Genomic DNA, 111,300 nt, shown 5'->3' on the forward strand with positions numbered 1-111,300 from the left:
CGCTCAGGGCTTTTCTCCGGCCGCGCAATCATCGGTGCTGCTTATCCAAGGTTCACCGCAATAGTGAGCATGAAATCCGGACCCGTCCAGCGTCGGCAAAGCACAACCTGCCCGCACTTTCATAGCTTGTCAAAACGAAGTCACGGACCCCAACCAACGTGCGTTAAATGGCGCAACTGTCGACCTCGAGAACCAGAAGAATTGACCCGAACCAGTCGTTCACGCCACACCTCAGGAACGACCGCTGTGCGCCGATGTCGGACGCTTACTCAACAATGTCTATGCCTGAAAGCGGACCTTCGACAGAGCTCAGCCCGGCGGCAATCCGTCCGGAAAGCGATCCGCCGCGAGGTTCAGCTCGATGCCAAGCTCTAGCCAAGCCTTGGCACCGGCAAGCATGGAAGCGAAGCCCTCGTTCGCGTCAATCGCAGCACTCTCCCTCAATCCATCTCTATCCGAGTACCTGTTGCACCGTTGAGCAGCCGCTTGAGATGAAAGCTGGCGAGCCGGTCCCCTTGCATACTGCTTACTACGGCGGCGAACGAGCCAAGCGCGCCGGGGTTGGCCGATTCGAGCTTGGCGAAGGCGTCCAGATAGGCTTCCGTGGAAGCATCACCGAACTGCTCGGGCCGCAGCGGCTCGAATGCGCGCAACGGCTCGCTTCTTCCTCTTAAGACCAGATCGCCCACGGGACGGCCTCGAAAATCTAGTACTTGCCTTGCCACGCTCTCGCTCACGCAGATTCGTGTTCCAAGCTGCTTGTTGGCCGCCTCGAGTCGGGCGGCGATGTTGATGGTGTCGCCATAGGCAGAGTAGTCAAAGAAGCGGCCGCCGCCGAAATTGCCCACGATCGCCGGACCGGCATGTACGCCTATGCGTGTGGGACCCAGTGCGGTGCTCTTCTGTCGCCACGTCTCGCGGAACGACTGCGCGAAGTCATCGAGGTCGAGCGCGCAAGCGATAGCGCGTGCGGCGTGGTCAGGTTGATCGCCTGGCGCACCAAACAAGATGTGCAGTGCATCGCCGACAATCTTCGCGACAGTGCCCTCGTGAGAGAACACGACGGAAGTCATGCCGGAGAGATAGCCGTTGAGCAGGTCGCTGAGAGTGCCCGGCTCCATTCTCTCGATAAGAGATGTGAAGCTTTCGATGTCAGTGAAGACCGCGGCCACCTCACGGCGCTGCCCGGCAAGCTCGATCTCGTCTGCACCGGCGGCAAGGCGCCGTGCCAGGTTAGGCGAGAAATATCGTGACAGTATCTCACGATTGCGCGCTTCAAGCTCTGTGAAAAGCCGGACATTCTCGATAGCAATAACCGCCTCGTCGGCAAAGGTGTTGAGCAGTTCGATTTGCTTGTCCGTGAACGGCCGAACTTCCGTTCGGCGAATCATCAGCGCTCCGACAGCTTCGCCCTGGCGCAAAAGCGGTACGGCAAGTATTGTTCGAAAGCCGAGGCTCTGTGCCATCTGCCGCCCCGTCTCGAATTCGTCGCCAGCGGTCGTCAGATCGTGAATATGGATAGGTGATCGATCCAACACGGATCGGCTCGTTACAACGTCTCGGACCAAGGGCAAGCCAGTCGTGCTGATCGGGATGGGTCCGCAGTGTGCACCAACAGAGAGCCACTCCGAGCCCCGAAGATAAATCGTCGCATCGAAGGCATTGCAAAGCTGAGCCGCGCTTTTGGCCACGACGTCGAGAACTGGCTGAATGTCCGTCGGAGACCCGGCAATCGCGCTCAGGATGGCACCTGTCGCCATCTGCTGCTCAAGCGTCTCGGCAAGATCTCGGTTTCGTCCCTGCACCTCCTCGAAAAGCTGAGCATTTTCGATGGCGACGACCGCCTGGCTGGCGAAACTACTCACCAAGGCGATCTGCTCGTCAGTGAAGGGCCGGACTTCTATGCGCCGCAGCGTCAGCGTTCCGATCGCCTCACCCCTCCTGACGAGAGGAGTTGCTAGGCCCGTCCGGAAGCCTTGCCGCATGGCCGAGGCGCGGCCGGCCGCGAACTCGTGGTCTGGAGCTGCGAGATCCGGTATGTGAATGGTCACGCAATCGAGCACCGATTTTCCCACTGCCCAATCGCGGGCCAGCGGCACAGCGGAGAAATCGATCGGAACTGGCCCGAAATGGGCGCAGACATCCAGGGCGTCGCCATTGCGCAGCAAAAGAACTGCATCGTACGAGTTGCAGAGCTTCGCCGCACTCGCGACGACTTCGTCGAGGACCGGCTGGACGTCGGTCGGAGAAGAAGCGATCACCCGCAATACTGCGGCGGTCGCAGCCTGCTCCGCGCGCGCGTCCTCAAGCTCTCGTGCGAGCGCCTCAACCCGAGTCTGGAGTTCCGACGCCGAGTCGCGCAAATCATCCTCTCGAAGACACGGCGCGATACATCGGTGACGCCGCGCCACCCGAGAATAGTAGGGTACTCCGAGTCACGCCAGCCCGCACGATCGGCCGTTCCGCGATTAGTCAGCAATGATGACTGTCGAGAATGGCCGGAACTGACCCCGAAGGCGACCCATTGGGCATCCAGCGTGCACATCGAACGCCTGGCTTGTGCGCCAAGACCTGACATTCGCACCGGCTGCTTTGCGCCCAATGTCAGCCGTTCAGGGCTACTTGATCGCCGCCTGAAAGCCGACCTTCCCGGCGACCGCTGACAGACATGGATGCGCCATTTACGGACCTGTACAGATCGCTGCGCCAACGTCGGCTTGCCGCGCCAATTCCGGACATGGGGTGCGCAGGCGCGGCTCGCCTGCCAAAAAGCGCCAAACGGGTACCGCAAAGGCGCAGGTTCGGTTTATCGAACCGTTTCCGAGCCACTTGATGCTCGGGGCGGCGCGCCAGCGGGATTTCGTATGGCACGTAGCGCTGAACATGATACTTTAGGCTCCTCTGAATAACCCGGATTTCCCTCATGGAGCGCCGGCTTACTGCGATACTCGCCGCCGACGTGGTTGGCTACAGCCGCCTCATGGGGCTGGATGAGGCCGGTACGCTGTCGGCGCTAAAGACGCACCGGCGCGAGATGGCGGACGCCAAGATCGCCGAGCATCAGGGCCACATCGTCAAGGTCACCGGCGACGGTATGCTGGTCGAATTCCCGAGCGTGGTGAATGCAGTTGCCTGCGCCGCAGATATCCAGCGCAGGATGCGCCAGCGCAACGTCGACGTGCCGGAGGACCACCGCATCGAATTTCGCATCGGCATCCATCTCGGCGACATCATCTTCGAGGACAACGACATCTATGGCGATGGCGTCAACATCGCGGCGCGCATCGAGAGCATCGCCAGGCCCGGCGGCGTCGCCGTGTCCGGCTCTGTGCGAGACCATATCGGCAACCGGCTCGATCTGACCTTCGAGGACACTGGCGAGCAGACGCTGAAGAACATTGATCGACCGGTCCGCGTTTACAACGTCAACCTCTTCGCCGACGCGCCGTGGCTGCACGCCGCAGCCGGCACGGAACGAGCCAAGACAAGATTCTCGCGACGCGGCTTCATTCTTGCTGCACTCGTTCTCGTTGCGGCGGCGATCGGCGTATACTACGGCGCGGAAATATGGCGGGCCGCTCCGGTTCGTTCGAGCGACATGCCGAGGATTGCGGTCCTTCCCTTCGACGACTTCAGTACCGGCGCGGACAAGGGATATCTCAGCGACGCCGTCGCCGAGGGGATCATCACCGAGCTTGCTCGGAGCAAGACTTATGCCGTCATCGCCCGGAACTCGAGCTTCAGGTACCGCGGCCAGCCGATCGACGCCAGGCAGATTGGAGATGAACTCGGCGTCGACTACCTCGTCGAAGGCAGCCAGCAGAAGGTGGGAGACCGGTTGAAAGTCACGGCCCAGTTGCTGAATGCGCATGACGGATCGCATGTCTGGGCCAACTCCTACAACCGCGAAATTGGCGATCTTTTCGTCGTCCAGGAGGAAATCATCCGCACACTTGCGGATCGGGTCGGGCGCAGGATCGAGCGCCCGCTGCCAAGGAGCGACGCCGCGCAGGTCAGCGCGCTCCGCTATGTCCTGATGGGGTTTGCCGAGACCGACAAGGATTTCTCTGCCGCGGGGAACGAGCTGCTACGGCAGTTCAGCCTCAAGGCGATCGAAGCGGATCCGGACTCCCAGTTCGGCTATATCGGGCTGGCCTGGTCCTATCGCCATGACGCGGTTTTCTGGCACAAGCAGGAAAATAACCCTGACGAGGCGTTGAAGCGCGCCGCCGAATATGCCGACAAGGCCATCCTGCTCGCTCCTGATGACGCTGAAGCGCATCATGTCCGCGCCAGAATTCATGCGGAAGCCGGCGAGGTGGAGCAGGCCCTTGTCCGGTACGATCAGGCGATAGCCCTGAACCCCAGCAATTCGGATACCCTCGTCAACAGTGCGGGCGTGCTGCTGAATGTTGGCCGCACCGACGAAGCTATCGATCGGATCAAGCAGGCTATGGGCATCGATCCTTTCCACCCTGACTGGTTCCACTGGGACATGGGCTGGGCGCTCTACGAAAAGAACGATTGCCAGGCTGCGCTGACGGCGATGCGGAAAATGTCCAGAATCCCGAGCGGCGCACACCGAATGCTTGCGGGGATCCACGCTTGTCTGGGAAACAAGCGGGAGGCAAAGGAAGCGCTTGCGGTTTTCCTCAAAGACTCGCCAGGCGACTCCATCAGCAAACAACGCAAGCAGTGGGAGAAGAATTACACCGCCCCCGGAGCCCTTGAGCGCTGGATCGGACACATGCGGTTCGCGGGCTTGCCGGAGTGAACGGCTGTCCGAGCGCGACCCCGCAGAAGACCGACTGGGCCGCTACGTTGAAGCAATTGTGTTATGAGCGCTGGTTGCCCTCAAAGGGATCATCCTTCGCAAGGAATATTGGGTGCGGAAGGTCGGCAGAGGGGCCGCCTTGCGTCATAGTGCGCTCGCACCCGAACTTCTATCAGTTCACGACAATGCCCACCGTGACCTGAATGTCCGCCCTAGAAGATCCGTAGCCAGGAGCTGACCGTCTCCTTCCGGCCCGAACACGTCATTCGGCGATCGGCTTGGCGATGACCGCTCATGGCGCAACCAGGACCAATAGCTTCGCGCTGCCGATGTCCGCTTTCGAGTAACAGCGAAATTGCTTCGAATGACCAAGATAGGCGCAACCGCGACCGTCAGCGTGGTCGCTTGGAATGTCGGCTTTCAGGAAACGGCAGAGCTGTTCGCATCTCCACGCCGCGTTTCCGGCGTTCGAGAAGCAAGCACCATGCCGAGCACGATCGCCTTTGCCAGTATCAACATCGCCTTGAGTATTTTCGTCCCTCATCGTCGAGCTGTCCGAGTGGCTGATGGCGACGTAGGTTAGCTTTCGTTTTCTGGCCGATGCCTGGTCTGTATGAACGGTCCGGTTGGCAGTCCAACTTGCGTCAGCAGCGCCTGAAAACGCGGATGGTCGTAGACATTCTTGAAATCGCTGTCGATCAGCCAGCGAGCGGTTGCTTGGGGCGCGTTGACGGCCCAGCGCTGGAGCAAGTCGAGGGCCTGCTCGCTTTCGCCCAACAGCGAATAGTCGCATGCGGCGTTGAATTGCGTCAGCGGATCGTCCGGGGCGATGGTTAAGGCGCGAGACACCCATTCGAGCGCGCGCGCTCTCTCGCCGAGTCGGACCAGCGCACCGGCCCCAAGACTGGCCGCCAGCGGGATGTCGGGATGTGCGGCGAGCGCGCGTTCGGCTCGCTCGACGCCAATCAGTGCGGTCCGTCTGGCTTCTTCGTCACGCCCAAGGTCAGCATAAGTCTGCGAAAGGATGAGCCACTCCTTGTAATCATCGGGCGAGAGCGCAACACAGTGTTCGTCCATCCGTGCCGATGTCTCAAGGTCGCCCCGATCGCGCGCGGCAAAGCAGTAGAAATAGTAAGCTTCATAGAGGCTTGGGGCCAGTTCGATCGCCCGCTCGAATTCGGCGACGGCTTCGGGGTAGCGATCCTTGTAGTGGAGCGCCATCCCGTAGGAGGTGTGCGCTTCCGCCAGATTGGGATCCAGCTCAAGCGCCTTCAGGCTCGCCACGTGAATATCGTTCACAGTCGTGTCTTCATGCTGGTTGATATAGAGAAACCAGGCGCAATCGGCGAGGCCGGCATAGGCGCGCGCATAGCTCGGGTCCAGCTCCGCCGCCTTCCTGAACATGCGTTGTGCAAGCAACACATGCTGCTGGGTATGTAGATGATAGAGATGGCGGCCCCGGAGATAGTAGTTATAGGCGTCGATGTTTTGCGTCGGTGCCGTCTCGATCGCCTTCGTTTCATGCGGCAGCAGGTTGACCTTCAGCTGCTCGACGATCTTCTTCGTGATCTCGTCCTGCATGGAGAAGATTTCCGTCAGGTCGCGGTCGTGGCGATCGGCCCAGAGGTGCGTGCCGTCCTTCGCGTCGATGAGCTGTGCATTGATGCGCACGCGCTGGCCAGCCTTTCGAACGCTGCCTTCGAGAATGTAGGCGACGTTGAAGCGCCTACCCACTTCCTGCACGTCGGCGTGCTTGCCCTTGTAGGTGAACACCGAGTTGCGCGCGATGACGGATAGCGCCGAGACCTTCGACAGATCGGTGATGATGTCCTCGGTGATGCCGTCGACAAAGTATTCCTGTTCAGGATCGCCGCTCATGTTGGCGAACGGAAGCACCGCGATCGAGAGCTTCGCCTTTGCGAAGGTCGCGGAACTCGAGGAGAGTGTGGCGATCCGCCTGCTGGTCGGTAGATCGAGCATTACGTCGAAGACACGAACCGGGGGATCGATGTTCTTCAGGGTCTGCTCGCCCCTATCCTCGAATGCGAGGTCGAGCTTGTTGCCGATGTGGTCACGGACAGTGCCCGAGACAGCAACGCCACCCGGCTTGGCAATGCCCTCGATACGCGCCGCAACGTTCACGCCGTCGCCGTAGATGTCGTTTTCCTCGACGATAATGTCACCGAGATTGACGCCGATGCGGAACTCGATCCGCTGGTCCTGTGGCACGTCGACGTTGCGCTCGCGCATCTTACGCTGGATGTCTGTCGCGCACGCGACCGCGTTCACCACGCTCGGGAATTCCACCAGGATGCCGTCGCCGGTCAGCTTGACGATGCGCCCTCGGTGCTCGGCAATCTTCGCTTCGACAAGCTCTTCCCGATGAGCCTTCAACGCCGTAAGTGTGCCGGCCTCATTGGCGCCCATGAGGCGGCTGTAGCCGACCACGTCCGCAGCGAGGATAGCAGCCAAACGGCGTTCCATGCTTCTCCGCCTTGAGGCTCAAACAGCACGCACCTTACCACGCGGCGGCCGCTTGTGGAGCAGCGACCTAGGGGAACGCACTCCATTTAGCTTGCGATCACGAACGTCCGAGTTGGGTCCACCAGCACTGGTTGCCGCGAATGTCGGCTATTGGGTAGCAAAATGGGTTGATGAAGGTCGGCTTGGGGTCAGGCCACGACATCGGGCCTTGCAGGTTGAATGTCCGCTATCGTTATCCCCTGCACCGCAAGCCGACTGACCGCTAACGGCCCCTAATAGGACGTTCATTGTCTCGGCGCTGAGCGTCGGCAGTTGGCGCTGCTTGCTATTGACGAGACAAACGGCAAAATTCCACCCGATCCGGTTCTTAAGTCGGCCCTGCCTCAAATGCGGCGCAAACCACTCGGCGTTAGGCAGCCGGGCGAATGTTCTGGTTCACCCGGAACAGGTTGCCCGGGTCGTATTTCTTCTTCAGCTTGCCGAGGCGTTTGTAATTGCCGCCGTAGGTCGCCTTGAGGCGTGTCTCGCCTTCGTCGTCCATCATGAAGTTCGGGTAAGCGCCGCCGAGATCGAACGGGTGAACCGCCTCCCAATAGTTCTTTGCCCATTTCTTCAAGGCCGGCGCCTGGCCCGGATCGGAGCCGACTCCGGCGATCACCATCGACCAGGTGGCATCGCGGCAGTTCCAGGCCGTTTCGTCTTCCGCCCTGCGATGAACCGCGCCATCGATCGGATAGAGATGCATGCAGGAGGCTTCGCTGGGCACCTTCGCAGCCTGCTCGATGTGGGCCTCGATAGCAGTGTCGGACAGCGTCTTCACGAAGTCGCCCTTCCAGTACCACTGCAAGCCTTTCGGATAGAGCCCGTCGAACATGCCCTGCAGCGCCGTATAAGGGATCGGGCCCGCAAAATCGATGATCGGCTTAGGAAGTGCCGCGCGGATGGTGTTTACGGCCTTCTCACCGTCCGCGGCCGTTCCGTTGTGCGAGATGAGGAGCACGCAGATCTTCTTGCCCCAATGGTCTTTCGGGAAGGGATCGCCGGACGGAACCGTCTGCAGCCCGAGGAAGACGTAAAACTCATCCGGCGCGGTTGCCTGAAAGTCCCGGTACCACCGCATGATCCTGGCCGCGTCTTTCAACTCCCAGAAGATTGGGCCGCCATAGACCGTGCTCGCGGGGTGCGCCTCGAAAAGGAAACTGGTGACGACGCCAAAATTTCCACCGCCGCCGCGCAGTCCCCAGAGGAGATCAGGGCTGTTCGTCTTGTTCGCGATAACAAAAGTGCCGTCCGCCAGAACCACATCGGCCTCGATCAGATTATCGATGGCGAGCCCGTATTGGCGGCTAAGATAGCCGTGGCCGCCGCTGAGAGTCAGGCCGGCAACCCCTGTTGTCGAGACAATGCCGAAAGGGATTGCGAGACCGAAGGCATGGGTTGCGTGGTCAACGTCACCCGTCACGCAGCCCGCCCCCACCCGCACGGTCCGGTTTGCCGGGTCGACGCGCACGCCGTTCATCATCGACAGGTCGATGACGAGGCCATCTTCAACACTGCCGAAGCCGGGTCCGTTATGGCCGCCGCCGCGGATGGCGATGGCAAGCTTGCTGTCACGGCCGAAATTTATGGCGGCAATCACATCGGCGACATCTACGCATCGGGCGATCAATAGCGGCCGCTTGTCGATCATGGCATTATAGAGCTTACGGACTTCATCGTAGTCAGCATCATCGCGACCAACCAGGGTGCCGCGGAGGCCTTGCGCGAACTTCCCGATTTCATCGTTGTTCATTGCACCCTCCCGAGGAGCCCAAGAATTCCGAGTTTCGGATGGAAGGCTGACCAGGCGTATACCAGCACCTAGCCGATTTCGTCTCCGTTATCCGCCGACCGGCCAAAATCCTGAGCCGCGGCGATTGATTTTCCCGAGTACCTCTTACCTTGCTCCGAAAATGCGTGTGGTCCAAGTGCAATTTAATATGCGGCAACCTCCGGTGACGCGAACCGTCCCAGGCTAATGCCATCTCGATGAGTTGAAGTATGCGCGGGTTCGGATCGCACCGCGCTTCCGATCTGCAACATGGTGCGACGACGATGTTCGCGCTAATATCGGAATTGCGATGCGGGTCACCATGCTCCATGCAGACGATTGAGGATTGGCTGAGCCAGCTCGGCCTTGGCAAATACACGGAGGCGTTCGTCCAGAACGACGTCGACCTTCGAGCGCTTCCGCATGTCACGGAAGCCGACCTCCAGGAGCTTGGTGTCTCTCTCGGGCACCGGAAAATCGTTTTGGCCGCAATCAATGGACTTGAGCAGCCTAGTCTCGATGGGACCCCTCCTGTTTCCTTCCCACCCGAGGAGTCCGAGCCTCTGACCACCGAAGTCCCGCAGGAACCGACTGCTGATCGACGGCTTCTCAGTGTGCTCTTCTGTGACTTGGTCGGCTCGACCGCGCTATCGGCGCGGCTCGACCCGGAAGACATGCACGAACTGACTCGCCGCTACCAGGATAGCGTCGCGGGCGCGATCACACGCTTTGGCGGCTATGTCGCCAAATATCTCGGAGACGGCGTGCTTGCATATTTCGGTTGGCCGATGGCTTACGAGGACCATGCCGAGCGTTCCATTCGGGCAGGCCTCCAGGCGCTCGCTGCAGTCGAGGCCTTTCAGTCGCCTGACGGCGAGCAACTAAAGGCGCGTATTGGCATCGCATCGGGGCACGTGGTCGTCGGCGACATTGCCGGCAGCAGCGCGAACGAACGCGCCTCGATCGCGGGGGACACTCCCAATCTCGCAGCTCGCCTGCAGGACGCTGCCGAGCCTGGCCAGATCGTTGTGGCCGACAGCACCCGCCGGCTCGCCGGCCAGTCGTTCGAAATTGAGAGCCTCGGTGCGCAGGAGTTGAAAGGCTTCAAATCACCTGTTGCCCTGTTCGTGGTCCGAGGCGAACGAGAGGTGGAAAGCCGTTTCGATGCCGCGCACGCTAGTGCGCTGTCGAAATTCGTCGGCCGAACCAGCGAAATCGGCATGCTGCTAGAACGCTGGGAACTGGTAAAGGGCGGCCAAGGCCAGGCGGTCTTCATGTCGGGAGAGGCGGGAATCGGGAAATCGCGCCTCATCGATGCGCTCGAGGAGCGGCTGCATGAGAACCAGTATGAGCTTATCCGGCTGCAGTGCTCGCCCTATCACACCACCTCGGCCTTTTACCCCATCATCCAGCGCTTAAGCCGGCTCGCGGGCTTTTCGCCCGCCGACGATCAAGCCATCCGCACTGAGAAGTTCCGCACGATTCTTCAGCGCTACGGCGAAAATCCCTCGGATGTCGGATCGATCTATGCCGAGCTCCTCTCGCTCGACATCGGCGACGATTTCGAGCCGCTAGATCTCTCCGCCCCGCAGCGCAAGGAACTCATCGTCCGTACGCTGGCGAACCGGTTGCTCCTCGCAGCAGAGATCGCGCCGGTGCTCTTTGTCGTGGAGGATGCGCACTGGATCGATCCATCGACCAGTGAAGTGCTGAAAGAGGTTGTGAGCCGTATGCATGGCGCGCCCGTCCTTGTCGTTGTGACGCACCGGCCGGAATGGTCCGCGGGCTGGGCAACTGGTCTGGCGCAAGTGACGACGCTGGCCATTGGGCGTCTGACGAAGCAGCAGATACGGGAGTTGATCGAATCGATGCTCGACGACGTGCCGGATCAACTTGCCGAGAGAATCGCGGAGCGAACGGATGGCGTACCGCTCTTTGTAGAAGAACTGACTCGCTCGATTCTGGAGAGCGGAAAGGCGGCGTTGCTGAACTTCGATATCCCCGATAGCCTGCAGGGCTCTCTCATGGCTCGGCTCGATCGCTTGACACCGGCAGCCAAGGAGGTAGCGCAAATTGCCTCTGTGATAGGCAGGGAATTTGATCGTGGTTTTCTTTCGAAGATTACCGGTCTCGACGACCGAGCTCTCGATGGAGCGCTGCATCAGCTCATGTCCACCCAGCTCGTTGTCGTCGGGGGCGTGGTGCGAGACGCGCTCATCTTCCGCCACGCGCTCATCCAGGATACGGCGTACCAATCGCTCCTCACCCGGCGGCGCCGGCATTATCATGAAGGCATCGCCAAAGTCCTTATCGACGCATATCCCGATCTCGTCATCACACAGCCCGAGCTCATCGCCCAGCACTACTCCAAGGCACAGCAAGACGAGTTTGCGTTCCCCTACTGGATGAAAGCCGGCGAACGCGCGCTCGGACAATCAGCCAACTACGAGGCGGTCGATCATTTTCAGAACGCTCGTGCCATCGCGGAGCGTCTGCGCGATGGGCCGGCCCGGCAGAAGGAGGTGCTAGAGGCGACTCTAAAGCTCAGCGAGGCACTGAGCGCCGCAGGCCGCTTGTCGGACGCAGTGGCAAAATACAAGCTGACCGCGCAATTGGCCCGCGAAGCCGGCGATACAAAAGCCTTCATCCGCTGTGCGCTCGGTTTTGACGGCGCCCAGTTCCTTTCCGCGAAGCCGCTAGGCGAATCGCTCCAGCTTCTCACGGAAGCCATGGGCAAGATCGATCCCAACGATCAGAGGACGCGGTGCCAGCTTCTCTGCCGCCTTGCCCGCGCATATTTGTACCTCGGCGACAGCAAGCACAGCGCCAAATGCCATAAGGAAGGTATCAATCTGGCTCGGCGGCTTGGTGACAAGGCTTCGCTTTTCGATCTCTTTGTCCTGCCATTCGTGACCCCCACGACAGTCAGGTCTGCTGCGGAGGCAAACGACCGGACTGCTCGCTTGGATGAACTAAAGCGCCTCTCAGGCGGCATCAACGACGACGACCTGCGAGGCCGAGCCCTTGCAATCGACGTTTACGTTTCCACCGAGCTGGGCAATCGCGCGCGTGCCGATCGAGCGGTTGACGGGTTGGAGGAACTTGGGACGCTACGCCAGCGTCTCAACATCTTATGGCTCGCCAGGCATGCGCAGGCTATGATGGCCATCCTCGATGGAAGATTCACGACCGCGGAGGCGCTTGCTGGAGAAGCGATGAGCCTGGGCAGACAGACGCATGGCGCGGATGTCGAGGGCGTCTATGGCATGCAGATGTTCACAATCCGACGCGAACAGAGCCGCCTCTCGGAGGTCGCACCGATTATGAAGCATCTCATCGAAGAGAGTCCGGACGAAACCACCTGGTTGCCGGGTTTTGCACTCATCGCGGCTGATTTGGGCTATCGGGACGCAGCGCAGCGCAGACTAAATGAGCTGGCGCGCAACGGTTTCGAAATGCCGCTTGACGCGAAACGCAGCGCGTCGCTCTCGTTCATATCGGAAGTCGCCGTCAGCCTTGGCGATACGGAGGCGGCACAAACGATCTACGACCTTATGCTCGCCTACAAGGACATGACCGTCACGGCAGGTGTCGCAACTGTCTGCTTTGGAGCGGCGAGCCGCTATCTGGGAATGTTGTCAGCCATGCTGGGCGACTTTGACAAGGCTGCCGAGCACTTTGAGCATGCACTTGAGATGAACGCAGCCAGCGGCTCACGACCGTGGCTCGCGCATGCACAAGCCGAATATGCGAACTTGCTTATGAAAAACGGTAGCAAGAAAGCGATTGAGAGAGCAATGTCACTAGCGGAGCAAGCCTCGGCAACGGCGGCCGAACTGGACATGGTACGTTTGAAGAAGAGGATGCAGCCGACCCTGCATTAGGCCTAGCTCATGCTTCGCGGCGTCAATACGGTTGAGAGGAGCCTCCTCATGCCACGCTACGTTATCGAACGAAATTTTGCAGAACAGCTCAACCTCACGAAGGACGGGGTTGAAAACGTCAATTTGATCAATGATCAGGAAGGCGTGCAGTGGATCTTCTCTTTCCTTAGCGCCGACAAGAAAAAGACCTATTGCCTATACGAGGCGCCGAACCCTGACGCTATTCGGGCTGCGGCACGAAGAAACAATATCCCCGTGGATGCGATCATTGAAATCGGCGGGGAGATTGGGCCGAATATGTTCGCGTAGCATTCGTCGGCCTCTTACCATTAGCTGTAGCTAAAATTTCCCCGACGCGCCGACCCGATTCGCCTCAGGTCGCCGTTTGCAGGAGTCAGCATCCGCTTGAATGCTTGCGCCTGCTCCACGCGCCGCGGCATCCCTTCCTCATCCACTCCCATGACGCGGCTGTATGCGAGGCGACGTTCGATTTCAATCTGAGCCGGAACGTCCGGTTCCGGCGCGCGAAGCTGACTTTCGGGGCTACGGCGCCCGACGTCTGGTTATGGCGCATTGCTGCCATTCGCAACGCGGACAATGAAGGTCTCCGTTGGGGTCGAACCTGTCTTTCGGACCGATCTGGGTTTTGGGGGCGAGAGAGGCGGCTATGAGGGTCCTGAACCTGAACGAGGGCCGGGCGCGCCTGATAGGGGCCCCACAAGCCACCCCCACCCCTGCCACCGGCGAACCCAGGCGGGTGCCGGAGGGTCACAATGGCAGGTTGCCAGTGCGTTCTTACCGGCCAAGGTCAATAATTTTGAAATCCACTTCCAAGCCGTCCCCTTCGGCCGAGATAGCGAATGGGTTCACCACCACCTTGGATTGATCGTATAGGTCGACAAACAGCTGCTTTGCTGCTGTGAGGTCAGGCGCGGAAAGCTCCTCATTGTTAACCTCAACCGCCCAGTCGCCATGAGGCGTCCTATTGTGAAAGCTATTGTGATCGACCTCTCTGCGAAAACAGCTCGGCAGTGATTTCGTCCCTGTCCCCACTATGCCTAGCGATCAAAGCCAGCGCTTCCTGGCGGCCAATGTTGCCGAGCTTCATGAGGTACGGAACCTCAAACGTTCTCTTGTTGAGGCGCCATTCTGGCACGTATCGTGTTGCTGCTTTTCGCGCTGTTGTTCCATCTTGACGCATCATTTTGACTCCTCTTCCTGATATGATGATGCAGTCGCAAATTCCGTGCCTCGTCCCGCGCTCGGAGGGGTATTCGAGGGCGTGGTTGTGGTGCCGGCGCGCTTGCTCCCGCGCTCGTCATTGCCAGTAGCGATCTGGAGTTCTAATCGTCCTCTCACGCGGCCTCGGATGAACCAAACAGGGCCGATCAGACCTTTGCCTCAGCATCTAAGACCTTGGCCTAGCAGCTTAGGTAGGAGCGTTCGCCAGCGCGCGACTCTGCCGGCTGCTGCTTTGCTCGCCATTCCTGCCAGGCGCGCTCTGCGGCTTGCCTGTGGCCCGCTGGCATAGGTTCCCAATCCGCCGGCGCCTTCCTCATGCACCATTGAGCCGGTCTGTAACCCCAGTGCTCGATCCCGACGAGCTCGGATCCGTCGAACCAGACGGTCACGTTAAGCTTGGCGAAATGCAGTTCCTTTGCTTGCCACCATATCGCCTCGATGTATTGGCCGACGCCATCCTTCCAAGGCGTCCAGCCGCGGCCGGGGCGCTCAGTGAGTTCGCTGTCTCGCAAGCTGGGACTCTCGCGTCCGCAGTTCGGTTAATCGTCCCCAAGATATTCGATCACGGCGCCGAAATCCGGCTTGCCGTCGGCGTAATGCCATTTGATCCGCCAGAGGTCAGTTTTTTCCATGCTTTCGAGTGCGTGGACCAAGCCGTTGCCGGTACCGAATTTCTTTGTCACTAGGTCGTTGACCGCTCGGATCCCGCCTGAGCGACAGGCTTTTACGAAATCGTCGTCTGCCACGGACGTGCCTCCCATTCGAAATAGACGCTATCCTACTCGTCACCGGCCCCGCAATCGGGCCGCGGCCCTGGGTGTTCGCCTAACGGCTTCGAACGCCTGCGATAATGTCGCGGCGGCAATCCAGCTTTCGGCAGCCGTGCGGATGGCGTTGCGGTCTTCAGCCTTGCATGGTGGCAGGAAGCCGGACGCAATCAGGAATTCGGCGACCGCGACCTCGTCGACGTCGATCAGCAGCGGCCGGCGCCCATTGCGCTGGCGCTCCCGATATCGACGCATGCGGTCGGCCGCTGACATGCGATCAGCCTTCGGAACCGCTCGACAGGCCGAGATCTGATGCCATGCGCTGCGCCCGCGCGGTCTGGGCATCGATCTGGCGGCTTGTGGTGAGAGCGAGGGTTTGGTCGCTCCTCCACGCCGGGTTTTTCTTCAGTTGGGCAATGGCGTAACTGTAAATCTTCCGAGTGTCCGCTATCCGGCTGCGCAGCGTCACGAGGTCGGCCAGCGCATCGATTTCTGCGATCGAAACTGGCCGGCCGGCAGCATTTCGCTGCTCTGCAATGCGCCTGAACGCTGCCTTTTCAGCCCGCGTCAGCCACCTTGGGATAGGAGGAATGCCGGATATCTGCGGGTTAGAGGCTGGTGAGGTCGTGGCCATCAATCGCAAATCCCTATTCAGGCCGAAATATTAGATCGGGAAAAAAAAATTCTGCGCGTAAGCCCAGAGCGGTTCCGGCGCCCGTTTCGATTTTGGGTTGTCGACACGCCCCCCCTTTATTGGTGTGAGCGGCCAATACGTCGCAGGAACCAAAGCGATCTGCAGGGGTTGGTCCATTGAAGGGACTGCTGCAACCTCGAATGCGGAACAATGCTTGATTTTTTTAACTTGGAACGGGCTGAGGCCAGACTGCGCATCAAACAAGCTGAGACCTCTCTCAAACGCGCGAATAGGTTGCTGGACCAGGACTGCGGCGCCGTCGTTGGTGTCGCGTTGTGCGACCGCATACGGTCCGAGCAAAGGCGCGTGAGCGAGGCCAGGGAACGCATGACGAAGATCGATCCCAACAGCCCCGCCAGCAATTGTATGTGAGTGTTTTGCCTCACCTGAAATTGCCCCGGCTACTTTGCCCCGCCACACCCCCACACCCCTAAAGGGGTGGTGGTGAGGCAGTCCAGTTGCCACGGGCGCCACACCTTGCCACACCCGCAGGTGAGGCAGTGGGGCAGATGCCGGCGAAGAAGGGGCCTTCGTCATCATGCCGGCTCACCGCAGACATAAAAGGCGCGCGGGTTCCGCTTGCTGTCCAGGCGTTCCTCAGTGCCAATAGCGCCGGTTTCCTGCCAAGTCCGAAGGATGCACTTGATCTTCGCTCTGGCGGCCTTCTGAAGCCCCGTGCGTTCGCTCGACTTCCTGCCAGCACCAATATCGAGGTCCAGGACGGTGGCCACGGCATTTCCGCCCCATTCCGGCGATTGCTCGCTTTCCCTGTAGTCGCTGCTGGCAAAGAGCGCCTGGACACGTCGAAGGTGGTCCAGCGTCACATCATCGAACGGATTTGGCGGTGTCCACTTGTCCACAGCCGCAACATTGTCGCCATTGGCCAGCGGCACGGAAACAAGCTGGTACCAGTCTCGCTTGTCTGCCGGCGGCGCCATGTTCTGCTTGTCGGCAAGCATGAAGAAAAATCGGCGAGCCTCGTCGACGCCAAGCCGCATTGCTTCCTCTTCGGACATGCGGTTGATGACGCGGACAGCCCGGCAACCATCGACAAAAGCGCTGCCGCCGCGCGCACTGTCAGCCGATATGGCATCGCCATTGAGCTTGCGGGAATGGTGCACCAACTCGACTGAACAATTTCCTCGACCAGCGACACGCCCCCACGCCTTGACCGCGGCGTCGATCGCGGCGTTGTCATTCTCGGGCAGGCCGTGGCTGCTGACGAACGGATCGATAATCAGCACGTCGATGCCGTTGGCGTCGATCTCGGCAACCAGTGCGTCAATGACCGGCTCGGCCACGGTAATCGTGTCCTTGACCTTGCGGGCGATCACCAGCGGCGTGTCACGTCCTGAGTTGACGAACATGCGGCCGGCGAGGTCATGCGGATTGATGCGGTGATGCATGACGGATGCAGCGAAGCGGCGTTCAACCTCTTCGGTCGGGTCTTCCAGATTCCAAATCCAGGCTTTGAGAGAGGCCAGGTCCGGTTTGATCCCGAGAAGATCGCGGCCTGTCACCATGGACAGCGCTTCGGTCTGCACTACAGACGTTTTCCCCATGCCGCCAGGGGCAACAGTGCCGGTGACATAGCCCCTGATATAGTGGCCGCCGAACAGCCACCGGCGCGGCGGGATGTCGATCGGATCACGCCAAACGAACGGCGATGCCGTGATCCGCAATTGAGATGGACTTGGCTTTTTGTCGTAGTCGACGCCACGGTATGGATCGTATTCTTCGAGCGGAATTCTTTCCCGTGGCTTCACGCTGCCACCCTCCGTGATGCCAACACATAAACGTCGGGCATATGCGGCGGCTTCATGTGCCTGCGGTACTGAAGCAGGACTTCCTCGGCGACGGAAATCCTCGGGCAGTCGCGCAGGCGGTCGAACGCACGCGTCCAATCGAGCACAATGCAGCCGTCTCGCCGGGCTCGCAGCCATTCGAGGGGATCTGCAAAGATGTTCAGGTGATTGTCGAAAGCGAAGGTGCCAGGGTTATAAATCGCGTCCTCGCCAAGAGCGAAGGCGCGGCCCATCGATGTTGCAAGCTGGCCGGTTCGCGGCTGCCAGAACACGACGTCCTCGGCTTCTTCGAACACGAACCAACGCGGCCCGGTGTCGACATCTTCGAATCTGCCATCGGTGGCGCGCTCGCCCCTCGCAAGCAGGATTGGCAACGGGTTGACCATCGCGGCCACTGCGACGCCATGCTTGAGAAGCCAGTCGATGTGCGCCTGGTGCGGCGTGTCGATGGTTGTCAAATAACCTGATTTGTGGTTAGTCTGATGACTGTCAAAAGCGCCTGCCAGCCCTTTGATATTCTGAGCAGCCCGGATGTTGGACCCATCCGGGCTTTGCTTTTCAGGAGAAGCGTGCATCGGCCCCTCCTACAACTGCGGCGGCCTTCACCATCTTCCGAAGTGTGGCGTCGTCCAGATGGAGAAAGTACTGCGGGATATCGTCGGAACCGATGATCTTGACCATGCTGCGAAACCGATCCTGAGCGGCAGTGCCCATCAAAACCCAGATCCGCTGCATCTCAGTCAGCCAAGTGTTCTTGTCGATCTCAGGCTCAGCGTGCCCGATGATCTCCCTTAGGGTGGAAAACGACACTGTGTCGTTTTTCCCCAGCTTCCTGGCCGCCATCATGTAGCGCTGGACGCTGCGCACCGAGATGTCAGGCAGATGTTCGGCCAGCCAGTTCTGCCAGTCGCCATGCGCGACGCGCGACTTTGCTTCGATGAGCCTGTGCCCCGCGGCGACTACGTGCTGGACGAAGTCGTTGGATGCCCGCATGACGGCGGCATGCTCTGCGGAAATCTCGCCGATCAAGACTGGCAAGCGATTGTTCAAGGAATGAGATTTCATCAGCCAGCCCTCGCCATCTTCATGCCGTGGATGCGCAGCACTTCGCAGGCATCCTTGGCGCTGAGGCCGAGGCGCTTGAGCGCCGGCACCGATGGGCCGCGCAGATGGCGTGGCGTCTCGTCGAGGAAGCGCAGGCCGCGCTCAACGTTGTCGGTTTCGATGTGGTCTTCAGTTTCGGGGCGGCCGGTCATCATGCGGCCTCGCCACTTAGCAATTTCTCCAGAGCAGCCTTCGGCACCAGCAACCTTTTGCCGATCTTAATGCTTGGGATTTGGCCCCGGCGCACGCCTTCGTACGCCTGATTTCGGCCGATGCCGAGCAATTGCCCAGCCTCTTCAACCGTCACGGTCCGACGGCTTATTTCTGCTGCTTCCGTCATGGTGGTCTTTCCTCGTCTTTGGTAACCCCAAATCAGGGGCCATGACCGACACTGTTAATATATCCCCACATATGGGGTCAACCCCACTTGCGGGGTTATCAATGATTGTGCTAACAGGGAGGGACTGACGGGGAACAGAGAGGAAATTTTCATGGCGAAGCGCGGCGATTCACCGACAGCCGATCTCAAGGTAAGGATGAAGGAGCCGCTTCGAGCTAAGATCGAGGCAGCAGCAGCCGCAAAGGGCGTATCAATGAATGCCGAGGCTGTGGACAGGCTCGATCGCTCATTTGATGACGATACGCTGTTCGGCAGTTCGGTCGTGCGAAATTGGGCGATTAGGCTAGCACACACGTTTCACGACGCCGGGTCGCGCGACGAGCAAATGGACCAGTCGTCGTCGTGGATGCGTGATCCCGATGCATTGGCGAAAGCAACCTACGTCGCCATGCAATCACTGATTACCGACCTCGCTCGCAATCCGGGTGTGAGCTTCGAAACTGCCGAAATGTACGTGAACGAGCTTCGGGCCCATTTGATAAACGCCTGGGTCAGCGCCGGCCGAGCAAGGTTTGTAGACAAGGACGGCAAACCGATGCTGCCAGACATTGATTGGAAGGGCGACGACAATGCGCGGTAACATCACCCGGCGCGGCAAAGCGTCTTGGCGCCTCAAGTTTGACCTTGGCACCGATCCCGTCACCGGCAAGCGGCTGACAGAATTTGTCACCGTCCGGGGCACAAAAAAGGAAGCCGAGGCCCAGCTTTCGAAACGGCTCAATCAGATCGACGGCGGCAACTATGTCGCCAACTCAAAGGAAACGGTTGCCGAGCATGTCCGGAACTGGCTCAGCGCCAAAGCCGACCTCGCAGCGACCACAAGGGAGCGCTTCGAGAAGCTAGTCGAGAACCAGATCGTTCCGAAAATCGGCTCGCTGATCCTCCAGCAATTACGGCCTGCCCAGGTCACAGCATGGCACAACATCCTGCGCAAAGAGGGCGGCAAGGAAGGCGGGCCGCTGTCGCCGGCCACGGTTAGGCAAGCGCACAGGGTGCTGCACATGGCGCTGGCAAGTGCGTTCGAAGACGAGAAGATAGCGCGCAACGTCGCGTCCGGTAGGAAACTGCCGAGGGCCGAGAGCGCGGATATTCAGATCCTGCAGCATGGCCAGATCGCACCTCTGCTGGAAGCTTTGCAGGGCCATTGGCTATCACCTATCGCCACCGTTGCCGTCGGCACAGGCATGCGCCAGGGCGAGATCATGGGACTCCGCTGGGCCGATATTGATCTGGATAAGGGGGCGCTCCGGGTCGAGCGCAGCCTTGAGGAAACCAAGGCCACAGGGCTTCGATTGAAGGCGCCGAAGTCGAAGGCTGGCACACGCACCATTTCGTTGCCCGCAAGCGTGGTTGACGCTCTCAAGGCGCACAGGAAGCGGCAGCTTGAGCTGCGACTCGCCCTGGGGCTCGGGAAGCCCGGCAAGGATGCGCTGCTCTTCTGCGGGCCGGAGGGCGAAGCCATAGCACCGTCTCGCATCTCAGGAGCTTGGCGCGATGCAATCGCCCGTTTGAGGAAGCGGAACGACAATGGCGCACCGCCATTGGTTGAGCATCCAAAGATTCGGTTTCATGACCTCAGACACACCCACGCTTCCGCCCTCATCGCGAGCGGGCTAGACGTGGTTGCAATTAGCCGTCGTCTAGGGCATGCGTCGCCGGTGGTCACGCTGTCGATCTACGCCCACTTGTTCAAGAGGTCGGACGACGGTGCGGCTGCGGCGATAGAAGCTGCGATGAGAACGGGCGCAGAACAGTAACCTGACTTCGGTGCCAATCCGGTGCCAAGTGCACGGAAACGACTAGACCCTAAGTCGCTTAAGTGCTTGTAATCGCGGCCTGCGGACGTGGCGGAATTGGTAGACGCAAGGGACTTAAAATCCCTCGATCTCTGATCGTACGGGTTCGACTCCCGTCGTCCGCACCATATTGAAATCAAATGATAATCTGGTTTTTTAGGATCTCGCGGATACCCTGGAAAAGTCGACTCTGGGTAGCCGTAGGGGTAGCCGGAAGGCAATGAAAAAGCCCGCCGCCGTGAGGCAGCGGGCTTGTTCGACCGCCAGTTCGAAGATGCGGATTATCGCGCATACATCACAGGCGCGTCCGACATCGGCGTTGCTCGCTCATGACGTCGCCTCCGCCGCGGCAAGGCGCCTTACATCGGCAGCGATCGAGAGGAAGGCCTCATTTGCATCGGGCGCGCCCATCCTGTCCCCGGCCCCGGATCTTGATGATTATCCCGTCCAGCGTGTGGGCTGGCGTTGCGAAGATTCGGTGCCCGACCTGCCACATTGCGTCAACGCTGTCGTTGTATGCATCTTCCAAACCGTCCATGCCGGCCTCGCAGTCTATCTCCTCCACTTTGGTCTTGTAGGCTTTCCACAGGGCTTCGCTCTCAGATTTCTGCTCAGCGCACGCCTTGTACCATGCGCGAACTGGCTCCGGCTGTTGCTCTGCTTTTCTGTCGTTGAAGGACATGTCGGCGAGGATATCCAGAACGTGGTCCGGCGTGCTGGGTCGTTTCCATTCGGGAGGCCGTGGCGGGTAAAGCTTCTCGCACATGCTGCCGGCCCTGCAATTGGCATCTGAAGCCGTTTCCATCCTGGCTTCGGCTTCCTCCATTTCTCGATCGGGCCGGAACAGCTCGGCGTCGAGGTGCTCGGCAGGCGTGGCGTGCGCCCTCGGCAGGGCGGCAAGCGCGGCAGCGGCAGACAGCCCTCCCAATAGGGCTAGGCGGCGGGAGACATTGGCAGCGGGCATAGCTTCGCCGGCCGCCGGAACATGGGTGTTCGGCATCGGATTTTCTCCAATTCGGTTTCATGTGAGGATCTAGCGGCTTCCGCCAGAACGGGAACTCTGATATCAGAGTTTTATGCCAAAGCAAGAAACTGTGGTATCAAAGAAACGGCGGGGACCGGCCCCAACTGGAAAGGGTGTGCCGATCATGGTCCGCCTTCAACCGGACATGCTCGCGGGCGTCGATCAATTTGTTGCCGAGCATGATGTTTCGCGACCTGAGGCCGTCCGATTGATCATTCGTGACTGGTTGATCAGACACCAGGTACTGAAGGCTGAGTGAAACCTGATCCGCCGGCGTCGAGTTCATCCCCGAGAACGGCTGCGGTGCTGGGGTGAGGCTGAGGAAGAAGGGGTGAAATGGCGCTCAAGCAACCAAAACGGCTGCCACCTCGCCTCGCCATCTATGCCTGTTACAGAGAGATCCCGCCTAGCCGGGGAACGCCAGCATAACGCCGCGTTATTGGAAAAAGTCGCTCCAGACAAGACACCATGGCGAGATATATTTCAGCAACAAGTAGTATATCCGCCCCCAAACGACCATCCACTATTCCAGATTCCCAAAGCACGGCAACGCCCGCCTCGCGCATCGCGGTTGTAACCTCAATTTCCTGATTCGCTGTCGATGGCGGAGCGGCTATCGGGCCGCTCAATGTGGCGCGGACTTCAACCCTCTTCGCGGAAATCCTGCAACGAGGCATGGCGCAGGTCTTCCTCGCCCCGTAGGTGCTTCACACGGCCGATCAGGCCGGGCCTGACCCACTGCGTTGCCGGCCGCTTCATGCCCTTTGGAGGGGCTCCTGCATGCTCCTGCACGCGTTTCCAGAGCCGTTCGCGCAACTCCCGGTTCAATGTGATGAAAGCCGAGCCGACATAGCGTCCGGTGCCGCGCTCGGCCATGAGAGCGAATGCCGGCTTGCCTGCCTCGCGCTCGACGCCATGCAGTTCGTATTCGTCGATCGAATAGGCCTTGGTCTTCAGCCAAGCCGTGGAGTTGCCACTGCGATATTTTGCTGCCCTTGCGCTTCGAAACCATGCCTTCGAGCCCTGCCTGGTCAACGAGATGGAAGATCGCCTTTGCGTCGCCCGGCAACGCTTGACTGAACTGGATGCGACCACCTTCCGGGATCATCTCGGCCAGGATCTCTCGCCGGTCCTCCAGCGGCATGTCGCGCAGATCATGCCCGTTGAGGTGCAGCAGATCGAAGGCGACGAAATAGAGGTCGTGCTGGCGGCGGGTGATGGCTTTGCGCAGCGCCTTGAAGTCGGACAGCCCCGTCTCATTGGTGACGATCACCTCCCCGTCGATGATGGCGCTCTCGACGTCAAGCTTGCCGGCTGCCTTGGCAAGGTCGCGATACTTTGAGGTCCAGTCGAGGCCGCGCCGGGTGAAGATGCGCACCCCGTCTTCGTCGATGACGATCTGCGAGCGGTAGCCGTCGAACTTGACCTCGTGGATCCAGTCGCCTCCCTCGGGCGGCTTCTCGACCAGGGTCGGCAGTAACGGCTCGATAAACTCCAGCCGGTCCCCGGCGCGCTTACTCATCGGAACGCCCCACGCAAAACTCGAATTTGATTCAATAGCGGAGAGCCGTTTCCGTTCCGTTAGCTCTTGCTGAAATGCCAAGCGGAACATTCGTTCGTACTCGCTGTTCTGTCTGCAGGAGGAACGAACTCTGGCAGCCAAGCCCCGTCCGCGGTAACATGGGACAGAGGGACATTCTCCAACCCCAGCAAGGGAGGTCCGCCATGAAAGTCAAAGACGCAATGCATAAGGGTGTCGACTGGGTCAGCCCCGAAATCGCTGTAACCGAACTGGCGAAAATGATGCGAGCCCAGGATATCGGGTCGATTCCCATCGGAGAGAACGACCGACTGATCGGAATGGTGACCGACCGCGATATTGTCTGCAAAGGACTGGCGGAGGATGGTTTCGACAGCCGCACCGCAACGGCACGCGATGTCATGACGGCCGGCATTCACTGCTGCCGCGAAGACGACGATCTGGCCAAGGCCGTACGGCACATGGAAGAACTGAAAATCCGCAGGTTGCCGGTGATCAACAAGAATATGCGGATGGTCGGCATCCTTAGCGTCGGCGACGTCAGTCAGTCGGCACCGGCGGAACTGGTGTCCGAATACGTCAAGAAGGTTTCCGCCCATCACCACTGAAGAGCGGCTCGCTCGTGCTCTTTTCGAAGACCTTCACTCTGCCGCCGCGCTGGCCACAGCGCGGCGGCAGAAATGTCCCTCAGGCGGAACAAAAAGCCCGCCGGCCGAAGCCAGCGGGAGGGTCTACTGGAGTCGCCAGAGTGTGGGACGTCAGATTGCAAACGGCCCGATCCTTGGCTTTTGTTTCAGTGAACATAACGGGATTCTGCTAGTGCTCTGTCCCCGCGCTAATTGTTTCTGGCATGACGCAGCCCCATGTCGCGAACCCTGATTGTCGTTGGTCTCATCATAGTTGCGGTGGGCCTATTGTGGCCGTGGTTGTTACGGATCGGCCTCGGCCGGCTGCCTGGTGATATCGTGATCGAGCGTGAGAACTTCACGTTCTATGTTCCGATCGCCACCGGCATCCTGATCAGCATCGTGCTCTCGATTATTCTGTGGCTGGTCAACCGGTAGCGGGAGAACTCGGGGAAGACAGCCGCCCCCGCTCGGGGTCTTTTCTTAGGATCGATGTGCAGGATTATCTTGGCGGCCTCTCGTCACTCCGGATCGGCTGTCGAGCCGCCTTAGAGGCTGATGGCTGAATGAAAAACCTCGCCGCTCCATTCGCGAAGCGGCGAGGCCCCCATCGCCCCAATGCCGGTCCCAACACCCGGCGTAGCTGACCATGCAATCGCGGTGCCAAGGCGTATTGACCCATTACAGGACGCCTACGTGCCCCGGCTTAGGCGGCATCGGCTAAGATTAGTCCGGCGGGAAATCGTGCGCGGGGCAAGCGTGGCACGGTTCTTGCTTCCGTAGCGTCAGGCATGCCGGGCGCAAAGACCTGTTCCATATCAACACCGGCGTGTGAGGTTGGGACAATGATGTCGCGCAAGCTTCTGTTCGGCCTTCCCGCAGTGTTCTTGGCCGCGGCCCTAGGGCTGGCTCTCTTGTCGTCCGAGACCTCATGGGGATTTCTGACTGCGGCCCAATCCGACTCGGTGTTTTGTTCAAGCGGTCCATCACCCGAGACCGTATCGGCGTCGGCGTCGGCGTCGCGGACTTTGCCATCATGTCCGCCGGCCGACACAAGGTCATAGGGAGCGCCTCGATGGACGCGAGCCTCTGGATGTGGTCGCGCATAGCATTCCTGAAAGGGAAAGTTTGGGTCATGGAACATTGGGCTTTGATCACGCGGTTGGCATCAGCCTTTCGCGAATTCGTTGCACCGCGTTACCGGCCAGAGCTCTACTATATGCGCGGCCCGGGGCCGGCCTCCGCGCGGCGCGTGAGCGCGCGCTGAGCGTGTGTTTCGGCTGGCAGATTTCTCCCTACACTGGCGAAGCGCTTGGCGTCCTGGCGCCCGCCTGTGACCGCGGCGCGTTTTGCCGGTCCCGCCGGCTGATCGAAGCGCGCGAAGTTGCCGGGGCTCGAAGAGTGGCGATAGAGTCAGCGACGCGTTCCGAGCCTAGGCCATTCCCTCAGTCTCGCTCTCCTCATCAAAGGTATCGGCACCCAGCCGGCCGGCAATGACCAACCAATCTCGCACGATCGTTTGCAACACTTCAGGCCGCGACAGCTTCAACTGCGCTGCCAACAAGTCGATCGCCTCGTCAACCTCGGCTTCCAAGGCAAGGCCCGAGGTGTTCCTCAGCCGCAAGGCTGCGTTCATCAACATGACTTGCAGGTCCGCGCGCGCGGACCTCCGAAATATGCGCGGCAGCATCCTCGAGTCTCTCGGCGAACGCCCGGTGGGTCATGGGTCCAACCCTATTGTGTAAGCTATTGTGATCGACCTCTCTGCGAAAACAGCTCGGCAGTGATTTCGTCCCTGTCCCCATTATGCTTGGCGATCAAAGCCAGCGCTTCCTGGCGGCCAATGTTGCCGAGCTTCATGAGGTACGGAACCTCAAACGTTCTCTTGTTGAGGCGCCATTCTGGCACGTACCGTGTTGCTGCTTTTCGCGCTGTTGTTCCATCTTGACGCATCATTTTGACTCCTCTTCCTGATATGATGATGCAGTCGCAAATTCCGTGCCTCGTCCCGCGTCGGAGGGGTATTCGAGGGCGTGGTTGTGGTGCCGGCGCGCTTGCTCCCACGCTCGTCATTGCCAGTAGCGATCTGGAGTTCTAATCGTCCTCTCACGCGGCTTCGGATGGACCAAACAGGGCCGATCAGACCTTTGCCTCAGCATCTAAGACCTTGGCCTAGCAGCTTAGGTAGGAGCGTTCGCCAGCGCGCGACTCTGCCGGCTGCTGCTTTGCTCGCCATTCCTGCCAGGCGCGCTCTGCGGCTTGCCTGTGGCCCGCTGGCATAGGTTCCCAATCCGCCGGCGCCTTCCTCATACACCATTGAGCCGTTCTGTAACCCCAGTGCTCGATCCCGACGAGCTCGGATCCGTCTAGGATTCAGCGTGTGATGGGGTAGTCGATGCCAGGAGAAAGACAGCCATCGAGGTCGCGCCGAACAACTTCGACAAGTTTTTGACAATCATGGATCTGCTCCCCTCCAGTTGCATCTCAGCCCGTTACTGAAAGGAATTAAAGCCCTCACACCCGGATCGGGTTCAGCTTCAGATGCTGGATCAGGATGATCGTCTTGGCGTCGATGATGCGGCCGTCGTAAATGCCGGCCAGCGCTTCGTCGAGCGGCATTTCCAGAACCTCGATGTCTTCGCCTTCGTCCGGCGCGCCGCCGCCGTCGGAGATGCGGTCGGTCGGCGAATAGCGTGCGACGAAGAACCAAAGCCGCTCGGTCACGCTGCCGGGGCTCATATAGGGCGAAAACAGCCGTTCGACGTCCTTCAGGTGGTAGCCGAGTTCCTCTTCCGCCTCCTTGCGGATGCAGGTTTCGGGGTCGTGTTCATCGAGCAGGCCGGCGCAGGCCTCGATCAGCGGCTCGCGGTGGCCGGTGACGTAGGCTGGGTAGCGGAACTGCCGCACGAGCAGAACCGTCGAGCGCTCGGGGTCGTAAGGCAGAATCACCGCGCCGTCGCCGCGATCGTAGGTCTGGCGGATCTGCGTCTCCCATTGCCCGTCACGCCGGCGATAATCGAGGACGGTCTTTTTCAGGACGGCCCAGTCGTCGGAAAGGACTTCCTCCGAACGGATGCGAATGCGGTCTTCCATGATGAACTCCGTGCTGCCGGTGGCGAGGGGTAGCGGTGATCCAGCCTTTGCGCAATCCTGACAGCAATTCACGGAAATCGCTCCAGGGGAAAGATCGCGGCTTCATCCAGCTTGGGTTCCTTGCCCCACGATCGTGGTACGAGAGTGGGGAGAGGTAGCTCGGCGGAGCCGATGGAGAGGGGGCCGCGCTCTACGAAAGCCCCTCTCCGGCCGCTTAACCGAGGTCTTGACAGGTCGGAGGGACAGCACCCACCTCTGCCCTGCCGGGCATCTCCCCCGCAAGGGGGGAGATCGGCAGCTTCGCCGACGGCGCCTGCTACCGAACGTTTGAGGTGCCCGGCAGGTAGATGGGCAGCACTTCACCGCCTCGTGTATGGCGCAGGCGCAATCCATTGCCTAAATAGCGACAGCCCCTCCCCGGAGTTTTTTATGACCACATCCCTCTTCCATCCGATCACGCTTGACGGCCTCACCTTTCTCAACCGCATCGCGGTGGCGCCGATGTGCCAGTATTCCGCCGAAGACGGTTCCGCCAGCGACTGGCACCTGTACCACTGGATGAACCTGGCGATGTCCGGCGCCGGCATGGTCACCGTCGAGATGACCGACGTCGAGCGGCGCGGCCGCATCTCGCATGGCTGCCTTGGCCTTTATTCCGACGACAACGAGGCAGCCGCCCGGCGCGCGCTGGATGCCGCCAGGCGCGTCGCCGCCCCCGGCACCAAATTCGGCACGCAACTTGCCCACGCCGGCCGCAAGGCGTCCAACCAGAAACCTTGGGAAGGCGGCGGGCCGCTGAAGGCCGATCAGGACCCGTGGCCGATCGTGTCTGCCTCGGCCATCGCCTACGACACCGGCTGGCAGGTGCCGCGGGCGCTGGAGGATGAGGAGATCCTGCACATCATCGAACGCTTCGCCGAGGCGGCAAGGCGGGCCGAGCGTGCCGGCTTCGATTTCATCGAATTGCACGCGGCACACGGCTATCTGATCTTCCAGTTCCTGTCGCCGCTTTCCAACCAGCGCACCGACCGCTGGGGCGGCTCGCTGGAAAACCGCATGCGTTTTGTCGTCGAGATCGCCAAGGCGGTGAGGAAGGCAGTGCCCAAGCTGATGCTTGGGGCGCGCCTGTCGGTCAAGGAATGGGTCGATGGCGGCTTCGATGTCGAGGACGCGATCGAAGTGGCCAAGGCGCTGAAGGCAGCGGGCGTCGCCTATCTCTGCTGCTCGAGCGGCGGCAATTCGCCCCTGCAGAAGCTGCCGACAGGCCGGGGCTACCAGGTGCATCTGGCGGAAGCCGTGCGCAACGGCGCCGGCATCCCGACGCGGGCCGTCGGCCTGATCGACGACCCGAAGCAGGCCGAGGCGATCGTTGCCGAGGGCCGTGCCGACATGGTGGCTCTGGCCCGCGCCTTCCTCGCCGATCCGCGCTGGGCGTGGCGCGCCGCGGCCACCTTCGGCGAGACGATCCACCCGGCGCCGCAGCTTGCCCGCTCGGTGACGACGATGCAGCACTGGATGAAGGCGGCGGGGTGAGCGCCCCGTTCATGGCTGCGGCCCCACGACTGCGACCCTTGAGACCTTTACGCGGAGGGCCGTGCAACCAAATCGGCCGCTCCGCGTTGGCGGCGATGATGGACAACAAGCCCTTTGAAAAGCCGGTCGTGGTCGAACTTGGCCATGTCGGCAAATACCGTGAGATCCGCAGCACCCAGGAAGCAGCGGAGTGCCTGATGACGGTCTGGCCACTCAATCGTGGTCCCCGGCATCGCGATGCTCTCGACACTTGCCTAAAAGTGCTGGAAGGTTATCGTTCGACAGCAGATGCGCGCCGGGCATTGGTCGAAGCCGCGAAGGAATCGGACGTGCTGGTTCCCGACGAGAGATTGCCTCAAGGCAAACTGCCCCAAGGCAAACTGCATTGAGCAGACGGAGCTTTTTCCACTGGAGGATTTCATGGCGAAGCTGACCTACAAGATCGTCGAGCATGACGGGGGCTGGGCCTACAAGGTCGGCGAGACATTTTCGGAGACGTTCCCCACTCACGAGGACGCGCTGCGCGCGGCCGAGATCGCTTCGGCCGAACAGCAGGTCGCCGGCACCACGGACGGTATCCAGTACGAGGATGCCGACGGCAAATGGCACGACGAGCTCGCCGACGGCCGGGACCGCCCGCAAACCGAAGTTTCCGACTAGGCTGGTGTCGTTGCTGATGGCCTCCCGCATCTCTGGTTTTAAGAGCTGGGGCTTGACAAGTCATGCTCTTGCTATGATCCCGGACATGGCGAATTTCAGTCCCGCTGGGAACGCTCACGATCAAGAGCAACAAAGAAGAGTGCTTGCGGCGCAGCCGCTTTACAGGCAGGCTTGGTAGCGCTACCGTTTCATCATCGCGCGTGACCAGGGAGGAGCTTGGGAGCTGCCGCGGCCAGTTAGGAAAGCGGTTTCCTTCGAAGACGTCGCAGGAAGCATTCGGGAGGAAATCGATGGCGTCTGTCGCGATTGGCGATGTCTACAAATCATTCGGAACCGTCGAGATTCTCCACGGTGTCAGCGTCGACATAGACGACGGCGAGTTCGTCACGCTGGTCGGGCCGTCGGGCTGCGGAAAATCGACCCTTCTCAGGATGATCGCCGGCCTGGAAAAGATTTCGCGCGGCCAGATCGCGATTGGCGACCGTGTCGTCAACAACGTTGCGCCAAAAGAACGCGACGTCGCCATGGTCTTCCAGAACTACGCGCTCTACCCGCACATGACCGTCGCCGAGAACATGGCGTTCTCGCTCATGCTCAAGGGCGTTTCAAAAGCCGAAAGCGCTGCCAGCGTTAAGCGCGCCGCCGAAATCCTGGGGCTGGTGCCATTGCTGGAGCGCTATCCCCGGCAGCTTTCCGGCGGCCAGCGCCAGCGCGTCGCCATGGGCCGGGCGATCGTGCGCGATCCGGCGGTCTTCCTGTTCGACGAGCCGCTGTCCAATCTCGACGCCAAGCTCAGGGTGCAGATGCGCGCCGAGATCAAGGAACTGCACCAGAGGCTGAAGACCACGACGGTCTATGTCACCCACGACCAGATCGAGGCGATGACCATGGCCGACAAGATCGTGGTCATGCATGACGGCCTCGTCGAGCAGATCGGGCCGCCATTGGAACTCTACGACCGGCCGAACAATCTCTTCGTCGCCAGCTTTATCGGCTCGCCCGCCATGAACATGCTGAGGGGCGAAATCGCAACTGATGGCGGCTCACCGTCTTTTCGCGGCTCCGGCGGAATTTCCCTGCCGCTGGCCGCAGTACCTTCGATCGGCAGCGGCGAACAGGTGGTGCTGGGGATACGGCCCGAGCATCTGCAGCTGTCCGACGGCCAGGGTATTCCGGTCACCGTCGCGGTGGTCGAGCCGACCGGATCGGAAGTGCAGCTCATCGGCCGGACGGCCGGCGGCGAAGAGATCGTCGCCAATTTCCGCGAGCGCCATTCCTTCACGCCGGGCGAGACCGTACGGCTTACGGCCGAGCCGGGCCTCATTCATCTCTTTCATGGCGAAACCGGGCAGCGCTTCGACATGCGCACCCGGCAGTAAGAACCACGGCAAGGACATAAACAGGAGGAGACGAGCATGAAATTCACCAGACGTGACGTGATCCGCACCACCGCCGGCGTGGCGGCGGGAGCCTTGGGAAGCCGGTTCGTCGGCTCTTCCGCCTTTGCCCAGGAGGGGTTGACATACAAGCCCGAGGACGGCGCGAAGCTGCGGATGCTGCGCTGGTCGCCCTTCGTGCAGGGCGATGAGGATCAATGGCTGGCCAACACCAAGCGGTTCACCGAGGCGACAGGCGTCGAGGTCCGCGTCGACAAGGAAAGCTGGGAGGACATCCGCCCCAAGGCGGCGGTCGCCGCCAATGTCGGCTCCGGTCCAGATCTGATGTTGGTCTGGTTCGACGATCCGCATCAGTACCCCGACAAGCTGCACGACGTGACGGAACTGGGTGAGTATCTCGGCACGAAATACGGCGGCTGGCACGACGGACCAAAGCAATATGCGACGCGCGAGGGAAAATTCCTCGGCCTGCCTCTGGCCACCATCGGCAATGCCATCGTCTATCGGGAAAGCTGGGTGAAGGAGGCTGGTTTCTCGGAATTTCCGAAGGACACGGCGAGCTTCCTCGAGCTTTGCAAGGCCTTGCAGGCGAAGGGACATCCGGCCGGCTTCACGCACGGCCATGGCGTCGGCGACGGCAACAACTATGCTCACTGGCTGCTGTGGAGCCATGGCGGCCAGATGGTCGACGAGAGCGGAAAGGTGACGATCAACAGCCCCGAGACGCTAAAGGCGATCGAATACGCGCAGGAACTCTACAAGACCTTCATCCCCGGCACCGAAAGCTGGCTCGACGTGAACAACAACCGCGCCTTCCTGGCCGGCGAACTCAGCGTCATCGCCAACGGCATTTCCGTGTATAACACGGCCAAGACCAACAAGGACAATGATCCGAAACTGGCTGAAATCGCCAAGGACATGCGCACGACCAGCCTGCCGATCGGTCCTGTCGGAAAATCCGTCGAGCTGTTCCAGGTGACCACGGCCGTGATCTTCGACTACACGCCCTACCCCAACGCGGCCAAAGCCTATCTGCAGTTTATGTTCGAGGAACAGCAAATGGCGGAGTGGATCACCTCCTCGGCCGGCTATTGCTGCCAGACACTCAAAGCCTTCGAAAACAATCCTGTGTGGACGGCCGACCCGAACAACGCAGCTTACGCCAAAGCCTCGGCGACGCTGCGTCCCAACGGTTATGCCGGGCCGCTCGGCTACGCTTCGGCGGCGACCATGGCCGACTATGTCCTGGTCGACATGTTCGCCAAGGCGGTGACCGGCCAGGCGACGGCGCAGGAGGCGATGGAAGAGGCGGAGAAACGCGCCAACCGGTACTATCGCGTTTGATCACAGCCGAGCCGGGCAGCCGCGACCGCGCTGCCCGGTCTGGTTCCTGAAATCGCGTGGCGACCACTCAGGCCACCATGCCACCAGACCTCATGAGGAGCCGTCCCATGGCCGTGTCGTCCGCTGCCGTTCAGCCGCGTCCGTCGATCCCGTCGCGGATCCTGTCGCTCCTGGCCGACAGCCGGAACGCGCTTGGCTTCGGCTTCATGCTGCCGGCGGCGGCGCTGCTGCTGGTCTTCCTGACCTATCCGCTGGGGCTCGGCATCTGGCTCGGCTTCACGGATGCCCGCATCGGCCGCCCCGGTGTCTTCATAGGCATCGAAAACTACCAATATCTGTCGGATGACGCCGTCTTCTGGCTCTCCGTCTTCAACACCTTGCTCTACACGATAAGCGCCTCGATCCTGAAGTTCGCGCTCGGCCTCTGGCTGGCGCTTATCCTCAATCAGAACCTTCCCTTCAAATCGTTCTTCCGCGCGATCGTCCTTCTGCCGTGGGTGGTGCCGACGGTGCTGTCGGCCATCGCCTTCTGGTGGATATACGATTCGCAGTTCTCCATCCTGTCCTGGGCGCTTATGGAAATGGGCCTGATCGACCATCGGATCAATTTCCTCGGCGATCCGGTGAACGCGCGCGCTTCGGTCATCGCCGCCAATATCTGGCGCGGCATCCCGTTCGTCGCGATCACGCTGCTGGCCGGCTTGCAGACGATTCCGCAGTCGCTTTACGAGGCCGCCACGCTTGACGGCGCCAGCCGCTGGCAACTGTTCCGTTTTGTGACGCTGCCGCTGCTGACGCCGATCATCGCCATCACCATGACGTTTTCCGTGCTGTTCACCTTCACCGATTTCCAGCTGATCTATGTGCTGACCCGCGGCGGACCGGTCAATGCCACCCATCTGATGGCGACATTGTCGTTTCAGCGCGGCATTTCGGGGGGCCAGCTTGGCGAGGGCGCCGCAATCGCGGTCGCCATGATCCCGTTCCTGCTTGCGGCGATCCTGTTCAGCTATTTCGGCCTGCAACGCCGCAAATGGCAACAAGGCGGCGGAGACTGACATGGCTGTGATCAAGAGGGCCACGACCAAAAAAACGAAACGTCCGGAACTCGACGAAGGCGGCATGGGCTACCTTCAGAGCCTGCCGCGGCGCGTGGTGACGGTCTATCTGCCGCTGCTGGTGTTCGTCATCGTGCTGTTGTTCCCGTTCTACTGGATGACGATCACGGCGGTTAAGCCCAACCTCGAGATGACCGACTACGCCAATTTCAATCCGTTATGGGTCGTGCATCCGACATTCGAGCACATCCGCTATCTGTTGTTCGACACTTCCTATCCGGGCTGGCTGCTCAACACGATCATCATCTCCACCGCCGCCACCTTCCTGTCGCTGCTGGCTGCGGTGTTCGCGGCCTATGCGATCGAACGGCTGAGGTTCTCCGGGGCGCGGCAGGTCGGGCTCGCGATCTTCCTCGCCTATCTCGTGCCGCCCTCGATCCTGTTCATCCCGCTGTCGGTGATGGTGTTCAACCTTGGGCTTTACGACACACCCTTCGCGCTCATTCTCACCTACCCGACCTTCCTGGTGCCCTTCTGCACCTGGCTGCTGATGGGCTACTTCCGCTCCATCCCGTTCGAACTGGAAGAATGCGCGCTCATTGACGGGGCGAGCCGGTGGCAGATCCTCACCAAGATCGTGCTGCCGCTGTCGGTGCCCGGCCTGATTTCCGCCGGCATATTCGCATTCACCCTGTCATGGAACGAATTCATCTATGCCCTGACGTTCATCCAGTCGTCCGAAAACAAGACTGTGCCGGTCGGGGTGCTCACGGAGCTTGTCCGCTCCGACGTCTATGAATGGGGAGCGCTGATGGCCGGAGCCCTGATCGGCTCGCTGCCGGTGGTCGTACTTTATTCGTTCTTCGTCGAGCACTACGTTTCCTCAATGACCGGTGCGGTGAAGGAATAGGGCGCTGCCGCAGTCGGCGCTCGACCGGCCAATTGGCGAAGTCGGCGCCGTCCCTCATCCACCTGCCGGCACCTTCTCCCCGTTTAGTGACGGGGAGAAGGGCTGGCCGCGGCCTCGGCACCCATTCTGCAACGCTGGAGATTGGCGAAATCCTTTGCGAAGGCGTCTTTCTCCCCGTCACTATACGGGGAGAAATGCCCGGCAGGGCAATGAGGGGCGAAGCCGACCTGATGCGATTGCTCTGCTGCAGCAGCGTTATCAATACGGGCATTGCCGCCAACCATCCGCCGCGTTATCTCGGGCGACCTTGTCTGCCTCAACTGACTTTTTGCCGGAGCCTCCCATGCCTGAAATCGTCACCGCCGCCATGCTGGTCATCGGCGACGAGATTCTGTCCGGCCGCACCAAGGACAAGAATATCGGCCACCTCGCCGACATCATGACGGCGATCGGCATCGACCTGAAGGAGGTGCGCATCGTTCCCGACGAGGAAGACGAGATCGTCGCCGCAGTAAATGCCCTGCGTGCCCCCTACACCTACGTCTTCACGACCGGCGGCATCGGTCCGACGCATGACGACATCACCGCGGATGCGGTAGCCAAGGCCTTCGGCGTGCCCTGCGAATACGACGCCAAGGCTTATGCCATGTTGCAAGCGAGCTACGCCGCGCGCGGCATCGAATATACCGAGGCGCGCAAGCGCATGGCGCGGATGCCGCGGGGTGCCGACCATATCGACAATCCTGTGTCCATCGCGCCTGGCTTCCGCATCGGCAACGTCCATGTCATGGCCGGCGTGCCGGTGATTTTCCAGGCCATGCTCGACAATGTGGTGCCGACGCTGAAGGCCGGCACCAAAATGCTGTCGGCCACGGTGCACTGTCCGTTCGGCGAAGGCGTGGTCGGCGGACCGCTGGGCGACATCCAGAGGGCGCATCCGGATACGATTATCGGCTCCTACCCGAAATATGGCGACGGCAAGTTCTGGACGGAGCTGGTCGTCCGCGCCCGCAGCCAGGACGCGCTGGACGCCGCCCGCGCCGATGTCGAGGCGATGGTCGCAGGCCTCACCAGCGCGGCCAACTGATCTAAAGCGCGTCGCGTCTGAGAGGATTCACGCGACGCGCTTTAGGTTCTTTTTTATGCATGTCGTTATCCCAAAACCGCTGCGCACTTTTGGGCGACATGCATTGGCCGGAACTAAGCATGGTGCTGTAACGTTTCTCGCGGGCGAGTTTCGATCGCCGTAAAATGAGGGTATCATGCGATTCAAGACCATCGTCGCCATACTGCAGAACGAACAGGACGCGGAGCGCGTGCTCGAATGCGCCATTCCGCTTGCCGACAGGTTCGAGAGCCATCTCATCGGCATTCATGCCGAAGCGCTTCCCGTCCCCTACACCTCGGCGACCGGCTTTCCCGACACCGAATTTCTGCAGGTTTCGGCCGACATGAACAAGGAGCGTGCCGAAAAATTGCGGGCGGTTTTCCTCAGGCATGTCGAGGAATCCGGCCTGTCCTTCGAGTGGCGCAGCCTCGAGAGCTTTTCCGGAGACAGCGCGCTGACCGGCATCCCAACCGTCCGCACTGCGGACCTGATCATCGCCGCGCAGCGCGAGTCGGGCGGCGATCCGAGCGCCGATGTCGACACGCTGGTCTACGACGCCGGCCGGCCGGTGCTGGTCGTGCCGCATTCGGGCCCGCTCGTGACCAGCTTCAAGCACGTGCTGCTCGCCTGGAACGGCAGCAAGGAAGCCGCGCGCGCCGCCTTCGACGCCCTGCCCTTCATCATCGAGGCCGAGAAGACTGATATTGTCGTCATCGACCCGCCGGATACGCTCGATGAGGCCCCGGAGGCGGCCGGCGCCGAAATCGCCGCCGCCCTGTCCAGGCATGGCGCTACCGTCAGCGTCTCGGTGCTGCAATCGGGCGGCCACTCGGTCGACGAGGTGATCCAGACCAGGGTCGCCGAAACCGGCGCCGACCTGCTCGTACTTGGCGCCTACAGCCATTCCTGGCTGCGCCAGCTTCTGTTCGGCGGGGTCACGCGCACGGTGCTGCGCACCCTGCCCGTGGCAGCTTTCCTGTCGCGGTAAGTCCACGAAGGGGTAAGCCACAGGGGCTAAGTCCACAGGGATCCCTTGCCGCCGCCCTTGCCAAGGCCAAGGCTTTCCAGTTAATTCCGCGCGCATTCCTTCAAGTGTCTGCGCGCGGTTTTTCGCGCGCTGCGGAGTGCGCACAAAAATGTCCCTTCCCGAAAAGGCCTTTCCCGTCTCCTGGGATCAGTTCCACCGCGACGCGCGTGCGCTCGCCTGGCGGCTTGCCGGCGCCAACAAAGGCCAATGGAAAGCGATCGTCTGCATCACGCGCGGCGGTCTGGTTCCGGCCGCCATCATCTCGCGTGAACTCGGCATCCGGGTCATCGAGACGGTCTGCGTCGCCTCCTATCACGACTACGCCAGCCAGGGACAGCTGCAGGTGCTGAAGGAGGTCACGCCGGCACTGCTTGCCGATGACGGCGTCGGCGTGCTGATCATCGACGACCTCACCGACACCGGCAAGACCGCGGGCATCGTGCGCGCCATGATGCCCAAGGCGCATTTCGCCACCGTCTACGCCAAGCCGAAAGGCAGGCCGCTGGTCGACACCTTCGTCACCGAAGTCAGCCAGGACACCTGGATCTATTTTCCGTGGGATATGGGCTTCACCTACCAGAAGCCGATCGCCGACGATCACGCCGGCTGATTCGCGGCAACTGCTTTTCCTCCCGGAACATGCCGGCGAGCACTTCTTGAAAGAGTGCCGCGGCGCACGATATTTCCTGAATCGGCACCTGATCGTGTGGTTAACCCGTTCGTATGAGGTTTTTTACTTTTATTGCTTATGATTAGCCGTAAGATTCTCGAGACGACAAGTGATTCTGGAGGCTGGGGCAAGCTTCTCCGATGTTGACGAGGCCAGTAACGCACAACCATTTGGCCGAAAGGGTCCAGCGGCTCTTCGGCACAGCGCCGTGCCGCCTGCAGGTTGCAGCATTGCCCTGGCGCGATACCGGGCATGGCGTCGAGATCATGCTGATCACCAGCCGCGATACCGGCCGCTGGGTGCTTCCCAAGGGCTGGCCTGAGGCCAAGGAACTGCTTTGCGAAGCGGCGGCGCGCGAGGCCGGCGAGGAAGCCGGACTGCGCGGCACGATCTCCCACCACGAAGCCGGCCGCTACTTCTATGCCAAGGCTTTGGCTTCCGGCGAGGAAGTGCCTTGCGAAGTCCTGGTATTTCCGCTGCGGGTCGACAAGATCGCCGACCGGTGGAAGGAAAAGCGGTCGCGCACCCGCAAATGGGTCAGCCCCGCCGAGGCCGTACGCATGGTCAACGAGCCGGACCTTGGCCAGATCATCGCCTATTTCTGTGCCGACCCGCACCAGTTCTCCTGAGCAAGACCTAGGCTCACCGGCCGAAGCCGCGCACCTGCCGCGCATCACCGGCGATGTTGTTTGGCGAAGAGAATCGATTTGGCCACTCCAACTTTGGCATGCGTTGTCGCGGCCGATTGCCTGCGCGTGGGCAAATCGAAATTCCCTGGGCCACTTTCTATCCCCGTTATCCACATATGTGACACACAAGATGTTGGGGTCACAAAAGCGGCACAAACGAATCCTTGACGGCGCAAAACGAGTCGCCTTTTATAGGCCATGCGCTCCTGTTGAGAGCGCGACCGGAAAGTTCTGAGCCCGGTCTTTTTCCCGGATTATGTGCGTTTTCGCCGCATTCCGCCTGTTTACGAGGCCGGCGGAAGCGTTGGGATTGTGGGGTCTTTGGGGGACGAAAGGGAAAAATGTCGGACTGGAATAAATTGTCTGTTAATACTATATTTAGTGTTTGCAGGTAGGTTCGACGCTAGATAGTGTGAAGGACCCTCGATTGAGGGAATCGAAAAAAACTTCAGTTTTGAGGGACCCGCAGGGTTCGCCAGCGCGTTGGACAGGTACTTCGCAAGGAGTTTGACCAGCAGGGCGGCGGAGGCTGTGGAAAGGGGAGCCGGCCGTTTTCGAACGCCGGCAGGCGGCGGACATGCGCGTTTCGCGAAGGGGGCAGAAATCCCCTGGGAAAAGCGCTATATATAGACAAGCAAGGGATAGGACCAATGCGCATCGAGCGTCGTTTCACCAAGCAAGGGCAGTCGGCTTATGCGGAGATCGAATTCCGCAAGGCGCTTTCGGAGATCAAGAATCCCGATGGCTCGGTGGTGTTCCGCTTGGACAACATCGATGTGCCGGCGCAGTTCAGCCAGGTTGCCGCCGACATCCTGGCGCAGAAATATTTCCGCAAGGCCGGTGTGCCGGCACGGCTGAAGAGGGTCGAGGAGAATGACGTCCCCTCCTTCCTGTGGCGCTCCGTCGCCGACGAGGCCGAACTGGCAAAACTGCCCGAGGCTGAGCGCTACGGCTCCGAGATCGACGCCCGCCAGGTCTTCGACCGCCTCGCCGGCACCTGGACCTATTGGGGCTGGAAGGGCGGCTACTTCAAGTCGGAGGAAGACGCGCGCGCCTTCCGCGACGAGCTCGCCTATATGCTGGCCACCCAGCGCGTCGCGCCGAACTCGCCGCAATGGTTCAACACCGGCCTGCACTGGGCCTATGGCATCGACGGCCCGAGCCAGGGCCATTTCTATGTCGACCCGTTCACCGGCAAGCTGACCAAGTCGAAATCTTCCTACGAGCATCCGCAGCCGCATGCCTGCTTCATCCAGGGCGTGCAGGACGATCTCGTCAACGAAGGCGGCATCATGGACCTGTGGGTGCGTGAAGCGCGCCTGTTCAAATACGGCTCCGGCACCGGCTCCAATTTCTCGTACCTGCGCGGCGAAGGCGAAAAACTGTCCGGCGGCGGCCGCTCGTCCGGCCTGATGAGCTTCCTCAAGATCGGCGACCGCGCGGCGGGCGCCATCAAGTCGGGCGGCACGACGCGCCGCGCCGCAAAGATGGTCATCGTCGACGCCGACCATCCCGATATCGAGGAATTCATCGACTGGAAGGTCAATGAGGAGCAGAAGGTCGCCTCGCTGGTCACCGGCTCGAAGATCGTGAAGCAGCACCTAGAAGCGATCATGAAGGCCTGCATCAACTGCGAAGGCCAGGACGACGATTGCTTCGACCCGGCGATCAACACCGCGCTGAAGCGCGAGATCAAGGCAGCCAAGAAGGACGGCGTGCCGGAGAACTACATCTACCGCGTCATCCAGTTCGCCAAGCAGGGCTACACCTCGATGTCGTTCAAGACCTACGACACCGACTGGGATTCGGACGCCTACCTCACCGTTTCGGGCCAGAACTCCAACAATTCGGTCTCGCTGAAAGACGATTTCCTGCGCGCCGTCGAAGAGGATGCCGACTGGCACCTCACCGCCCGCAAGGACGGCAAGGTGCTGAAGACGCTGAAGGCCCGGGATTTGTGGGAAAAGATCGGCTATGCCGCCTGGGCGTCGGCCGATCCGGGCCTGCACTTCAACACGACGATGAACGACTGGCACACCTGCGCCGCGGCCGGTGCGATCCGGGCGTCTAACCCGTGCTCGGAATACATGTTCCTCGACGACACCGCCTGCAACCTGGCGTCGATCAATCTGCTGCCCTATCGCAACGCGGACGGCAGCATCGACATATCAGCCTACGAGCACACGGTTCGGCTGTGGACCATGGTGCTGGAAATTTCCGTCATGATGGCGCAGTTCCCGTCGAAGGAGATCGCCAAGCTCTCCTACGAATACCGTACGCTCGGCCTCGGCTACGCCAATATTGGCGGCCTGCTGATGACATCAGGCATTCCCTATGATTCCGACGAGGGCCGCGCCATCTGCGCAGCACTCACCGCGATCATGACCGGCACGGCCTATGCCACCTCGGCCGAAATGGCCGCCGAGCTCGGCGCCTTCCCCGATTACGACCGCAATGCCCAGAACATGCTGCGTGTCATGCGCAACCATCGCCGTGCCGCCTATGGCGAGAGGGACGGCTACGAAAAACTCGCCGTCAACCCGGTGCCGCTGGTCGCCTCCGACCTGAAGCAGCCGGAGCTTGCCGCCCATGCCAAGGCTGCCTGGGATCGCGCCATCGAGCTCGGCGAGGAGCATGGCTACCGCAATGCGCAGGCGACCGTGATCGCGCCGACCGGCACGATCGGCCTGGTCATGGATTGCGACACCACCGGCATCGAGCCCGACTTCGCGCTGGTCAAGTTCAAGAAGCTGGCCGGCGGCGGCTATTTCAAGATCATCAACCGCGCCGTTCCGGAAGCGCTGCGCACGCTTGGCTATTCGGAAAGCCAGATCGCCGAGATTGAGGCCTACGCGGTCGGCCACGGCAATCTGAACCAGGCGCCAGCCGTCAACCCCGGCTCGCTCAAGGCAAAAGGTTTTACCGACGACAAGATCGCGGCACTTAACGCAGCGTTGAAATCGGCCTTCGACATCAAGTTCGTCTTCAACCAGTGGACACTGGGTGCCGACTGGGTGAAGGAGACCTTTGGCTTCACCGACGAGCAGCTCAACGATTTCTCGTTCGAGATGCTGCCGGCGCTGGGCTTCTCGAAGAAGGACATCGAGGCCGCCAACATCCATGTCTGCGGTGCGATGACGCTGGAAGGCGCCCCGTTCCTGAAGGCCGAACATCTGCCCGTGTTCGACTGCGCTAGCCCGTGCGGCAAGATCGGTAAGCGTTCGCTGTCGATCAATAGCCACATCCAGATGATGGCGGCGGCCCAGCCCTTCATCTCCGGCGCCATTTCCAAGACCATCAACATGCCGAACGACGCGACGGTGGAAGACGCTAAGGGCGCCTACATGCTGTCGTGGAAGCTGGCGCTGAAGGCCAACGCGCTCTATCGCGACGGCTCGAAACTTTCCCAGCCGCTTAACGCCTCACTGCTTGCCGACGTCGAAGACGACGAGGACGATGCCGTCGAACAGCTGATCGCGGCACCGGCTTCACAGCGCGCCGTGCAGGTGACTGAAAAGATCGTCGAACGCGTCGTCGAACGCCTCTATCGCGACCGCGAAAAGCTGCCGAACCGCCGCAAGGGCTATACCCAGAAAGCGGTCGTCGGCGGCCATAAGGTCTATCTGCGCACCGGCGAATTCGACGACGGTCGCCTTGGCGAGATCTTCATCGACATGCACAAGGAGGGTGCCGCCTTCCGGGCGATGATGAACAACTTCGCCATCGCCATCTCGCTCGGCCTGCAATATGGCGTGCCGCTCGAGGAATATGTCGAAGCCTTCACCTTCACCAAGTTCGAACCAGCCGGCATGGTGCAGGGCAACGACGCAATCAAGAATGCCACGTCGATCCTCGACTACGTGTTCCGCGAACTTGCGGTTTCCTATCTGGAACGCCACGACCTCGCCCATGTCGACCAGTCGGATTTCGACAAGACCGCACTTGGCCGCGGCATCAACGAAGGCAAGGCGACGCCGTTCTCGAAGGGGCTGACCCGCGGCGTCTCGCCGGTCAAACTGGTGTCGGGAATGAGCGCCGACCCTAAGGGGTTTGGGGGTTCCGGTTCGAGTGGGATTCCTGCCCGTTCTGTCCCTACGGCCTTCTCAGGCTCCAACGTGCTGGCGCTGAAGCCAGCCAGCGACGAAGCCATCGCCTACAAGCGTGATTATGAGGAGCGGGCGAAGGAACTGGTCGAGGATATCATCTACGAGGAGGCCGAAGAGGCTTCGGGCCTGTTCACCGATGCCGCCGCGCAGGAGGCGGCCGAGGCGAAAGCGCTTGCCGCGACAAGGCGTCAGCAGTCCTTGATGCAGGGCTACACAGGCAACGAATGCTCGGAATGCCACAACTTCACCATGGTGAGGAACGGGACATGTGAGAAGTGCGACACCTGCGGCTCGACGAGCGGGTGCAGCTGAGGACCGATGCCACCTCGGCTTACGGTCCGCGAAGTCATTCGCCTGCTGGAAACCGACGGCTGGTATCTGGTTGCAACTAAAGGCAGTCATCGCCAATCAATATAAGCATGAAATCAAAGCCGGCCGCGTCACGGTGGCCGGCAAGCCGTCTGAAGAGATTGCACCGGGAACACTGAATAGCATCCTCAAGCAGTCCGGTTTAAAGGAGTGATGACATGCGTTACGCGGTGGTGATCGAAAAAGCCGGAAACAATTTTTCCGCGTACGTGCCAGACCTACCCGGCTGCATCGCGACCGGTGCGACGGTGCCTGAAGTGGAAAACGAAATTCGCGACGCAATACGCTTTCATATCGAAGGCTTGCGTGCCGACGGGCTGGATGTGCCCAAAGGGGTCAGCCTGGCGGAATAAATATGTAGAGGTGCCCTAACACCATCCGCGACCGACGTGCTGGCGGCTCAGGTTTCGCGGAAATCCGCCGCGCATGTCGTCAACGAAAACAGCCGCAGCGAAGATTCTGCGGCTGTTGTCGGACTGTCCGTCAGGGAAGAGTCGAGCGGCCGAAACGACCCCACCCCGATCCGCTTCGCGGATCGACCCTCCCCTCAAGGGGGAGGGAAACACCCTCAGTTCACGGCGCTGATGTTGCCCAAGCGGAGGAACAGCGTTTCGCCGGAAGAGTCATCGACGCCGTCATTGTCGGTGGCGACGAAGATATCGCCGTTCTTGTCGATGGTGAAACCTTCGACCTTGTCGATGACATAGCCGTTGCTGGCTGATTTCAGGTCGCCGACGATGTCGCGCACCAGCGTCTTTTCGACCAATGGCAATTCGCCACCGAGCTTGGCCGGTTTGAAGGCATTGAGCGCCACCGAATAGATGCGCTTCACCTTGGCCAGGTCGCCGATCTGGTTGTCGCGTTCGAGGATGTAGAGCTTGCCGTCATGCGCGGTGATCTCCGACAGCCCCATCCAGCCAGCTTCGGTCGCTTCGAGCGGGTAACGCACCGCCGACCATTCCTTGGCCTTCGGCTTGTAGGCCAAAAGCTTGACCTGGCCCTTGGGATCGTCGGCCCATTCGCGTTGTACGGCCATCACCAGCGTCAGGTCGTCGCCTTCGCCGATGGTGGTGATGCCTTCGAGACCGAAGCGGGTCTGGTGAGCGAGCAATTCCGTCGGGAAGCCGATTTCCTGCTCGATCTCGCCCTTGTCGCTGACGCGCAGGATGGCGTGCGGGACGAGCTTTGCCGGATCGCCTTCATTGGCCAGCCAGAAGCCGCCTTCACCGTCGGCGACGATGCCTTCGATGTCGAGCTTCTGTGCAGGATGGCCGCCACGCGTGACGATGGTCTTGCCGGTGATCAGCGCCGGCGTCTGCGTGGCATCGATCTCGAAGATCGAGGGCGCGTTGGCGTAGAATGAGTCCGAGGCAGCGAACAGCTTGCCGGCAGTGTCGCCGGCCGCGAGCGCCGAAAGCGCGCCCCAGCCGAGCGGCGTGCCGTCTGCCGTGGGCTTTGCCGTGATCATCGGGTAAGTGGCGGGGCCTTCGGAGCGCTCGTAGATCATCACGTGCGAGCGGGCGAGCCCGTCCTCGACCAGGTCGGCCTCGTTGGCGGTGACCAGGAGATTGCGCGACGGGATCGCGACCAGGCCTTCCGGACCGATGCCGGACGGCAGGATCTGGACAAACCGAGGCTCCGCACCCGTGTCCTTGTAGACGCCGACAACCGAGCCACGCTCCGAAGCGACGAAGATCAGCCTGTCCTCGCCGAACGTGCCGGTCTCGAGACCTTCCGGCTCGACGCCCTTCTTGTTGCGGTCGTCGGGATAATGGCCGGCATTGGCGACCTCGTACTCGAAGGACGGACCGGATTCGTAGAGAACCTCGCCCTTCTTGCTGAAGATTGTGAAGCCGCGCGAGCCGCCCTTGTAGTCGCCTTCGTTGGCGACGACGAGACGGTCATTGTCGAGCCATTTTACGGCGTCGGGTTCGCGCGCGACGTCTTCGATTTTGCCGTCGAACGACAAGGCGCCGTTCTTCTTGGTGTCGATCTTGTCCAGCGTGGCGGAGCCTGCGGAGAAGTGGGTGACGATCGCGCCGGTTTCGGCGTTGACGATGGCGATGTGGTTGTTTTCCTGCAGCGTGACCGCGATCTCGCCGTCCTCGTTGAAGGCGACGAATTCCGGCTCCGGATCTTCCGCCGCGACTTTGGCAATGCCCGCCAGGTTGACCGTCTTCATCGTCGCGCAATCAGGCTGGCCTTCGGCAAGCGTGAAAATCCTAAGGTCGCCCGCAGGCATCTGCGGAATTTCTCCGTCGTTCATCTCCTCGTCGCGCTCGTTCTCGATGGCGATGGCCAAAAACTTGCCGTCCTTGCTGAACGCCAGTGAGTCCGGTTGGCCGCCGAGGTCGCAGGTGCTTTCGATCGCCTTGGAGGCAAGGTCGATGACGGTGAGGTTGCCCGAAGGCTTGGCTTTGCTCTGAGACGTGTTGACGCCGGCCAGCACCTTGCGGCCGATGACCACGACCGAGGTCGGCTCGCCTGATATCTTGACGATGCCGCCGGCCTTGGGCGCCTTGGGATCGGCGATGTCGATAAAGCCGACCGCACCGAGCGGGCTATCGGAATAAACCAGCGTCATGCCGTCTTCGCTCGCCGTGATGATCTCGGACGAAGTCGGCGTGGTCTTCTCGACGTCGGCCGGGAGGTTTCCGGCGACTGCGAAGCTCGCGACCCGGTTGAACATCATGTCGGCATGGGCCGGCAGCGAAACCGAGGCAGCAAGCGCTGCCGTCAGGACGAAAAGCGCGGAATGGCGGGGCACGGGTGGCGTCTCCTGTTCGAATGGAAGCCACCTGATTTGCGGGAACCACATTTCAAAGCGATGACGGATCGATGACACTTCCGCGACAGGCGGTCAGGGTCCGTCGATATTCACCTCATGCTGGCCTGCAAATGGCGGCTTTCTGCGGCCGCGATCAGCACCTCCGGGCGCAAGCAGCAAGAAGTTCCACCTCCGGACCGGTTCCCCTACTCCGCCTCGGCCACCATCTGCCTCCCACCAACCCAGTTCCGCCAGGCTCTCTCGTCGCCGTGGAACACGTTGAGGTCGATGCGGCCCCTCACCCCGTGCGACAGGCCGGAGCCGGAATACTGCCAGAACACCCATTTGCGGCCGGGATAGACCTTTGACGGGTGCTGTGCCACCGCGCGCAGCCAGAATGGATAGTCCAGAAATGCGCCTCTGAGATTATCGCGGTAGAAATCGGGCGCGGTGTAGATGATCGGCCGCTGGCCGTAGTGGCGCTCGAGCTTGTCCATGAAGACCTGCATCTTCTCCAGCACCTTTTGCCGCGACGGCCGCCGCTTGCAGCTGGATTCGCCGTTCCACTCGACATCGATCACCGGCGGCAAGGCGCCCTCGACCCTCGGCACGTTGCGGATGAACCAGTCGGCCTGCTCGCCGGCGGTGCGGCACCAGTAGAAGAAATGGTAGGCGCCGCGCTTGAGGCCGGCGGCGTCGGCATTGCGCCAGTTCTTCCTGAACATCGGGTCGAGATGATCGCCGCCGTCGGTCGCCTTGATGTAGGCGAAGTTCGCGCCCTGCGCGCGCAGCTTCGCCCAGTTCACATTGCCCTGCCAGCGCGAGACGTCGACGCCGTGAACGGCGAGGTGCCTGGGCGATGCCCTGCCGAAATTGATCGGCTTGGCGTCACGGAAACGATAGCGCTGGACCGGCTCGGCGAGTATCGGTGCTGCCCGTGCCAGCCGCTTCGGCGCCACCAGGGCAATCGGCTCGACGGGTGGTTCAATGCTTTCGGCAGGCTCCGGAGTGGCCATCGCCACAGTCTGCTCCGTCGCCTCCTCCTGCGCAAAGTCGGGTTCGGCATCGGCAGCGCCGACCGACGCCACCGGCGCGGGCGGCCGCACAACCGAGCTGGTCGTCTCGCTGGACGGCACTTGCAGCGCGTCGACGCCGGACGTGGATGTGCAGCCGGCAAGGCAAAGTGACGCGATCGAGAAGATGACGACGCCTGATAACCGCATCTGGACCTGTACGCAGAACACAACAGACCGAGGGCAAGACAACGCCGCCGGACAAACCAGTCCGGATTACTAACGAGAAATTACCAACAAAGTTTGAATCAAATTGTTAGGGCAGAGGGGCTGGGCAAACAGAATACATGGCGGGCTCGCTAATCACCGTAGCGGTGAGAGCCTGGAAACGCCGCAGGAGGGCGCGAAGGATCGCCGACGCCTGCAGGCCCGCTGCCTAGCCGCACAACCATAGCTTGTGGCAGCTCTCGGCTACTATATGAGCGGGCGGGATGGAGCGGTCGGTGCCGAGGCGATCGGAGTTGGGGCGATCGGTGACGGGATTGACCGACGCATCATCATCCCGACGAACCTTTTCTTCAAGCAGCGAGCGAAGCTCGGCCGGCTGCACGCGGTCACGCTCCATCACCAGCTTGACCATCGGATCGCTCAAAAGCTCATCCAGGGTGTTGATTCTGTCGTTCATCCGTCGCCTCCTTCGACTGCCTACCCGCAAGCAATAGATAGGCGGCAATGATGGCTCGCCAATGACGTTTTGCCGACTATCTCGTGTCCTGGACGAAAAAATCTGGGCACGCCCTGTGCTTGAGTTCGCCTGTACTTCGGTTCGCCTGTGCTTCAGTTCGCCTGTGCTTCAATTCGGGGGTGGCGCGCCTTCATATTGCGGCAGTCCGTCGTCGAGCTGTACCCAGGGCTGCTTCGAGGCGGTCCACATATGCATCTGTGGCTTGAACACGGAAGGATCGTCAAGCGAGCCGGAGGTGACGCCGATGATGCCGGCGGAGTCGCGCCGGGAAAACAACGTCGTGCCGCAGTCCGGGCAAAAGCCGCGCTTGAGATCGGGCGAGGAATTCACCAGCGCCACCGGTCCTTCTGTCGTCACGTCGTCGATGCGGAACAGCACGCGGGCGTTGAAGGCCGCGCCCAGCGCCTTCTGGCAGAGCCGGCAATGGCAGACGCGCACGTTGATCGGCGCTGCATCGGTGCGGTAGCGCACCGCCCCACACAGGCAGCCACCCTGATATTTCGCCATTACCTGCGCCCCTCTTTCTGAAGATTGGGGCAAGGTAGCTGCCGGCATAGCAGCGTCAATTGAAAAGCCTTGATGGCGTTATCCGTTGGCGTGATGCGACCGAGGTTCAATCGCCCAACGACACATGCCGGAACCGCAAGGAACATAAGCTGGCTTCATGGGGCTAAGCATCGCCGGCCATCTCACCCGAGACCGCCGGCAGGTATCAGGTTGGTTATTCCGTTTCGCTGACGATCTCGTCCCAGGTCTTGACCTTGGTCTCCCCATTGAGGAAGGGCAGCGCCGCGGCCACCAGTTCCGGCGCGAAAAACACGTCATAGTGGGTGCGGTTCGGCAGGATGGCCAAGCGGTTCTGCGACAGGTTCTCGCGCATCCAGCCTGCGTCTTTCAACCCGCCGCCGAGCATCTGGTAAAATTTGATCTCGTGCTCGGGCCGGTACATGTCGCTGTCGCCGAACACCAGCATGACAGGCATCTTCAGCTTCGCCACGTCGGCGGAGTAGTCGTAGTCCTTGCGCATATGGGCGCCGAGCTGGTCGAGCAGTTTTGGAAAATCCTGCGGGCGCGGCGCGACCGCCATGTAGGATTTGTACATCGGCGTGTCCTTCAACATGTCGGCCATCGCCGCGCCGACCTGCGCCTGCTGGGTTCGCATGTCGGCATAGAAGCCGTCCGAGGCATAGCCGGTCGAGACCAGCACCAGCCGGCGCACTGTCTCGGGATGCTGGACGGCCATGCGGAAGGCGACGCCGCCGCCCAGCGAATAACCCATGACGTCGACGTGCTCGTAGCCGAGCGCCTTGACGATCGCCGCCATGTCGTCACCCATCGCCCCCAGGCTGAGCGGCCGGTCGCCAAGCGCGGTGCGGCCGTGACCATGCAGGTCGACGCCGATGACGGTGCGGTTTTCGGCAAGCTTCGGCAGGATCGGCGCGAACATGTCGGTCGTGCCGAGCCCACCATGCAAGAGAAGCAGCGGCTCGCCTTGGCCATAGACGGCGTAATAGTAATTCAGGCCGTTGATCGGCAGCAGGCCGGATTTCGCCGGCTTCGACATGGCTTTCATTTCGGAGGTCATGGCGGGCTTTGCCTCCTCGGCTTTGGTGGCGCCCGGCGCAGCGAAGAGCGCTGCAGCCGAGGCGAAAATGGCGAAAAACATCGATCTGGACATGTCGGTCTCCTTGCGTCCCGCTGATTTCAAAGCCGCTTGGCGACTTCCTCGAGCTGATCGGCGCACTGGCCCCAGCCCTCGTGAAAGCCCATCTTCTCGTGCTCTTCGCGATCTGCGACGGACCAATGCGCAACCCGGGCGATGTAGCGGGTCCTGCCCTCGCCCTCATCCTCGAAGGTCAGCACGACCGTCATGAACGGCTTTTCGGACGGCTCCCACGCCTTCGTATAGGCGTCGGTGAGAACGATCTTCTTGCCCGGCACGACTTCGAGGAAGATGCCGGGGTTCGGGAATTCACTGCCGTCGGGTCCCGCCATGACGACCAGGCTGGAGCCGCCGGTGCGCACGTCCATTTCGGCGCGCGGCGTCGTCCAGGGCTTTGGCGCGAACCATTGCGTTACGAGTTTCGGCTCGGTCCAGCAGCGATAGACGTTCTCGCGCGGCGCATCGATGATGCGGGCAAGCACCAGTTCACGGTCGGAGCTGGGGGCGATATCGAGCTTGGTGGTCATGATGGTCTCCTCACGTGCTTGCTAAAGAGTTGGCTTGAATGCCGGTTTCCGTCTCAAGGACGAGTGGGCAACGCGCAGCCCGACACGGTCTCGCGAAAAACTTCGCCTGGCCGATTCCGGCGGACGCCGAATGAGAGCTTAGTGGCGCTTGGCTTGCACCAGATAGGCGTCGATCTCGGTCTCGCCGAGCCACTTCGCCGCTTCCAGCCGGTGCAGGCCTTCGACCAGGATATGGCGCTTGCCGTCGTGGCGCACCTGGATCGGCGTCTTCATGCCGTTTTCCAGAATGTCCTCGGCCAGACGCCGAACGGTCTCGGGATGCAGCGTCTTCCTGCGCGCGGTCGGCACGTAGATGTCGTCCACCCTGACCTTTTGCACTCTCAGCATGTCGGCTCCCGTGGCGGAAAAGGCCGCCTTTTGTGAGATAGTCGGTTTGACAGGCAAGGCCAAGGCCGGCTGTCAGCTATCGCTGGCCCGATCGTTTCCGATTGACGCTTGCCGAGCAGATGGCCGAAATGGCGATCTTCGATCATGCCGGTAGCCATGACTGATTTGCCGACCAAATTCCCCGATTTCGGACTGACGCCACACCAGCGCCGGCAAGCGGTGCGCGGCCACTACTGGGAATGGCTGGGCATGGACGGCGAACACGGCGAGATCTGGTGCTACAGCGACCGTTTCTCATACCGTCGGGGCGAGACGGTGGCGCTGCATGTCAGCTCTACAGCCTCCAGCTTCAGCGTGGCGATCGTCCGCGACGGCGGCGCCGAGACGCAGCTGTTCGAGAAGGCCGGGATCGCGGCGCGCTGGCAGGATACACCCGACCAATGTTCGGTCGTAGGCTGCGGCTGGGACGCTTCGTTTGAATTCCGCGTCGGCGACGACTGGCCGTCCGGAGCCTACCGCGTCACGCTGACGGCGGACGGCCGCGACGGCAAGCCGATCCGCTGCCACCATCTTTTCATCGTTACCCCGCAGCCCGGCAAGAAACGGGGTCGTGTGCTGCAGGTCGCAGCCACCGGCACCTGGCTTGCCTACAACACCTGGGGCGGCTCCAATCATTACGAAGGCATCACCGGCCCGAACCGCGACCAGTATGCCCCGATGGTGTCGACGCAGCGGCCATGGTGCCGCGGCTTTATTGTTCTGCCGAAGGAGGCGCCGCGCGTGCCGCTCGAGGTCGCCGTGCCGCCGAAGACCGCGCCGCGCTATCCGCATATGGAATGGGCTTTCGCCACCGGCTATTCGAAGAAATACGCCTCGTCCGGCTGGGCAAGCTATGACAGCCACTTTTTTCGTTTTGCCGAGCGTGCCGGCTATGGGGTCGATCTCGCCAGTCAGCACGAATTGCATTTCTCGCCCGAAATTCTCGACGGCTATGACTGCGTCGTCTTCGTCGGCCATGACGAATATTGGACCTGGGAGATGCGCGACGCTGTCGACGCCTATGTCGAACTCGGCGGCCATGCGGCGCGCTTCGCCGGCAATTTCATGTGGCAGACCAGGCTGGAGGACGAGGGCCGCCGCCAGGTCTGCTACAAATACCGCGCGCGTGCCGAGGATCCGGCCTATCGGGGCGGCGACGTGACCCGCGCCACGACTTCCTGGGAAGCGCCGGAAATCGGCCGGCCGGGTGCCATGACCTTCGGGCTCAATGCGACCAGGGGCCTCTACGCCGGCTGGGGCGGTTGCGCGCCGCGCGGCGTGCGCGGTTTTCCGGTCTACCGGCCGGAGCATTGGGCGTTTGCCGGCACAGGCATCTACTACGGCGACCTGCTCGGCGCCGACAGCCATGTCTATGGCTATGAGGTCGACGGGCTCGATCACGAAATCCGTGGCGGCCTGCCTTACCCGACGCCCGACGGCGGCGCACCGGACGGGCTGCAAATTCTCGCGGTCGGCATGGCTGCCCAAGTCGAGGAGAGCGCCGACATCGCGTTCGAAGACCAGTTTCTCGCCGACGAGGACGGACGCTTCACCGCCGAAACGCTGTTCGGCGAGGCGAGCGAAGCCAATCTCGAAAAGGTCAAGCGCGGCAACGGCATGATCGTCAATTTCCCGCGCGGCAAGGGCGAGGTGTTCCACGCCGGAAGCTGCGAATGGGTCGCCGGCCTGCTAACGCAGGACGCGATGGTCGAGCGCGTCACCAAGAATGTACTCGACCGCTATCTTGGAAGGTCCTGACATGCTGAAGTCCCAGACCCCTGCCCCGGACACCGAGACGCGCCTGCCGTCGAATCTGTTCTATCTGTCCAGCCTGCGCCGGCCGCTGGTCGACCGCGCCGAAGGCATCTACATCTGGACGCAGGACGGCCGCCGCTTCATCGACGGATCGAGCGGACCGATGGTCGCCAATATCGGTCATTCCAACCGCAACGTGCTCGATGCGATGAAGCGGCAGATGGACCGCGCCACCTTCGCCTACCGGCTGCATTTCGAGAACGAGCCGGCCGAGGAGCTCGCGCGCGAGCTGGCAGGGAAGCTGCCGGAAGGCATGGACCGCATTTTTTTCGTCTCGGGCGGCTCGGAAGCGACGGAATCCTGCATCAAGCTCGCCCGGCAGTGGGCAGTGGCGACAGGCCAGCCCAAGCGCTGGAAAGTGATCACCCGCTTTCCCTCCTATCATGGCGGCACGCTTGGTTCGCTATCCGTCACCGGCGACGACGCCTTGGCCGAAACCTTCACACCGATGATGCAGGTCATGCCCACCGTGCCGGCGCCGGCCGCCTGGCGCGACCGCGACAATCTCTCGATGGAGCAGCGCGGCATCCGCTACGCCGACATGCTGGAGGAGAAGATCCTTGCCGAAGGGCCGGAAAGCGTGCTCGCCTTCATCATGGAGCCGGTCGGCGGCGCTGCCACCGCGGCGCTGGTGGCGCCGGACAGCTATTATCCGCGCATCCGCGAAATCTGCGATCGCTACGGCATCCTGCTCATCCACGACGAAGTGATGAGCGGTGCGGGCCGCACCGGAAAATTCCTCAGCGGCGATCATTGGAACTGCAAGCCCGACATTGTCGCGCTGTCGAAGGGGCTGGGCTCGGGCTATGCGCCGCTCGGCGCGCTGGCGGCACCGATGCGGCTGGTGCAGCCGCTGCTCGCCTCAGGCGGTTTCCAGCATGGCCATACCTATGCCGGCAATCCGCTCGCCTGCGCCGCCGGGCTCGCCGTGCTCGGCGAGATGGACCGCCTCGGCCTGATCGCCAATGCTGCTGACATGGGCGACCTTTTGATGGATGAGCTGAAGGGGTTGGCCAAGCGGTTTCCATTCATCGCCGACGTGCGCGGCAAGGGCCTGCTGCTAGGTGCCGAGATGGTCGCCGACCCCGATACGCTGAGGCCGATCGCACCGACGAAGAAAGCCACCCAGCGCCTGCTCGACCTCGCCTATGAACGCGGCCTGATCATCTATGGGCGAAAGGTCAAGGGTGGTGTCGACGGCGACAATTTCATGGTGGCGCCGCCGATGATCGTCACCAAGGAACAGGTCGGCGAGATCGTCGCCATCATCGGCGACTCGCTGCAGATGCTGGCCGGCGAGCTCGACCTGCCGGTCGAAGGCTGAAAATGGCGCCACGAAAAGTCATCATCACCTGCGCCGTCACCGGGTCGGTGCACACGCCGTCGATGTCGCCGCATCTGCCGGTGACGCCGGACCAGATCGCCGCAGATGCGATCGCGGCCGCCGAAGCCGGCGCCTCGATCCTGCATCTTCACGCCCGTGATCCCAGGGATGGGCGACCGACCGCCGATCCTGATGTGTTCATGCAGTTCCTGCCGCGCATCAAGCAGGCGACTGACGCGGTGATCAACATCACCACCGGCGGCTCATCGCTGATGTCGCTCGACCAGCGGCTGGCCGCACCGCTCAGGGCCGAGCCCGAAATGTGCTCGCTCAATATGGGCTCGATGAATTTCGCGTTGTTCCCGATGCTCGACCGGCCAAGGCAATGGCAGCACGAGTGGGAGCCCAAGCTGCTGGAGGCGACACGCGACACGATCTTCAAGAACACCTTTGCCGATATGGAGACCGTGCTCGAAAGACTTGGAAAGGGCTGCGGCACGCGCTTCGAATTTGAATGCTACGATGTCGGCCACCTCTACTCACTGGCGCATTTTCGCGATCGAGGTCTGGTGTCCGGACCTCTGTTCATCCAGTTCGTGTTCGGCATTCTCGGCGGTATCGGCGCCGATCCCGACAATCTGGTCCATATGAAGCGCATCGCCGACAAACTGTTCGGCGAGAGCTACCAGTTTTCGGTGCTGGCCGCCGGGCGTCACCAGATGCCAATGATCTCGATTGCGGCGGCGATGGGCGGCAATGTCCGCGTCGGGCTGGAGGACAGCCTTTACGATGGCCGCCAGTTGGCCAAATCCAATGCTGACCAGGTGCGCCGCATCCGCAACGTGCTCGACGGGCTGTCGCTCGACGTCGCCACGCCCGCGGAGGCGCGCGAGATGCTGGCGCTCAAGGGCGGCGATAGGGTGTCATTCTGAGATGGTTTTGGCCTGAGATGCTTGCGATCCGTCCCACCCCCCTCTGGCCTGCCCTCTTTGCCACCACTTGGCATCTCCCCCTCAAGGGGCGAGATCGGATGTCGTTGCCGCTTTCGCCAATCGCGAACGTTGCAGGATGTGCGGGTAGATTGAAGCTGCCAATCTCCCCGCTTGAGGGGGAGATGTCCGGCAGGACAGAGGGGGGTGCCTCGGCACCCCATTTATCGTGACCGATCCTGCAAACGACATTCTCATCCGCCACGGCACCGTCGAGGACGTCGAAACCATCCATGCCGCGCTCCTGCGGCTTGGCGACAGTATCGGCGCGCATCAGGAAATCACCTCAACGCCTGAAGACCTTCGCACCTATGGCTTTGGCGAAAAACCTGCTTTCTCGACTCTGATCGCCGAAGTCGGCGGGGAGTTTGCCGGCCTCTGCCTGTACTTCCCGATCTTCTCGACCTGGATGGGGCGGCCCGGCGTCTATGTGCAGGACCTCTATGTCGAAGACCGGTTTCGCGGCCGAAAGATCGGCGAACGCCTGCTGCGGCGTGTCGCGCGAGAGTGTCGGAAGGACGGCGGCGTCTACCTCAGACTGTCCGTCGATACCGATAATGAAACCGCCAAGGCCTTCTACGAAAGGCTGGGCATTGCCTGGTCAAGCTACGAGCAGGTGCAGAAGATCGTCGGCGACGCGTTCTTTGCCTTCGCCGATGCGCCCGATGATGAGGAGCCAAGATGAAAGCCTTTTATGCCGAAGAACAGAAGCGCCACGATCCCAAGGCGTTCCTCTCCAGCGGTGCCCAAAAGCCCAATCCGGAAAAACCGGAACGCGTCGAACGGCTGCTCGTCGGCGCCAAGGCCGCCGGCTGCACGATCGAACGGCCGAGAGATCACGGGCTTGGTCCGGTTGCGGCGGTGCATACGCCCGAATATCTCGATTTTCTCGAGCACATATTTGCGCGCTGGCAGCGCATCGAAGGCGCTTCGGCCGAAGTGATCCCCAACATCCATCCGATCGCGCGGGACGGCTCCTATCCGGCCTCGGCGGTCGGCCAGGCCGGCTACCACATGGCCGACACCGCTTGCCCAATCTCCGGCGAGACGTGGCGGAGCGCGCTGTGGAGCGCCTGGAGCGCGATCGAGGCCGCTGAGGGCGTGATGTCGGGCGCACCGGCTGCCTATGCGCTGTGCCGTCCTCCCGGCCATCACGCCTTTGCTGATGTCGCCGGCGGCTTCTGCTTCATCAACAATTCGGCGGTCGCGGCACAGACGCTTCGCAAGCAAGCTGCGCGGGTGGCGATCCTCGACGTCGACCTGCATCACGGCAACGGCACGCAAGGCATTTTCTATGCGAGGCCGGACGTGCTCACCGTCTCGCTGCATGCCGATCCGGTGCGCTTCTATCCGTTCTTCTGGGGTCATGCAGACGAACGCGGCGAAGGGCCTGGTCTCGGCTACAATTTCAACCTGCCGCTGGCGCGCAAATCCGGCGATGCCGCGTTCCTAGAAGCACTCGACGTGGCGTTCCAGCGCATCCGCGCCTTTGCGCCGGAAGCGCTAGTCGTGGCGCTCGGCCTCGACGCCTTCGAGGGCGATCCGTTCGGCGGACTATCGCTGACGACGCAGGGCTTCTCGCGCATCGGCGAGGCTATCGCCGGTCGCGGCCTGCCGACGGTCATCGTCCAGGAAGGCGGCTATCTCTGCGACGAACTCGGCGACAATCTTACTGCCTTCCTCACCGGGTTCGGCGGCGGAAAACGCTGATTGCGGATCAGGCTCGCTCTTGTCTCAGCATGGCGATCACGCGATGCACGCTCTCCAGCGTCTCGTCGATTTCGGCCGCCGTGTTATAGTGGGCGATGCCGATGCGCACGACGCCATGCTCGGCTGGAATGCCGAGTTGGTGGACGATCTCCCAGGCGTAGTTGTGGCCGGACCACAGGAAGATGTTTTCCGCATTCATATGCCGCACAATCGTCTCCGGTACGATGCCGTCGACCGTGAAAGAAACCGTCGGCACGCGCTCCCCGACACGCGCCGGATCGGTGATGCCGTGGATAGTCAGGCCTGAAACAGCCGATAGCCCGTCGATCAGCCTTTGCGCCAACGGGTTTTCGTAAGCGACTGAAATTTCGAACGCCTTGGCGATCCTGGCGCGGCGCGAACCGCCCTCGCCTGCCGCTGCGCCCAGCTCCGCAAAATAATCCACCGCTGCCGTTAGTCCGGCCATCAGCTCAATCTGCGGCGTGCCAAGCTCGAACCGCTCCGGCAGAGCGTCGGACGAACAGCGGCATTTATACGGTGTCAGCGCGTCGATGACGTCAAGCTTGCCCCATAGGATGCCCATGTGCGGGCCGAAGAATTTATAGGCCGAGCAGATCAGGAAATCGCAGCCGAGATCCCTGACGTCGATCAGGCCGTGCGGCGCGAACTGCACGGCGTCGACATAGACCAGCGCGCCGACCTGCTTGACGATGCCGGTCAGCGCCTTCACCCGGTTGATCGAGCCGGTCAAATTGCTGGCGTAGTTCAAAGCGACCAGCCGCGTCCTGTGGGTGAGCAGCGCAGCAAGCGCCGCCTCCTCGATCTGCCAGCTCTGCTGGTCGAAAGGCAGCCAGCGCACGACAAGGCCAAGGTCTTCGGCCAGTTGCAGCCACGGCGATACATTGCCCTCGTGGTCCATGCGGGTGAGGATTATTTCGTCGCCGGGTTGCATCGTGCGGCCGAGGGTGCGCGACATGTGATAGGTCAGCGTCGTCATATTGGCGCCGATGATGATTTCCTGCGGGCTCGCAGCACCGAGGAAATCGGCCATCGCCGCATGGGCGTCGTCGACGATCTGTTGCGCCGCAATCGTGGTTTCGAAGAAGCCGCCGAGATTGGCGTTTGTGGTCAGCAGGCAGCGTGACACCGCGTCGGCTACCGCTTGCGGCACCTGGGTGCCGGCCGGGTTGTCGAGATAGATGCGGCGACGGCCCTTGTCGGTCAGCGACAGTGCCGGGAATTTCTCGCGCACGACCTCAATCGGAAAAGTCACTTTTTCTCCCTCCCTCTTGTAATCGTTTGGCAATCACACCTTACAGCGCCGGAAAGCAGCTCACGGACACGGGTTGCCGACACGCTGGTGGATTGCGTCGACCGCCTTCTGCATTTCCTCGGTCCAGACGACATCGGCGGAAGACAGCGCCATTTCGAGCTGCGAAAGGGTCGTCGCGCCGATGAGGCTCGAAGTGACGAAAGGCCGGCTCGCGACATAGGCGTTGGCAAACAGTGCCGGCTCCATGCCGAATGAGCGCGCCAGCTCGTTGTACTCGAGCTGCGCCTCCGCGGCATTGGGCGTCTCGTAACGCTGACCGCGGTTGAAGAGCTGAGAACGCGAGCCCAGCGGCCGCGCGCCATGGTCGTACTTTCCGGTCAGGTAACCTTGTCCCAGCGGCGAATAGGCGAGCAGGGAAACCTGTTCGCGCTCGCAGACTTCGGCAAGATTCACCTCGAAGCCGCGGTTGACGAAGTTATAGGCGTTCTGCAGCGACACCAGCCGCGGACCTAGGCCCTTGTCGGCTTCGGCGATGAACCGCATGACGCCCCAGGAGCTCTCGTTCGACAGGCCGAAATGGCGGATTTTTCCGGCCTTCACCAATTCGTCGAAGACGGCGAGGGTCTCGGCGATCGGCGTCTCGCCGGCCGGTGTGCCGACGGAATCGGCTCGCAGCGGCACGGCGCCGACGCGGTTCGGGTTGGCGCCCCACGGCACGGCGCGCTCCGGCCAATGGATCTGATAGAGATCGAGATAATCGGTGTTGAGCCTGGTCAGCGATTTTTCGACGGCATCCAAGATGTCGGCGCGCACCAGCTTCGACGGACGCCCGCCGCGGAACCATGCATTGGCGGTGCGGCCAACCACCTTCGAGGCGAGGACCACTTGATCGCGGTTGCCTTTCGCTTTCATCCAGCTGCCGATGATCTTCTCGGTCCAGCCTTGCGTCTCCGCCTTGGGCGGGATCGGGTAGAGCTCGGCAGTGTCGATGAAGTTGACGCCGCGCGAAAAGGCCAGATCCATCTGGGCGTGGCCGTCCGCTTCGGTGTTCTGCTGGCCCCAGGTCATCGATCCCAAGCAGATCTGGGAAACAAGAAGATCGGTCCGACCGAGGCGGCGTTTGTGCATGGAACTTTCTCCGGCGGGAAGTTTTTGCGCGGCTGCGCGGGGAGGAAGCCACAGCATACAGGAATGCGAGGGCTGTCTCCAAGCCCGCCGCCAATCGCCGACGACTTTTCCATGAAATCCAGCCAACGGCTACGCAGCAGACAACAAAAAGCCGGACTGCATTTTTCATGCAGTCCGGAATTTCGCCAGGAATGGCGAGGAAAAACCGGCCCTGTGCCGGCGTTCAGCTATACGGTCCGCCCGCGCCGGAAGTTTCACCGGTCAAGTCGACTGTAATCAAAAAACCTGTGCAGCATGGCTGCCATGCAAATGCTGCACTGCACAATTGTCATGATTTGCCTATATTGCGACTCGGGGAGGACCAACCAGGGGCTTGAATCATGGGTTTCCTCACTGAAATGTTCGCCCGTCCGCGTCCGCAGGAACATCTGCGCTACCGCGCGGCTCTGGCGCTGCTTCATTCGATGAGCAATGCCGACCGTGCCGACATCGGCATCAAACCAGCCGATTTTCCGCGCGTCGCTCGCGAAATGTCCTCACGTTAGTCACGGATATCCCGGCTCGACCGGGATATCTCCTCGCCATTCTTCAACGCGATCCCATGAAAATCGCCTTGCTCAGCGGCACGCCATTGTGGCGCAGGATGTCGTAGGCGGTGGTCACGTGGAAATAGAAATTGGGCATGGCGAGATGCAGCAGATACTGCATGCCGGCCATCGAAAACTCGCGCTGGCCAAGCTTCAGCTCGATCATTCTGTCATCGGAGCCGTCCATATCGGCAGCCGAAAATGTCGCCAGATGGTCGACGGTCTTGGCGATGCGCGTCTGGAGATCGGCAAAGCTCGCCTCGTTGTCTTCATATTTCGGCACCTCGCGGCCGGCAAGCCGCGATGGCGCGCCCTTGGCGTGGTCGGTGGCGATCTGTACCTGCCTGGTCAGCGCGTACATGTCCGGCGCCAGCCTCGACGTCAAAAACACATGCGGATCGATCTTGCGGTCGAGCGCAATCTGCTCGGCGATGTTCAGCACGTTGGATAGCGCCTTCAACCTGGTCGAAAACACCGGAACGGACGCTTCGTACATCGATATGGTCACGTGAATCTCCTATCAGGCGGCAACGCCGACGGCGGCACCTAGCGCCTCCGCGGGCGATTCTTCAAGCGTCACCACGTCGCCGCAATCGGTATGATAGGATTTCCCATCCGGTGGAGATTCCCGATGAGAAGCGCCCTTTTTGCAGCGACCGCTTTTTTCTCCCTTGCTGTGCCAGGCCAGCCAGTGCTCGCCGCCGAAGCGCCCTATGTCGACGACAGGTCGGACGCCGAAGCGGTCATCCGCTCGTTCTACAGCGCCATCAACCGGCAAGAATTCGCGCGCGCCTGGGACTATTTCGGCGAAACCAAGCCGGCGGAGGATTTCGGCGCCTTCGTCAAAGGCTATGACGGCACCGACACCGTCGAAGTCAAAACCGGTGGCGTGTCCGAAGACGGTGCCGCCGGCAGCATCTATTCCAATGTTCCGGTCGCCATCCGGGCGACAGCCAAGGACGGCAGCGAAAATGTCTTTGCCGGTTGCTATACGTTGCGCCAGGTCAACGCCCAAATCCAGGAACCGCCATTCCGCCCGATCTTCATCGACAAGGGCGCCCTGAAGCCGTCGAAGGCCAATTTCGAGGACGCGGTGCCGGCAAGCTGCGGCGACGGACCGCCGCCGCCGAAGAAAGACGCGGTGCTGGAGCAGGTCAAGAAGGCGTTTGCAGCCACCTATGGCGACCAATGCGACAAGGAAATGCCAGGCGGCGAGCCCTTGGCAGAGCCGAACGCCTACTCCCTCCGCTACAAGTATCCGGGCGCCGAGGCCGACGAGCCCGAACTCGAGACGCGGCTGTTCCGCTTTTTCTGCTCGATGGCCGCCTATAATGAGAGTGTCGTCTACTATGTCTACGACCAGGTATCGGGTGTCCGGCAGCTGCAGTTCGCCTCGCCGGAACTCGATATCCACTACGAGAACAACGATAGCGAAGGTAAGGTCGAGGCGATCAACGTCACCGGCTTCCAGACCGATGACCAGCTGGTCAATTCCGAATATGACGACGCCACCAAGACGATATCGTCGCTCAACAAGTGGCGCGGCGTCGGCGATGCCTCGTCAGTCGGGACCTATCTGTTTCGCAACGGCAATTTCTCGCTGGTGCAGTATGATGTTGACGCCTCCTATGACGGCGAGATCAACCCGCAGACGGTGGTGGACTACAACACCGCGCCTTAAGGAGCCTTCGACAGCATCCAGTTGAGCGTGCCGCGCCAGTCGGTCATGCGGATCGGCGTACCGTGCCTGCCCGTCTCGAAGCGGACAAAGCGGGCCGGATAGGTTTTCGATTTGGTCAGGATCGAGCGGAAGAAGGCTTCCTGTTTTTCGACTGCAAACACCGGGTCCTTGCTGCCCTGGCCAAAGAAGACCGGAACACGGCGCTTGAAGGCAGGGCTCGAGAAGAAACTTTCATCCCACAGCGAACCGAGCAGCAGCAGCCCGTCGATGCGGCCGCCCGTATTCTTGCGGGCGGCAAGCTTCCAGCACAGTGCGCCGCCCATCGAGCCGCAGGCAACGAAGATCTTCGCGTCCGGCGACCGTTCGGCATAGTGGCCGATCAGCGCGGCGATTTGGGCAGCACCGGTGTCGCCGAAATCGGAAAAGTCCGGTGACAGATAGAGGCCGCCATTGCCGGCCATCAGGTTCTTGATGCGGTTGAAATTGCCACCGAAGGTGAAATCGTCGACGCCCTGCTTACGGCTGCCGCCCTGCCCATGCAAATAGAGCACGATGATGGCAGCACCTTGCGTGCGACCGACGGCGACGTGGCGGATATTGCCGGCGTCGGTCTTCAGCAGCAGATCCTGCTGCACCTTGCGCACACCAGTGTCGACATACTGCGCCTGCGCGCGGCGCTCCGGCACCTTGTCGCGAGCGTTGATATCGCGCAGCTCGCGATAGTCGACGACAGTATAGGCGCCCTCGGAAGAGAGGATGGCCGGATAGGCGAACAGATCGTCCTTGAAGGGCTTTAGCGACAGCGTTTGACCGTACGCCAAACCCGAAAACAAAAGAAAAATCAAGGTCAGAAGCGGTAAACGGAGAGCCATCCCTCAGGCATGCGTTTTTCGGCCTCGGTTTGTCAATCCTGCAGCACGCCGCCGGCGCCTTCCAGCGCCTCGCGTGTGTCGACATCGATCGACGCACCCTTGCCGATCTCGACATCGACGACATCGAGCCCTTCGGCCTCGACCAGATGGCGCGCGCCGGTATCGCCTTCGAGATGAGCGATCGCCGCAAACAGTGAGCGCGGCAACAGCACTGGGTTGCCTCGCTTTCCCTCATGCGAGGCGCGCACGACCGATCGGCCCTCGGATTTGCGGAATGCATCGATCAGCCTGTCGAGATCGGCTGACGCGACGCCAGGCATGTCGCCAAGCACGATCATCGCACCGGCAGCGTCGCCGCCAACTTTCGCGATGCCGGCCTTCAGCGACGAAGACAGGCCGTCAGCGAAATCCGGATTGTCGGCAAAGGTGACCTCCAGACCAGACAACGCCGCGCGTACACGCTCGCGCTGATGGCCAGTGACGACGATTGTATCAGAGGCTTTCGAGCCGAGCGCGCGCTCGGCGGTGCGGCGGACCAGCGGCTTGCCGTCGAACAGCGCCAGCAGCTTGTTCGGGCCGCCCATGCGGCTGGAGCGGCCAGCGGCCAGCAGCACGACATCGACCTTCAACTCGGCTCTGGCCGGCAGCGGCTCGCGCGGCTGTGGCCGCGTCGGGATTTCCATCAACAGACCGCCGACACCCATGCCGGCGATATCCTTGGCCGTCACGTCGAGGCCGGCGATCAACCGGTCAAGAACCCAGTCGAAGCCGTTCTCCTTGGGGCTGCGGGCGCATCCCGGTGCGCCGATGACGCGCTTGCCGCCAAGCGTGCCGAGCACCAACAGATTGCCGGGATCGACAGGCATGCCGGCGCGGATGACGATGCCCCCGGCCTTCTCGATCGCCGCCGGGACGACGTCGCCAAAATCGCTCATCGCCGAGGCGCCGAAGATCACCACCATGTCGTTATCGCGCGCCAGCGAGGCCGCAGCCTCCGCAACGGTGCCAACTTCGTGCGGCGTGCGGCGCTCCGCCGTCAGCCGGCCGCCCGAGCGCGCCAAGCGGGCTTCGGTGACACGCAACGTCTTGTCGAGCACGCTCTGCTTGATGCCGGGCAGAACCGTCTGGATGACGCCGACACGGACCGGCTGATAGACATTGACGGCAAAGATCTCGCCGCCGGCGCAGATCCTCGCCACCGAATCGACCAGCATGGAGCTGACCGCGAAGGGAATGATCTTCACCGTTGCAACCATCTGGCCCTTTTCAACCGGCGCGTGCTGCGCCAAGGTGGCGATGGTGATCGTCGGATCAACGGCGTTGATGGCGTCGATCATCGCCGCATCGACGGTGAAGATGCCGGCCGCCTGAGCGTGGAGATTAACCCGGCCGGTCGCAGCGGACTTGGCCTCGATGTTGCGATGGATCATGCTGTCCGCGATCTTTTCGGCGGCAGCGTCCTCGCTGAGATCATCCGAAGCCAAGACCGCTGCGACGACCTCCGAAATCCCCGCCGCCTTGAGCAAAGACACATCGTCAGCGCTCAGCTTGTGTGCCTTGCGAAAGCGCCGTTCTCCGGCGGCGGTGGCGTGCGCCAGCACCGCGCCTTCGGCAGCGTCGATCGGGATCGAGCCGAACTTCACGCCGCGGCGTCCTTGGCTTCGAGGCCACGTGAGCGAAACGCCTGGATCGCCTGCGCCAGCACCGCGACGGCGATCTCGGCCGGGCTCGCGGCGCCAATGTCGAGGCCGATTGGTGCGTGGATGCGGGCGATCTGGTCGGCGGTCGCGCCCAATGCCAGCAGGCGCTCGACGCGCTTAGCATGGGTCTTGCGGCTGCCAAGCGCCCCGACATAGAAGCAGTTGGCGTCGAGCGCCGCCTTCAGCGCGAAGTCATCGATCTTCGGATCATGGGTGACGGCTGCCAACGCCGTATAGCTGTCGAGCGGCTGGCGCGAAAGCACATCCTCTGGCCATTCGGCATGCAGTGCGACATCGGGAAAGCGGTCTGATGTGGCGAAAGCCGTGCGCGGATCGACGATCTCGACGGGATAGCCGGCGATCTTGGCCATCGGCGCCAGTGCCTGGCTGATATGGACGGCGCCGATCACCATCAGGCGCGGCTGCGGCAGGTGGGCGTTGAGAAAGAAGGTTCGCCCTTCCGCCTCGACCGAGCCCGAATTGCCTGACCGAAACGCCTTGGCGATCGCAGCGCCCAATTCGCCGGCGACCTGATCGCCCTCGCGCACGATGCGGTCGCGGCCGTCGCCGAGATCGGTGACCAGGATTGCCGCGCGGCGGGCGCGGCGTTCGGCGTTCAGCGTTTTCAGCGCATATGGATCCATCAAAAGATCTCTTGTTTGAGCATGATCTTGTCCGAAAACCGGTTCCCACTTTTCGCTGACGCGGACCTTTGGTTGGGGATCATGCTTCTAACCCAACCGCTCGACATAGACTTTGATGCGGCCGCCGCAGGACAGGCCGACCTGCCATGCGGTTTCATCGGCGACGCCGAATTCCAGCATCTTTGCCTTGCCGCTGTCGATGACATCGATCGCCTCGGTGACCACCGCGCCTTCGACGCAGCCGCCAGAGACGGAGCCGTGGAAATTGCCTTCCGCGTCGATGACAAGATGGCTGCCGATCGGGCGCGGCGCCGAGCCCCAGGTCTCGACCACGGTAGCAATGGCAACATCCTTGCCGTCTTTCATCCAGCCTTCCGCAATGATCAGCGGATCGCGGGCCTCATCAAGATAAATGCTGTTATCCATCACCGTTTCTCCCGGAGAAAACATATGGCTATGCGGCGCTTCTCGCGCCACCCTCAATCCATCTGCGTGGATCGACGGAGCGCGCCGAATTCTTGTCCAGCGACGCGCACAGATCGGCGAGCGCATCGAGATTGTGCACCGAGCGGAATTCGTCAACATGCGGCAGCATCGCCTTGACGCCGCGGGCGCGCGCCTCGAAGCCGTCGAAGCGCAGCAGCGGGTTCAGCCAGATTAGCCGCCGGCTGGATTTGTGCAGGCGCTCCATTTCCTCCGACAGGCCGGCAACGTCGTCACGCTCCAGCCCGTCGGTGATCAGGAGAACGACCGCGCCCTGCCCCAGCACACGCCGCGACCACAACCGATTGAATTCGGCCAGCGTATCGCCGATGCGGGTGCCGCCCGACCAGTCCATCACCGCCGCCGAACAATCGGCGAGTGCCGCGTCAGGATCGCGATGGCGCATCTGCCGCGTCAGATTTGTCAGCCTGGTGCCGAAGACGAAGGCGTGCACGCGCCGGCGCTTTTCCGTCAGCGCATGCAGGAAATGCAGGAAAATGCGCGTGTACTGGCTCATCGAACCGGAAATATCGGCAAGCACGACCAGCGGCGGGTGAACCTCGCGCGGCGACCGGAATTTCGGCAGGATCAGTTCGCCGCCTGTCCGCGCGGCCGAGCGCATCATGGCGCGCGGATCGATACGTCGGCCATGCGCGTTGGATTTGAAACGCCGTGTCCTGACCATGTCGAAGGGCAGCCGCAACTCGGCGATCGCCTTCTTGGCGTCAGTCATCTCGGCGGCGTTCATCTGGGCAAAATCCTTGCCCCTCAGCACCTCATTCCCGGAAAACGTGAAGCGAGCGTCGACCTCGATCTCGGGGATTTCCTGCACCGGCTGGTTCTTCTGGTGGCCCTCGAACATTGCCTGGCTGACGCGGTTCTCCGCAGCCCGCGGCTTTTGCTTCTCACGGCTGTTCGGCGCGACTGGCGAAAACATCGCCAGCATCTTTTCGATCAGCTCGTGCGATTTCCAGAACAGCCGGAAAGTCTCGTCGAAGGTAGGGTGATCCTCGTGCCGCGACACCAGTACGGCGTGCAGCGTCCAGTAGAAATCGTCGCGAGAGCCGATACCGGCGGCCAGCACCGCCTCGATCGCATCTTTTACCGAGGCCGGGCCGACCCGCATGCCGGCCTTGCGTAGGGTGCGGGCGAAATAGACGATGTTATCGGCCATCCTCCCATCGGGCGTGGCCTCTTTCGGTTCGGGACGCGGCGTTGCCATCGCCTACTCCGCCGCCGAAAGCTCGGCCTTCACCTCGTTGAGGATGCGCCGGCCTTCGCCCTGTTCTATACGGGCAATGTCGTCCTGGTATTTCAACAGCACGCCGATCGTGTCGGAAACGGTTTCCGGATCGAGCGCCACCTTGTCGAGTTCGGTCAGCGCGCCTGCCCAGTCGATGGTCTCGGCAACCCCCGGCACCTTGAACAGCTCGATCTGGCGCAGCTTCTGGATGAACGAAACCACCTCTGCCGACAGCCGGCTGTTGGCCTGCGGTACTTTTCTGCGCACGATCTCCAGCTCGCGCTCGGCATTCGGGTAGTCGACCCAGTGATAGAGGCAGCGGCGCTTCAGCGCGTCATGGATCTCGCGGGTGCGGTTGGTGGTGATGATGACGATCGGCGGTTCCTGCGCCTTGATCGTGCCGAGTTCGGGCACCGTCACCTGGAAGTCGGAGAGAATTTCGAGCAGGAATGCCTCGAAGGCCTCGTCGGTGCGGTCGAGCTCGTCGATCAGAAAGACCGGGGCGGCGCCCGCCTTGCCGGTCAGTGCGTCGAGCACCGGGCGGCGGATCAGGTATTTTTCGGAAAAGACGTTGCGCTCCATGTCGGAGCGGTCGACCTTTCCGGCCGCCTCTTCCATGCGGATCTCGATCATCTGCGCGGCGTAGTTCCACTCGTAGACGGCGGACGAGACGTCGAGGCCTTCATAGCATTGCAGGCGGATCAGCCGGCGGCCGAGCGCTTGCGCCAGCACCTTGGCGATCTCGGTCTTGCCGACGCCGGCCTCGCCCTCAAGGAACAGCGGCCGCTTCATGCGCAGCGATAAGAACAGCACGGTCGCCAGTGACCGATCCGCCATATAGTCCGCACCGGTCAGCAGATCGAGAGTCTCGTCGATCGTCGGCGGCGCCGGGCGTGGTTTCAACTCGGTCATTCTCTCTCCGTGGGTGCAGCCATCCAGGGCCTCTACAGAGCGTGATAGCCGCGGTCGTGATAGATCAGCGGCCGCAAATTATCGCCGGTGCGCAGGCCTGTCACCTTGCCAAAAAGCACACGGTGGGTGGCCAGATCCTTGGTGTCGATCAGTTCGCAGTCGAACACGGCGAGCGCGCCCTTCAGCGTCGGCGCACCGGTCGAGATCACGTCCCAATCGCCCAACGCGAAACGTTCCTCGACGGGCAGACCTGTGAGGCCGGAAAAGCCGACCGACAGCGCCTCCTGGTCCGAAGCCAGCGTGTTCAAGGCGAACCTGCCATTCTTCACGAACGGCTCATTCTTGGGATTTTCGCAATTGAGGCAGACCAGGATGGTCGGCGGCGTGTCCGAGACCGAACAGGCTGCAATGACAGTCGCACCGCGCCTGCCGGCGGGACCGTCGGTGGTAACCACATGGACGTGGCCGGCAAAATGGCTCATCGCGTCGCGATAGGCCTGCGGCCCTATGTCGTTCTTCTTCAGCACCGGCGATTTCCATTGGTTTGAAGCGAGGTGAACCGAACCGTTATATATGGCGGCATATTGCATGCCACAAGCGAAGTGGTTGACATGCATCTTGAATTTCGCGTGTTGCGTGAAAGCTGACCAGCCTTTAGGTCTTGGCAGGAAGTGGCTCCGGCAAACACGCGACCGGTGCAGAGGAATTCTTTCGCTCGCATGCGACCCAGGACAACGACAATAGCGGTGCTGGCCTGGCTGTCTCTCGCCGGTGATGCGAACGCTGAGACGCTGCTGGTCGGCGTCGCAGCACCACTGTCCGGGCCGTCGGCGATCCTCGGCAAGCAGATCGAGGCGGGCGCTGGCCTGGCGGCAGAGGCGAACGGTGCTCAACTCAAGGTTGTTGATGACGCCTGCACGGCCGAGGGCGGGGCTGCCGCAGCGAGGGAATTCGCTGCGGCGAAAGTCGGCGTGGTCGTCGGCTTCCTCTGCACCGAGGCGATCGAGGCGGCACTGCCGATCCTGAAGGACGCCAACATACCGGTCATCACCGTCGGCGTGCGCATCGAAAGCCTGACCGACCGGCGCGCCAAAACCGGCTGGCCGATCTTTCGTCTCGGGCCGCGCGGCGACGACGAGCGCAACGCAGTCGCCTCCATCCTCACCCGCCAATGGCAGAACGAACTGTTCGCCATCGTCGACGACGGCACTATCTACGGCCGCGAAATCGCCGAGACGCTTCGGGCGGCAGCCGAGCAGGCGGCGCTGAAACCGGTGTTCGTCGACACATTCCGGCCGCAGCTCGACAACCAGATCGGGCTGATCGGGCGGCTGAGGAAAGCCGGCGCAACGCATGTCTTCGCCGGCGGCGACGGTGACGACATCGCCATCATGGGTCGCGACGCCGGCCAGTTCGATGCCGGCATCACCTTTGCCGGCGGCGAAGCGCTGCGCACACCGCCAGGCGACGTGGCTTATGCCAGGGGCACACTGATGATCGCGCCGCCCGAATGGGATGATGTCGCCGACTCCAAGGTGCTCGACAGCTTTGCCGCGCAAAAGATCGTGCCGGACGGCTACACGCTGCCGGCCTTTGCGGCGGTCGAGATCGCCGAAGTGGCGACCGCGCTGGCGGAAACCTCCGGCAAGCCATTGGCCGATGCGCTTACCGCGCATGACTTCAGCACCGCGATCGGACCCATCCGCTTTGACGGCAAGGGCGACTTGACCGAGAACCTCTATCGGGTCTTCCGTTTCGACGGCGCACATTTCGTGCCGGCGGAGGCCAAATAATGTTTCGGACAGGGCCGCGCAATCTCATCACCGATGTCGCCGGCCTGCGCGTCGGCAACGCTTCCGATGTGAGGCTGAAGTCCGGGGTGACCACCATCGTCTGCGACGAACCGGCGGTGGCCGGTGTCCAGATCCTGGGCGGTGCGCCGGGCACCCGTGAGACCGACCTGCTCGAGCCGCACAATTCAATCGAGGCGATCCATGCTGTGGTGCTTTCGGGCGGTTCGGCCTTCGGTCTCGACGCCGCCTCCGGCGTACAGGCGGCACTGCGTGAAAGGGGCATCGGTGTCGAGGTCGGCGGCTTTCGCGTGCCGATCGTGCCGGCGGCGATCCTGTTCGACCTGCGCAATGGCGGCGACAAGGGCTGGGGCCGGTATCCGCCCTATCGCGATCTCGGCTATGAGGCGGTACAGGCAGTCGGCATCGATTTTCCGCTCGGCACCGTCGGCGCGGGCAGTGGTGCGTTGAGTTCCGGCCTGAAGGGCGGCCTCGGATCGGCCTCGACGGTGCTCGACAGCGGGGTCACCATCGGCGCGCTCGCCGCCGTCAATCCGACCGGCTCGGTGACGATCGCCCAAACCCGCCACTTCTGGGCAGCGCCCTTCGAGATCGGCGACGAGTTCGGCGGGCTTGGCTATCCCTCGCCGATGCCGGAGGACGCGAAAACGATCCTGCTGAAGTTTCGCGACAAGCATATCGGGAAACGGACGAAGGTCGGCGGCAACACGACCATCGCCATCATCGCCACGGACGCCGTCCTCACCAAGGCCGCCGCCAAACGCCTGGCGATATCAGCGCATGACGGCTTCGTGCGCGCCATTTGGCCGACACACACGCCGGCCGACGGGGATCTGGTTTTCGCGCTGGCGACCGGCAAGAGCGGTATCGAGCTCGCGCCCAATGACGCCATCGACCTCTACGCAGCGGCCGGCGTCACCATGGCGCGCGCCATCAGCCGCGGCGTCTTTGCCGCGACGCCAGCCGATGGCGACCTGTTTCCGGTCTGGTCGTCGCGCTGAATGCGCGCTGCCGTAATCAAAATGGGGCCGTAATTATTGGCCGTGATCAGGTGGGGTCGGATTTCTCTTCCTCGAACGTGACCGCAACATCCGAATTTGCCGACAGCCGCACTTTCTGGCCCTCGACTTCGGCTACGAGGCTGAGCGGAATGAAGTGGTGATGCCCCCTGTGAGAGCCCTCGCCGCTGTCGCGCTTGGTCAGCTTGATTCGTTGTCCCTCAACTTTGTCGACGGTGCCGACATGGACGCCGTCGGCGCCGATCACTTCCATATGTTCGCGAATGCTGGCTGCGTCGGTCATTGCGGGTTCTCCATTAGAGCGCCGCGCGTCCTTTTGGACGCGCAAAGGACGCTCTAAACACTTTAAATCAACGCATCGAGCTTTTCGAAAATCGATTCCGATTTTCGGGCCGATGCGGTGAAGCTGCCAACATAAACAAATGACAGCGCGATTGGATGCATCGGGTTTGCGTCTCAGAGGCACGACGTTTTGACGATGTCGTGATAGTGATCGAAACAACGCTGGCTGCTCAAACGGAAATCCGATGCGAATTCTTGCCCTGTTTGCCGTTTCCCTCCTTGCCCAGTTTGCAATCTCGCTCGCCGCGCATGCCGGCGACGTCGCCGAGCTTGAAATCCTCGGCTTCACTGGGGATGGCGGCATCTTCGCCTTCGAGGAATATGGTGTCCAGGACGGGTCGGGATTCCCCTATGCCAATCGCTATTATATCGACACGGCCGACGACAGTTTTCTCAAGGGCACGCCGATCAGGGTGCGGCTTGACAACGAGAACGCAACGCTCGACGCGGCGCGCCTTGCAGCTCGGCAGAAAGGCGAAGCTATCATCAAGCAGGCGGAATTGACCGCGAATCGCGGCATCACCGCCGGCTTCAACCCGGTGACCGAACTTTCGGCCGATCCGTTCCGCATGGTGGTCAACCCGCGGCCGATCTTTTCGCCGGTCGATGATCCGCTCGAGTTCCGGCTCGACGAGATCGGTATGAACGACACGGAAGCCTGCCAGAGCCTCGGCGAGATCAACGGCTTTCGTTTGCTGCGCATCGAGGCGAAAGACGGCGGCAAGACTGAGCTCCTGCACGAAGACAAGTCGATCCCTAAGAGCAGAGGCTGCCCGAACGGCTATCGGATCGGCGCGGTGCAGACATTTTCCATGCAGGGCCTCAGCGCCTATGCCGTGCTGATTGCGGTACGCCAGTACGGCTTCGAAGGGCCGGACTATCGCTGGATCGCGGTAACCGGCCGGCTGTGACGCCGCTCCCCGCCATACACAACCGACTGGATCGTATCGGCAAGGCCTTGCCATCGCCGCGCGCCGCGGTTTGCGGCGCCCTGCTGTGGGGCGCAGCGATGGGCGCCAGCGCGCTTGCCAATCTGCTGTTGTACGACTGGGAGACTCCGGCAAAGATCCGCTTCGTCTCGTTGCTCTATGCGGCCGGCGGTGCGCTCGCTTTTCCGGTTGGCCTGTTCCTGGCGCGGCTCGTCTCGCTCGGACGGCATTGGCAAGTTGCCTTGGCGGCCGCGTTTGTCTGCCTTCTTGCCACTACGATCGGCCTCACCGGTGGGCTCTTTGCGCTGCAATACCGTTCCTACTACACCCAGTGGCATGAACCCGCACTGACCATCGCCTGGGCCATCCAGTTCGTGCACACAATGGCGACTGCGTTGTATCAATTCATCGTTCTAGGCATCCGGCTTTATTTTCCGCTCGGTTTCATCGCGCTCGCTCTCGCCAGCATCTGGTTTGCGCGGCAGCAGCGTTGAGGATTTTGTCCGGCTCTGTTAGGACGCGGGCGAATGCCCTCGCAAGTCAGGACTGACGGATGATCCCTCGCTACTCCCGGCCGGAAATGGTGGCCATCTGGTCGCCCGAAACCCGGTTCCGCATCTGGTTCGAGATCGAGGCCTACGCTTGCGACGCCCTAGCCGAGCTCGGCGTGATCCCGAAGGAGGCCGCCAAGACCATCTGGGAAAAGGGCGGGACCGCGAAATTCGACGTCGAGGCCATCGACGAGATCGAGCGCGTGACCAAGCACGACGTCATCGCCTTCCTCACCCATCTCAGCGAATTCGTCGGGCCGGATGCCCGCTTCATCCATCAGGGCATGACCTCCTCGGACGTTCTCGACACCTGCTTTGCCGTGCAGCTCACCCGCGCCAGCGACATCCTTCTGGCCGACATCGACGGCCTGCTTGCGGCGCTCAAGCGCCGCGCTTTCGAACACAAGGACACAATCACCATCGGCCGCAGCCACGGCATCCATGCCGAGCCGACCACCTTCGGCGTCAAGCTGGCGCAGGCCTATGCCGAATTCTCGCGCTGCCGCGAGCGACTGGTGCACGCGCGTGAGGATATTGCGACGTGCGCCATATCAGGTGCTGTCGGCACCTTCGCCAACATCGATCCCTATGTCGAAGAGCATGTGGCGAAGAAACTCGGATTGAAGCCGGAGCCGGTGTCGACGCAGGTGATCCCGCGCGACCGCCACGCGATGTTCTTCGCGACACTCGGTGTCATCGCATCGTCGATCGAACGGCTGGCGATCGAGATCCGCCATCTGCAGCGCACCGAGGTGCTGGAGGCGGAAGAGTATTTTTCGCCCGGACAGAAAGGCTCGTCGGCGATGCCGCACAAGCGTAACCCGGTGCTTACCGAAAACCTCACCGGGCTTGCGCGCATGGTGCGTTCCTTTGCGCTACCGGCGATGGAGAACGTGGCGCTCTGGCACGAGCGCGATATCTCGCATTCGTCGGTCGAGCGCATGATCGGCCCGGATGCGACCGTGACGCTCGATTTCGCGCTGTCGCGGCTGACCAGTGTCATCGACAGATTGCTCGTCTATCCCGACAACATGCTGAAGAACATGAACAAGTTCCGCGGCCTCGTGCATTCGCAGCGTGTGCTACTGGCGCTGACCCAGGCCGGTGTCAGCCGTGAGGACGCCTACCGGCTGGTGCAGAGAAACGCCATGAAAGTGTGGGAGCAAGGCGCTGATTTCCTTGAGGAACTTATGGCTGACAAAGAGGTCACCGCAGCCTTGCCCGAAGCCGAAATTCGTGAAAAATTCGACCTTGGCTATCATACCAAGCATGTCGACACGATCTTCAAGCGCGTGTTCGGAGAAGCGTGAGGTCGCGCGGATTTGACCGGTCCTAGACGGCATCGACCTTGCCGCCAACCATCAAACTGCGAGATTTGCCGAGGCGCAAACGCCTAGCGCAGCCTTCACCTGCTCAGCGCGCACCATCAGGTTCGAAGATCAAGCCTTGCCGGGAACGGTCCTGATCACCGTTCCCCATGGATCCTCGCGGGTGGTTGCCTCAGTCACATTATCGGAACGCATTTCGACCCAGGCCAGGCCGGACCGGGAAGGATCGCGACGGCCGGCGCCGGCGCTCTGCCACGAATTGGCGCCGATGTGGTGGTGGTAGCCGCCTGACGACAGGAATACCGCCGCGCTACCATATTTCGCGACCGTGTCGAAGCCGAACTCCTGGTGCCACCAGGCCTCGGCGTCTTCCGGGCGACCGACGCGCAGATGGACGTGGCCGATGATGCTGTTGTCCGGCATGCCATGCCAGCCGGCATCGCCGGTCGGCACGTCGGCGACGACCGACGAAATATTCAGCCGTTCGGTCGCCATCGCTATGTTGTCGCCATTCCACTTCCAGTCCTCATGGCGGCGGTCGGCATAGATCTCTATGCCGTTGCCTTCAGGATCGGTCAGGTAAAGTGCCTCGCTGACCAGATGGTCCGATGCGCCTTCGATGCCGATCTTGTTGGCGATGGCATGGTTGATCCAGCGCCCGAGATCGGTCCGGCTGGGCAGCAGGAAGGCTGTGTGGAAGAGGCCGGCGCTGCGCGGATCGTCGGGCTTCGCCGCTGCATCCGCCTCGATGTCGAGCAAGGGACGATTGGCGGCGCCCAGCGTGATCGTGCCGCCGGCGCGGCTCAGTTCCCGCAGACCGACGACGTTGCGATAGTAAGCGGCCAGGCTTTCGGCATTCCGCGCGCGCAACCCGACGCGGGCAACGCTGACCGGGGTCGTGGCGGCAAAAGGCAGTTCGCTCATCAAAGTCTCCGTTTGGGCGGCCTTCGACGAGATCCCAAAAGCCAGGAGCCCGGCGCCACCTACCATTGTACGTCGTGTCAGGTCCAAATCCGGGTTCTCATTTACACGGCTGTTTCTTCCCGATGACAGATCGTCGATCGCGATCGTTCACACAAGACGGCAAAAAGCGAACATGGTGTTCACTATTTGTGGGCAATCGCACCGATCAGACCCTGTTTTGCGCATGATCTTGTCCAAAAACCACTTCACACTTTTTGGGATCATGCACGGTTGCACGAAACCGTGTCCCTCGCTACATGCGCGCCATGAAAGTCAGGGATGCAGACATTCTCATCGTGCCGGGCTACACCAATTCCGGGCCCGACCATTGGCAGAGCCGCTGGCAATCGAAATTGTCGACGGCGCGCCGTGTCGAGCAGGCGGAATGGTCGAAGCCGGTGCGCGAAGACTGGACGGCGAGCGTGGCGAAGGCGGTCAACGAGGCAGAACGACCGGTCGTTATCGTCGCGCATTCGCTCGGCGTCGCCGCCGTTGTCCAGGCAATGCCGCAGTTCCAGCGTCTGGTCGCCGGAGCCTTCTTCGTGGCGCCGCCCGACGTCGCCAATCCCAAGATAAAACCCAGGCACCTGATGACCTTCGGTCCCTACCCGCGCGAGCAGCTGGCATTTCCCTCGGTGGTGATCGCCAGCCGCAACGATCCGTTCTGCATGTTCGATGTGGCCGAGGACATTGCCGGCGCCTGGGGCTCGCTGTTCATCGATGCCGGCGATGCTGGCCATCTCAATGCGGATTCCGGCTTCGGCCCATGGCCCGAAGGATCGATGACTTTTGCGAAATTCCTGACCGACCTTTAGTGCATGTCGCCCAAAAGTGCGCAGCGGTTTTGGGACAACGACATGCATAAAACAAAGACTTTAAGCGCGTTGCATCCCTTCAATGCGACGCGCTTTAGGGGCCGATCGAGTCCCTCACGCTCTTCAGCAGGGTCTTTGCCCCCAGACCGATCAGCGCATGCTCGGAGCCCATCGCCAGCAGCCGATAGCCCATCGACACCACACGGCCGGCGATGGCCGGCTCGATGACGTAGATTGCGGCATGCTTGCCTGCCTTGCATGTCCGCTCGGCGATCGAGGCAACGGTTTCCATCATGCTTTCGAGCGTCGAGTTGACGGCGGCGCCGTTCGACCAGGCAATCGAGAAATCCGATGGGCCAAGGAAGATGCCATCGATACCCGGCGTGTCGAGGATGCCGTCGAGCGCATCGAGGGCAGCGCGCGTTTCGACCATGGCGAAGGCCATGGTGCGCTCGTTGCTGTCGCGCAGCCAGTCGGCATAGTCGCCCTTGCCATGACGCGGAAAGGCATAAGTCGGGCCCCAGGAGCGCTCGCCGAGTGGCGGGTACTTCATAGCGGCGGCAAATAGCCGCGCGTCCGCCACCGAATTCACCATCGGCGCAATCACCGCCTCGGCGCCGAAATCGAGCGCGCGGCTGGCCATGTCGAAGCGGCCGACCGGAATGCGCACCAGCGCCGGTTTGTTGGCGGCCAGAACCGGCCCAAGGCCGCGCAGCACGCTGTCCTCGTGATGTCCGCCATGCTGCATATCGAGGGTGACGGCATCGAAACCTTGTCTGGCAAGAATCTCGACCGTCAGGGCATCAGGCACGCCGGACCATGCGGTGCACAACGTTTCATCGGCCGCAAGGCGTGACTTCAGGGACATGGGCGCCTTCCTTATTCGCTCTCGCATCGGCCCAAAAATCAGAAAGGCCGATGCGAGGACTCAAATTTTTAGAGCGTACTTTGTGCGTCCGAATGGATGCATGTCGCTCTAATGCAGTTCAGCCGGAAACGGCCGCAAAGGCAAAGAAAAACCGCCTGGAGAGACCAGGCGGTCGATTGGTCCAGTGAGTCAATTGGCTCAGAGCAAGGATCAGGTGTTCTTGATCTGCTCGATTGCCTGCGCCATCAGATCGTCCATGGTGCGGCGAATCTGATGGTCCGACTGGACGACCCCGGCTTCGTCGAAATCCTTGCGGATCTTGCGGAAAACGTCGTGATCGCCGGCTTCCTCGATGTCGGCGAGGACTACCTTGCTAGCATAGGCTTCGGCGTCGGCCCCGGCCTTGCCGAGCTTTTCGGCGGCCCACAGGCCGAGCGCCTTGTTGCGGCGGGCCGAGGCCTTGAACCGGAGTTCCTCGTCGATTACGAATTTGCGCTCGAAGCCCTCCTCGCGATCTTTCATGCTGCTCATGGCATCCCTCCGGTCAATCCGATTCGTTGGCAGTTGAAATATGTGTATTGCCGCAGCACAAACCAAAAGGCTGCGGGCCGGTCAATATGGTACGTCACTTGCTGCGCTGCGGCATTTCATTCCGGAAAGCGGTGATTGAAAGGATTTGCCGATTGAGCAAACAGTGCGATTGGGATAGACACCGGCATTGAACCCCTACCGTTGCCGCACTAATTTAGGCAGACGGACAGGAACTGGTCGCTTGCCGCCTGCCCGGAAATCCAGAGAAAAGATCAGATGAAAAATCGCCGCCGCATTTATGAAGGCAAGGCCAAGATCCTCTATGAGGGACCTGAGCCGGGAACACTGATCCAGTTCTTCAAGGACGATGCGACCGCTTTCAACAAGAAGAAGCACGAAATCGTCGATGGCAAGGGCGTGCTCAACAACCGCATTTCCGAGCACATCTTCAACCATCTCAACCGGATGGGCATTCCGACCCACTTCATCCGCCGGCTCAACATGCGCGAGCAGCTAATCAAGGAAGTCGAGATCATCCCGCTCGAGGTGGTCGTGCGCAATGTCGCTGCCGGTTCGCTGGCCAAGCGTCTCGGCATCGAGGAAGGCACCGTGCTGCCGCGCTCGATCATCGAATTCTATTACAAGGCCGACGCGCTCGACGACCCGATGGTGTCTGAAGAGCACATCACCGCTTTCGGCTGGGCGAGCCCGCAGGAAATCGACGACGTCATGGCGCTGGCCATCCGCGTCAACGACTTCCTTTCCGGCCTGTTCATGGGCGTCGGCATCCAGCTCGTCGACTTCAAGATCGAATGCGGCCGGCTGTTCGAAGGCGACATGATGCGCATCGTCGTTGCCGACGAGATCTCGCCGGACTCCTGCCGTCTCTGGGACGTGGCGACGCAGGACAAGCTCGACAAAGATCGTTTCCGCCGCGACATGGGCGGTCTGGTCGAAGCCTATCAGGAAGTCGCCCGCCGCCTCGGCATCATGAACGAGAACGAGCCGCCGCGCCCCGCCGGGCCGGTGCTCGTCGCCTCGACCGATGGCGTCAAAGGCAAGCCGCACTGAGATTTTTGCCGCTCAACACATCGAACAGGAGCATGTCCAGAGTGATCAAGGCCCGCATTACCGTAACCCTCAAGAACGGCGTGCTCGACCCGCAAGGCAAGGCGATCGAACATGCGCTGTCCGGGATGGGCTTTGACGGCGTCGGCCAGGTGCGGCAGGGCAAGGTTTTCGACGTCGAACTTGCGGAGAGCGACAAGGCCAAGGCCGAGGCCGATCTCAAAGCCATGTGCGACAAGCTTCTGGCGAATACGGTGATTGAGAACTATAGTGTGGCCATTACCTGAGGTTGTGCCGGAGGGTATATGACGGAAGCCACGAACGAGTTGATGTATGAGCTCCTGAAGCGTTTGCACCACGAATGCTGAACTTCGACAAGATGTTTCCGAACTGAAGCGGGAGTTGAACGTAGTTCGAGGTCACATGGTCGCAACGCAAAGTGACATCCATAACATCTACGGCGTCCTTGGCCGTCAAGACGATCGTCTCGAACGCATAGAACGCCGTCTCGAATCGCGCGAACTTGCCGAAGCCCAGAGGCCTTACGAACCAAAATGAAATCAGCCGTCGTCCTCCTGCCAGGCCTCAACCGTGACCGCGACATGATCGCGGCGCTGACCAAGATCTCGGGAACGCCGCCGGTCACGGTCTGGCAGACCGACACCGAAATCCCCGATGTCGACCTGATCACCATTCCGGGCGGCTTCTCCTTCGGCGACTATCTGCGCTGCGGCGCCATTGCCGCGCGCATGCCGGTGATGCGGGCGGTGGCCGAAAAGGCGGCCAAGGGCGTTATGGTCATCGGTGTCTGCAACGGCTTCCAGATCCTGGTCGAGGCCGGGCTGCTGCCGGGCGCCTTGATGCGCAACACATCGCTGAAATTCGTCTGCCGGCAAGTCAAGCTGCAGATCGCCAACGCCAACACAATGTTCACCCGCCGCTATCAGCCGGGCCAGATCATCCGCTCGCCGGTGGCGCATCACGACGGCAATTATTTTGCCGACGCCGAGACGCTTCGCAGGCTCGAAGGCGAAGGCCAGGTCGTGTTCCGCTATGCGGAAGGCACCAATCCCAACGGCTCGATCAACGACATTGCCGGCATCGTCAACGGCCAGGGCAATGTGCTCGGCCTGATGCCGCATCCCGAGAACCTGATCGAAGCGGCGCATGGCGGCAGCGACGGCCGGGCACTGTTCGAAAGTGCCCTCGGCATCGCCGCTTGATATCTTCAGCATTTATCTTTTCCGAATTCGAAATAGGCGCCGCATGAGCCCGAGACAGACGATCGCCCGCCTCGCTCTCGTCGCCGCCGCCGGCCTTGTGCTCGCCTCCTGCCAATCGAAGCCGAAGAGCGCGCCGGCGCCTTTGGGCAAGAGTGCGGCGCTGCTTGCCATGGAACAGGTGGCGATCGCCGCCCACAAATGCTGGATTGCCAGCAGGGATCCCGCCTTCAAGCCCTATCAGATGGCCAATGAGCTGAATTCGTTCACCGGCACGCCACGCTTCCTGCTGGTCCCGGTCAAGCATTATGGCGGAAAGCCGTTGCTGGTCGTGCAGGCGCAAGGCAATTCACGCCGCATCGACGTCTACGGTCCGCTGATGAACGAGCCGCTCGGTGCACGCATCGGTTCGGACATCGCGCGTTGGCAGACAGGCAATCCGGCCTGCGGTGCGGCTGCGTAGTGTCATGGCTTGCTGCAGATCGCCGGTCTGGTTATAGGTCTCCCCGGGTTTATCCTGCAATTCTGCAATGAAGACAGGGCATCCGGAGGGCGCGCTACACCCAGTCCGGGCCGCCTCTATCGTCTCGGTACGGTTCGCGCGGCGCCGGCGCGGATCGCCGCCGCGGCTTCGCCGGCGATCCGCGACATGAACTTGCGCGTGAACCGGCCGAGCGGCTTGGCGTCTTCGAGCGCCCAGGAGGTAGCGAGATCATCGGTGTTGAATTCATCGACGATCACCCAAGCCGGCGTATAGAGGTTGGCGCGACGGGCCTCAGTCTCCGGAATTTCAACGCAGCGAGCGCCAGAGCGCGGCGGCCGGCTCGTGATTGGAAAGAGCAGGGCCTTCTGGCGGCCGTTCTTGCCCGCAACGATCAGCATCACGCAGGTCGGCCGCGCCTTGCGTCCACTTTCCTCCCCCCGGTCATATTCCCGCGCCCACAGATAGGAATAGAGAATGATCTGTCCGTGGTCCGGCTCAGTCATCCCGGTCATCGTCGCGCGCGACGGCGTCGAGGGCGGCGAGAAGCTCTTCGCGTTCCTCGGCCGACAGGTCCTCGATGCGGTGTGCCCGCTGGGCGCTACGGCCGGCGAGACGGTCGAACTGCTCCGCCGTCAGGAGAACGAACTTGCGCTTGCCGCGCTTGGTGATGTCGACAGGACCCCGGAACGCGGCCTCCACAACCTCGCCGGATTTGTTGCCGAGATCTGTTAGGGTGAAACTCGCCATAATGACTTCCTTCATTACCCCGAAAATAGGCGAATTAGCTGTTTTCAGCAATAGCCTGTTCATCGGAGACCTCGCGGGGCGAGAATGCAGTGAAGGTCTGCGGGTGCATCGTGGTCCGCCTGCTCGCGACCTCGCTGCCGCGGTCGATCTCAGTGCGCCACACATTTCCGAGATCGAGAGGAAGAAGAAGGAGGGTAGCTTCTCGGCGATGAAGAAGATTGCAGCGGCACTCAACGCCGGCCTGCCGATATACCACCCCGCTATTCGAGACGGGGCACGCGAGACGTATTCTCAGTCCCAGAACGGCCTCAGACCCTCACGGTGGGCCTCGCAGCGCGAGATGCCGATATCCCTGAGCTGATCGTCGGTCATTTCCAGCAAGACCAGCCGGCTGCGCCGGCGATCCAGCAGGCTGCCGATCCGGTTTGCGAGTGACCGGACCGTGCGCACCAGGCGACGGACATACCCTTGCCGGCCTGACGGGCGGGCTCCGGGCAATTCAGCTCTCGTGTAACGGATTGTATCGATTGCAGCCATTTTCTTGCTACCAGAGTTTGGATATTGTACCCTTTTGTGACGTAATCCGTATGTAATGACTCTCAATACGGTGCAATATAGAAAATTGTCACCATGACAAATTGGCTTCCTGACCTTACGTCCGGCTCCGGACCCCTCTATCAGCGGCTTGCAGATTCCATTGAAACGGACATCGACCGCGGCGTGATCGACGCGGGGGCGAAACTGCCGCCGCAGCGCGATCTGGCATACGACATCGGCACGACCGTCGGTACGGTTGGCCGGGCCTACCAATTGTTGCGCGAGCGAGGGCTGGTGAGCGGCGAGGTCGGACGCGGAACCTATGTCCTAGGCCGGCATGACACCAAGACCGATCCGTTGGCGCCTGACCCCCACGTGGAGGGCACGCGTTATATCGATGCGCCTCGCGGCAAACTGCGCTTCGACAGCACGGCTGCGCCGGATATCGGCCAGGGCGACATTGTCGCCGATGTGCTCTCGCGCACGGCGCAGGACCATCCGTATGAAATTTCAAGCTATACACGGGATTTTCCTGACCGCTGGTTCGAGGCCGGCTGCAGCTGGCTGTCGCGAAATTCGTTTCGCCCGAGCCCTGATGGCATCGTTCCGACGCTCGGCACCCATGCCGCGGTTATGGCGGCGATTGCCGCGCTCACCACGCCCGGCGACTATATCGTCTTCGAGCACCTCACCTATTCGCAGATTTCTCGCAGCGCCGGCCTGATCGGCCGCCGGACCGCGCTGGTGACGTCGGACGAGGAAGGACTCGATCCAGAGGATTTCGAGCGCGTCTGCGCGCAAAAACACCCGAAAATGCTGTTCCTGATGCCGACGGCCAAGAACCCTACACTGGTGACGCTGTCGGCAACGCGGCGCGAGGCCATCGCGCGCGTCGCGCGCGAATACAATGTCGTCCTGATCGAGGACGATCTCTATGGCGATCTGACCGACGACCCGACGCCGCTCTTGGCCGAATATGCCCCCGAACGGACCATCGTTGCCGGCGGCCTGTCGAAATCCGTCGCGGCTGGTGTTCGCGGCGGCTGGCTCGCCTGTCCGCCGGCCTATCGCCACCGGATCCGGGTCGCTCACAAGATGCTGACGGGCGGCCTCCCCTTCCTGCTGGCCGAAGTGTGTAGCCGGCTGGTGCTGTCCGGCCAGGCCAGCGAGATGCGCAAGCGCAGCATCGTCGAGATCAATGCGCGCATTGCGATCGTGCGCGAGACGCTGGCCGGGTTCGACTTCAAGGCCGTGGACAATGTGCCCTTTGTCTGGCTCACCCTACCTGATCCATGGCTTTCCGGCACGTTCAAGAATGCCTGTCTCGAACATGGCGTGCTTATCGATGATGAGGACGAATTCAAGGCGGGCCGTTCCGAGCAGGTTTTCCACGGCGTGCGTTTCGGCGTTTCACAGCCGAGTCGGCGAGAGGACATCGCAGGCGGCGTCGGCGCGATCAGGCGGCTTCTGGACGAAGGCCGTGCCGGTTACGACAGTTTCTCCTGAGTCAGCTTGAAACCTGCGGATCGAGTAGCGATCTTTCGCTGGTTGCTGCCCCTGTGGCTTTCCATCGTTTTTCGTCGCTTGATGGGTGTATCGGCCTTCGCGCTTGCGATAAGAGGGGACTCGATCCCAAGGATATAAATTGCCGCCCATGACCATTTCCAATTCCGTGCCGATCACTCGGGAACTCATTGCCGCGCACGGGCTGAAGCCCGACGAATATCAGCGCATCCTCGACCTGGTCGGGCGCGAGCCGAGCTTTACCGAGCTCGGCATCTTTTCGGCGATGTGGAACGAGCACTGCTCCTACAAATCCTCGAAAAAGTGGCTGCGCACGCTGCCGACCACCGGGCCGCAGGTCATCCAGGGGCCGGGCGAGAATGCCGGCGTGGTCGACATCGGCGACGGCGACTGCGTCATCTTCAAGATGGAGAGCCACAACCACCCCTCCTACATCGAGCCCTATCAGGGTGCGGCGACCGGCGTTGGCGGCATACTGCGCGATGTCTTCACCATGGGCGCGCGGCCGATCGCGGCGATGAATGCGCTGCGCTTCGGTGCGCCGGATCATCCCAAGACCAGGCACCTCGTCGCCGGCGTGGTTGCCGGCGTTGGCGGCTACGGCAATTCCTTCGGCGTGCCGACGGTCGGCGGTGAGGTCAATTTCGACGCGCGCTACAATGGCAACATCCTGGTCAACGCCTTCGCGGCGGGGCTTGCCAAGACCGATGCCATCTTCCTGTCGGAAGCCAAGGGCGTCGGCCTGCCGGTCGTCTATCTCGGCGCCAAGACCGGCCGCGACGGTGTCGGCGGCGCCACCATGGCCTCGGCCGAGTTCGACGACAAGATCGACGAGAAGCGGCCCACCGTTCAGGTCGGCGATCCCTTCACCGAAAAATGCCTGCTCGAAGCCTGCCTCGAACTGATGGCGTCCGGTGCCGTCATCGCCATCCAGGACATGGGTGCTGCCGGTCTCACCTGCTCGGCGGTCGAGATGGGCGCCAAGGGCGACCTCGGCATCGAGCTCGACCTCGACAAGGTGCCGGTGCGCGAGGAGCGCATGAGCGCCTATGAGATGATGCTGTCGGAGAGCCAGGAGCGCATGCTGATGGTGCTGCGCCCCGAAAAGGAAAAGGAAGCCGAGGCGATCTTCCACAAATGGGGCCTCGACTTCGCCATTGTCGGCAAGACCACCGACGATCTGCGCTTTCGCGTGCTGCACCAGGGCGACGAGGTCGCCAACCTGCCGATCAAGGACCTTGGCGACCAGGCGCCGGAATATGACCGTCCCTGGGCCGAACCGAAGAAGCCGGTGCCCCTGGCTGCCAGCGATGCACCACAAGCGGACGTCGCCGAGGCGCTGCTGAAACTGCTCGGCGGACCCGACCTGTCATCGCGCCGCTGGGTATGGGAGCAGTACGACACGCTGATCCAGGGCAATTCGCTGCAGCTTCCGGGCGGCGATGCCGGCGTGGTGCGCGTCGAAGGTCATCCGACCAAAGCGCTCGCCTTCTCCTCCGACGTGACGCCGCGCTATTGCGAGGCCGACCCTTACGAGGGCGGCAAGCAGGCGGTGGCCGAGTGCTGGCGTAATCTTACCGCCACCGGCGCCCTGCCGCTCGCCGCCACCGACAATCTCAATTTCGGCAACCCGGAACGGCCCGAGATCATGGGCCAGCTGGTCGGCGCCGTGAAAGGCATTGGCGACGCCTGCCGCGCGCTCGGCTTCCCGATCGTTTCCGGCAATGTCTCGCTCTACAACGAAACCAACGGACGAGGCATTTTGCCGACGCCGACCATCGGCGGCGTCGGACTGATCGCCGACTGGTCCAAGATGGCGCGGATCGGCTTTGCCGCCGAGGGCCAGATGATCCTGCTGGTCGGCGCGCCATCCATGTGGGGAACGCATCTCGCCCAGTCAGCCTACATGCGCGACATTCATGGCCGCACCGACGGCCCGCCACCGCCGGTCGACCTCGACCATGAAAAGCGCGTCGGCGACCATGTGCGCACCCTGATCGACTCCGGCGTCGTTACCGCGGCGCACGACGTTTCCGATGGTGGCATTGCTGTCGCGCTGGCCGAGATGGCAATGGCGTCCGGCATCGGCGCAACCGTCCCCGGCCTGGTCGGGACCGATCCGATCCCGGTCTGGTTCGGCGAGGATCAGGGCCGCTATCTCTTGACGCTGTCGATCGATCCGCAGAGCAAGGAATGGGACGCCATTCGCGAACAGCAGAGCAAGCTCGGTATTTTTGCGCCGTGGATCGGCTCGACCGGCGGTAGTAACCTGAAACTCGGCGAGGCACGGGCGATCCCTATCGGCGAATTGACCGCTGCCCATGAATCCTGGTTTCCTCGCTTCATGGCAAATGAGGTCGTGGACCCATGAAATGATCGAGTGGGATCGTTTGGGTGTGGTTCATCCGCCATTTCGACCATATCTATGAGATCACGACCTGAACAAGGAATCCTCGCATGGCAATGGACGCGCACGACATCGAACGGCTGATCAAGGAAGGCATTCCGGACGCCAAGGTGACGATTCGCGACTTGGCCGGCGACGGCGACCATTATGCGGCCGAGGTGGTGGCCGAAAGCTTTCGCGGCAAAAGCCGCGTCCAGCAGCATCAGATGGTCTATGACGCGCTGAAGGGCAATATGGGCGGCGTGCTGCACGCGCTCGCCCTGCAGACCAGTGTGCCGGACTGAGCTTCCACATCCGATCCCTTCGTCACCTTTTCGCCGAGACGGCGATGATCGGCCCTGCCGGATAGTTTCCGCCGGCCATCATCCTCTCGCCATTCGACAGCGCCGAGACCGCCCGTCGAAGAAAAGAGCGTTGGGACAGTGCAGCGCATCGCGGAAACAGGCGTGCAAAGCTGCCGAGACTGACTTGCGAGCACCAGATCGCGATTGCCTGAGCCAGAAGATCAAGGCCAGCGTAACTAGCACAATACCAGTCAGGATTGCCGCGCCATCTCGCCTTTTGTCGCTTCCTTGGGAAAATAGCTGGCCGATGCTCTTGGCCCAATATCAAGCCATCTTTTGCGCCATTTGCGTGACGATGCGGCAAACGTCTTGTTTCAGGCAACCTATGGGTTTATTTGAAAGGGTATGTTTCGAGCCCGACTCCCGCGGGCATGAAAGGATTCTCTATGAGCGGTATCAACGACTACATCGACAGCGAAGTTAAGGGCAACGACGTCGTCCTTTTCATGAAGGGCACGCCCGGTTTCCCGCAATGCGGGTTTTCCGGTCAGGTCGTGCAGATCCTCGACTACATCGGGGCCGACTACAAGGGCGTCGACGTGCTGACCTCGGCCGAGCTGCGGCAAGGTATCAAGGAATATTCCAACTGGCCGACGATCCCTCAGCTCTACGTCAAGGGTGAGTTCGTTGGCGGCTGCGACATCATCCGCGAGATGTTCCAGGCAGGCGAACTTCAGACGTTCCTCGTCGAAAAGGGCGTGAGCGTCAAAGGCGCCGCCTGAATTTTGTTTGCGCATGATCCCCAGCGAAATCAATTCCGATTTCGGGGTCATGCGCTAAACGCCGGGCCAGCCCTCACCTCGGCAGACTAATTAGCTCCCCGGTATCGGGGTACAAGACGAATGGATGCGCCGGTGCGCCGGCGCTTTTTCGTTGGAAGATCGGACTTTGCCGTGGATCAGCATGCAGAAGCGCAGCAACGGGCAAGCGCCTTGCCTATTCCGCGCTGGGAATTCATCGCCCTGTGCGCGGCGTTGATGGCGCTCAACTCGCTGGCCATCGATATCATGCTGCCGGCGCTGCAGCAGATCGGCGCCTCGCTAGGCGTGGAAAATGAAAACCATCGCCAATATGTGATTGCCGCCTATATTCTCGGCTTTGGCGGCGGACAGCTCTTCTTCGGACCGATCTCGGACCGCTTCGGACGCCGTGCTCCGCTCGTTGTCGGGCTGGTGATCTATGTCGCGGCAGCGAGTGCGGCGGCAATCGCCCCGACATTCACCACCCTTATCCTGTGCAGGGTGGTGCAAGGCATCGGCGCCGCAGCCACACGCGTCATCGCCGTCTCGATCGTGCGCGACACGTTTGACGGCCGGCGCATGGCCGAAGTCATGTCGCTGATCTTCATGGTCTTCATGGCAATTCCGGTCGTTGCTCCCGGCATCGGCCAGTTCATCATGCTGTTCGCGACCTGGCACGTGATTTTCATCACCATGGCGGCCGGCGCCCTGATCGTGTCGGCGTGGGCGCTGCTGCGCTTGCCGGAGACGCTGCGTCCCGAATATCGCAGGCCGCTGACGGCCGAATCCATCATCGGCGGCTTCCGCATCGTGCTGACCAATCGCATCGCACTTTGCTATGCCTTCGCCAGCACTTTTGCCTTCGGCGCAATGTTCGGCTTCATCAACTCGGCGCAGCAGATCTATGTCGGCGTCTTCGGCGTCGGCGAGATGTTCCCGGTGATTTTTGCAGGGATCGCCGGCGTGCTCGCCTTTTCGAACTATCTGAATTCGCGCCTTGTCGGCCGCATCGGCATGCGCCGCCTGTCGCAGAGCGCGCTGCTCTTGTTTCTGGCCATCAGCCTCGCCTGGCTGATCGTTTCCATCCAAATGAAGATGCCGCTCTGGCTTTTCATCACCTTCTTTGCCTGCGCGATGGTCCCGTTTGGCGCACTCGGCGCGAATTTCAACGCGCTCGCCATGGAGCCGCTCGGCCAGCTGGCCGGCACGGCATCGTCCATTCTGGGTTTCATGCAGACCTTCCTCGGTGGCCTGCTCGGCACTCTGATCGGCCAAGCCTTCAACGGCACGGTGACACCGTTGGCCGCCGGATTCTGCAGCGTGTCGCTTGGCGCATTGGTGATGGTGCTGATCGCCGAGCGCGGCAGGTTCTTCCAGCCGCAAAACCCGCCGGTTTAATGCACATTGCCGGACACGCTTTAGGATGCACCCCCACTCGCTGCTGTGAAGCGAGGGAACAGCGTACGCCCTGCGATCGCTCCACCCATGCTGTCCGAAACGGGCAGTGGCAGGGCCTTATCGAGAGCATCGAGGACGGAAGCCACGAAGGCCCGGTTGAGGGTGTCATCATTCCCTAAACGGGAGAAGGTGGCGCGAGGCTTGCCGATAAGTGTGCCGTTTCGGCGAATTGAGAACTGCAGCGTCAAGGTCATGCCCGCGGTTCCGGGCGGCGGCTCCCAACAGGCGAAGATCGCGGAGAACATCTCATCTATGGTGTCGACGGGATCGGGACTGCGACATGCGCGTTCCTGCGATCTTGCCGCGTTCGGACCGGCAACCAAGGCAAGGGCAAGGACCAGTGCGACAATTGCGAACCGAGATTTCATCTCGGGTCTCCGGTTTCGCGCGGACAAATGTAATCGAATTTTCGACGAAAGCCTTCATCGAGTATCAGCGCGTCGCATGAATCCCTTCAGACGTCAGCGTCGATAACGGCGAGCGCCGCGTCGATGCCCTTGCCGACCGTGAGTTCCTGGCCCAAAGCGTTCATCGCGCCGCCAAGTGCCGTCAGCGCTGCGATCGCATAGATCGGCTGGGCGGTCGGGCCCATATGGCCGATGCGTGTCAGCTTGCCCAATGTTTCGCCGCGGCCCGACGAAAATACCACGCCATAGCGGGCGCGCGCGGCCTGGCGAAGCGCCTTCTCGTCGATGCCTTCGGGCGTCCGGACCGCGGTCGTGGTTGGCGACGCGATATTGTCGCTGGCCGCCCAGATCGACAGACCCATGGCGGCGACACCGGCGCGCATGGCCCTGGCGGTGAGCGCGTGGCGCGCCCATACCGCTGCCGGTCCCTCGTTGAGGTAGAGGTCGAGCGCGACGTCGAGCCCGTTCATTTCCGCGACGGACGGCGTGAACGGAAACGGCTTGTCCTTCGACCACGCATGTTCCCAATCAACGATGCTGACCATCGATGCGCGTGGCGCCAGTGGATTTGCCTTCATCTTGGCCCAGGCGCGCTCGCTGACGCCCATCATCGTCAGGCCGGGAGGTGCGCCGAGGCATTTGTTCGGGCCGGTGACATAGATGTCGGCCTTGCAGTCCTCAGGATGCGTTTTCATGCCGCCGAAGGACGAAACGGCGTCGACGATCAGATAGGCGCCATGCGCCGAAACCAGCGCGCCGATGGCGTCGATGGGGTTGATGGTGCCCGACGGCGTGTCGTGGTGGCAGACGAAAACGATGCTGATTTCCGGGTGTGCTTCCAGCATTGCCGCAACCGCCTGCGGGTCGATCGCCTCATTATAGGGCACCTCGATTTCGAGCAGATGCTGCGAATAGCGCTTCGCCCAATAGCCAAATCCCTTGCCGTAGACACCGGAGGCAAGGTTGAGTACGACGTCGTCGGGCGTGATCAGCGAGGCTGCCGCGGCCTCCAGGCCAAGCACCGGCTCGCCATGCAAAATGACCGGCTTGTTCGTCAGCCGCATCGCCCTCTGCGCCTTGTCGACCACACGCTCGTAAAAGAGCTGGAACGCCGGGTCGTGATCGTAGAGCACGGTGCGGCCGAGGCCGCGCAGCACGTCGGGATAGGCGTTCACCGGCCCGGCGGTAAGCGTGATGACCGGTTCGGCGTCTTCGAGATAGCGCATGGTCTTTGTCTCCGCATCGGTGGGTCAGCCGTAGATTGCGTGCCGTTCCTGTAGGTCACCTTTTGCGCATCGAATTGACGCCCGCCACCGGATCGATCCCGGACGGCCTATTCCGCCCAGAGTTCCCGGCGCAGTTCGCGCCAGGTTTCCTTGTCCGGTGCGACAAGAAGACCACCTCCGACATGCGAAGGCAAATAGGCGCTGCCGTCGAAACGCGCCGCATAACCACCTGCCTCAGCATGGATCAGCACACCGGCCAAATGATCCCACGGCATCAGCTTGTTGTAGACGACAAAGTGGGCGTGGCCGCTCGCCAGCAGGCGGTATTCGTGTGCCGCGCAGCGATAGCCGAATTGCGACAAGGACTTCGTCTGGTTGCGCGCCAGCCGTGACCGTTCCGGCTCGGGCATATATTGCCAGGAAACCGCGCCGGTCATTTGCGAGATCGGCGCAGGCTCGGCGACATGCACCTTCTCCAAAGTGCCATGCGCATGCCGTATGTGGCTGCCAGCACCCCTGGCGCCGATCAGCCAGTCCTTGCCGATGGGATCGTGAATGATGCCGGCGACGGTCTCGCCCTTCACCACGACGCCCAGCATGACGCCGAACAGCGGCACGCCTGAGGCGAAATTGAAAGTGCCGTCGACGGGATCGATGACGAAGGCGAGATCGGCTTCGCCGAGGCCCTGGAGCAGCGCCGGGTCGTCGGAGCAGGCTTCCTCGCCGACGATCATCGCCTGGGGGTAGCGCTCACGCAGCCTGACGGTGATGAGCCGCTCGGCACTCACATCGGCCTCCGTCACCAGATCGGCTGCCGAGGTCTTCTGGCGGATGTCGCCCTCATCCAGCCGGCGAAAGCGCGGCATGATCTCGGCAATGGCGGCGTCGGATAGAAGCTTGGCGAGCCAGTCGATCGCGGTATCGTCAAATGTCATCGTCTTGCCGTGTCAGGGTTTCGTTGAGTGCGGCGAAATCGAACAGCTTTCTGTCGAGCAGATGCGAGGGCCGCACATTGGTCATGGCGTGGATCATCGTGTCCTTGCGGCCGGGCATGCGCTTTTCCAGGTCGTCGAGCATCGCCTTCATCGCATTGCGCTGCAAGCCGTCCTGGCTGCCGCACAGATCGCACGGGATGATCGGGAACTTCATGGCGCCGGCGAATTTTTCGAGATCGGCCTCGGCGCAATAGGCGAGCGGCCGCAGCACCATGACGTCGCCATCGTCGTTGAGCAGTTTTGGCGGCATGGCGGCGAGGCGCCCGCCATGGAACAGGTTCATGAAAAAGGTTTCGAGAATGTCTTCGCGGTGGTGGCCGAGCACCAAAGCCGAGCAGCCCTCCTCGCGCGCGATGCGGTAGAGATGGCCGCGCCTGAGCCGCGAGCACAGCGAACAATAGGTGCTGCCCTGGGGAAGCTTGTCGGTCACCACCGAATAGGTGTCCTGATATTCGATGCGGTGCGCAATGGCGTATGCGTTGAGATAATCGGGCAGAATGTGTTTCGGAAAGTTCGGCTGGCCCTGGTCGAGATTGCAGGCCAACAGGTCGACCGGCAGCAGCCCGCGCCATTTGAGGTCGAGCAGCACAGCGAGCAGGCCGTAGGAATCCTTGCCGCCAGACAAGGCGACCAGCCAGCGATCGCCAGGCCTGACCATCGAAAAATCGTCGATCGCCTGACGGGCGTGACGCAGCAGCCGCTTGCGCAGCTTGTTGAATTCGACGGAGGACGGCACATCGGCAAACAGCGGATGAAAGCCGCCTGCGGCATCAGTGATCGGTTCGATTGTTTCTGGCAGCATGTTCATGGCGCGGCGGCCCCAAAAGTCCTTGTTGCTGCCCGGAGTAGCGCATCGGCCCGAAAATCGAAATCGATTTTCAGAACCCCAAAGAAAAGGCCGCCTCGAGGGCGGCCTTCGATGATGTCGCAGATGAAGAAAATCGATCAGCGCGAATAGAATTCCACGACCAGGTTCGGTTCCATCTGCACGGCGAAGGGAACATCTGACAGGCCGGGGATGCGCCCGAAGGTCGCGGTCATCTTGTTATGATCGACCTCGATGTAATCAGGCACGTCGCGCTCGGCCAAGCCTACCGATTCCAGGACGATCACCAGCTGCTTCGACTTTTCGCGCACTTCGATGACGTCGCCCGGCTTGCAGCGGTATGAGCCGATGTTGACGCGCTTGCCGTTGACATTGATGTGGCCGTGATTGACGAACTGGCGAGCGGCAAAAATGGTCGGCACGAACTTGGCGCGGTAGACGACCGCGTCGAGACGCGATTCGAGCAGGCCGATCAGGTTCTCCGAGGTGTCGCCCTTGCGGCGGTCCGCCTCTTCATAGACCTTGCGGAACTGCTTTTCCGAAACGTCGCCGTAGTGACCCTTCAGCTTCTGCTTGGCACGCAGCTGCAGGCCGAAATCGGAAAGCTTGCCCTTGCGGCGCTGGCCGTGCTGGCCGGGACCGTATTCGCGCTTGTTGACCGGGGATTTCGGGCGGCCCCAGATGTTTTCGCCGAGACGGCGGTCGATCTTGTATTTCGCGGATTCGCGCTTGCTCATCGCATTCCCTTTCAAAACAACAGACCCGGAACCTCATGGTCCGGGTGAAGGAAACGCGCCCTCCTCTGGCCCCCGTTTTCGAGACCTGACAGGGTTTTCCCACGCAACGCGGCGGAAGACCCACGGGACACGTCATTCTAGACAAGACTCCGGAAAGAATAGAGCGGCTTTCCAAACGCCTTGCGCACATAAAAAGAAACCACCGGACGCTGAGGCCCGGTGTTGGTGGGCTGATTAGACGGAGATTTAACTGGTGTCAAGCTTGCAGCGGCTGGCGTTGGTGATGGCAGGCGGTCCTCGACGTTGAATGCAGTGCTCGATGGCATTGGAGCCGGCGCAGGCTAGGCATTGGCGCGGACACAAACATCACAAGTTATGGCCGCATCGTGGTCATCGCAAGGTCATCCGCTACAAGATACGGCGCGGCCACCGGGCCTGGTAGCACCGGCTTTGTGTTTGACCGCTGGTTGGTCAAACGTGGACCCGGAACCGACCGCCCATTGGGGGGTGCGCCCAGTCGGACGCGCGGCGGGCTAGTGTTTCGATTTCTTCTCGGGCAGCCCCTTACGCTTGGTCTCGGCGAATTCCTCGAGCTGCTTTTCGCTCATGGATTTGTACATTCCCTTCGAAGGGCCTTTGAGCTCGCTCTTCTTGGTTTCGCCACGCTTGGCGGACAATGCCGCGCCGGCGGCTTTCTGCTGGGCCTTTGATGTGGCTGGCATGATCGTTTCTCCCGTCTTGCAATGAGGGAAAAACGCACCGGTCCGGGTGATGTTCCCAGATATCAGGAAATCGCCAGCCCAAACCCCTGCATCAGGCGGCGAGTCGGGAAGTCAACCCGTTTCGAGGTGAAGACAGCAAGGTCGGCGCCTTCCGGCAATGCCTCGCCGCGTTGGCTGGTCTCGGCGTCCGCGAGCAGCGAGAGCGCCCGTCGCGCGATCGCCTCGGCAGGATCGAGCCAATCGACCGGCCAAGGTGCCGTCTTGCGCATGCGGTTGGCCAGAAAAGGGTAATGGGTGCAGGCAAGCACAACGATGTCGGTCCGCAGCTCATCATGTGCGACGAAGCATGGCGCGATTTCGGCACGCACGGCCTCTTCATCGACGAAGCCCTCACGCATATAGACCTCGGCCAGTCCCGCCAGATTGTCGCTGCCAACGAGCCGGACATGGCATTTCTGCGCCCATTTGCCGATCAGGTCGCGCGTGTACTGGCGCTTAACGGTCCCGGGCGTCGCCAGCACTGAAACCAGCCCGGAGCGCGTGCGTTCCGCCGCCGGCTTGATCGCCGGCACCGTGCCGACGAAAGGATGACCGGGAAATCTTTCGCGCAACGCATCGATGACCAGCGTCGAGGCGGTATTGCAGGCGATGACCGAAATGGCCGGCGAAAAACGGTCGAGCAGCTTGCCGAACAGTTCCAGTATATGCGCCCTCAGTGCCGGCTCCTCCCAAGCGCCATAGGGGAAAGCCGCGTCGTCGGCGACATAGACGAATCGGCGGTCGGGCATCAGCACGCGCGCTTCGCGCAGCACCGTCAGGCCGCCGATGCCGGAATCGAACATCAGGATCGGGCGGGCGTTTGAGAGATCGGTCATTGTCATTCAGGAAAGGGAGCTGGGGAGAGAAGGCTGACCCAGGCTTAGGCCAATGATGCGTTTATCTGGCACGGTTCTATCTGCAACCATCATGGCCTTGATGCGGCGAGATGATCACACAAGGCCCCGCTTGCCGAAGCCGCCGGACCGCGGCCGGCTGTTTGGCAGAGACGCAGGTTGAGATGCAGGATGGTTCGACGGCGCCGGTGCGGCGCGCATGGCGTAGGCCGGAGCCTGGGCCGTCACGCCGGCGGCCGACTCTGAATGGGGCGCCCGGCCGCCGCGCAACGGCCTGGGAGGGTCGAGATCATCGAAACTCAGGGAAGACGCCATATCCGCAAAGCTGCCCCCCGCCGGCTTGGCCGCCAAGATGACCCCCCAGAGCCCGACGAGAGCGAGTCCCAGCAGGTTAAGGCCGGAATGCGAATCTTCGCCGTCGAATTTCACGACAAGAACAGTGCCGGCCTGCAGAATCGCAAACAGGGTCGAGAACACAATGTACGACCAAAGGATCCATTTGGGTCCTTGCGCGTCGCGACTTCGACGCCGGGCGAAATTCGCGCGGAACAGCACGATCACCAGCGAAGCGACGAGAACGGCCGCGGCCAGCCCTTCCCTGGAAGGACCAGGTTTCGAATTGGCCAATCCCTCGATGCCGATGGTCGATACGACGCAAAGCACAAATGTCACAATTTCCGCAACCAGCAGGGCCGCGGAATAGAAGAAAAAGCGAAGACGACCGATATTTGAGTTAAACATCCGAGGATCCACCCTTCGCCGGACGATGGATCATATCGAATAAAATTCAGTTACTGGTGAAGCAGCCGTTCTCACGATCGGTTCTATTCTATGTCTGTCACCTTGCGGGCGCGTGCCGCCGCTGCCGGAAGCCGTCTTGGATCATCGCCCGGCGATCCGTCGCCGCGCGGCATGGCCGGCGAGAACCTGTCCAGCGATGATATTATGCCGCGCAGCACCTTGAGCTCCGGCTCGGCGAAGCCGGCGCGCGTCAGCACCGCCCGCAGATTGTCGACCATCTTCGGCTTCTTCGGCGCCGGGCGGAAATAGCCGCGCGCTTCGAGCGCGCCTTCCAGGTACGCGAACAGGCCGTGCAATTGTTCCTTGGTCGCCGGCATCATGTCGGGGCTGGAAAAATTGGTTTTCGTCTCATCTTCCAAGCCCGACTTCATCCATTCATAAGACATCAGCAGGGCCGCCTGGGCGATGTTGAGCGAAGAGAAGGCGGGATCGACCGGGAAGGTGACGATCTCGTCGGCCAGGCCGACCTCGTCATTGTAGAGCCCGAACCGCTCGCGGCCGAACAGGATGCCGGTGCGCTGTCCGGATCGCTGGCGCGCTCTCAGCGCCCTGCCCGCCTCGACCGGTCCGCGCACCGGCTTGAAATTATCGCGCGCGCGCGCCGTGGTGGCGAAGACGAAATTCAGGTCGGCGACCGCCGAGGGCAGATCGTCGAATACTCTAGCGGCATCGATGACATGGTCGGCGCGGCTCGCGGCGGCGCGCGCCTTGTCGCTCGGCCAGCCGTCGCGCGGATTGACGAGGCGCAGCTCCGACAGACCGAAATTCGCCATGGCACGCGCGACCATGCCGATATTCTCGCCGAGCTGCGGCTCGACCAGGATGATCGCCGGGCCTGTGGCCGGAAGGATGTCGTTGCTGGCTTGCATGGGTGTCAATGAACTGCTGTTTTGCGGCATTTCAGCGTCCCCTGCCATATCCGGCCGCGAAAATGAAGCTTTCACAAAGAGCGGCCGATGGCGATGGTCGAGCCAGCCCGCGCGGATCGCCGTTTGCGCGGCCAAAAATGCTTTGATATACGGGCGCATCCCCGGCCAAAGCCATGCGGGCAAGGCCGTCCCGATCCCCAACAATGAGGCATTCTTTCCATGGCGAAGATCAAGGTGGCGAACCCGGTCGTCGAACTCGACGGCGACGAGATGACCCGCATCATCTGGCAGTTCATCAAGGACAAGCTGATTCACCCCTATCTCGACCTCAAGCTTGAGTATTACGACCTCGGCGTCGAGCACCGCGACGCCACCAACGATCAGGTGACCATCGATTCGGCCAATGCCATCAAGAAACATGGCGTCGGCGTGAAATGCGCGACGATCACGCCCGACGAGCAGCGCGTCGAGGAATTCGGGCTGAAGAAGATGTGGAAGTCGCCGAACGGCACCATCCGCAACATCCTCGGCGGCACCATCTTTCGCGAGCCGATCATCATGAAGAACGTGCCGCGGCTGGTGCCCGGCTGGACCAAGCCGATCATCGTCGGCCGTCATGCCTTCGGCGACCAGTACCGCGCCACCGACTTTCGCTTTCCCGGCAAGGGCAAGCTGACGATCAAGTTCGTCGGCGAGGACGGCACGGTGATCGAGCATGATGTGTTCGATGCGCCGGCCGCCGGCGTCGCCATGGCCATGTACAATCTCGACGAGTCGATCCGCGAATTCGCCCGCGCCTCGCTCAATTACGGCCTGCTGCGCAATTATCCGGTCTACCTCTCGACCAAGAACACCATCCTCAAGGCCTATGACGGCCGCTTCAAGGACATTTTCCAGGAAGTCTACGAGGCTGAGTTCGAAGCCGAATTCAAGGCGAAAAAGATCTGGTACGAGCACCGGCTGATCGACGACATGGTCGCCTCCAGCCTGAAATGGTCGGGCGGCTATGTCTGGGCCTGCAAGAATTATGATGGCGACGTGCAGTCGGACACGGTGGCGCAAGGTTTTGGGTCGCTCGGCCTGATGACCTCGGTGCTGATGACGCCGGACGGCAAGACGGTGGAGGCGGAGGCCGCGCACGGCACCGTCACCCGCCACTATCGCCAGCATCAGAAGGGCGAGGAAACCTCGACCAATTCGATCGCCTCGATCTTCGCCTGGACGCGCGGCCTCACCCATCGCGCTAAGCTCGACGACAATGCCGAGCTGAAGCGTTTTGCCGAGACGTTGGAAAAGGTCTGCATCCAGACCGTCGAGGCCGGCTTCATGACCAAGGATCTGTCGCTGCTGATCGGTCCCGACCAGCCATGGCTTTCGACCACCGGCTTCCTCGACAAGATCGACGAAAATCTGCAGAAGGCGATGGCCTGACGCATGACCCTGAAAATCGGAATCATTTTCGGGCAGGATCATGCGCAAAATCAAAGTACTACAGCGTCCTATGCGCGTCTGAAAAGACGCGCGGCGCTGTAGTGAGCGTCATGGCCAAACCCGTCGTCTACGGGGCGGACTACAGCGTCTATGTGCGCATCGTCCGCCTCGCACTCGAGGAAAAGGGCATCAACTACGAACTTGTGCCGGTCGACATCTTTGCGGCGGGTGGCATTCCGGGCTGGTATTTCGACCATCACCCCTTCGGCCGCATTCCTGCCTTCGAGCACGACGGGTTCCGCCTCTACGAGACCAGCGCGATTGCCTGCTATGTCGACGAGGCTTTCGACGGACCCGCGTTGCAGCCAGTCGAAGCCCGACCTCGCGCAACCATGAACCAGATCATCGGCATGCTCGACGCCTATGCCTATCGGGCGATGGTCTGGGATGTCGCTGTCGAGCGGCTGGAGAAAGAAGTGCCCGACGAAACGCTGATTGCCGACGGGCTTCGGCGGGCGAGCACGGCGCTGCGGGCGCTTTCTTCGCTGAAAGCTCCCGGGCCATGGCTGATGGGAAGCGAGCTGACGCTGGCCGACCTGCATGCAGCACCGATCATCGGCTATTTCGTCAAGGTCACTGAGGGGCAAAACATGCTGGCCGAGTTTGCCGAAATTCAGGATTGGTGGACGCGCATCGCAGGGCGTGCGAGCGTTGCCAACAATCTGACCTAACACCGGGAGCGCTCCATGGTTGAACACTCTCACCAGGACGCGCTAACGGTGGCCAGAATAGTCAGAGTCAACCACGCCGGCGAGTTCGGCGCGATCAGAATCTATTCGGCGCAGATTCTTGTCTCGAAGCGTTTCTGGCCGCGTTGCGTGCCGTCTTTGTCAGAGATGCTTGGGCATGAGCGCAGTCATTGCGCTGCTTTCCGTGCAGCCATGCCGTCGCGACATTCGCGACCGTGCCGCGTGATGCAATTCTGGAGCTGGGGCGGCTGGCTGCTGGGTTTCCTCACTGCCCTGCTCGGCCCGCAAGGCATCTGGGCCTGCACCGCAGCGGTCGAAGCGGCGGTGCACCGCCATCTCGACGATCAGCTATTCTTTCTTGCCGGACGCGATCGCGAGTTGCACGGCACCATCCTGTCCATCCGCGAAGAAGAGCTTTCCCATCTCCGTCACGCCGAAGAGCAGTTGAGATCGCCCGGACCGTTGCTGAACCTCCTGCGCGCAGCGATCTCCGTCACCACCGACTGCCTGATCTGGCTGTCCACCTGGGGCGACTCCACGCGAATGACGCGCGCCCTGAAGGCAGCAAAGCATGCCTGACGGGCGCTATGCGGCCTCCAGCGCCGCCTTCACCGCAGCGATCGCATTCTCGGCTTTCGAGGCATCCGGGCCGCCGGCCTGGGCCATGTCAGGCCGACCGCCGCCGCCCTGCCCGCCCAATGCCGCGGACGCTACGCGGACCAGATCGACCGCGCTGAAGCGGCCGGTCAGGTCGTCGGTGACGCCGACTACGACGCTGGCCTTGTTGTCCTCGCCGGCGCCAACGAAGACGACGACGCCGGAGCCGAGCGACTTCTTGCCGGCATCGGCCAACGGCTTCAAGTCCTTTGGCGAGACGCCCAATACCGCTTTGCCGAGAAAGCCGACACCGGCAATGGTCTCATTTTCGGCCGGCACACCGGCTGGCGAGCGGTCGCCCAGCGCCAGCTTCTTGCGCGCCTCGGTCAGCTCCTTTTCAAGCTTCTTGCGCTCGTCGAGCAGCGCCTCGACGCGAGTCGGCACGTCGGCCGGCGAAATCTTGAGCGTGGCGGCGACCGCTTTTAGCCGCTTGTCCTGCTCGTCGAGATGCTTTCTGGCCGCCTCTCCGGTCAACGCCTCGATCCGGCGCACGCCGGCGGCAACAGCGCCTTCCGAGACCAGCCGGACCAGGCCGATATCGCCGGTGGCGCCGACATGGGTGCCGCCGCACAGCTCGACCGAATAGGGCTTGCCGGCCTTGTCGCCGGTGACCCCAGTGCCCATCGACACGACGCGAACCTCGTCGCCGTATTTCTCGCCGAACAGCGCCATGGCGCCCTCGGCGATGGCGTCGTCGACGCTCATCAGCCGCGTCGTCACCGGGCTGTTCTGCACGACGATCTCGTTGGCCATCGCCTCGACGCGTTCCAGTTCCTCGGCCGAGATCGGCTTCGGATGGGAAAAGTCGAAGCGCAGCCGTTCCGGCGCAACCAGCGAACCCTTCTGCGCGACATGGGTGCCGAGAACCTCGCGCAGCGCCTCGTGGACAAGGTGGGTCGCCGAATGGTTGGAGCGCAGCCGCGTGCGCCTGACATGGTCGACCTTTAGCTCGACCGCTTCACCCGTCCTGACGGTTCCATTGGTAACCTTGCCAAAATGCACGAACAGGCCGTCGCCCTTCTTCTGCGTGTCGGTAATGTCGATGGCAAAACCTTCGCCCGAAATCACGCCGGTGTCGCCCATCTGGCCGCCGGACTCGCCATAGAACGGCGTCTGGTTGACGACGACGCCGACGGTGTCGCCGGCAACGGCGCTCTCCACCGCAAGGCCATCCCTGACCAGCGCCTGAACGATGCCTTCCGCTTGCTCGGTGTCGTAGCCCAGGAACTCGGTCGCGCCCGCCTTTTCGCGCACCGCGAACCAGACGGTCTCGGTGGCAGCGTCGCCGGAGCCGGCCCAGCTCTTCCGCGCCTCGGCCTTCTGGCGCTCCATCGCTGCATTGAAGCCGTCGAGGTCGACCGAAACGCCACGCGCACGCAGGGCGTCCTGGGTGAGATCGAGCGGGAAGCCGTAGGTGTCGTAGAGCTTGAACGCCGTCTCGCCGTCGAGCCGGTCGCCGCTGCCCAGCGTCTCGGTTGCATCGGCAAGCAGGCCGAGGCCGCGCGCCAGCGTCTTGCGGAAGCGCGTTTCCTCGAGCTTCAGCGTCTCAGTGATCAGCGGCTGGCCGCGCACCAGTTCGGGATAGGCCTGGCCCATCTCCCGCACCAGCGCCGGCACCAGCCGCCACATCAACGGATCACCGGCGCCCAAAAGCTGCGCATGACGCATGGCGCGGCGCATGATGCGACGCAGTACGTAGCCGCGGCCCTCGTTCGACGGCAGCACCCCGTCGGCGATGAGGAAGCTCGAGGCGCGCAGATGATCGGCAATGACGCGGTGGCTTGCCCGGTTCTTGCCTTCCGCCTTGACGCCGGTCGCCTCTTCCGAGGCTCGGATCAGCGCCTTGAACAGGTCGATGTCGTAATTGTCGTGCTCGCCCTGCAGGACGGCGGCGATGCGCTCCAAACCCATGCCGGTATCGATCGACGGGCGCGGCAGTTCGATCCGCTCCGCCTTCGTCACCTGCTCGAACTGCATGAAGACGAGGTTCCAGATCTCGATGAAACGGTCGCCGTCCTCATCCGGACTGCCGGGCGGGCCGCCAGGAATGTCGGCGCCATGGTCGTAGAAGATTTCCGAGCACGGGCCGCAGGGGCCGGTATCGCCCATCGCCCAGAAATTGTCGCTGGTGGCGATGCGGATGATCCTGTCCTCCGGCAGGCCGGCGATCTTCTTCCAGAAGCCCGCGGCCGCGTCGTCGGTATGGTAGACAGTCACCAGAAGCCTATCCTTGGCGATGCCGAACTCACGGGTAATCAGGTTCCAGGCGAGCTCGATGGCGCGCTCCTTGAAATAATCGCCGAAAGAGAAATTGCCGAGCATCTCGAAGAAGGTGTGGTGACGGGCAGTGTAGCCGACATTGTCGAGGTCGTTGTGCTTGCCGCCGGCGCGCACGCATTTCTGCGAGGTCGTGGCGCGCGAATAGGGACGGGTTTCAAACCCGGTGAAGACGTTCTTGAACTGCACCATGCCGGCGTTGGTGAACATCAGCGTTGGGTCGTTGCGCGGCACCAGCGGGCTCGACGCCACGACCTCGTGACCCTCTTTGCGGAAATAGTCGAGAAATGCCGACCTGATCTCGTTGACGCCACTCATGAATACTGCCTTTTCGAGAGAACCACCGATTGCCGGCGGAAAACAGACATGGCCTTTTAGCGGTCGCACCGCACCCTGTCCAGAAACACGGAATTGCTCCAAATCGTAGCCTTGGCCGGCTGTTCGGAATGGCCAGAGCCACCGCCAAAAACGCAAACCGCCGGCCCAAGGCCGGCGGTATGAACACATCGATACACCAACTCAATTCGGGATACGTGAACTCAAACGGATATTCTGGTTGGCACAGCCTGCATCCTACATCGCGCCCGCTTCGTCCTCGAAACCGTCGTCTCCGCCTTCGGAACCACCATTCTCGAGGAATTTCTCGGCGATCAGCCCGGCATTCTGCCTCAGTGCCAGCTCGATTTCGCGCGCCGTGTCGGGATTGTCGCGCAGGAACAGTTTTGCATTCTCGCGGCCCTGGCCGAGACGCTGCGAATTGTAGGAGAACCAGGCGCCCGACTTCTCGACCACGCCGGCCTTGACGCCGAGGTCGACCAACTCGCCGGTCTTGGACACGCCCTCGCCATACATGATGTCGAATTCGACCACCTTGAAGGGCGGTGCCAGCTTGTTCTTGACCACCTTGACGCGGGTCTGGTTGCCGACGACCTCGTCGCGGTCCTTGACCGAGCCGATGCGGCGAATGTCGAGGCGCACCGAAGCGTAGAATTTCAGCGCGTTGCCGCCGGTCGTGGTCTCGGGCGAACCGAACATGACACCGATCTTCATGCGGATCTGGTTGATGAAGATGACCATGGTGTTGGAGCGCGAGATCGAGGCGGTCAGCTTGCGCAGCGCCTGGCTCATCAGGCGGGCCTGCAGGCCCGGCAGCGAATCGCCCATTTCGCCCTCGATTTCGGCGCGCGGCGTCAGCGCCGCGACCGAATCGACCACCAGCACGTCGATGGCGCCGGAACGCACCAGCGTGTCGCAGATCTCCAGCGCCTGCTCGCCAGTGTCGGGCTGCGAAATCAGCAGGTTTTCGAGATCGACGCCGAGCTTGCGGGCATAGACCGGGTCGAGCGCATGCTCAGCATCGACGAAGGCGCAGATGCCGCCCTTCTTCTGGGCCTCCGCCACCGTGTGCAGCGCCAGCGTCGTCTTGCCCGAGCTTTCCGGCCCGTAGATCTCGACGATGCGGCCGCGCGGCAGGCCGCCGACACCAAGCGCGATGTCGAGGCCAAGCGAACCGGTCGGCACCGTTTCGATCTCGACGACCTGCTCGTTTGCGCCGAGCCGCATGATCGAGCCCTTGCCGAAGGCACGCTCGATTTGCGACAGCGCCGCGTCCAGAGCCTTTGATTTATCCACTGCTTTGTCCTCTACAAGCCGCAAAGAATTCTGAGCCATGATACATCACCCCTTGGTCGTCAATGAAGGCCGGACAATCCGTAATCCTTATCAATTTGTACCTTTTTTGTTCTCGTCTGGCAAGGGGAGGCAAGCGATTGAAAAACAAACAATATCCGGATTTGTTCTTTTTTTGTTTCGTGTTTTCACCCCAGGATGTATCCCGCTTCACCCGCAGGATTCTGCTGGGCATCTTCCGAATCGCGCCTCCGGTTGCCGGGTTCCGCCTGACAACCTAGTCTCACCCGGCAACAGCAAAGGTCATCTCGCCGGCATGATGAAGTCGCCGACAATCCTGGCCGTGGGCGGCGCCTATATCGAACGGCGCGGCCAGGTTTCGGGCGCCTTCGTGCCGGCGGCGTCAAATCCCGGCACGATGCGCGAGGCTGTCGGCGGTGCCGTCTTCAATGCGCTGCGCAGCGCCGTGCGCCGCGGCGTCTCCGGTTCGCTGCTTTCGGTGCGCGGCGGTGATGTTCTGGCCGATACGGTCTCGCGCGCCATCACTGCGGCCGGCATTGCCGATCTGTCCGTGGTGTTCCTCGATCGCACGACGCCGAGCAGCACGGTGCTGATTGACGGCGACGGCGCACTGATCGTCGGCCTTGCCGACATGGCGCTCTACGACCTGGCGCTTCCCAAGCAGATCCGCCGTGCCAAGGTGCGCGAGGCGATCAGCACCGCCGATGCGGTCCTGTGCGACGCCAACTTGCCGTCGACGGCGCTGGAGCGGCTGGTGGCGCTTGCCGCCGGCAAGCCGGTCTTCGCCCTCGCCGTCTCACCAGACAAGGCGGTGCGGCTCGCGCCGGTGCTGGGCAGCCTGGCGATGGTCTTCATGAACCGGCGTGAGGCCATCGCACTCGCCGATGTCGGTATCGACGCTGCGGAGCAAGATATCGCCGACGGCCTGAGGCGGGCGGGCCTCAAAGGCGGCGTGGTGACGGCGGATGACGGTCCGGTGCTGGGTTTCGACGAAGCCGGCGCCTTCTCGATCCTGCCGCCGAAAAAAGTCGCGGACGGCGCCGCCGATGCGCTGGCGGGCGCAACGGTCGCCGCCCTGCTGCGCGGCCTGACGCTGCGCGCGGCGCTGCGCGACGGCGTTGCCGCAGCAATGCTCGCGATCGAAAGTGCCGAGCTTGTGCCGGTCTTTACGGCGGCAGACTTTGCCGACGCGCTGGCCCTTGTGCCCGAGCCGCAGAAAATTGGCATGAGCTGATGACCAGTGGAGAGGCAGCCTATTTGCCGGCACGCAGCCCCGCTTCATAGGCCCGGCGTGCCCAGACCGCCATCTCATCCGGATCGTCGAACGCGCTGTCGGGAACGCTCCAATACGGCATCGACACCAGCTTGCCGTGCCGCGACCCCGTATAGGTCCATTGCCGACAGCCGGCCGCCTCGAATTCGGGCGCGCTTTCCGCGTCGGCCTTCAGCATCAATTCGCCACGCACCACGATGGCGACGATAACGCCGTCAAAATAGATGCCCTTGCCACCGAACATCTTGCGAATGCTGACCGGGCCGAGGCCTTCGAAAAGTTCGGCAATGCGTTCATTGTCCATGCCGCGATCATGTCACCCGGATTTCCCCTTGTCATCGCCGCAACCGGCACCATCCTGACAAGTTGAAAACCAATTTCGTCGGAGTTTTTCATGCCGCTTCTGCTCAAAGGGTCCTGCCGGTGCAATGCTGTCCGATTCGAGGTGGAGAGCCACACGCCGGTGCCGTTCATGCTCTGCTACTGCTCGATCTGCCGCAAGCAGCAGGGCGGCGGTGGCTTTGCCATCAATCTCGGCGCCGATTACGAGACGCTCAAAATCAAGGGCAAGCGCAATCTCGGCGTCTACCGGGCCGAGATCGAGGACGACGAGCATCCGCAGTGCGAGATCTCGTCAGGCGAGCGGAATTTCTGCAGGAAATGCGGATCGGCACTGTGGCTCTACGATCCGACCTGGCCGGAACTGGTCCATCCCTTCGCCTCGGCGATCGACACAGACCTGCCGAAACCACCTGAAAAGGTCCATCTCATGCTGAAATACAAGGCAAACTGGGTGGAGCCCGAGATCGGCAAGGGCGACAAGGTTTTCGATGTCTATCCCGAGGAATCAATCGCAGGCTGGCACAGGCGGACGGGAATGTGGGTGGATTAGCATTTCTTCGCCCCGTTTACGGGGAGAAGATGCCGGCAGGCAGATGAGGGGCAGCGCAAACATCACACAGGCCGGCTCTGCCCCTCATCCGGCCCTTCGGGCCACCTTCTCCCCGTAAACGGGGAGAAGGGAAGATCAGGCCGATGCGCGCGCCTCGGCCAGGGCCTTTAGGTCGGCCGGCTTGAGTTCGACCGATTCGCCGCAGCCGCAGGCCGAGCTCTGGTTCGGGTTGCGGAAAGTGAAGCCGGTGCGCAGCGTCGTCTGCTCGAAATCCATCTCGGTGCCGAACAGGAAAAGCGCTGCCTCAGGTGCCACATAGACATGAGCGCCGTCGCGCTCGATATGATCGTCCTTGGTGTTGGGCTCGGTCACCAGATCGACCGTATATTCCATGCCGGCGCAGCCGCCCTTCTTGATACCAAGGCGAATGCCGTGCGCATTCTCACGGGTCGCGACAATCTCGCGCACCCGGTCGGCGGCCTTTTCGGTCATCGTGATGACGGCGAAGCGTCCCATCCTTTTTCTCCGCGTTCACGCAGGTTCAAGGCCTGCGGAATGAGTCTTCTCTAAAATGGTGAAGATTGTCGGCCGGTGCAACCCCGAATTCGCGAGGCACCTCCCCGGCACCGCGCTTGAGAGGAAGACAGACTTTTGCCCTCATCTGCAAATGCCTCACGGCTCAATACCATGACCTTGCTTGCCTTGGATAGTGTTCACCCTGGTGATATTCCCCTGAAAGATGTATTCCATGAACAAAAAAGAGCCTTACCAAATATATAATGCGATCGATACCCGAGATATTTTGATTTTCTCCGATGATCTCGACAAAATGAAAGGTAGCTTTCTGAGGCTTTTAGCGATTGCGATTTTCGTTTCTTTTATATTTTTATTCTCGTCTCAAAAATCAAGCCTATTCGGTCAAGTATTGTTCATATTTACCATCGCGATCCTGTTGTTTGTTATGGGGCTTTCTACATACCGTACCTATTTTAAGCGCCGGTCCGGAGTGATATCTCCTGATGGCATCGAAGACTCAAATATCACAACCGAGACGGTACCCTGGTCGGCGGTAAATGCCGTTGAACTAAGAACTGGAACGGGGCAACAACCCCTGGCCGTCCTTTTGCAGCTAAAGCCCCGCGCCGGCGACATGCTCAAGCTGACTAGGCGCGGCAGAAGATTATTTCTTTATAACAATACACTTTGGATCCCAGTCGGAAGGGGCATGATAGTCGCCGGAAATCCGGCAAGTCCCGAAAGCTTTTGGAGAACGATCGAGGCCTACGCCAAACTTATGGCAAAGAGGTCAATTGATTCCTCAATACCAGCCAACCGCGACCTGCGCCTCTTCCGACATGCGGTCGGGCGACCAGGGCGGATCGAAGGTCATGTTGACCTCGACGCCGGACACGCCTTCGACGGCGCCGACGGCATTTTCCACCCAGCCGGGCATTTCGCCGGCGACCGGACAGCCGGGCGCGGTCAGCGTCATGTCGATCTTGACCGAGCGGTCGTCCTCGATGTCGATCTTGTAGATCAGACCAAGCTCGTAGATGTCGGCCGGGATTTCAGGATCGTAGACCGTCTTCAGCGCCGAGACGATGTCGTCGGTCAGCCGCGCCAGCTCGTCGGCGGGAATGGCCGGGGCGGAAACCAGACCGTTGGCAGTCGTTTCCGAAGTGGTCTCAGCGGTGCGGCCTGCATCATCCATGATCGTCATCCGAAGAACTTTCGCGCTTTTTCGAGCGCATCGGCCAAAGCGTCGACTTCGGCCCTGATATTATACATGCCGAACGATGCCCTGCATGTGGAGGTTACGCCGAAGCGTTTCAACAGCGGCTGCGCGCAGTGCGTGCCGGCGCGGACGGCGACGCCTTGCCTATCGATCACCATCGACACGTCGTGGGCATGAATGCCCTGCAATTCGAAGGAGATGATGGCGCCCTTATCCGGCGCATCGCCGAAGATGCGCAGCGAATTGATGGCCCTCAGCCGCTGATGGGCATAGTTCTTCAGATCGGCTTCGTGCGCGGCAATCCGCTCGCGGCCGATCTTTTCCATGTATTCGAGCGCAGCACCCAGCCCGATCGCCTGGACGATCGGCGGCGTGCCGGCCTCAAAGCGGTGCGGCGGATCATTGTAGGTGACGAAGTCTTGCGTCACCTCCTCGATCATCTCGCCGCCGCCCATGAACGGGCGCATGCGCTCCAGCATGTCCTTCTTGCCATAGAGCACGCCGATGCCCGAGGGCCCGTAGACCTTGTGGCCGGTGAAGACGAAGAAATCGCAGTCGAGATCCTGCACGTCGATCGGCATATGCACGGCGCTCTGGCTGCCGTCGACCAGCACCGGAATGCCGCGCGCATGCGCAATGCGCACGATCTCCTTGATCGGCGTCACCGTGCCCAGCGCATTCGACATGTGCGTGATGGCGACCAGTTTTGTGCGGTCGGTCAGCCGTTTCTCGAACTCCTCGATGTGGAAGATGCCGAGATCGTCGACCGGCACCCAGACCAGTTTCGCGCCCTGCCGCTCGCGGATGAAATGCCACGGCACGATGTTGGAATGGTGCTCCATGATCGACAGGACTATTTCATCGCCCTCGCCGATATTGGGCATGCCGAAGCCATAGGCGACGGTGTTGATCGCCGCGGTGGTGTTCGAGGTGAAGACGATGTTGTCGGTATCAGGCGCGTTCAGAAATCTTTGCACAATCTTGCGCGCGTTCTCAAAGGCGTCGGTCGCGGCATTGGACAGGAAATGCAGGCCACGATGGACGTTGGCGTATTCCTGGGAATAGGCGTGCTGGATGGCGTCGAGCACGGCCTGCGGCTTCTGCGCCGAGGCGCCGTTGTCGAGATAGACCAGCGGTTTGCCGTAGACTTCCCGCGACAGGATCGGGAAGTCGCGGCGTATCGCCTCGACGTCGTAGGGGATGTTTTCGACTTTCTGGTCCATCATAAGCTCTCTAGAGGCATCGCCTCATTCCGTCCAACACCCCTCATCCGTCTTGGCGCTACGCGCCAATCCACCTTCTCCCACAAGGGGAGAAGGTTGGGCGCGTTACCCGTGCGCCGCGAACCAGCCGTCGAGCCTCGTTTCCAGCGCCTCGACGATCGCCTCGTCGTCCAGTTCCTCGATCACCTCGGCGACGAACGCCTTCACCAACAGGCCACGCGCGGTCTTCTCGTCGACGCCGCGTGCCATCAGGTAGAACAGGTGGCTATGGTCGATCTCGGTGACGGTCGCGCCATGGCCGCAGACGACGTCGTCGGCGAAGATTTCGAGCTCAGGCTTGGTCGAGAACTCGCCATCATCCGACAGAAGCAGCGTGTTGCAGGCCATCTTGGCGTTGGTCTTCTGCGCATATTGGTGGACGTTGATGCGCCCCTGGAAGACGCCGCGCGCTCTTCCGGTCACCACGTTGCGGATCACCTCCGTTGAAGCCGTGTGCGGCACGGTATGGTCAAGCACCATGGTCACGTCGGTATGCGTGTCGCCGGCAAGCAGGTTGATGCCGCGCAGCGTGAAGTCGGCGCCTTCGCCGGTGGTCTTCACCACGATCTCCTGGCGCACCAGCTTGCCGCCGGCGTTCATGACGAACAGCGTCAGCTTCGCATCCTTGCCGAGATGCGCCTTGAATTGGGCAAGATGCGTCGCCGTATCCGGCTGCTCCTGCACGATGAGCCAGGTCACGTCGGCGCCCTCTTCAAGCAGAAGCTGGCTGACCGAGCTGACCAGCCCCGCGCCCTCGCCCGCCTGGCGCTCGACGATAACGGCCTTGGCGCCGGCGCCGACGCGGACGCTGAGGCGCACATGTGTCTGGCCGCCGGCCTGCAGGTTCTGCAATTCGATCGGCTTGTCCAGTTCGGTGCCGTCGGCGATGTCGACAAAATAGCCGTCGGCCACGAAAGCCGTGTTCAGCGCGCCGATGGCATCGTCGGCTCCATAGGCATCGAGCCCCGGCGCTGCGCTGCCGTCAGTCAGTTTCTCCGACAGCCGCTGCACGGCAATGCCCTCGATATCAGGCAGTTTCGCGCTCGACACGCCGTTCAGCACCGGCAGGACGGCGGAACCTTCGACAACGGGCGCAATGGCTTTCGCGGCGGCTGCGGAATCGAAGTCCGGCACCGTAGTCAGCAGGCGGCGCAGGTCGGTGTAGTGCCAGGATTCGATGCGTCGCGTCGGCAGGCCGCTCTTGATCGCCTCGATGGCGTCGTCGCGCTTCAGCATTACCGTGTTGTCGCCGGGCAGCAGCGACAGCCGGTCGCTGAAGGCGTCGATCAGCGCCGTTTCGGCCGGCGTCCGCTGGGGTGTCGTGTGTATGTTCATCAGTTTCGCCTTGCTTGGCTTGCCTTCTGGGCCTTCTGGCATCTCACGCGGCTTGGCCGATCACGCCGGCATAGCCATTGGCCTCGAGGTCGAGCGCCAGCGACTTGTCGCCCGACTTGACCACCTGGCCTCTGTACAGCACGTGCACACTGTCCGGCACGATGTATTGAAGCAGGCGCTGGTAATGGGTGATGATGACGATGGCGCGGTCTGGCGCGCGCAACGCATTGACGCCTTCAGAGACGATCTTCAGCGCATCGATGTCGAGGCCGGAATCAGTCTCGTCGAGCACACACAGTTTTGGCTCCAGAAGCTTCATCTGCAGGATCTCGGCGCGCTTCTTCTCGCCGCCGGAAAAGCCGACATTGAGCGGCCGTTTCAGCATCGCCATATCCATGTCGAGCAAGGCGGCGGCGTCTTTCACGCGCTTCAGGAATTCGGGGATCTTCAGCGGCTCCTCGCCGCGCGCCTTGCGCTGCTCGTTCATCGCCACTTTCAGGAATTCCATCGTCGCCACGCCCGGTATCTCCATCGGATACTGGAAGGCGAGAAAGATCCCTGATGTGGCGCGCTCGGCCGGGTCCATTTCGAGGATCGACTGGCCGTTGTAGAGGATATCGCCTTCGGTCACCTCATAATCCTCGCGCCCGGCGAGGATGTAGGACAGCGTCGATTTTCCCGAGCCGTTGGGGCCCATGATGGCGGCGACCTCGCCGGCTTTCACCGTCAGGTCCAGGCCGCGGATGATCTCGGTGCCGTCATCGACGATGCGGGCATGCAGGTTTTTGATTTCAAGCATCATTTTCTACTTTCGTGTTCTTGTTGTTCTCGACGCCCGGTCCTTGACGGGATCTCCCTAAAAGCGCGCCCGCAAGATCGCCAGTAACGAACATCCAGCCAAAAAACCCAATTCCGCCTAGGCCCGCAATCGAACCACCAATATTCCTTACCGAACTCAAGCCAAACACTGCGCCTATCAGAGCCACCACGGCACCCCCAATAGCCAGCGTCAGCAAGAGCATCAGAACGATGATTATCAAGCTCTCGATCCGCTCGAAGAATTTCCAGGAGCGCCGTTCCATCTAATCAGCCCACCGAGCCTTCCAGCGAGATCCCAATCAGTTTCTGCGCCTCGACTGCGAATTCCATCGGCAGTTGCTGGATGACGTCCTTGACGAAGCCGTTGACGATCAGCGCGATCGCCTCTTCTTCCGGAATGCCGCGCTGCATGACGTAGAACTTCTGGTCCTCGGAGATTTTCGACGTCGTCGCCTCGTGTTCGAACTGTGCCGTGGCGTTCTTGGCTTCCATGTAGGGCACGGTGTGCGCACCACACTGGTCGCCGATCAGCAGCGAGTCACAGTTGGTGAAGTTGCGGGCGTTGGTCGCCTTGCGGTGCGCCGAGACCTGGCCGCGATAGGTGTTCTGCGAGTAGCCGGCGGCGATGCCCTTGGAGATGATGCGGCTCGACGTGTTCTTGCCGAGATGGATCATCTTGGTGCCGCTGTCGACCTGCTGGTAGCCGTTCGACACGGCGATCGAATAGAACTCGCCGCTGGAATCGTCTCCGCGCAGGATGCAGCTCGGATATTTCCAGGTAATCGCGGAGCCGGTCTCGACTTGCGTCCACGAAATCTTCGAACGGTGGCCACGGCAGTCGCCGCGCTTGGTGACGAAATTGTAGATGCCGCCCTTGCCCTCGGCGTCGCCGGGGTACCAGTTCTGCACCGTCGAGTATTTGATCTCGGCATCGTCGAGCGCGATCAGTTCGACCACGGCTGCGTGAAGCTGGTTCTCGTCGCGCTGCGGCGCCGTGCAGCCTTCGAGATAGGAGACGTAAGCCCCCTCCTCGGCGATGATCAGCGTGCGCTCGAACTGGCCGGTGTTCTTCTCGTTCATGCGGAAATAGGTCGACAGTTCCATCGGGCAGCGTACGCCCTTGGGCACGAAGACGAACGAGCCGTCGGTGAACACCGCCGAATTCAGCGTGGCGTAGAAATTGTCGGAGGTCGGCACGACCGAGCCGAGATATTTCTTCACCAGTTCAGGGTGCTCACGGATGGCTTCCGAGATCGAGCAGAAGATGACGCCGGCCTGCGCCAACTCCTTCTTGAAGGTGGTGACGACGGAAACCGAATCGAACACGGCGTCGACGGCGACGCGGCCCGACTTATAGACATTGTCGCTGGCTTCCTCGAGTTCCGACGCATCGGTCTTCTGCACGCCGGCAAGGATTTCCTGTTCCTTCAGCGGGATGCCGAGCTTTTCGTAGACCCTCAACAGCTCGGGATCGACGTCGCTCAGCGATGTCGGTCCCGGCGTGCTCTTGGGCGCCGCATAATAGTGGAGGTCCTGGAAATCGATCTTCGGATAATGGACGCGCGCCCACTTCGGCTCGTCCAGCGTCACCCAGCGCCGATACGCTTCCAGACGCCATTCCAGCATCCAGGACGGCTCGTCCTTCTTCGCCGAAATGAAGCGGATAATGTCTTCGCTCAGGCCCTTTGGGGCCTTGTCCATCGCGATTTCGGTCTGGAATCCGTATTTGTATTGGTCGACGTCGATCTTTCGGACCCGATCGATCGTGTCCTGCACAGCAGGCATTAGCGTTCTCCATCCACGCCGGGGTCAAGGCCCGGCAGTTTTCAAACTATGGCACCGCGAAACCAGCACCCGTGAGGCACCCAAGGCGGCGTAAGTTCCATATAGTGCGTCCTTGCCGGAAATTCACCCGGCCACCATGAAACGCACGGCTCTACCAGGCCGGAAGGCCTGCATCATTCTGCCGCACTCAGGCAGCTTTCTTCCCTGCCCCCGCGGCGTGAGGCGATACCTGCCAGCGCAGTGCGGAACAGTTCGATGTCCTCGGCGCTCGTTGCGTGGCCGATGGACACACGCAAAGCGCCAAGGCTGTCACTGTGCCCCATCGCTTTCAGCACATGGCTCGGGCCGACCTTGCCCGAGGAACAGGCGGAACCGGCCGACAGCGCCACGCCCGCCAGATCGAAGGCGATCTGCGCCGTCTCGGCCTTGATGCCCGCAATAGCGAAGAATGTCGTATTGGCAAGCCTCGTCGCGCCGGTTCCGAAGACTTCCGCATCCGGCACCAGCGTTTTCACGATGGCCTCGATCTCGTCGCGGCGGCTACCGACCGCATCGATGCTCTTCAATCCGATCAGGGCCTCCCGCGCCGCCGCGCCAAAACCAGCGATCGCGGCCAGATTTTCGGTGCCGCCACGATGACCCTTTTCCTGGCCGCCGCCGGCGATCAAGGGCCCAGGCATCATCAGGTCCGAGGCGGCGATAATGGCGCCAACGCCCTTGGGACCACCGATCTTGTGCGAGGACAAAATTAGGTAATCGGCGTAACCCACTGACATATCGAGCGGAATGCGACCGGCCGCCTGCACGGCGTCGACGATCAGGATGCCGCCGGCCGGCTTGACGATTTCGGCGATGCGGTCGATCGGCTGGATGACGCCGGTCTCGTTGTTGGCGGCATGGATCGCCACCAGCGGCAGGCCGTCTGCCTTGTCATGACGGCCAAGTGCCGAGGCCAACGCGTCCAGCCTGACAATGCCGTCGGCGTCGACGCCGATCCGCGTCACCCGGGCTGCCGGAAAACGCCCGCCACTCAGTATACAAGGATGATCGGCTTCGCAGACATAGAGCCGGCTCATGCGGATAGCGCCGCGCCCCATCTGCCAGTCCGGCGTCAGCAACGTCGAGGCGGCTTCCGTCGCACCGGAGGTGAACACGACATGCTCGGCCGTGGCGTTGACCAGCGCCGCCACGTCGCGCCTTGCATGTTCGATCAGCCGCCGTGCGGCGCGGCCCTCGGCATGGACCGACGACGGGTTGGCGGCATCGAGCGCGGCAATCATTGCCGTACGCGCCGCGGCAAGCAGCGGCGCGCTGGCATTGTAGTCGAGATAGGCGCGTGGTCCGGCCATTTTCGTTTCAATCGGTCCCTTCAAGAGCCATTCCGCGAGGTTTGCGCGTTATTTCCTTGAAATTGCAAGGCAAGACGTCCTATTTACGCGGCGTGCGGCGTGGGTAGCCGAGCCATTGCGTTTTGGCCACCCAGTTTTGAACAATTCTAAACTAGCTTCTAGAAAGACGCTCGCCCTGCGTCAAGGCCAGAGGAAGAGTTGTTCCGGGCGCCGCGCATTCTTACGCCATGTGGAGTATTTTATGCCTGAGGTCATTTTCACCGGTCCGGCCGGCCGCCTGGAGGGTCGCTACCAACCTTCCAAGGAAAAGAGCGCGCCGATTGCCATCATCCTGCACCCGCACCCCCAGTTCGGCGGCACGATGAACAACAAGATTGTCTACGACCTCTTCTACATGTTCCAGAAGCGGGATTTCACCACGCTTCGCTTCAATTTCCGCGGCATCGGCCGCAGCCAGGGCGAATTCGACCACGGCACCGGCGAATTGTCGGATGCGGCCGCGGCACTTGACTGGGTGCAGTCGCTGCATCCGGATTCCAAGAGCTGCTGGGTCGCCGGCTATTCGTTCGGCTCGTGGATCGGCATGCAGCTTCTGATGCGCCGGCCGGAGATCGAAGGCTTCATCTCGATCGCGCCGCAGCCCAACACCTATGATTTCTCGTTCCTGGCGCCCTGCCCGTCGTCAGGCCTCATCATCCATGGCGACGCCGACAAGGTCGCGCCGCCAAAGGACGTGCAGGGGTTGGTCGACAAGCTGCACACGCAAAAGGGCATCACCATCACCCAGAAGACCTTGCCCGGCGCCAACCATTTCTTCTCCAACGATGCGGACCTCCTGCTCCAGGAATGCGCGGACTATCTCGATCGCCGGCTGGCCGGTGAATTGTCCGACCCGCGGCCGAAACGGTTGCGATAGCAGCGATGTACCAGCCCCGCATTTCCAGGAAACGCGACAGGACGTCCTGCACGGGCTGATCCGGGCGCATCCGCTTGGGCTGCCGATTTCAAATGGAGCCGAGGGGCCGGTCGCGAACGCGATCCCGTTCCTGCTCGACGCCGAAGTGCCACCGAACGGCAGGCTGCGCGCCCATCTGGCGAGAGCCAACCCGCAATGGCGCCTGCTGGCCGACAGCCCGGCATCGCCCGTGCTGGTCGTCTTCCAGGGCACCGATGCCTATGTGACGCCGTCCTGGTACGAGACCAAGCGCGAAACCGGGAAGGTCGTGCCGACCTGGAACTACGCCATTGTCCAGGTGCGCGGTGCCGTCAGGGTGATCGAGGACCAGGATTGGCTGGCCCAGCAGATTTCCGATCTGACGGTATCACAGGAAGCCGCTCGCGAAGCACCCTGGGCTGTGACCGACGCACCAGCCCCCTTCATCCAGTCGCAGATCAAGGGCATTATCGGGCTGGAAATCGAGATCACGGACATGCAAGGCAAGTGGAAGGTCAGCCAGAACCGGCCTATCGCCGACCGTAGCGGTGTCGCCGAGGGGCTCGAGAGCGAG

General features: G+C 61.7%; 112 protein-coding genes, 1 tRNA gene and 2 pseudogenes (1 of these 115 only partly in view). 55 read left to right on the forward strand and 60 right to left on the reverse strand.

Annotated elements, in window-relative coordinates:
* Positions 1–440 precede the first annotated feature (440 nt).
* Positions 441–2,363, reverse strand: a complete 1,923-nt coding sequence (locus BQ8482_RS40690; RefSeq protein ID WP_165848700.1) for a GAF domain-containing protein — start codon at positions 2,361–2,363, stop codon at positions 441–443.
* 560 nt (positions 2,364–2,923) lie between these two features.
* On the opposite strand from BQ8482_RS40690, the gene BQ8482_RS24290 reads away from it, so the two are divergent.
* Positions 2,924–4,774: an adenylate/guanylate cyclase domain-containing protein gene (locus BQ8482_RS24290; RefSeq protein WP_123149919.1), complete on the forward strand. Its 1,851-nt coding sequence runs from the start codon at positions 2,924–2,926 to the stop codon at positions 4,772–4,774.
* Between the two features lie 364 nt (positions 4,775–5,138).
* Positions 5,139–5,357, forward strand: coding sequence for a hypothetical protein (locus tag BQ8482_RS24295; RefSeq protein WP_123149920.1), 219 nt, complete (start codon positions 5,139–5,141; stop codon positions 5,355–5,357).
* Here the strand turns inward: BQ8482_RS24295 and BQ8482_RS24300 are convergent.
* Positions 5,354–7,258 (reverse strand): adenylate/guanylate cyclase domain-containing protein, encoded by a 1,905-nt coding sequence (locus tag BQ8482_RS24300; RefSeq protein WP_123149921.1) that lies wholly within the window; start codon positions 7,256–7,258, stop codon positions 5,354–5,356. The genes BQ8482_RS24295 and BQ8482_RS24300 overlap by 4 nt on opposite strands.
* A gap of 409 nt (positions 7,259–7,667) precedes the next feature.
* Positions 7,668–9,050 carry an FAD-binding oxidoreductase gene (locus BQ8482_RS24305; protein ID WP_123149922.1) on the reverse strand — a complete coding sequence of 461 codons (1,383 nt, stop codon included), beginning with the start codon at positions 9,048–9,050 and terminating at the stop codon, positions 7,668–7,670.
* A 347-nt stretch (positions 9,051–9,397) separates the two neighbouring features.
* Here BQ8482_RS24305 and BQ8482_RS24310 point away from each other — a divergent pair, with 347 nt between their 5' ends.
* Positions 9,398–12,952, forward strand: coding sequence for an ATP-binding protein (locus BQ8482_RS24310; protein ID WP_123149923.1), 3,555 nt, complete (start codon positions 9,398–9,400; stop codon positions 12,950–12,952).
* 48 nt (positions 12,953–13,000) lie between these two features.
* Entirely contained in the window at positions 13,001–13,261 is a 261-nt protein-coding gene (locus BQ8482_RS24315; protein ID WP_123150087.1) for a DUF4242 domain-containing protein, read from the forward strand.
* Between the two features lie 1,472 nt (positions 13,262–14,733).
* Here BQ8482_RS24315 and BQ8482_RS24330 read toward each other — a convergent pair.
* From BQ8482_RS24330 to BQ8482_RS24370, 8 genes are all read right to left on the reverse strand, one after another.
* A complete protein-coding gene (locus tag BQ8482_RS24330; RefSeq protein ID WP_133254827.1) occupies positions 14,734–14,940 on the reverse strand; it encodes a hypothetical protein in 207 nt (68 codons plus the stop codon).
* Positions 14,941–14,979: 39 nt separating this feature from the next.
* Positions 14,980–15,234 carry a hypothetical protein gene (locus tag BQ8482_RS24335; protein WP_123149927.1) on the reverse strand — a complete coding sequence of 85 codons (255 nt, stop codon included), beginning with the start codon at positions 15,232–15,234 and terminating at the stop codon, positions 14,980–14,982.
* Between the two features lie 4 nt (positions 15,235–15,238).
* Positions 15,239–15,595, reverse strand: coding sequence for a hypothetical protein (locus BQ8482_RS24340; protein ID WP_123149928.1), 357 nt, complete (start codon positions 15,593–15,595; stop codon positions 15,239–15,241).
* A 596-nt stretch (positions 15,596–16,191) separates the two neighbouring features.
* Positions 16,192–17,421 (reverse strand): AAA family ATPase, encoded by a 1,230-nt coding sequence (locus BQ8482_RS24350; RefSeq protein ID WP_165848701.1) that lies wholly within the window; start codon positions 17,419–17,421, stop codon positions 16,192–16,194.
* The gene (locus tag BQ8482_RS24355) at positions 17,418–17,846 is read right to left on the reverse strand and encodes a hypothetical protein (protein WP_244602960.1); all 429 of its coding nucleotides are present in this window, start codon (positions 17,844–17,846) and stop codon (positions 17,418–17,420) included. Before BQ8482_RS24355 ends, BQ8482_RS24350 begins: the two co-directional genes overlap by 4 nt.
* A gap of 172 nt (positions 17,847–18,018) precedes the next feature.
* Positions 18,019–18,498 carry a DUF3102 domain-containing protein gene (locus BQ8482_RS24360; RefSeq protein ID WP_165848702.1) on the reverse strand — a complete coding sequence of 160 codons (480 nt, stop codon included), beginning with the start codon at positions 18,496–18,498 and terminating at the stop codon, positions 18,019–18,021.
* 26 nt (positions 18,499–18,524) lie between these two features.
* A complete protein-coding gene (locus tag BQ8482_RS24365; protein WP_123149933.1) occupies positions 18,525–18,719 on the reverse strand; it encodes a hypothetical protein in 195 nt (64 codons plus the stop codon).
* The gene (locus BQ8482_RS24370; RefSeq protein ID WP_123149934.1) at positions 18,716–18,904 is read right to left on the reverse strand and encodes a helix-turn-helix domain-containing protein; all 189 of its coding nucleotides are present in this window, start codon (positions 18,902–18,904) and stop codon (positions 18,716–18,718) included. The genes BQ8482_RS24365 and BQ8482_RS24370 overlap by 4 nt, the downstream gene beginning before the upstream one ends.
* Before the next feature lie 151 nt (positions 18,905–19,055).
* Here BQ8482_RS24370 and BQ8482_RS24375 point away from each other — a divergent pair, with 151 nt between their 5' ends.
* The 3 genes from BQ8482_RS24375 (at position 19,056) to BQ8482_RS24385 (ending at position 20,888) form a co-directional block, all read left to right on the forward strand.
* Complete coding sequence (locus BQ8482_RS24375) at positions 19,056–19,544, forward strand: hypothetical protein (protein ID WP_123149935.1); 489 nt, start codon at positions 19,056–19,058, stop codon at positions 19,542–19,544.
* Positions 19,534–20,721, forward strand: coding sequence for a tyrosine-type recombinase/integrase (locus BQ8482_RS24380; RefSeq protein WP_123149936.1), 1,188 nt, complete (start codon positions 19,534–19,536; stop codon positions 20,719–20,721). The genes BQ8482_RS24375 and BQ8482_RS24380 overlap by 11 nt, the downstream gene beginning before the upstream one ends.
* Positions 20,722–20,802: 81 nt before the next feature.
* Positions 20,803–20,888: transfer RNA gene (locus BQ8482_RS24385), tRNA-Leu, on the forward strand.
* Positions 20,889–21,148: 260 nt separating this feature from the next.
* Here BQ8482_RS24385 and BQ8482_RS24390 read toward each other — a convergent pair.
* The gene (locus tag BQ8482_RS24390; protein ID WP_123149937.1) at positions 21,149–21,760 is read right to left on the reverse strand and encodes a hypothetical protein; all 612 of its coding nucleotides are present in this window, start codon (positions 21,758–21,760) and stop codon (positions 21,149–21,151) included.
* A 148-nt stretch (positions 21,761–21,908) separates the two neighbouring features.
* Here BQ8482_RS24390 and BQ8482_RS39545 point away from each other — a divergent pair, with 148 nt between their 5' ends.
* Positions 21,909–22,043 carry a ribbon-helix-helix protein, CopG family gene (locus tag BQ8482_RS39545; protein WP_268931605.1) on the forward strand — a complete coding sequence of 45 codons (135 nt, stop codon included), beginning with the start codon at positions 21,909–21,911 and terminating at the stop codon, positions 22,041–22,043.
* Positions 22,044–22,426: 383 nt separating this feature from the next.
* Here BQ8482_RS39545 and BQ8482_RS24400 read toward each other — a convergent pair.
* Positions 22,427–23,306: pseudogene (locus BQ8482_RS24400) on the reverse strand (ATP-dependent DNA ligase).
* 203 nt (positions 23,307–23,509) lie between these two features.
* Here BQ8482_RS24400 and BQ8482_RS24405 point away from each other — a divergent pair.
* Positions 23,510–23,932 carry a CBS domain-containing protein gene (locus BQ8482_RS24405; protein ID WP_123149938.1) on the forward strand — a complete coding sequence of 141 codons (423 nt, stop codon included), beginning with the start codon at positions 23,510–23,512 and terminating at the stop codon, positions 23,930–23,932.
* A gap of 255 nt (positions 23,933–24,187) precedes the next feature.
* The gene (locus tag BQ8482_RS24410; protein WP_123149939.1) at positions 24,188–24,388 is read left to right on the forward strand and encodes a DUF2905 domain-containing protein; all 201 of its coding nucleotides are present in this window, start codon (positions 24,188–24,190) and stop codon (positions 24,386–24,388) included.
* A 994-nt stretch (positions 24,389–25,382) separates the two neighbouring features.
* On the opposite strand, the gene BQ8482_RS24420 is transcribed toward BQ8482_RS24410, so the two are convergent.
* From BQ8482_RS24420 to BQ8482_RS24430, 3 genes are all read right to left on the reverse strand, one after another.
* Positions 25,383–25,640, reverse strand: a complete 258-nt coding sequence (locus tag BQ8482_RS24420; RefSeq protein ID WP_133254829.1) for a hypothetical protein — start codon at positions 25,638–25,640, stop codon at positions 25,383–25,385.
* A gap of 56 nt (positions 25,641–25,696) precedes the next feature.
* Positions 25,697–25,906 carry a hypothetical protein gene (locus tag BQ8482_RS24425; protein WP_123149942.1) on the reverse strand — a complete coding sequence of 70 codons (210 nt, stop codon included), beginning with the start codon at positions 25,904–25,906 and terminating at the stop codon, positions 25,697–25,699.
* Positions 25,907–26,464: 558 nt separating this feature from the next.
* Positions 26,465–27,043, reverse strand: a complete 579-nt coding sequence (locus tag BQ8482_RS24430) for an NUDIX domain-containing protein (RefSeq protein ID WP_123149943.1) — start codon at positions 27,041–27,043, stop codon at positions 26,465–26,467.
* Between the two features lie 429 nt (positions 27,044–27,472).
* On the opposite strand from BQ8482_RS24430, the gene BQ8482_RS24435 reads away from it, so the two are divergent.
* From BQ8482_RS24435 to BQ8482_RS24510, 15 genes are all read left to right on the forward strand, one after another.
* The gene (locus tag BQ8482_RS24435) at positions 27,473–28,576 is read left to right on the forward strand and encodes an NADH:flavin oxidoreductase/NADH oxidase (RefSeq protein ID WP_123149944.1); all 1,104 of its coding nucleotides are present in this window, start codon (positions 27,473–27,475) and stop codon (positions 28,574–28,576) included.
* 95 nt (positions 28,577–28,671) lie between these two features.
* Entirely contained in the window at positions 28,672–28,965 is a 294-nt protein-coding gene (locus BQ8482_RS24440; protein WP_123149945.1) for a DUF982 domain-containing protein, read from the forward strand.
* Positions 28,966–28,996: 31 nt separating this feature from the next.
* Positions 28,997–29,236 carry a DUF2188 domain-containing protein gene (locus tag BQ8482_RS24445; RefSeq protein WP_077371423.1) on the forward strand — a complete coding sequence of 80 codons (240 nt, stop codon included), beginning with the start codon at positions 28,997–28,999 and terminating at the stop codon, positions 29,234–29,236.
* A gap of 290 nt (positions 29,237–29,526) precedes the next feature.
* Positions 29,527–30,615: an ABC transporter ATP-binding protein gene (locus BQ8482_RS24450; protein ID WP_095491992.1), complete on the forward strand. Its 1,089-nt coding sequence runs from the start codon at positions 29,527–29,529 to the stop codon at positions 30,613–30,615.
* 36 nt (positions 30,616–30,651) lie between these two features.
* Positions 30,652–31,977, forward strand: a complete 1,326-nt coding sequence (locus tag BQ8482_RS24455; RefSeq protein WP_123149946.1) for an ABC transporter substrate-binding protein — start codon at positions 30,652–30,654, stop codon at positions 31,975–31,977.
* 206 nt (positions 31,978–32,183) lie between these two features.
* Positions 32,184–33,035 (forward strand): carbohydrate ABC transporter permease, encoded by an 852-nt coding sequence (locus BQ8482_RS24460; protein ID WP_425294132.1) that lies wholly within the window; start codon positions 32,184–32,186, stop codon positions 33,033–33,035.
* A 1-nt stretch (position 33,036) separates the two neighbouring features.
* The gene (locus tag BQ8482_RS24465; RefSeq protein WP_123149948.1) at positions 33,037–33,945 is read left to right on the forward strand and encodes a carbohydrate ABC transporter permease; all 909 of its coding nucleotides are present in this window, start codon (positions 33,037–33,039) and stop codon (positions 33,943–33,945) included.
* A gap of 343 nt (positions 33,946–34,288) precedes the next feature.
* A complete protein-coding gene (locus BQ8482_RS24475) occupies positions 34,289–35,032 on the forward strand; it encodes a competence/damage-inducible protein A (RefSeq protein ID WP_123149949.1) in 744 nt (247 codons plus the stop codon).
* A 175-nt stretch (positions 35,033–35,207) separates the two neighbouring features.
* Complete coding sequence (locus BQ8482_RS24485) at positions 35,208–36,041, forward strand: universal stress protein (RefSeq protein WP_123149951.1); 834 nt, start codon at positions 35,208–35,210, stop codon at positions 36,039–36,041.
* A gap of 148 nt (positions 36,042–36,189) precedes the next feature.
* Entirely contained in the window at positions 36,190–36,690 is a 501-nt protein-coding gene (gene gpt, locus BQ8482_RS24490; RefSeq protein WP_123149952.1) for a xanthine phosphoribosyltransferase, read from the forward strand.
* A 200-nt stretch (positions 36,691–36,890) separates the two neighbouring features.
* Positions 36,891–37,379 carry an NUDIX hydrolase gene (locus BQ8482_RS24495; RefSeq protein ID WP_123149953.1) on the forward strand — a complete coding sequence of 163 codons (489 nt, stop codon included), beginning with the start codon at positions 36,891–36,893 and terminating at the stop codon, positions 37,377–37,379.
* Between the two features lie 710 nt (positions 37,380–38,089).
* Positions 38,090–41,857, forward strand: coding sequence for a vitamin B12-dependent ribonucleotide reductase (locus BQ8482_RS24500; RefSeq protein WP_123149954.1), 3,768 nt, complete (start codon positions 38,090–38,092; stop codon positions 41,855–41,857).
* 6 nt (positions 41,858–41,863) lie between these two features.
* Positions 41,864–41,962: a type II toxin-antitoxin system HicA family toxin gene (locus BQ8482_RS40695; RefSeq protein WP_425294130.1), complete on the forward strand. Its 99-nt coding sequence runs from the start codon at positions 41,864–41,866 to the stop codon at positions 41,960–41,962.
* 28 nt (positions 41,963–41,990) lie between these two features.
* Positions 41,991–42,068: a type II toxin-antitoxin system HicA family toxin gene (locus tag BQ8482_RS40700; RefSeq protein ID WP_425294133.1), complete on the forward strand. Its 78-nt coding sequence runs from the start codon at positions 41,991–41,993 to the stop codon at positions 42,066–42,068.
* A 4-nt stretch (positions 42,069–42,072) separates the two neighbouring features.
* Complete coding sequence (locus tag BQ8482_RS24510) at positions 42,073–42,267, forward strand: type II toxin-antitoxin system HicB family antitoxin (RefSeq protein ID WP_123149955.1); 195 nt, start codon at positions 42,073–42,075, stop codon at positions 42,265–42,267.
* A gap of 215 nt (positions 42,268–42,482) precedes the next feature.
* Here BQ8482_RS24510 and BQ8482_RS24515 read toward each other — a convergent pair whose 3' ends face one another.
* The 7 genes from BQ8482_RS24515 to BQ8482_RS24545 form a co-directional block, all read right to left on the reverse strand.
* On the reverse strand, positions 42,483–44,681 hold the full coding sequence (locus BQ8482_RS24515) for an esterase-like activity of phytase family protein (RefSeq protein WP_123150089.1): 2,199 nt from the start codon (positions 44,679–44,681) through the stop codon (positions 42,483–42,485).
* 206 nt (positions 44,682–44,887) lie between these two features.
* Positions 44,888–45,904 (reverse strand): glycoside hydrolase family 25 protein, encoded by a 1,017-nt coding sequence (locus BQ8482_RS24520; RefSeq protein WP_123149956.1) that lies wholly within the window; start codon positions 45,902–45,904, stop codon positions 44,888–44,890.
* A 226-nt stretch (positions 45,905–46,130) separates the two neighbouring features.
* The gene (locus BQ8482_RS24525; RefSeq protein WP_123149957.1) at positions 46,131–46,379 is read right to left on the reverse strand and encodes a hypothetical protein; all 249 of its coding nucleotides are present in this window, start codon (positions 46,377–46,379) and stop codon (positions 46,131–46,133) included.
* A 168-nt stretch (positions 46,380–46,547) separates the two neighbouring features.
* Positions 46,548–46,946, reverse strand: a complete 399-nt coding sequence (locus tag BQ8482_RS24530) for a GFA family protein (RefSeq protein ID WP_123149958.1) — start codon at positions 46,944–46,946, stop codon at positions 46,548–46,550.
* Positions 46,947–47,160: 214 nt separating this feature from the next.
* A complete protein-coding gene (locus BQ8482_RS24535; RefSeq protein ID WP_123149959.1) occupies positions 47,161–48,117 on the reverse strand; it encodes an alpha/beta fold hydrolase in 957 nt (318 codons plus the stop codon).
* 26 nt (positions 48,118–48,143) lie between these two features.
* Positions 48,144–48,629, reverse strand: a complete 486-nt coding sequence (locus BQ8482_RS24540) for an SRPBCC family protein (RefSeq protein WP_123149960.1) — start codon at positions 48,627–48,629, stop codon at positions 48,144–48,146.
* Between the two features lie 138 nt (positions 48,630–48,767).
* Positions 48,768–49,016: a ParB N-terminal domain-containing protein gene (locus BQ8482_RS24545; RefSeq protein ID WP_123149961.1), complete on the reverse strand. Its 249-nt coding sequence runs from the start codon at positions 49,014–49,016 to the stop codon at positions 48,768–48,770.
* A gap of 156 nt (positions 49,017–49,172) precedes the next feature.
* On the opposite strand from BQ8482_RS24545, the gene BQ8482_RS24550 reads away from it, so the two are divergent.
* From BQ8482_RS24550 to BQ8482_RS24575, 5 genes are all read left to right on the forward strand, one after another.
* A complete protein-coding gene (locus BQ8482_RS24550) occupies positions 49,173–50,813 on the forward strand; it encodes a N,N-dimethylformamidase beta subunit family domain-containing protein (protein WP_123149962.1) in 1,641 nt (546 codons plus the stop codon).
* A gap of 1 nt (position 50,814) precedes the next feature.
* A complete protein-coding gene (locus tag BQ8482_RS24555; protein WP_123149963.1) occupies positions 50,815–52,194 on the forward strand; it encodes an aminotransferase family protein in 1,380 nt (459 codons plus the stop codon).
* A gap of 2 nt (positions 52,195–52,196) precedes the next feature.
* Positions 52,197–53,126, forward strand: coding sequence for a 3,5-dioxohexanoate:acetyl-CoA acetone transferase (kce, locus tag BQ8482_RS24560; RefSeq protein ID WP_123149964.1), 930 nt, complete (start codon positions 52,197–52,199; stop codon positions 53,124–53,126).
* Between the two features lie 226 nt (positions 53,127–53,352).
* Entirely contained in the window at positions 53,353–53,868 is a 516-nt protein-coding gene (locus BQ8482_RS24570) for a GNAT family N-acetyltransferase (protein WP_123149965.1), read from the forward strand.
* Positions 53,865–54,893, forward strand: coding sequence for a histone deacetylase family protein (locus BQ8482_RS24575; RefSeq protein ID WP_123149966.1), 1,029 nt, complete (start codon positions 53,865–53,867; stop codon positions 54,891–54,893). The genes BQ8482_RS24570 and BQ8482_RS24575 overlap by 4 nt, the downstream gene beginning before the upstream one ends.
* A gap of 7 nt (positions 54,894–54,900) precedes the next feature.
* Here the strand turns inward: BQ8482_RS24575 and BQ8482_RS24580 are convergent, their stop codons facing one another.
* Together BQ8482_RS24580 and BQ8482_RS24585 are read right to left on the reverse strand one after the other, a co-directional pair.
* Positions 54,901–56,166: a cysteine desulfurase-like protein gene (locus tag BQ8482_RS24580; protein WP_123149967.1), complete on the reverse strand. Its 1,266-nt coding sequence runs from the start codon at positions 56,164–56,166 to the stop codon at positions 54,901–54,903.
* Between the two features lie 60 nt (positions 56,167–56,226).
* Positions 56,227–57,294, reverse strand: a complete 1,068-nt coding sequence (locus BQ8482_RS24585) for an aldo/keto reductase (RefSeq protein WP_123150091.1) — start codon at positions 57,292–57,294, stop codon at positions 56,227–56,229.
* 380 nt (positions 57,295–57,674) lie between these two features.
* Between BQ8482_RS24585 and BQ8482_RS24590 the strand changes: the two genes are divergently transcribed.
* Positions 57,675–57,839, forward strand: a complete 165-nt coding sequence (locus BQ8482_RS24590) for a hypothetical protein (protein ID WP_023798224.1) — start codon at positions 57,675–57,677, stop codon at positions 57,837–57,839.
* 43 nt (positions 57,840–57,882) lie between these two features.
* Here the strand turns inward: BQ8482_RS24590 and BQ8482_RS24595 are convergent, their stop codons facing one another.
* The gene (locus BQ8482_RS24595) at positions 57,883–58,389 is read right to left on the reverse strand and encodes a DUF1993 domain-containing protein (protein ID WP_123149968.1); all 507 of its coding nucleotides are present in this window, start codon (positions 58,387–58,389) and stop codon (positions 57,883–57,885) included.
* Positions 58,390–58,512: 123 nt separating this feature from the next.
* Between BQ8482_RS24595 and BQ8482_RS24600 the strand changes: the two genes are divergently transcribed.
* Positions 58,513–59,562, forward strand: coding sequence for a DUF1176 domain-containing protein (locus BQ8482_RS24600; protein ID WP_123149969.1), 1,050 nt, complete (start codon positions 58,513–58,515; stop codon positions 59,560–59,562).
* Here BQ8482_RS24600 and BQ8482_RS24605 read toward each other — a convergent pair.
* The 7 genes from BQ8482_RS24605 to BQ8482_RS24635 all read right to left on the reverse strand — a co-directional run bounded on the left by BQ8482_RS24605 (position 59,559) and on the right by BQ8482_RS24635 (position 65,943).
* Positions 59,559–60,434, reverse strand: coding sequence for an alpha/beta hydrolase (locus tag BQ8482_RS24605; protein ID WP_208867827.1), 876 nt, complete (start codon positions 60,432–60,434; stop codon positions 59,559–59,561). The two genes, BQ8482_RS24600 and BQ8482_RS24605, sit on opposite strands and share 4 nt — an antisense overlap.
* A gap of 32 nt (positions 60,435–60,466) precedes the next feature.
* Positions 60,467–62,077 (reverse strand): NTP transferase domain-containing protein, encoded by a 1,611-nt coding sequence (locus BQ8482_RS24610; protein ID WP_123149970.1) that lies wholly within the window; start codon positions 62,075–62,077, stop codon positions 60,467–60,469.
* Positions 62,074–62,778, reverse strand: a complete 705-nt coding sequence (locus BQ8482_RS24615; protein WP_123149971.1) for an XdhC family protein — start codon at positions 62,776–62,778, stop codon at positions 62,074–62,076. Before BQ8482_RS24615 ends, BQ8482_RS24610 begins: the two co-directional genes overlap by 4 nt.
* Before the next feature lie 87 nt (positions 62,779–62,865).
* A complete protein-coding gene (locus BQ8482_RS24620; protein ID WP_123149972.1) occupies positions 62,866–63,204 on the reverse strand; it encodes an XdhC family protein in 339 nt (112 codons plus the stop codon).
* 28 nt (positions 63,205–63,232) lie between these two features.
* The gene (locus tag BQ8482_RS24625) at positions 63,233–64,483 is read right to left on the reverse strand and encodes a vWA domain-containing protein (protein ID WP_123149973.1); all 1,251 of its coding nucleotides are present in this window, start codon (positions 64,481–64,483) and stop codon (positions 63,233–63,235) included.
* Positions 64,484–64,486: 3 nt separating this feature from the next.
* Positions 64,487–65,416: an AAA family ATPase gene (locus BQ8482_RS24630; protein ID WP_123149974.1), complete on the reverse strand. Its 930-nt coding sequence runs from the start codon at positions 65,414–65,416 to the stop codon at positions 64,487–64,489.
* A gap of 32 nt (positions 65,417–65,448) precedes the next feature.
* Positions 65,449–65,943, reverse strand: coding sequence for a flavin reductase (locus BQ8482_RS24635; RefSeq protein WP_123150093.1), 495 nt, complete (start codon positions 65,941–65,943; stop codon positions 65,449–65,451).
* Positions 65,944–66,135: 192 nt separating this feature from the next.
* Here BQ8482_RS24635 and BQ8482_RS24640 point away from each other — a divergent pair, with 192 nt between their 5' ends.
* Positions 66,136–67,209 carry an ABC transporter substrate-binding protein gene (locus BQ8482_RS24640; protein WP_123149975.1) on the forward strand — a complete coding sequence of 358 codons (1,074 nt, stop codon included), beginning with the start codon at positions 66,136–66,138 and terminating at the stop codon, positions 67,207–67,209.
* Positions 67,209–68,228: a P1 family peptidase gene (locus BQ8482_RS24645; RefSeq protein ID WP_123149976.1), complete on the forward strand. Its 1,020-nt coding sequence runs from the start codon at positions 67,209–67,211 to the stop codon at positions 68,226–68,228. The genes BQ8482_RS24640 and BQ8482_RS24645 overlap by 1 nt, the downstream gene beginning before the upstream one ends.
* Positions 68,229–68,274: 46 nt before the next feature.
* Here BQ8482_RS24645 and BQ8482_RS24650 read toward each other — a convergent pair whose 3' ends face one another.
* Positions 68,275–68,529: a DUF2171 domain-containing protein gene (locus BQ8482_RS24650; RefSeq protein WP_123149977.1), complete on the reverse strand. Its 255-nt coding sequence runs from the start codon at positions 68,527–68,529 to the stop codon at positions 68,275–68,277.
* Between the two features lie 244 nt (positions 68,530–68,773).
* Between BQ8482_RS24650 and BQ8482_RS24655 the strand changes: the two genes are divergently transcribed.
* The 3 genes from BQ8482_RS24655 to purB are packed head-to-tail and all read left to right on the forward strand — an operon-like array spanning position 68,774 to position 71,378.
* Positions 68,774–69,499 carry a DUF2259 domain-containing protein gene (locus tag BQ8482_RS24655; protein WP_123149978.1) on the forward strand — a complete coding sequence of 242 codons (726 nt, stop codon included), beginning with the start codon at positions 68,774–68,776 and terminating at the stop codon, positions 69,497–69,499.
* The gene (locus BQ8482_RS24660; protein ID WP_123149979.1) at positions 69,496–70,011 is read left to right on the forward strand and encodes a hypothetical protein; all 516 of its coding nucleotides are present in this window, start codon (positions 69,496–69,498) and stop codon (positions 70,009–70,011) included. The genes BQ8482_RS24655 and BQ8482_RS24660 overlap by 4 nt, the downstream gene beginning before the upstream one ends.
* Before the next feature lie 59 nt (positions 70,012–70,070).
* On the forward strand, positions 70,071–71,378 hold the full coding sequence (gene purB / locus BQ8482_RS24665; RefSeq protein ID WP_123149980.1) for an adenylosuccinate lyase: 1,308 nt from the start codon (positions 70,071–70,073) through the stop codon (positions 71,376–71,378).
* Positions 71,379–71,507: 129 nt separating this feature from the next.
* Here purB and BQ8482_RS24670 read toward each other — a convergent pair whose 3' ends face one another.
* On the reverse strand, positions 71,508–72,320 hold the full coding sequence (locus BQ8482_RS24670; protein ID WP_123150095.1) for a VOC family protein: 813 nt from the start codon (positions 72,318–72,320) through the stop codon (positions 71,508–71,510).
* A 305-nt stretch (positions 72,321–72,625) separates the two neighbouring features.
* Here BQ8482_RS24670 and BQ8482_RS24675 point away from each other — a divergent pair, with 305 nt between their 5' ends.
* Positions 72,626–73,174 (forward strand): RBBP9/YdeN family alpha/beta hydrolase, encoded by a 549-nt coding sequence (locus tag BQ8482_RS24675; RefSeq protein WP_123150096.1) that lies wholly within the window; start codon positions 72,626–72,628, stop codon positions 73,172–73,174.
* Positions 73,175–73,268: 94 nt separating this feature from the next.
* On the opposite strand, the gene BQ8482_RS24680 is transcribed toward BQ8482_RS24675, so the two are convergent.
* Both BQ8482_RS24680 and BQ8482_RS24685 read right to left on the reverse strand, forming a co-directional pair.
* Entirely contained in the window at positions 73,269–74,042 is a 774-nt protein-coding gene (locus tag BQ8482_RS24680) for an HpcH/HpaI aldolase family protein (protein ID WP_123149981.1), read from the reverse strand.
* Between the two features lie 210 nt (positions 74,043–74,252).
* Positions 74,253–74,573 (reverse strand): DUF1476 domain-containing protein, encoded by a 321-nt coding sequence (locus BQ8482_RS24685; RefSeq protein WP_123149982.1) that lies wholly within the window; start codon positions 74,571–74,573, stop codon positions 74,253–74,255.
* A 276-nt stretch (positions 74,574–74,849) separates the two neighbouring features.
* Here BQ8482_RS24685 and purC point away from each other — a divergent pair, with 276 nt between their 5' ends.
* The 5 genes and pseudogenes from purC (at position 74,850) to BQ8482_RS24710 (ending at position 77,324) form a co-directional block, all read left to right on the forward strand.
* Positions 74,850–75,644 carry a phosphoribosylaminoimidazolesuccinocarboxamide synthase gene (gene purC, locus BQ8482_RS24690; protein ID WP_023674725.1) on the forward strand — a complete coding sequence of 265 codons (795 nt, stop codon included), beginning with the start codon at positions 74,850–74,852 and terminating at the stop codon, positions 75,642–75,644.
* 41 nt (positions 75,645–75,685) lie between these two features.
* Positions 75,686–75,928, forward strand: coding sequence for a phosphoribosylformylglycinamidine synthase subunit PurS (gene purS / locus BQ8482_RS24695; protein ID WP_023798246.1), 243 nt, complete (start codon positions 75,686–75,688; stop codon positions 75,926–75,928).
* An 18-nt stretch (positions 75,929–75,946) separates the two neighbouring features.
* Positions 75,947–76,199 (forward strand): annotated as a pseudogene (locus BQ8482_RS40705) (hypothetical protein).
* Positions 76,196–76,864 carry a phosphoribosylformylglycinamidine synthase subunit PurQ gene (gene purQ, locus BQ8482_RS24705; protein ID WP_123149983.1) on the forward strand — a complete coding sequence of 223 codons (669 nt, stop codon included), beginning with the start codon at positions 76,196–76,198 and terminating at the stop codon, positions 76,862–76,864. The pseudogene BQ8482_RS40705 and the gene purQ overlap by 4 nt, the downstream one beginning before the upstream one ends.
* 43 nt (positions 76,865–76,907) lie before the next feature.
* Positions 76,908–77,324 carry a hypothetical protein gene (locus BQ8482_RS24710; RefSeq protein WP_123149984.1) on the forward strand — a complete coding sequence of 139 codons (417 nt, stop codon included), beginning with the start codon at positions 76,908–76,910 and terminating at the stop codon, positions 77,322–77,324.
* Between the two features lie 116 nt (positions 77,325–77,440).
* Here the strand turns inward: BQ8482_RS24710 and BQ8482_RS24715 are convergent, their stop codons facing one another.
* The 3 genes from BQ8482_RS24715 to BQ8482_RS24730 all read right to left on the reverse strand — a co-directional run bounded on the left by BQ8482_RS24715 (position 77,441) and on the right by BQ8482_RS24730 (position 78,629).
* Complete coding sequence (locus tag BQ8482_RS24715) at positions 77,441–77,848, reverse strand: hypothetical protein (protein WP_123150097.1); 408 nt, start codon at positions 77,846–77,848, stop codon at positions 77,441–77,443.
* The gene (locus tag BQ8482_RS24720) at positions 77,841–78,092 is read right to left on the reverse strand and encodes a type II toxin-antitoxin system prevent-host-death family antitoxin (protein WP_123149985.1); all 252 of its coding nucleotides are present in this window, start codon (positions 78,090–78,092) and stop codon (positions 77,841–77,843) included. Before BQ8482_RS24720 ends, BQ8482_RS24715 begins: the two co-directional genes overlap by 8 nt.
* 291 nt (positions 78,093–78,383) lie before the next feature.
* Positions 78,384–78,629, reverse strand: coding sequence for a DUF1127 domain-containing protein (locus BQ8482_RS24730; RefSeq protein WP_123149986.1), 246 nt, complete (start codon positions 78,627–78,629; stop codon positions 78,384–78,386).
* A gap of 93 nt (positions 78,630–78,722) precedes the next feature.
* Between BQ8482_RS24730 and BQ8482_RS24735 the strand changes: the two genes are divergently transcribed.
* The 5 genes from BQ8482_RS24735 (at position 78,723) to BQ8482_RS24760 (ending at position 85,042) form a co-directional block, all read left to right on the forward strand.
* On the forward strand, positions 78,723–80,135 hold the full coding sequence (locus tag BQ8482_RS24735; protein ID WP_123149987.1) for an aminotransferase-like domain-containing protein: 1,413 nt from the start codon (positions 78,723–78,725) through the stop codon (positions 80,133–80,135).
* Between the two features lie 148 nt (positions 80,136–80,283).
* Positions 80,284–82,524 carry a phosphoribosylformylglycinamidine synthase subunit PurL gene (gene purL / locus BQ8482_RS24740; RefSeq protein ID WP_123149988.1) on the forward strand — a complete coding sequence of 747 codons (2,241 nt, stop codon included), beginning with the start codon at positions 80,284–80,286 and terminating at the stop codon, positions 82,522–82,524.
* Between the two features lie 86 nt (positions 82,525–82,610).
* Positions 82,611–82,844 carry a BolA/IbaG family iron-sulfur metabolism protein gene (locus tag BQ8482_RS24745; protein WP_023674714.1) on the forward strand — a complete coding sequence of 78 codons (234 nt, stop codon included), beginning with the start codon at positions 82,611–82,613 and terminating at the stop codon, positions 82,842–82,844.
* 446 nt (positions 82,845–83,290) lie between these two features.
* Positions 83,291–83,626 carry a Grx4 family monothiol glutaredoxin gene (gene grxD / locus BQ8482_RS24755; RefSeq protein WP_029353656.1) on the forward strand — a complete coding sequence of 112 codons (336 nt, stop codon included), beginning with the start codon at positions 83,291–83,293 and terminating at the stop codon, positions 83,624–83,626.
* A gap of 171 nt (positions 83,627–83,797) precedes the next feature.
* Positions 83,798–85,042, forward strand: coding sequence for a multidrug effflux MFS transporter (locus tag BQ8482_RS24760; protein ID WP_123150098.1), 1,245 nt, complete (start codon positions 83,798–83,800; stop codon positions 85,040–85,042).
* Positions 85,043–85,062: 20 nt separating this feature from the next.
* Here BQ8482_RS24760 and BQ8482_RS24765 read toward each other — a convergent pair whose 3' ends face one another.
* The 9 genes from BQ8482_RS24765 to BQ8482_RS24805 form a co-directional block, all read right to left on the reverse strand.
* Positions 85,063–85,470: an energy transducer TonB gene (locus BQ8482_RS24765; RefSeq protein WP_123149989.1), complete on the reverse strand. Its 408-nt coding sequence runs from the start codon at positions 85,468–85,470 to the stop codon at positions 85,063–85,065.
* Positions 85,471–85,556: 86 nt separating this feature from the next.
* The gene (ppaT, locus tag BQ8482_RS24770) at positions 85,557–86,735 is read right to left on the reverse strand and encodes a pyridoxamine--pyruvate transaminase (RefSeq protein WP_123149990.1); all 1,179 of its coding nucleotides are present in this window, start codon (positions 86,733–86,735) and stop codon (positions 85,557–85,559) included.
* A 107-nt stretch (positions 86,736–86,842) separates the two neighbouring features.
* Positions 86,843–87,670 carry an inositol monophosphatase family protein gene (locus BQ8482_RS24775; protein WP_123149991.1) on the reverse strand — a complete coding sequence of 276 codons (828 nt, stop codon included), beginning with the start codon at positions 87,668–87,670 and terminating at the stop codon, positions 86,843–86,845.
* Entirely contained in the window at positions 87,660–88,538 is an 879-nt protein-coding gene (ttcA, locus tag BQ8482_RS24780) for a tRNA 2-thiocytidine(32) synthetase TtcA (protein WP_123149992.1), read from the reverse strand. The genes BQ8482_RS24775 and ttcA overlap by 11 nt, the downstream gene beginning before the upstream one ends.
* A gap of 137 nt (positions 88,539–88,675) precedes the next feature.
* On the reverse strand, positions 88,676–89,293 hold the full coding sequence (gene rpsD / locus BQ8482_RS24785; RefSeq protein WP_029353615.1) for a 30S ribosomal protein S4: 618 nt from the start codon (positions 89,291–89,293) through the stop codon (positions 88,676–88,678).
* 533 nt (positions 89,294–89,826) lie between these two features.
* Entirely contained in the window at positions 89,827–90,015 is a 189-nt protein-coding gene (locus BQ8482_RS24790; RefSeq protein WP_095490797.1) for a DUF3008 family protein, read from the reverse strand.
* Positions 90,016–90,077: 62 nt separating this feature from the next.
* Complete coding sequence (murI, locus tag BQ8482_RS24795; RefSeq protein ID WP_123149993.1) at positions 90,078–90,890, reverse strand: glutamate racemase; 813 nt, start codon at positions 90,888–90,890, stop codon at positions 90,078–90,080.
* Positions 90,891–91,004: 114 nt separating this feature from the next.
* The gene (locus tag BQ8482_RS24800) at positions 91,005–91,649 is read right to left on the reverse strand and encodes a hypothetical protein (protein ID WP_123149994.1); all 645 of its coding nucleotides are present in this window, start codon (positions 91,647–91,649) and stop codon (positions 91,005–91,007) included.
* Positions 91,650–91,732: 83 nt separating this feature from the next.
* The gene (locus BQ8482_RS24805; RefSeq protein WP_123150099.1) at positions 91,733–92,578 is read right to left on the reverse strand and encodes an RNA methyltransferase; all 846 of its coding nucleotides are present in this window, start codon (positions 92,576–92,578) and stop codon (positions 91,733–91,735) included.
* Positions 92,579–92,797: 219 nt separating this feature from the next.
* On the opposite strand from BQ8482_RS24805, the gene BQ8482_RS24810 reads away from it, so the two are divergent.
* The 3 genes from BQ8482_RS24810 (at position 92,798) to BQ8482_RS24820 (ending at position 95,337) form a co-directional block, all read left to right on the forward strand.
* Positions 92,798–94,009, forward strand: coding sequence for an NADP-dependent isocitrate dehydrogenase (locus BQ8482_RS24810; RefSeq protein WP_123149995.1), 1,212 nt, complete (start codon positions 92,798–92,800; stop codon positions 94,007–94,009).
* Between the two features lie 110 nt (positions 94,010–94,119).
* Complete coding sequence (locus tag BQ8482_RS24815; RefSeq protein ID WP_123149996.1) at positions 94,120–94,740, forward strand: glutathione S-transferase family protein; 621 nt, start codon at positions 94,120–94,122, stop codon at positions 94,738–94,740.
* A 15-nt stretch (positions 94,741–94,755) separates the two neighbouring features.
* Positions 94,756–95,337: a demethoxyubiquinone hydroxylase family protein gene (locus BQ8482_RS24820; protein WP_123149997.1), complete on the forward strand. Its 582-nt coding sequence runs from the start codon at positions 94,756–94,758 to the stop codon at positions 95,335–95,337.
* Between the two features lie 6 nt (positions 95,338–95,343).
* On the opposite strand, the gene alaS is transcribed toward BQ8482_RS24820, so the two are convergent.
* Both alaS and recA read right to left on the reverse strand, forming a co-directional pair.
* Positions 95,344–98,010 (reverse strand): alanine--tRNA ligase, encoded by a 2,667-nt coding sequence (gene alaS / locus BQ8482_RS24825; protein WP_123150100.1) that lies wholly within the window; start codon positions 98,008–98,010, stop codon positions 95,344–95,346.
* Positions 98,011–98,265: 255 nt separating this feature from the next.
* Entirely contained in the window at positions 98,266–99,363 is a 1,098-nt protein-coding gene (gene recA / locus BQ8482_RS24830; protein ID WP_008875470.1) for a recombinase RecA, read from the reverse strand.
* A gap of 274 nt (positions 99,364–99,637) precedes the next feature.
* Here recA and BQ8482_RS24835 point away from each other — a divergent pair, with 274 nt between their 5' ends.
* Positions 99,638–100,576: a carbohydrate kinase family protein gene (locus BQ8482_RS24835; RefSeq protein WP_123149998.1), complete on the forward strand. Its 939-nt coding sequence runs from the start codon at positions 99,638–99,640 to the stop codon at positions 100,574–100,576.
* Between the two features lie 19 nt (positions 100,577–100,595).
* Here BQ8482_RS24835 and BQ8482_RS24840 read toward each other — a convergent pair whose 3' ends face one another.
* The gene (locus BQ8482_RS24840) at positions 100,596–100,919 is read right to left on the reverse strand and encodes a TfoX/Sxy family protein (RefSeq protein WP_077371584.1); all 324 of its coding nucleotides are present in this window, start codon (positions 100,917–100,919) and stop codon (positions 100,596–100,598) included.
* Between the two features lie 90 nt (positions 100,920–101,009).
* On the opposite strand from BQ8482_RS24840, the gene BQ8482_RS24845 reads away from it, so the two are divergent.
* The gene (locus BQ8482_RS24845; RefSeq protein ID WP_123149999.1) at positions 101,010–101,507 is read left to right on the forward strand and encodes a GFA family protein; all 498 of its coding nucleotides are present in this window, start codon (positions 101,010–101,012) and stop codon (positions 101,505–101,507) included.
* Positions 101,508–101,642: 135 nt separating this feature from the next.
* On the opposite strand, the gene sufA is transcribed toward BQ8482_RS24845, so the two are convergent.
* The 8 genes from sufA to BQ8482_RS24885 all read right to left on the reverse strand — a co-directional run bounded on the left by sufA (position 101,643) and on the right by BQ8482_RS24885 (position 109,792).
* Positions 101,643–102,023 carry a Fe-S cluster assembly scaffold SufA gene (gene sufA, locus BQ8482_RS24850; protein WP_006206001.1) on the reverse strand — a complete coding sequence of 127 codons (381 nt, stop codon included), beginning with the start codon at positions 102,021–102,023 and terminating at the stop codon, positions 101,643–101,645.
* Positions 102,024–102,825: 802 nt separating this feature from the next.
* Entirely contained in the window at positions 102,826–103,218 is a 393-nt protein-coding gene (locus tag BQ8482_RS24855) for an SUF system Fe-S cluster assembly protein (protein ID WP_123150101.1), read from the reverse strand.
* A gap of 5 nt (positions 103,219–103,223) precedes the next feature.
* Positions 103,224–104,465: a cysteine desulfurase gene (locus BQ8482_RS24860; protein WP_123150000.1), complete on the reverse strand. Its 1,242-nt coding sequence runs from the start codon at positions 104,463–104,465 to the stop codon at positions 103,224–103,226.
* A 105-nt stretch (positions 104,466–104,570) separates the two neighbouring features.
* Positions 104,571–105,839, reverse strand: coding sequence for a Fe-S cluster assembly protein SufD (gene sufD, locus BQ8482_RS24865; RefSeq protein WP_123150102.1), 1,269 nt, complete (start codon positions 105,837–105,839; stop codon positions 104,571–104,573).
* 43 nt (positions 105,840–105,882) lie between these two features.
* Entirely contained in the window at positions 105,883–106,638 is a 756-nt protein-coding gene (sufC, locus tag BQ8482_RS24870) for a Fe-S cluster assembly ATPase SufC (protein ID WP_123150103.1), read from the reverse strand.
* Positions 106,631–106,921, reverse strand: a complete 291-nt coding sequence (locus BQ8482_RS24875) for a hypothetical protein (protein ID WP_123150001.1) — start codon at positions 106,919–106,921, stop codon at positions 106,631–106,633. Before BQ8482_RS24875 ends, sufC begins: the two co-directional genes overlap by 8 nt.
* Positions 106,922–106,925: 4 nt before the next feature.
* Positions 106,926–108,443: a Fe-S cluster assembly protein SufB gene (gene sufB / locus BQ8482_RS24880; protein ID WP_123150002.1), complete on the reverse strand. Its 1,518-nt coding sequence runs from the start codon at positions 108,441–108,443 to the stop codon at positions 106,926–106,928.
* 173 nt (positions 108,444–108,616) lie between these two features.
* A complete protein-coding gene (locus BQ8482_RS24885; protein WP_123150104.1) occupies positions 108,617–109,792 on the reverse strand; it encodes a cysteine desulfurase family protein in 1,176 nt (391 codons plus the stop codon).
* 241 nt (positions 109,793–110,033) lie between these two features.
* On the opposite strand from BQ8482_RS24885, the gene BQ8482_RS24890 reads away from it, so the two are divergent.
* Together BQ8482_RS24890 and BQ8482_RS24895 are read left to right on the forward strand one after the other, a co-directional pair.
* A complete protein-coding gene (locus tag BQ8482_RS24890) occupies positions 110,034–110,708 on the forward strand; it encodes an alpha/beta hydrolase (RefSeq protein ID WP_027154148.1) in 675 nt (224 codons plus the stop codon).
* Positions 110,671–111,300, forward strand: the 5' portion of a protein-coding gene (locus BQ8482_RS24895; protein WP_244602955.1) for an FMN-binding negative transcriptional regulator. The gene runs 63 nt beyond the window's last position; 630 of the gene's 693 nt are visible here — the first part of the coding sequence; it begins with the start codon at positions 110,671–110,673; its stop codon lies off the right edge, out of view. Before BQ8482_RS24890 ends, BQ8482_RS24895 begins: the two co-directional genes overlap by 38 nt.

Source organism: Mesorhizobium delmotii (assembly GCF_900149755.1).
Classification (GTDB): Bacteria; Pseudomonadota; Alphaproteobacteria; order Rhizobiales; family Rhizobiaceae; genus Mesorhizobium; species Mesorhizobium delmotii.

What these genes read in the sequence shown, in the direction of transcription:
- BQ8482_RS24790 (WP_095490797.1), bottom strand. Translation starts at nt 90,015, where the DNA reads ATGCCAGCCACATCAAAGGCCCAGCAGAAAGCCGCCGGCGCGGCATTG.
- BQ8482_RS24535 (WP_123149959.1), bottom strand. Translation starts at nt 48,117, where the DNA reads ATGTCCAGATCGATGTTTTTCGCCATTTTCGCCTCGGCTGCAGCGCTC.
- BQ8482_RS24685 (WP_123149982.1), bottom strand. Translation starts at nt 74,573, where the DNA reads ATGAGCAGCATGAAAGATCGCGAGGAGGGCTTCGAGCGCAAATTCGTA.
- BQ8482_RS24390 (WP_123149937.1), bottom strand. Translation starts at nt 21,760, where the DNA reads ATGCCGAACACCCATGTTCCGGCGGCCGGCGAAGCTATGCCCGCTGCC.
- BQ8482_RS24885 (WP_123150104.1), bottom strand. Translation starts at nt 109,792, where the DNA reads ATGGCCGGACCACGCGCCTATCTCGACTACAATGCCAGCGCGCCGCTG.
- BQ8482_RS24605 (WP_208867827.1), bottom strand. Translation starts at nt 60,434, where the DNA reads ATGGCTCTCCGTTTACCGCTTCTGACCTTGATTTTTCTTTTGTTTTCG.
- BQ8482_RS24355 (WP_244602960.1), bottom strand. Translation starts at nt 17,846, where the DNA reads ATGGTCAACCCGTTGCCAATCCTGCTTGCGAGGGGCGAGCGCGCCACC.
- BQ8482_RS24500 (WP_123149954.1), top strand. Translation starts at nt 38,090, where the DNA reads ATGCGCATCGAGCGTCGTTTCACCAAGCAAGGGCAGTCGGCTTATGCG.
- BQ8482_RS24600 (WP_123149969.1), top strand. Translation starts at nt 58,513, where the DNA reads ATGAGAAGCGCCCTTTTTGCAGCGACCGCTTTTTTCTCCCTTGCTGTG.
- BQ8482_RS24295 (WP_123149920.1), top strand. Translation starts at nt 5,139, where the DNA reads ATGACCAAGATAGGCGCAACCGCGACCGTCAGCGTGGTCGCTTGGAAT.
- BQ8482_RS24420 (WP_133254829.1), bottom strand. Translation starts at nt 25,640, where the DNA reads ATGCTGCCGCGCATATTTCGGAGGTCCGCGCGCGCGGACCTGCAAGTC.
- sufD (WP_123150102.1), bottom strand. Translation starts at nt 105,839, where the DNA reads ATGAACATACACACGACACCCCAGCGGACGCCGGCCGAAACGGCGCTG.
- BQ8482_RS24845 (WP_123149999.1), top strand. Translation starts at nt 101,010, where the DNA reads ATGCCGCTTCTGCTCAAAGGGTCCTGCCGGTGCAATGCTGTCCGATTC.
- BQ8482_RS24840 (WP_077371584.1), bottom strand. Translation starts at nt 100,919, where the DNA reads ATGGACAATGAACGCATTGCCGAACTTTTCGAAGGCCTCGGCCCGGTC.
- BQ8482_RS24475 (WP_123149949.1), top strand. Translation starts at nt 34,289, where the DNA reads ATGCCTGAAATCGTCACCGCCGCCATGCTGGTCATCGGCGACGAGATT.
- BQ8482_RS24645 (WP_123149976.1), top strand. Translation starts at nt 67,209, where the DNA reads ATGTTTCGGACAGGGCCGCGCAATCTCATCACCGATGTCGCCGGCCTG.
- BQ8482_RS39545 (WP_268931605.1), top strand. Translation starts at nt 21,909, where the DNA reads ATGGTCCGCCTTCAACCGGACATGCTCGCGGGCGTCGATCAATTTGTT.
- BQ8482_RS24860 (WP_123150000.1), bottom strand. Translation starts at nt 104,465, where the DNA reads ATGGACCAGAAAGTCGAAAACATCCCCTACGACGTCGAGGCGATACGC.
- BQ8482_RS24450 (WP_095491992.1), top strand. Translation starts at nt 29,527, where the DNA reads ATGGCGTCTGTCGCGATTGGCGATGTCTACAAATCATTCGGAACCGTC.
- sufB (WP_123150002.1), bottom strand. Translation starts at nt 108,443, where the DNA reads ATGCCTGCTGTGCAGGACACGATCGATCGGGTCCGAAAGATCGACGTC.
- BQ8482_RS24310 (WP_123149923.1), top strand. Translation starts at nt 9,398, where the DNA reads ATGCAGACGATTGAGGATTGGCTGAGCCAGCTCGGCCTTGGCAAATAC.
- BQ8482_RS24555 (WP_123149963.1), top strand. Translation starts at nt 50,815, where the DNA reads ATGCTGAAGTCCCAGACCCCTGCCCCGGACACCGAGACGCGCCTGCCG.
- gpt (WP_123149952.1), top strand. Translation starts at nt 36,190, where the DNA reads ATGTCCCTTCCCGAAAAGGCCTTTCCCGTCTCCTGGGATCAGTTCCAC.
- BQ8482_RS24875 (WP_123150001.1), bottom strand. Translation starts at nt 106,921, where the DNA reads ATGGAACGGCGCTCCTGGAAATTCTTCGAGCGGATCGAGAGCTTGATA.
- BQ8482_RS24375 (WP_123149935.1), top strand. Translation starts at nt 19,056, where the DNA reads ATGGCGAAGCGCGGCGATTCACCGACAGCCGATCTCAAGGTAAGGATG.
- BQ8482_RS24525 (WP_123149957.1), bottom strand. Translation starts at nt 46,379, where the DNA reads ATGAACGACAGAATCAACACCCTGGATGAGCTTTTGAGCGATCCGATG.
- BQ8482_RS24440 (WP_123149945.1), top strand. Translation starts at nt 28,672, where the DNA reads ATGATGGACAACAAGCCCTTTGAAAAGCCGGTCGTGGTCGAACTTGGC.
- BQ8482_RS24650 (WP_123149977.1), bottom strand. Translation starts at nt 68,529, where the DNA reads ATGACCGACGCAGCCAGCATTCGCGAACATATGGAAGTGATCGGCGCC.
- BQ8482_RS24485 (WP_123149951.1), top strand. Translation starts at nt 35,208, where the DNA reads ATGCGATTCAAGACCATCGTCGCCATACTGCAGAACGAACAGGACGCG.
- alaS (WP_123150100.1), bottom strand. Translation starts at nt 98,010, where the DNA reads ATGAGTGGCGTCAACGAGATCAGGTCGGCATTTCTCGACTATTTCCGC.
- murI (WP_123149993.1), bottom strand. Translation starts at nt 90,890, where the DNA reads ATGACCGATCTCTCAAACGCCCGCCCGATCCTGATGTTCGATTCCGGC.
- BQ8482_RS24625 (WP_123149973.1), bottom strand. Translation starts at nt 64,483, where the DNA reads ATGGCAACGCCGCGTCCCGAACCGAAAGAGGCCACGCCCGATGGGAGG.
- BQ8482_RS24445 (WP_077371423.1), top strand. Translation starts at nt 28,997, where the DNA reads ATGGCGAAGCTGACCTACAAGATCGTCGAGCATGACGGGGGCTGGGCC.
- BQ8482_RS24300 (WP_123149921.1), bottom strand. Translation starts at nt 7,258, where the DNA reads ATGGAACGCCGTTTGGCTGCTATCCTCGCTGCGGACGTGGTCGGCTAC.
- BQ8482_RS24540 (WP_123149960.1), bottom strand. Translation starts at nt 48,629, where the DNA reads ATGACCACCAAGCTCGATATCGCCCCCAGCTCCGACCGTGAACTGGTG.
- BQ8482_RS24640 (WP_123149975.1), top strand. Translation starts at nt 66,136, where the DNA reads ATGCGACCCAGGACAACGACAATAGCGGTGCTGGCCTGGCTGTCTCTC.
- purC (WP_023674725.1), top strand. Translation starts at nt 74,850, where the DNA reads ATGAAAAATCGCCGCCGCATTTATGAAGGCAAGGCCAAGATCCTCTAT.
- grxD (WP_029353656.1), top strand. Translation starts at nt 83,291, where the DNA reads ATGAGCGGTATCAACGACTACATCGACAGCGAAGTTAAGGGCAACGAC.
- BQ8482_RS24715 (WP_123150097.1), bottom strand. Translation starts at nt 77,848, where the DNA reads ATGACTGAGCCGGACCACGGACAGATCATTCTCTATTCCTATCTGTGG.
- BQ8482_RS24810 (WP_123149995.1), top strand. Translation starts at nt 92,798, where the DNA reads ATGGCGAAGATCAAGGTGGCGAACCCGGTCGTCGAACTCGACGGCGAC.
- BQ8482_RS24315 (WP_123150087.1), top strand. Translation starts at nt 13,001, where the DNA reads ATGCCACGCTACGTTATCGAACGAAATTTTGCAGAACAGCTCAACCTC.
- BQ8482_RS24530 (WP_123149958.1), bottom strand. Translation starts at nt 46,946, where the DNA reads ATGGCGAAATATCAGGGTGGCTGCCTGTGTGGGGCGGTGCGCTACCGC.
- BQ8482_RS24675 (WP_123150096.1), top strand. Translation starts at nt 72,626, where the DNA reads ATGAAAGTCAGGGATGCAGACATTCTCATCGTGCCGGGCTACACCAAT.
- BQ8482_RS24510 (WP_123149955.1), top strand. Translation starts at nt 42,073, where the DNA reads ATGCGTTACGCGGTGGTGATCGAAAAAGCCGGAAACAATTTTTCCGCG.
- kce (WP_123149964.1), top strand. Translation starts at nt 52,197, where the DNA reads ATGGCGCCACGAAAAGTCATCATCACCTGCGCCGTCACCGGGTCGGTG.
- BQ8482_RS24890 (WP_027154148.1), top strand. Translation starts at nt 110,034, where the DNA reads ATGCCTGAGGTCATTTTCACCGGTCCGGCCGGCCGCCTGGAGGGTCGC.
- BQ8482_RS24620 (WP_123149972.1), bottom strand. Translation starts at nt 63,204, where the DNA reads ATGGATAACAGCATTTATCTTGATGAGGCCCGCGATCCGCTGATCATT.
- BQ8482_RS24545 (WP_123149961.1), bottom strand. Translation starts at nt 49,016, where the DNA reads ATGCTGAGAGTGCAAAAGGTCAGGGTGGACGACATCTACGTGCCGACC.
- BQ8482_RS24745 (WP_023674714.1), top strand. Translation starts at nt 82,611, where the DNA reads ATGGCAATGGACGCGCACGACATCGAACGGCTGATCAAGGAAGGCATT.
- BQ8482_RS24455 (WP_123149946.1), top strand. Translation starts at nt 30,652, where the DNA reads ATGAAATTCACCAGACGTGACGTGATCCGCACCACCGCCGGCGTGGCG.
- BQ8482_RS24430 (WP_123149943.1), bottom strand. Translation starts at nt 27,043, where the DNA reads ATGGAAGACCGCATTCGCATCCGTTCGGAGGAAGTCCTTTCCGACGAC.
- BQ8482_RS24380 (WP_123149936.1), top strand. Translation starts at nt 19,534, where the DNA reads ATGCGCGGTAACATCACCCGGCGCGGCAAAGCGTCTTGGCGCCTCAAG.
- BQ8482_RS24410 (WP_123149939.1), top strand. Translation starts at nt 24,188, where the DNA reads ATGTCGCGAACCCTGATTGTCGTTGGTCTCATCATAGTTGCGGTGGGC.
- BQ8482_RS24370 (WP_123149934.1), bottom strand. Translation starts at nt 18,904, where the DNA reads ATGACGGAAGCAGCAGAAATAAGCCGTCGGACCGTGACGGTTGAAGAG.
- BQ8482_RS24765 (WP_123149989.1), bottom strand. Translation starts at nt 85,470, where the DNA reads ATGAAATCTCGGTTCGCAATTGTCGCACTGGTCCTTGCCCTTGCCTTG.
- BQ8482_RS24775 (WP_123149991.1), bottom strand. Translation starts at nt 87,670, where the DNA reads ATGACATTTGACGATACCGCGATCGACTGGCTCGCCAAGCTTCTATCC.
- BQ8482_RS24730 (WP_123149986.1), bottom strand. Translation starts at nt 78,629, where the DNA reads ATGGCTGCAATCGATACAATCCGTTACACGAGAGCTGAATTGCCCGGA.
- BQ8482_RS24495 (WP_123149953.1), top strand. Translation starts at nt 36,891, where the DNA reads ATGTTGACGAGGCCAGTAACGCACAACCATTTGGCCGAAAGGGTCCAG.
- BQ8482_RS24520 (WP_123149956.1), bottom strand. Translation starts at nt 45,904, where the DNA reads ATGCGGTTATCAGGCGTCGTCATCTTCTCGATCGCGTCACTTTGCCTT.
- BQ8482_RS24710 (WP_123149984.1), top strand. Translation starts at nt 76,908, where the DNA reads ATGAGCCCGAGACAGACGATCGCCCGCCTCGCTCTCGTCGCCGCCGCC.
- BQ8482_RS24670 (WP_123150095.1), bottom strand. Translation starts at nt 72,320, where the DNA reads ATGAGCGAACTGCCTTTTGCCGCCACGACCCCGGTCAGCGTTGCCCGC.
- BQ8482_RS24550 (WP_123149962.1), top strand. Translation starts at nt 49,173, where the DNA reads ATGACTGATTTGCCGACCAAATTCCCCGATTTCGGACTGACGCCACAC.
- purB (WP_123149980.1), top strand. Translation starts at nt 70,071, where the DNA reads ATGATCCCTCGCTACTCCCGGCCGGAAATGGTGGCCATCTGGTCGCCC.
- BQ8482_RS24465 (WP_123149948.1), top strand. Translation starts at nt 33,037, where the DNA reads ATGGCTGTGATCAAGAGGGCCACGACCAAAAAAACGAAACGTCCGGAA.
- BQ8482_RS24800 (WP_123149994.1), bottom strand. Translation starts at nt 91,649, where the DNA reads ATGTTTAACTCAAATATCGGTCGTCTTCGCTTTTTCTTCTATTCCGCG.
- BQ8482_RS24575 (WP_123149966.1), top strand. Translation starts at nt 53,865, where the DNA reads ATGAAAGCCTTTTATGCCGAAGAACAGAAGCGCCACGATCCCAAGGCG.
- purL (WP_123149988.1), top strand. Translation starts at nt 80,284, where the DNA reads ATGACCATTTCCAATTCCGTGCCGATCACTCGGGAACTCATTGCCGCG.
- BQ8482_RS24590 (WP_023798224.1), top strand. Translation starts at nt 57,675, where the DNA reads ATGGGTTTCCTCACTGAAATGTTCGCCCGTCCGCGTCCGCAGGAACAT.
- BQ8482_RS24680 (WP_123149981.1), bottom strand. Translation starts at nt 74,042, where the DNA reads ATGTCCCTGAAGTCACGCCTTGCGGCCGATGAAACGTTGTGCACCGCA.
- BQ8482_RS24615 (WP_123149971.1), bottom strand. Translation starts at nt 62,778, where the DNA reads ATGGATCCATATGCGCTGAAAACGCTGAACGCCGAACGCCGCGCCCGC.
- ppaT (WP_123149990.1), bottom strand. Translation starts at nt 86,735, where the DNA reads ATGCGCTATCTCGAAGACGCCGAACCGGTCATCACGCTTACCGCCGGG.
- BQ8482_RS24655 (WP_123149978.1), top strand. Translation starts at nt 68,774, where the DNA reads ATGCGAATTCTTGCCCTGTTTGCCGTTTCCCTCCTTGCCCAGTTTGCA.
- BQ8482_RS40695 (WP_425294130.1), top strand. Translation starts at nt 41,864, where the DNA reads ATGCCACCTCGGCTTACGGTCCGCGAAGTCATTCGCCTGCTGGAAACC.
- BQ8482_RS24460 (WP_425294132.1), top strand. Translation starts at nt 32,184, where the DNA reads ATGCTGCCGGCGGCGGCGCTGCTGCTGGTCTTCCTGACCTATCCGCTG.
- BQ8482_RS24805 (WP_123150099.1), bottom strand. Translation starts at nt 92,578, where the DNA reads ATGCAAGCCAGCAACGACATCCTTCCGGCCACAGGCCCGGCGATCATC.
- BQ8482_RS24335 (WP_123149927.1), bottom strand. Translation starts at nt 15,234, where the DNA reads ATGTCAGCGGCCGACCGCATGCGTCGATATCGGGAGCGCCAGCGCAAT.
- ttcA (WP_123149992.1), bottom strand. Translation starts at nt 88,538, where the DNA reads ATGAACATGCTGCCAGAAACAATCGAACCGATCACTGATGCCGCAGGC.
- BQ8482_RS24425 (WP_123149942.1), bottom strand. Translation starts at nt 25,906, where the DNA reads ATGATGCGTCAAGATGGAACAACAGCGCGAAAAGCAGCAACACGGTAC.
- sufA (WP_006206001.1), bottom strand. Translation starts at nt 102,023, where the DNA reads ATGGGACGCTTCGCCGTCATCACGATGACCGAAAAGGCCGCCGACCGG.
- BQ8482_RS24855 (WP_123150101.1), bottom strand. Translation starts at nt 103,218, where the DNA reads ATGGATGATGCAGGCCGCACCGCTGAGACCACTTCGGAAACGACTGCC.
- BQ8482_RS24815 (WP_123149996.1), top strand. Translation starts at nt 94,120, where the DNA reads ATGGCCAAACCCGTCGTCTACGGGGCGGACTACAGCGTCTATGTGCGC.
- BQ8482_RS24405 (WP_123149938.1), top strand. Translation starts at nt 23,510, where the DNA reads ATGAAAGTCAAAGACGCAATGCATAAGGGTGTCGACTGGGTCAGCCCC.
- BQ8482_RS24305 (WP_123149922.1), bottom strand. Translation starts at nt 9,050, where the DNA reads ATGAACAACGATGAAATCGGGAAGTTCGCGCAAGGCCTCCGCGGCACC.
- purQ (WP_123149983.1), top strand. Translation starts at nt 76,196, where the DNA reads ATGAAATCAGCCGTCGTCCTCCTGCCAGGCCTCAACCGTGACCGCGAC.
- BQ8482_RS24720 (WP_123149985.1), bottom strand. Translation starts at nt 78,092, where the DNA reads ATGGCGAGTTTCACCCTAACAGATCTCGGCAACAAATCCGGCGAGGTT.
- recA (WP_008875470.1), bottom strand. Translation starts at nt 99,363, where the DNA reads ATGGCTCAGAATTCTTTGCGGCTTGTAGAGGACAAAGCAGTGGATAAA.
- BQ8482_RS24735 (WP_123149987.1), top strand. Translation starts at nt 78,723, where the DNA reads ATGACAAATTGGCTTCCTGACCTTACGTCCGGCTCCGGACCCCTCTAT.
- BQ8482_RS24820 (WP_123149997.1), top strand. Translation starts at nt 94,756, where the DNA reads ATGGTTGAACACTCTCACCAGGACGCGCTAACGGTGGCCAGAATAGTC.
- rpsD (WP_029353615.1), bottom strand. Translation starts at nt 89,293, where the DNA reads ATGAGCAAGCGCGAATCCGCGAAATACAAGATCGACCGCCGTCTCGGC.
- BQ8482_RS24365 (WP_123149933.1), bottom strand. Translation starts at nt 18,719, where the DNA reads ATGATGACCGGCCGCCCCGAAACTGAAGACCACATCGAAACCGACAAC.
- sufC (WP_123150103.1), bottom strand. Translation starts at nt 106,638, where the DNA reads ATGCTTGAAATCAAAAACCTGCATGCCCGCATCGTCGATGACGGCACC.
- BQ8482_RS24340 (WP_123149928.1), bottom strand. Translation starts at nt 15,595, where the DNA reads ATGGCCACGACCTCACCAGCCTCTAACCCGCAGATATCCGGCATTCCT.
- BQ8482_RS24435 (WP_123149944.1), top strand. Translation starts at nt 27,473, where the DNA reads ATGACCACATCCCTCTTCCATCCGATCACGCTTGACGGCCTCACCTTT.
- BQ8482_RS24290 (WP_123149919.1), top strand. Translation starts at nt 2,924, where the DNA reads ATGGAGCGCCGGCTTACTGCGATACTCGCCGCCGACGTGGTTGGCTAC.
- BQ8482_RS24630 (WP_123149974.1), bottom strand. Translation starts at nt 65,416, where the DNA reads ATGACCGAGTTGAAACCACGCCCGGCGCCGCCGACGATCGACGAGACT.
- BQ8482_RS24835 (WP_123149998.1), top strand. Translation starts at nt 99,638, where the DNA reads ATGATGAAGTCGCCGACAATCCTGGCCGTGGGCGGCGCCTATATCGAA.
- BQ8482_RS24585 (WP_123150091.1), bottom strand. Translation starts at nt 57,294, where the DNA reads ATGCACAAACGCCGCCTCGGTCGGACCGATCTTCTTGTTTCCCAGATC.